Raw genomic sequence first — 115343 nt, 5'->3', positions numbered from 1 at the left:
GGGACCCATGACAAAGCCGCTCATACCGAACATGGCAAATCCCCCCAGGGTCGACAGCAGTACCAGATAGTCTGGCAGTGCGGTATCCCGGCCCACCAGTACAGGGCGCAACAGGTTGTCCACCAGGCCGATCACCCCTGCGCCGAAGGCGATCAGGATGATGCCGTCGGTCCAGCTACCCGAAGCCAGCAGATACAGGGCCACCGGAGCCCAGATTATGGCCGCGCCCACCACAGGCACCAGGGACAAGAGGGTCATGACCACCCCCCACAACAGGGGACTGGGTAAGCCCAGGAACCAGAATATCAGGCCCCCAAGGAACCCTTGGACCGCGGCCACTACCAGGTTGCCTTTAATGGTGGCGCGGGTGACTTCGGAGAATTTCCTGAACAGCAGATGCTCTCTTTCATCACCCAGGGGCAGGGCCCGGATCAGTATGGCAATGATTTGCGGGCCGTCTCGCAACAGGAAGTAACTCAGGTAGAGAAAGACGCCCACCTGCAGGAAGAAGGCCATGGTGCCCTGACCCAACTGTACCGCGTTTTCGGCCAGGAACCGGCTGCCGGCGATGGCGCCTTCTGCCAGCCTGGACTTAAGGTTGTCCAGATCAATGCCGAAGCGGCCGAGAAACTCCTGCACAATGGGGAAAGAGGATTTTATCTGTTCGATATAGCTTCCCGGATCCAGTTCGCCGCTGTCCAGCTTCTGGTAGAGCCTGGCCCCTTCCTGGAAAAAGGAGCCTACTATAAGCAGGGTCGGCACTATCACCATCACACAGCAGATCAGCAACGTGGTCATGGCCGCCAGATTGGGTTTCGAGCCAAAAGCGCTGTTGAGTTTGGAGTACAGCGGATGAAACATAATGCCGATCACACTGGACCAGAAGATCACGCCGAAAAAGGATTGGAGCAGGTAACCGAACAATAGGGTTACCATTACCAGTGACAGGATAAAAAAGCGATATTCGAGTTTTTCTTGCTGCATACAGGTCCCTGTTTAGCCATGCGGTCGGTCTGTTTCAGACCCTGTTGGCATTAGGCTAACACAGTCCCCATATCAGTCGGCAGGACTTTCCTCAGCATGGGACTGAATGAAGTCTTCCACTCTTGGGGCCAGCATGGACATGGGCATCGAGCCCTGACCGATCAGCACCTGATGAAAGGCTTTGAGGTCGAAGGTGTCCCCCAGCGCCGCCTGTGCCATCTGCCGCAGGCGCAAAAATTCCAGCAGGCCGGTCATATAGGCGGTGGCCTGACCCGGATAGACGCTGTAACGGGCAATGGTGCCCCTGTCGCCTACATTCTCCAGGGAAAACTGTTCCGCCTGCTGATAGGTCCAACCCATAGCATGGATGCCAGTGTCCAGCACCAGTCTGGCTGCGCGCATGGCTTCAAACTGCAAACGGCCGATATCGCCGTAGATGTCATTTTCATACCAGCCTACATCCTTGGCCAGCCGCTCGGCGTAAAGACCCCAGCCTTCCACGAAGGAAGTGAAGTTGGTGCGGCGCCTGAAATCGGGCAGATCCAGCTCCTGGGCCAGGGCAATCTGCAGATGATGACCCGGTACCGCCTCATGATAGGCCAGTGTCGGCATAGTGTAGTAGGGCAGGTTACCGGTGGTCTGGGCATAAAAAGCGCCAGGACGGGTACCGTCATCCGAACCACTGACGTAGTAGCCGCCAGTGGGGCCCCCTATCACGATCACTTCTTGTTGGGGCAACGCATTGAAGTAGCGGGGCAACTCGGCGTAGGCCGCATCGATTATGCCTTCGAACATTCCCACCGCCTGGTTGCCGGCGACAGTACCGCCATCACTGGCCACCCTTTGCAGCAGTTGTTGCAGCGATTCGTTCTGTGGATAGCCCAGCTCGTCAAACAGCGTTCGTAGTTCATCATGGATGCGCGCCAACTCCTGTAACCCCAACTGGTGGATCTGTGCGGCGCTCATCTGGCTGTCGGTATAGTGACTTAGGGTAAAGGCATAGAATTCATCACCGCCCTCATACTGGCCGAAACCTACATTGGCTGGGGCCTGACTGAGCAACTGGCTCATCAAAGACGCCAGGGAGGCATAGGCTGGCTGAATTATCTGTTGCCAGGTGGCCTTGAGACGATCACGCAAGCTCTGCTTGTCGCTGCCGGGGATATTACTTATTGCGCCAAGCTTAGCGTTAAATACTGAATAGTAGGGCGTGGCCTCCGCAGCCTGATCTGCCCGTGTCTGCACCTGGTCCAGGGAGAAACTCAGGGTGGTGCGGGGCTCAATAATACCGGCTTCGCGGCGGCTTTCCAGCAAGCTTTCAACCTGCCGCAGGCGGCGGCCAATCTGTCCGGCCAATTGCACATATTGCTCTGCCTGGGCAAGGTCTGTGACCGGCAACAGGTCAGTGAACAGGAATTCTGTTTGTCCGGGCCAGCCGAAGTTGCCGTAGGTGGCGGGATAGGAATACAGATAATAATCGGCCCAATCCAGTTGTTGTTGCAGGTAATGTTGGTATACCTGCTTGGACAATCGTTGCTCATCGCTGAGCTCAGCTAGCGGGTATTCCTGTAACAGTTCCAGCATCAGCGCTTGAATCGCCCTGTCCTGCAAGAGCTTGTCGTCGGAGATATTGGTCAGGCTCAGGCTCAGCAACTGGTCAGCTTTACCTTCGCTGAGGGCAACTTCCGGATTCCTGGCTTCAAGCAGGGCATAGGACTGAGCAAAAAAGTTGTCCAGACTCAGGCCCTGAAGCTGCCCCCGGATCTGCAAAACCAGCTCTTCAGTAACGGGCAACTGGTAATCCGCCACATCCTCTATCTGTGGCAACTGGGGGCCCGGCGTGGGCGTGGTGGGGGGATTAGCAGTGTCATTGCCACCTGAGCCGCCACAGGCGACCAATGACAGACAGACTAACAGGCTGAACAGGGCTTTCATAAGATGGGCTCGACGTTTTTCTTCAGTATCGCAGCCCCAGGCCACCAGGCAAGGGCTCCGCTAACCTTTGCTATCCTGTAAGGGGTGAGCGGGGGGTGTGCCATGATGAGCGGGGCGTTACACCAGCATTTCCAGCAGACTGTTCAGATAGCGTCTGCCCTGTTCGGTGACCTGCCAATGCTCAGCCGTTTCATCCAGCAGCCCCAGTTGCACGGCTTTGTCCATTTTGTCTTTGACCCCAAAGGCTTCGACGGGCAGTCCGGTCAGGACGGGGTAGTCTTCCCTGGGGCAGGGCTCCACCAGACGCAGCCTGTTCATCAGAAACTCAAAAGGGCGGTCCTGTTCTTCTACTTCGTGCTGCTCATGCAGATAGGCTCTGGACAGATCCATATAGCCTTTGGGGTGCTTGATCTTGACGGTGCGTAAAATCTGATTGTCGCTGGCCCGGGTAATCTTGCCATGGGCGCCGCAGCCTATGCCAAGGTAGTCGCCGAATCGCCAGTAATTGAGGTTGTGCCTGCATTGATGGCCGTCGCGGCTGTAGGCGGAGATTTCATACTGAAGGTACCCGGCCTCAGCCAGCAACGTGTGCCCCTGCTGCTGGATCTCCCATAGCATATCATCCTCAGGCAACACCGGCGGCTTAGACGCAAACAGGGTATTGGGCTCAATGGTCAGTTGGTACCAGGACAGATGTGGCGGCTGCTGGGCTATAGCCTGGCGCAGATCCGACAGGGCATCCTGCAGACTCTGGTCCGGCAGGCCATGCATCAGGTCCAGGTTAAAGCTGTTCAGATTAGCCTTTTGGGCATAGCCGGCGGCCTGTTGGGCCTGACGGCTGTCATGGATGCGCCCCAGCGCCTTAAGCTTGTCGGCCTGAAAACTCTGAACGCCGATGGAAATGCGGTTGACGCCGGCCTGGCGAAAGGCGTTGAACTTTTCGCTTTCCACTGTGCCGGGATTGGCCTCCAGGGTGATTTCCGCCGTGGCGGACAGATTCACCCGCTGGGCCACGCCACTGAGAATACGTTCTATGCCTGCCGCCGAAAACAGACTGGGGGTGCCGCCGCCAAAGAAGATGCTGTCCACAGATCTGTCGCCTACCAATTGTGCGTCGAGGGCCAGATCATCCAGCAGGTGGCTGATATATTCCGCCTCCGGCAAGGCGCTTTTCTGCCCATGGGAATTAAAGTCACAATAGGGGCATTTCTGTACACACCAGGGAATATGGATATACAGGGAAAGGGGCGGGGTTTGCATTATGGGATCAGCCAAGGGCAGCCTGCAGCTTAGGCAGTAATTGGGCCAGGGCCTGGGCGCGATGACTGAGACGGTTTTTGACCCCGGCTGACAGCTCGGCGCTGGTGCAGTCTTGATCAGGCACCCAGAACACAGGATCATAACCAAAGCCGCCGTTACCTGCCGCCTGGGTTGCGATCCTGCCCCGCCACTCACCCTGGCAGATTAAGGGTGTCGGATCGTCCTTGTGGCGCATCCATACCAGCACGCAGATAAAGCGGGCGGTGCGCTTGCTCTCTTCTACTCCCTCCAGGGCGGCCAGCAGCTTGTCGACATTGGCCTGATCGCTGGCGTTAACGCCGGCATAACGGGCGGAATAGATCCCGGGGGCGCCACCGAGCGCATCCACCGCCAGTCCGGAGTCGTCGGCGATAGCCGGGAAGCCGGTAATACGGGCGGCATGGCGGGCTTTGATAATGGCATTTTCGACAAATGTGGTGCCGGTTTCCTCGGCGTCGCTGACGCCAAACTCGCTCTGCACGCGAATATCCACATTCAGTGGTTCAAGCATCCTGGCCAGTTCTCTCACCTTGCCCGGATTGCCCGTTGCCATGACCCACTTTTGCTGCATCTGTTGTCCCGCATCACGCCAAAAAAGGCCGCCATTGTACGCTTTTTTGCCGAAACTGCCCACTCACCGGCCAGCCGGTTCTTGCCAGAGGTTAACCCCCTGATTACTATGGGCTTGCCCGATAATAATAAGAGTCAGACAAAATGGAAGTTTGCGTGAAGAAGATGATTGGTCTGTTCGGTGCCTTGCCGCTGATGGTGCTGGCAGCCGGAGACATTGAAGACTCCCTGCTGCTGGAGACGGTGGTCAACGCCAAGCCCCTGGAGCGGATTCACCCTAAGTATCCCGTGCTGGCCGCCAAGAGCGGAAAGGAAGGCTGGGTCAGATTGAGTTACGTGATCCGCGCCGACGGCTCAGTGGATAACCTGATCGTAGAGGACTCCTCAGGCGAACGGGATTTTGAGCGTGAGGCCATGCGTGCAATACGACAATGGACTTACGAGCCGGCAGTACAGGACGGCAAGCCCATTGAGCAATGCCAGAATAAGGTGCAGATGGATTTTGCCCTGCAAAAAGGCCCGGAAGGCGTGACCAGGCGATTCCTCAGTCGCGCCCGCAAGATTCAGGATGCCCTTGAAAATGGCCAGTTGGATGCGGCCAGAGTACAACTGGATCTGATCAAGGACTCACCCAAGTGGAATCTGTATGAAGATGCCTGGTACTGGATGCTGGACGCCCGGTACCAGGAACACAAAGGCAATGAAAAGGCGGAACTGGTCAGTATCGGCCGGGCGCTGATGAGCGAGCGGCTTCCCGAGCCCAATAGGCTTTACCTGGCTCAGCGACGCTTCCAATTGGAAGTGGCATCCAACCGGCTGGCCGATGCACTGGAGACCTTCGAACGAATCGAGCAATTGGACCAGGATGGTGAGGTCACCGCGGTCCTTCGTCCCTACGCCAAGCAGCTTCGGCAAATATTGGACGGCGAAGAACTGGTGGTAGTGGATGGCAATATAGGCCAGCGTCTCACCTGGCAGCACAAACTGAGTCGCTCCCAGTTTTCGCTGGTGGATAACGAAGGCGATCTGGAGTCGGTGGAGGTACGTTGCCAGAACCAGTATTCCACCTACAAGGCGGTGACGGATGTGATCTGGAAGATACCGCCGGCCTGGGGGCAGTGTTCCGTCTACCTGCGCGGTGAGGAAAATGCCAGCTTCAAGCTGCTGGAACTGCCACAGAACCATGACGCCCACTTGGGACAAATCTGACCTGAACAGGGACACCGGCCGATGATTCCGCTGGTGTTCCACCCCATCTACAGCCAGTTGCAACTACCGCACCGGCATCGTTTTCCCATCGAGAAATACCAGGCCCTGCGCGACAGACTCAGCGCCATGGAGGTAGCGGATCACTGGTTTCATAGCCCCGAAGCCCTGACCCTGTCGCAGCTTAACGGCTGCTTTGATGTGGATTATCTGCATGGACTGTTTGGCGGTCATCTGGATGCCAAAGCCATGCGGCGCATCGGCTTTCCCTGGTCCGAACAATTGATTCGCCGCACTTTGACCGCCGCAGGGGGCACGGTGCTGACCGCCCGTCTGGCACTTGAACATGGTAAGGCGCTGAATCTGACCGGCGGCTATCATCATGCCTTTGCCGATTTCGGCTCGGGCTTTTGCATGCTTAACGATTTGTATCTGGCCGCCCTGGAAATGCTCAAAAACCCGGGCATAGACAAGGTGCTGGTGTTCGATTGTGATGTGCACCAGGGGGATGGCACCGCCAAGCTGGCCGAACATCGGCCGGATATCATCACGGTCTCGTTGCATGGAGAAAAGAATTTTCCCCACCGCAAACAGGTTTCGGATATGGACTTTGGCCTGGCCAAAGGCACAGGGGATGCGGAATATCTGGGGGTGCTGGACACCGCTTTGACCCTGGCGCTGAATCTGTACCGGCCGGACGCCGTTATTTACGACGCCGGGGTGGACGTGCATGCCGATGACGATTTGGGCCATCTGCAACTCAGTACGCAAGGCGTCTATCGGCGTGACACACTGGTGTTTGAGCGCTGCCAGGCACTCGGATTGCCCGTCGCCGCCGTTATCGGCGGTGGCTACCAGCGGGATATTGCCGCACTGGTGGAGGTACACCTGCAATTATTTCGCGCCGCAGGAGTCATTTCGCTATAAGCTGAGAGATACCACTAATCCGTTCACTGATGTTAGATTTATGGCCAGCAAAAATGGCAGTGAGATCCTCAGCGTTTTTATGATTAAGTGGGCATGCTTATCGTTAGTTTTGGTCTGCCAGCTTTGCATTGGTGCGCCGGTTTTGGCCACTGCTGAAGGCCAACTCCCTGAGGTGACCATTTATCTGGACAGAGAAACCGAGCAACTCATCCAAAGGCCGGAAGGGATTCTGACCCGGGCAGCAGTAGAGAAGCTGAAGTGCTTCATGGATCTGTCAGGGCTGGACTATCAACTGATTTACGTTCCCTGGCCCAGGGCCTTGGCCAGGATCAGCAAAGAAAAGCATAGTCTTATATATCAGATATTAAGGACGCCAGAGCGGGAAGATCGTTTTTACTGGATCATGCAGGTATTTGATAACGGTAACTTGGAGTTGTTCACCCGCACTGACTCTGTCTATGCAAGGCAGTCGCTGGAAGAAATTCTCAGCGGCGAAGGTCGCTCTGCTTGCGTCAGACAAAGTGCCCAATGTGATCTGCTGATTAAACTGGGCTTTTCGAAAAAGAGAATCGAAGTGGTTACCCACTCGTCAATCAGCTCTCTGGAACAGCTATTGATGTTGGGCAGAATAGACTTTATCCCCGCTTATCCCTATTCTCTGCGGGTCAAGCTGGCTCAGATGGGACATGATGTCTCACGCGCTACATCAATAGCCAGCCTGGATGATTCAGCCGATTATTTGGCGGCCCCTAAACATTTTCATCAGGGGCTGCTTAAGCGGCTGTTAATTACTTCCCAGGACGGACTGCCGACTCTGATGTTGCCACAAAGGGCAGATTAGGATCTTCTCCGAATCAAGCAAAGGCTGTTCAGGGTCTCCGCCTATTTCTTCTTAACCGTCTTCTTTTTAGCCGAGCTTTTCTTGTCCTTGGACTTTTTCTTTTTCGCCGGCAGGGACGGGGCCTTATGCTTGGGCTTGAGCTCGTCAATCACCCTGCGCTTCAGCGGCTCTTTGGTGTAGCGCTCCACTTTGGGCACCATGGCGATGTCGTGGGCCTCGACCAGGGAAATGGCGGTGCCCTTCTTGCCCGCCCGACCGGTGCGGCCGATACGGTGCAGATAGACATCGGCGGTGCGCGGCATATCGTAGTTGATCACATGGCTGACATCCGGCACGTCGATGCCGCGGGCTGCCACATCGGTGGCGATGAGAATCTTCACCTCCCCCGACTTGAAACGGGCAATGGCCAGGTTACGTTTGTCCTGGGGCATGTCGCCCTGCAGGTAGCAACAGGCCAGGGCTTCGCTGTCGAGCTGGGCTTTCAGTTGCATCAGCCGCTCACGGGTCTTAACGAACACTATGGCCGTGTCGGCCTGATGGCGCAGGATATGGCAGAGCAAGGCAAATTTGTGCGCAGCATCGTCGGCCAGATGCATCCATTGCAGGATCTTGCCCTGTTCACTGCGAGTGGCGCTGGCGCTGACCTCCACCGGATCCTTGAGAATGTCCCGGGCAAACCGGGCGATACCGGCCCCTTCCAGGGTGGCGGAAAACAACAAGGTCTGTTTGCGCCAGCGTGCTTCGGCGGCAATCTGGTTGACGATGGACGAGAAGCCCATGTCCAGCATGCGATCCGCCTCGTCCAGGATCAGGATCTCGATTTCCCGGCAGTCGAAGGATTCATTCTCGATATGTTCAAACAGTCTTCCGGGGGTGGCCACCAGTATATCCAGGTTCTGCTCCAGGGTATCTTTGTCGGTGCCGTAGTTGATGCCACCGGTAATGACCCCGCAGTTCAGCTTGGTAAAACGGGTCAGGGCAATGGCCTGCTCATAGACCTGGATGGCAAGCTCACGGGTGGGGGTTAACACCAGCACCCGGCAGGCGCCCGGGTCCCGACGGGGATTATCCAGCAGAAACTGACTGGCGGGCAGCAGGAAAGCAGCGGTTTTACCTGTGCCTGTGGGGGCTGAGGCCAGGATATCCCTGGCATCCATGGCGGGGGGGATAACCTGTTGCTGAATGCCGGTGGGCTTTTTATAACCCAGTTCCTTACAGGCGCTGACCAGCGCGTCATCCAGATCCAACTCATCAAACATCATATTCCCGCCCCTTGGCTTAAACTGGCCGCGATTATAAGGGAAGTTGGCCGCTACTGCGCAATTAATAATGGATAAACCACTATTCAGTGGCACCCAACCATTACTCCGCCTGCAAGTGACAAATGGTCTTAGTTAAGCAGCATGGTCAGGGCCGAGAGAATCAACAGCGCACAGACACCTTGTTTGAACTGGCGTTCGTCCACCCGGTCATGGAGCCAGTGGCCCATGCGAATAGCCAGATACAGCAGCGGTGCATAGGCAAGGATGGTGAGGGCGACCGGCTGCACCTTGCCCTGAAAGAGCATGACCAGGGTGTAAATACTGTTCAGGCAAAACCAGACGTAAATCAGCAGGGCCCGAAACTGGGCTTTTTGCAGTGCCCGGCTGCTGATGGCATACACCAGCAAGGGGCCCCCTGAGCCATACAGCCCCTGGACAATGCCGGCCAGAAAGATCCAGATCCTTTGCCACCAGATCGGGCGGGAGGGAACGGGCAGTTGCCGGTACAGCTTGTACCATTCGCGAGTGGCAAACCACAATACCAGCAGTGCAAAGCCGGTTTTGAGCAGGGTGCCGGAGAGTTTGTCGAGCAGATAAATACCCAGCCCCAGGCCCAGAATCATCATCGGCAGCACCCCTTTAAGGAGCAACTCCTTGTCCAGTTGTTTGCGCAGCTGCCAGGCCATGGAGCCGGTGGCCAGGATATTGAGTGGGATCAGAATAGGCAGCAACGCGGGGATGGCAAAGACCAGCCCTCCCAGCGACACGGCAATCACCATACTGCCAAAGCCGGTCATGGCCTGGACGGTAAATCCCAGCCAAATGGCAAAACCCAGCCAGATATATTCCACAAACGTTCCAATGACGAACCATACAAAGCGCACAGCCTGCCATAGTTACCCGGCAGGAACTATGGGTATTCGATAGATGCCCCGGGCGCCGAGGTAGAAGAATGGCCCCTCAAGCCTTGTCGGCAAATTTACCTAAGCCACAGAAAAAAGAAGAAAATGTTCAGCTCTTGTGCGAGGTTAGCAGGAGAAGGGGCACTAAATAAAAAACTGCTCCCAAGAGGCAGGGGCAAAAAAATAATAAAAGGATGTACGAATGTCATACCAGACCATTCGGGAAGAAAATCCGGATCCGCACCTTTGGCTGATTGAGCTGCTGCTGCACTGGCAAGGCGGTTTTAACAGCCGGGATCTATGCCGGTACTTCGCTGTCAGCCGTCAACAGGCGGCCAAATATATCCAGCGCTACAAGGCATTGCACCCCTCCAACCTGACGTATTGTTCACATCTCAAGCTGTTTGTACCCTGTGCAGACTTTGTGTCCCGGTTTATCAGCGGCGATGTCAGCGAATATCTGGATTGGCTGAACCTGGGCAGCAAGCCCGAGCACTGCACGTTGGGGCAGTCGAACGACGTCAGTCTCACCAACGCCAGTCTCAGCCTGCCCCGGCGTCAAGTCTCGCCGGTTATCATGCAGGCCCTGGTAGCAGCTATCCGCAGTAGGCAAAGGCTCGAAATAGGCTATGTGTCTTTCGCGACGCCACAGGACCAGGGGCGCGTTATTCAGCCTCATACCTTTGTTAAAACCGGGCTGCGCTGGCACTTGCGTGCATATTGTGAAAAGTCAGCAGATTTCAGGGACTTTGTCCTCAGCCGCTTTCGTGGCGAACCCGCGCTCTCTGGTCCCGCCACCCATCTCCCCGGGCAGGATCAGGGCTGGCACACCCAGGTGCAACTGGTATTCGAGCCCGACCCCAGGCTAAGCCCGGCCCAGCGGCAGATTATTGAGCAGGATTACCAGATGCAGCATGGTCAGTTACGGCTAACCACCCGCGCCGCGCTGGCTCAATATCTGCTCCAGGAAATGCAGGTCAGTACAAAATTCCTGGCCGGCAGCGGCGAAGCCCAGCAATTGGTACTGGTAAACAAAGACGACATCAAACCCTGGCTGTTTGACAGTTGATGTACCTGGCGCATTTACCTGCTAGCCCGGATATAGCGAAGCGGAAACCGGGGTCTTGGAACAAAAAGATCCAACCTGGCAATTAGAGCTGCAGGACTCAGCCGGACCAAACCTGTTAACAAAGTTGCCTGGTTTTATTTCAGGGGTTGTTGACGGTGTTGAATGAGACAAAACTGGCAATGGGCAGAAAGGGGAAACGTCATGCTGAACTCGGTTCAGCATCTTTCACCAGTACCAGCATTATCAGAGAGAGTGCGAATTTGGCCACCAGACAGGGTGACAAATGGGTATACCAGCGCAAACCGCGTAAGTGCCCCGAGTGCGGCTCTAACAAAATAGCCGACATCCTCTACGGGCTGGTGAACTACTCCGGCGCACAGCAGGACCATGCGGCAGGAAAAATCGCCATTGGTGGTTGTGATGTGATGGATGCTTGGGAAGGTAATTTGGAACGGACCTGGAGCTGTGCCGTCTGTGGAGTGGATTTGTTTCGCAAGGGGCGGAGTCCTTGGGGCGGAGAATAATGACATGGTGGGAAGAGTATGAAGGCAGAACAGATTCAGGCTGCAGCCCGCAAAGCTTTGATTAGTGCTGAGCCTCTTTACTATTCCTGGCCGCCGGAGCGGCAGGAACAGTTGCGCGCAAGCATGGAAGGGAAACTCCAGCAAAAGGTCGACAGGGTATTGTTGCAGGAATTGTTTGGCATCGACCGTCCGACAGAAATGGTCGAAGACATCTGCAAGGGGCTATCCACCGCCAATAAAAACAGTCTGAACTGGGCCAGACTGCTTACCTGCGGAATTGGCCGTGATTGGCTGTTTCTCAATGAGCTGATGACAGAAGGTACCAGCTTGCTGGATTTCGATACACTCTATGACTACGACTACCAGGATTACCTGTATCAGCAAGAGTTTAAAAAGGCACAGTTTCCGGATTATCAGGGCCAAAACTATTACCCGATGCAACATCCTCTTTGGCTAAGGCTGCTGATACACGAGCAGTTTTATTACGCCACTTTGAGTTCATTGGCCGGTTATCTGGTGGATCAGATAGAAGACAAGAGTGACGATTGGATCCAGCGCCTGATCCCCCACGAGTATGTGGATGGTAAAGACCAGGGCAAGCAGCAAGCTGACGGTTTTTTGCTGGACTTTCAAGTCCGTGCCAATGGTCTGGAAAAACATCTGGAAGAACTCAAACAGCGCTGGTGGCAATACACCCAACGGCGCTGGCTGGAACTGAGCCGGCAATTCTGCGATACCCCCGCCGCAGTTCACTGCAAGGATAGGCACGAAAAAGACGAACAACACAGGCAGTTTATCTTCACTAACCAGCGCACTCTTCAAGCCTTACGTTGGGGACATTTTCTGACTGACTGCAAAGCCATCCAAGCCGATCTTTCTACTGTTATCGAACTGGAAAATCAGGAATTAACTAAAGCCGAAAGATGGCTGAAGGACACCCACCAGGACATTATGGATAACTTCGATCCCAAGGTGGTTAAGCTTAAGAAAAAAATGAAGATAGTCGTAGCGCCCGGGGCTTTGGATGGGCTGATGGGGGAGGATGGGGATGAATAAGGCTATGGTGCCAGACGTAATTTTCCGTTACTGGGGAAAGGCTAACTCATCAGCCGAGGAAGGACCACAATACCATCTTCTTCCGTATCATTGTTTGGATGTGGCGGCAGTAGGCCATCGTCTCTTATCTGACGGCAGTAAGCTTGCGCAAGATATCGCAGAGTTCTTGGAGATAGAGATCGGGCAACTGCAACAGATGTTTGTGTTTGCCTTATTACTCCATGATCTGGGGAAATTTGCAGCCGCCTTCCAATGTCTCAAACATTTCCCCGATTCACATCTTATCAGCTATGACAAGAGGCCTGTGTATGATGCAAAACACGGCCGGCACGATATGCTGGGAGCGGTGTTGCTGTTTCAGTTGCTGGAACAGGAACTGCTTGATTTTGAGATCGACTTGGGACTCTGTGACGACGAAGAAAGTGAAGACTTCCTTTTCCTGCTGTTAGACGTTTCCATGGGGCACCATGGCAAGCCAATTAAACGCAATACCGACAGAGTTGAGCAGAAACGTCTGTTTGACTGTTACTGCGCTCAACAAGATCTTGAGGCCGCATCCGCTTTTATCCGGCAGGCTGCCGGACTGTGCCCCGTCAAATGGCCACAAAGCAGGGTATATGAAAAACCTTGGCTGGAAAGGTTCAAACAAGTTAGCTGGCAGTTGGCCGGTATGGCGGTTCTGGCGGACTGGCTAGGGTCAGACAGCAGCATATTTTCGTATGAGCACAGCCTTATTCCGTTGGTTGATTATTGGCCTGTGGCATTGCAAAGAGCCAATGAGGCACTTGCTAAAACGGAGCTGTTTAGACCGCTTCACATCAAGGGGTTTGAATCAATAGAGAGGCAATTTGGCTTTAACCCTTCACCGCTACAGCAATGGGCCGAGTCGGTAGAAATAGATGGCCCAGGCCAGTTGTTTATTCTCGAAGACGTTACCGGAGCAGGGAAGACGGAAGCGGCACTGGCGCTTACTCAGAGAATCATGGCTAAGGGGCATGCAGACGGCTTTTATTTTGGCTTACCCACCATGGCCACATCCAACGCTATGTACAGGCGAATCGCCAGTTATTATCGCAAGATATATAACTGCGATGATGGCACAGTGCCTAGTCTGGTTCTGGCGCATGGGGCCAGTAAGATGGATGAGGAATATCAAGCCAGTATCATTGAGCCGGATTTAATACCTAATAACCAGGATGACGATTATGCCAGCAAAGATGAATCCACCAGCAGTTTCTGCAATCGATGGCTGGCGGACTCACGTAAAAAGGCCCTGCTGGCGCCTGTGGGAGTGGGCACTATTGACCAGGCGCTGTTGGCTATTTTACCCAGAAAACACCAAGTGTTACGCCTGCTGGGGCTGTATCGCAAGGTACTGATCTTTGATGAAGTGCATAGTGCCGACAGCTATATGCTGGAACTACTAGATGATCTGCTGCAAGTGCACCTTCGCCAAGGCGGCAGTGCCATTCTGTTAAGTGCCACCCTGTCTATGCAACAGCGCGCCTTACTGTGCCAAAGCTGGCAAAAGGCCGCACACATTATTAGCCCAAAGAAACCGGAAAAGTATGACTTTCCATTGACCACTCAGGTATCTGCCAACGGTGTCTTCAATGAAGTGGAAATGGACAGTAGGCACGAAGTCAGTCGTGAGCTAGCAGTTGAGTTTATTCACAGTGAACATATGTGCCTTGAAATGCTGGTTAAGGCCGCGCAAAACCAAGAATGCGCCGTTTGGGTGCGAAACTCGGTAAAGGATGCATTGCGCGCCTACGAGGCGCTGGTTAAAAAAACAGGCAGCGACCAGGATATCTTGTTGTTCCACAGCCGCTTTGTACTCGGAGACAGGAAACAGACAGAAGACAAGGTGCTGCGCATTTTTGGGAAAGGCTCCACTTTTAATGACAGGGCGGGGAAAGTCCTAATCTGCACTCAGGTATTCCAGGAAAGTCTCGATGCTGACGCCGATTTAATGATCAGCGATATCTGCCCAATAGACGATCTGATCCAGCGTGCCGGCCGCTTGCACCGCCACACCCGAAACCAACACAGAGAGTACCAATCCGGTATAAAGGATCAGAGGAGTGCACCACACCTGTTTTTACATTGCCCTGAATGGGACGACAAGCCATCAACTGATTGGTTGTCCCGCCAGTTTCGAGACACCGAGGCGGTTTACCGCTCTCCTGGGAAATTATGGCTTGGTATGCAAATTCTTCGGCAACTCGGGGCCATACGTATGCCACAACAAGCCCGGCAACTAATTGAGGCAGTCTATGGTCCAGATGCTGCCGATCGGGTCCCCGACAGTCTGGCGGATAAGCACTTGCTGGCCATCTGCAAAGACAAACAAATGAAGGCAGCCGCTAGTCAACAGCAGATCTGTTGGGAGAAGGGTTACAACCAGGCCAGCGCACCTTATTGGTTTGACGACAGTATTGAAATCAGCACCCGCTTCAGTGATTTGGAGTATGTGGAGGTCTTGGTGCTCAAGTTAAGTGAGGAAGGCAGGCTACTTCCCATATTCCCAGATGCCAAGCACCCGGTAGCCTTAAGTACAGTTAAATTGGAAAAGCGCAAAACGGCGGATTGCCTGGCTGGTATTCCCGAGCATCTGGAAAAGCCACTAACCGACTTACAACAAAGATTTCCCGCCATTAAATTTTTGCAATGTTGGTTGCCGGAACTGGATAACCAGTTTTCTTATTGTGAATACAAAGGGGTGGTTCGCTTGACAGGTTAAATTGAAAGACATCCAGATTGCAGAGCAACAGGATGTCTTTCCTACCCCGTTTATACGGGGAACATTTGTGATTCGCCACGTTAGATAACTACTAGAGTGGTTCAGCCCGGAAGTTCGGGAACGGGAATCGACAATAGTCTATCAGTTATGAGTTAGTTTGAAATGATTAAAGATATGGTTTAGAAAACTATTAGAGCTTTTTCTTTTTGTTGATTTAGATCTCTTCCAGGGCTAGGATGATACTTGCTGGTTAAATGGTAGGCGATGGGGGCTGCCGCCCCGCATACACCTTTGCGTAGCAACAATGATGGTATGCGTAATCAGCTAGCAGTTCAAACATTGCTAGAGCCAAATGCTCTCTAGTTTGGAATATGTGGAGAAGACAGATGTCTAGCACTAACGATCCTGATGAAGATTACGAGGTAATCTTCAGACGGTTTTCCAATGGTAGGGATGCCTTCAAGTATGGGCTAAAAGCTTGGCCCATTAGAGTAAAAAGACGTAAGTAACGTTCAAGGGGAGCTTCTCCCCTTTTATTTCGCACATTCGGAGGTGTTATGAATTTACTGCAAGATCCCTGGTTGCCTATGAAAACCAAGGTAGGGAAAGTGGCAATCCTACCTGTCAGTCACTTGGCCGACCCCGACATAGTCGATTTTGCTCTGCCCAGGGCAGATTTTCAGGGCGCGGCTTACCAGTTTGTCATCGGCTTGCTGCAGACCTTGATGGCCCCAGAGGATAGGCAACAGTGGCGGCAGTATTGGCAGTCGCCTCCTTCTGTTGAGAAGCTTCAACTGACCCTTAACCAAGCCGCCCACGCCTTCCAGTTGTTTTATCCGGATGGCCAACAAGGCCCGCTCTTTATGCAGGATTTCGAAGAGTTGAATGTTGAACCAACGGCGGTGTCGTCATTGCTGATTGAAGCGCCAGGCGGTAATACCCTCAAGCTCAATACAGATCATTTTATCAAGCGAGGCAGTGCTGATTCCCTGTCTCCCGGCATGGCGGCCATGGCGCTCTTTACCCTGCAAATCAACGCCCCCTCTGGGGGGCAAGGGCACAGAACCGGTTTGCGCGGCGGCGGCCCGTTGACCACCCTGATTCTTCCAGAATCGGATGAGGCCAGCCTGTGGCAAAAGCTCTGGTTAAATGTTATCAGCCGCGAGGTGTTCAGTTATCCTCTGCCTGATCTGCATAGTGCTGCTGTGTTTCCCTGGCTGGCAAAAACCAGAACCAGCGAGAAAAAAGGCAGCGAAGTCTATATGCAGGATAAGGATGTGCATCCTTTACAGATGTATTGGCCCATGCCCAGACGGATTCGCCTGCTGGTGGCGCAACAATCTGCCCTTTGCCAGTTATCAGGTCAACAGACTGACTATTGTGTCAATCACTACCTTACCCAAAATTTTGGGGTCAACTATTCAGGTACCTGGGCGCACCCACTGACGCCCTATCGCTTTAATCCAAAGAAGCCGGAAGAGGCGCACTTTACCGTCAAAGGGCAGCCGGGCGGTATCGGTTATCGCCAATGGCACACTTTGATTTTTGAGGTCGAAGAAGACGGTTACCTGCCTGCCAAAGTGATTGCAGTATTCGGGCAAATGCACGGCCGGCGTGAAAAAGAGCGCTACCGGTTATGGGCATTTGGCTTCGATATGGACAACATGAAAGCCAGAGGCTGGTATTCGGTGCAATTTCCCCTGTTCGATCTTGAGGTCAAGGTAAAAGATGCCTTTCTGGCCGCTGTGAAAATCTTTATTGAGTTGGCCACGGAAGCCAACTCCATGCTCAGAAGCCAAATCAAGGCAGCCTGGTTTGAACGGCCCAAGGAGGCGAAAGGCGATGTCAGCCAGTTTGAGAAGCAGTTCTGGCAGAGCACAGAAGCAGCCTTTTTTCAGGTGGTTGGGTCATTGCTTGAGGATTTGCATTCCGAAAGCGGTGAGATATCTACCAAAACAGCCCAGTTCTGGCTAGGCAATATTCAGCGACAATCGCTGGGGATTTTCGATCAGGTGGTAATGACTTCCCTGCAAAGTGATCGCAGTACCAAGCGCAAGATTGAAGCCAGAATGTTTCTTTCCGGCTGGCTGTACAAAGGCAAGGCGATTAAGAACTTCAAGACCCTATATCAAATTCCCGAAACAACCAAGGAGCAGGCGGCATGAGCGACAAACCCATCTATGCCAGTCATTCCCTGTTGCGGCAACAGGCAACCAGGCTGGCGCTGTTAAATTGGTGGGAGGCCTTAAGCCTGTCACCAGAAGAATTGAAGCGCAAAAAAAGGCAGGCGGCACCGAGTCGCTGGCGGGCGGAATTAAGGCGTTGCAATTCACCGGATGCACTCCTGCTCACGGAGGGATTTAGAGCCCTGTGGCAAGCGCTTCCCGAACCAGTGCGAAGCAATGCTTCGGATCACCATGTCTTGGCCTGGGCCTGTATTGTCGGTGCATTGGCCTACGTGGAGTCGCAGTCTGATACTTCATTTGCAACTTCGCTTGGCCAGATTAAGGACAATTCGGATAAGTCTGTGGTCAGTGAGCTTAGATTTCAGGCTTTGCAACAAGCCAAAGACCCCGACGAGCTATATCGCCGGGTCAGAAGATTGGTTAAACAAATCAAAGGTAAAGTAAGCGTGCTGTCTCTGGCAGACGATATTCTTTGTTGGTTTGACGAACATCATTATCCCCGCCCTACCAGCGCCAGCAACAAACTAGCCGTACGCTGGGCGATGGACTACTACAAAGCTTCCAGCACAACTCGTTAATAATTAAGGAAAATACCATGAGCAAATTTATTCAACTTCACCTGTTGACTTCATATCCGCCTTCCAACCTAAACAGGGACGATCTTGGTCGGCCGAAAACTGCCCGCATGGGCGGTTCTGAGCGGCTTCGCGTGAGTTCACAGAGCCTGAAACGTAATTGGCGGGTATCGGATCTGTTTGAGTCTGCCTTATCGGATGCTATAGGAACCCGCACCAAGAAACTTGGCCCCGTTGTGGCGCAAAAGCTAATGGCCAAGGAAGTCGATGAGAAAAAAGCCAATGAATGGGCGGCCATGATTGCGGCACAATTTGGCAAGTTGAAAAAGGACTCCCTGGAAATTGAGCAGTTGGCGCATGTCAGCCAGGCTGAACAAGAGGGTATTGACCAATTGATTGATCTCTTGGCGGTAGAAAATCGTGCGCCGCAAGACAACGAACTGAATTTGCTGCGAGCCAATACCAATGCTGCGGATATTGCCCTGTTTGGCCGAATGTTGGCGTCCAGCCCTGAGTTTAACGTGGAAGCCGCTTGTCAGGTCGCCCATGCCATCAGTGTGCATAGCGTGGCAGTGGAAGACGACTACTTTACCGCGGTGGATGATCTGAATGTGGATGAAGACGAAACCGGTGCAAGCCATATAGGTGAAGCCGGGTTTGCCGCTGCGTTGTTTTACAGCTATTTGTGCATTGACAAGGAACTGCTGGTGGAAAACTTGGCAGGCAACCTGGATTTGGCAAACCGTGCGATCGCCGCCTTGACAGAAGCAGCGGTAAAAGTATCGCCAAAAGGAAAGCAAAACAGCTTTGCCTCTCGAGCCTATGCCTCCTATGTTCTGGTGGAAAAAGGTGATCAGCAACCCCGTTCACTTTCTGTTGCTTTCTTGCAACCTGTATTTGGAGAGGACCAGGCATCTGAAGCCATTGCCAGGCTGGAAAAACAGGTGGAGAACTTTGACAAAGTGTATGGCGCTTGTGCAGAGACCCGTCAGCATATTAATGCCGTAACGGGCGAGGGCAGTTTTAGTGACCTCATCCGCTTTATTGCCGATTGAGATGAAAGCCATGGAATATCTATTGTTCAGGCTTTACGGGCCAATGGCTAGTTGGGGCGACCCGGCGGTGGGCAGTGATCGTCCGACTGCGCTCAGGCCATCAAGGTCTGCCTTGTTGGGGCTGGTTGCGGCAGCATTGGGAATTCGTCGTGAAGAGCAGAGCTTACATGACAAACTGGCTGCCAGTGTGACCTTCGCCGTAAAACAATATTCAGCAGGCGTGCTGCTGCGGGATTTTCATACCGCACAGGTGCCGTCTCAGGATAAGAAAACCATTCGCAGAACCCGAAAAGACGAATTGCAGACAGGCAGGCTCAATACCGTCTTGTCTATCCGTGATTACCGCTGCGAAGGGTTATGGGTGATTGCCATTGAGCTTACCGAAGACGCTGGCTGGGATATTAGGCAACTCAAAGAAGCGTTGCTTAAACCCAAATTCACTTTATATCTGGGGCGAAAGTCTTGTCCCCTGGCTGCTCCGCTTTCACCCAAAATAGTTACAAGCGACTGTCTGCGCAGCGCGTTGGATACCGAGTTTGAGCCAATCCTGAAGGATAGCGATGCAGATCGAGTCTGGCTACCTAAATCAGACCGGGTGACTTACTACTGGCAAGGGCGAAAAGAAGCGACCAATTTGACTGGTGTGAGTAGTGACAAAGTCTGGGACGATCCTGTGCATCGACAGCGCTGGCAATTTAGCAGCCGGACTGAACATAGCGCCAGTAAACACAGGGAGGAGTGACAGATGTTTTTATCCAAAGTGACGCTTAATAACAGTTCGCTGGCGAAACAGGAGTTAATAAAATTACTGGATAAAGGGGCTTATGCCAGTCATCAATTACTGTGGAAGCTGTTTGCCGATACGGCTGAGCAACAGCGGCCATTTATCTTCAGGGAAGAAATCAATCATGGGGTACCAACGTTTTATGTACTTTCCCGAGTAGCGCCTCTGAATAAACCTGAAATATTCGTCCAGCACGTTAAGCCTTTCTCGCCAAAGCTGGTGGCGGGGAGCCGGCTGGCGTTTCAGCTTCGGGCCAACCCGACTATCAATATCAACGACGGCAGCAAGAACGGCAAGAACCATGACGTCCTGATGCATGCCAAGACTAAGCTCAAAAAATCTGGCATCCAGGATGTTGAGCAGATTAAATTAGGCCAGGAAGCTGCTGCCAGAGACTGGTTGCAGGATGAAAAAAGGCTCAATTCACTGGGAATTGAGCTGGAAGCGGTTCCGGACATTGTCAGTTATCAACAGCACCTATCTTATAAGCGCCAAGGAAAGATTCGCTTTTCTACTGTGGATTATCAGGGAGTACTGAAAGTTGTGCAGCCAGATCGCTTTGTCACCAAAATTGCTGAAGGTATCGGCAGAGCCAAGGCATTCGGCTGCGGTTTGATGTTAATGCGGCGGGTATAACCAGCCAATTTCACGGAGGATACCAATGGCTGCAAAATTAGAAGTACTGGAGCAGCAAATAGCGACTGATACCAGGGAAGGGATTGAGTACATCAATATCACTGATATTGCCAAGTATAAAAACTCAAGCCGCTCCGATGACTTGATTAGGAATTGGTTGCGAAACCGTAACACCATTGAATTCCTCGGAATTTGGGAACAACTCAACAACCCGCTTTTTAAACCCGTCGAATTCGACGGGTTTAAAAAGCAAGCGGGGCTGAATAGCTTCACCCTCACCCCGAAGCAGTGGATTGAAAAAACCGCCGCCATAGGCCTGATCTCCAAAGCCGGGCGCTATGGCGGTACCTACGCGCAAAAAGACATTGCCTTCGAGTTTGCCAGTTGGATCTCTGTGGAGTTTAAACTCTATCTGATCAAAGAATTCCAACGCCTCAAGGAGCAGGAATTTCAGCAGTTGGGTTGGGATATCCGGCGCAATCTGGCCAAAGTCAATTATCTGATCCATACCGATGCCGTCAAGGAAAATCTGATCCCGGACGCCCTCAGCCCAACTCAAATCAGTTATGTCTATGCCGATGAAGCCGACCTGTTGAATATGGCGCTGTTTGGCGTCACGGCCAGGCAGTGGCGTGATGCAAACCCTGAATTGAAGGGCAATATGCGGGATCATGCGAATGTCCATCAACTCGTGTGCCTGGCGAATCTGGAAAGCATGAATGCTCATTTTATTCAGGAAGGACTGAGTCAGTCGGAACGGTTACAGAAACTGAATCAACTGGCGATCCGCCAGATGCAGATATTGACACGCCACGAGCAAACGGCGCTGTCAGCGTCGGCTTCACCGCAATAGCATCAGGAGACAAGGAATGTCCTTTATTCCCCTCAAGCCCATTCCCATTAAGGACCGCGTTTCCATGGTGTTTGTCTACTATGGCCGCATTGATGTGCGGGATGGTGCCTTTGTGGTGATCGACGAGGTGAATGGCGAGCGCAAGCATATTCCGGTGGGTTCGGTTACTTGCATCATGCTGGAGCCCGGCACCCGGGTTTCTCATGCCGCCATTAAACTGGCTGCCCAGGTCGGTACGCTGCTGGTGTGGGTAGGAGAGGCCGGAGTGCGGCTGTATGCCGCTGGTCAGCCAGGCGGCGCCCGTAGCGACAAGTTATTGTATCAGGCCAGGTTGGCCCTGGATGAAGAGCTGCGTTTAAAGGTAGTACGCAAGATGTTTGAACTAAGGTTTGGCGAACCGGCGCCAGCTCGCCGTTCCGTCGATCAACTTCGCGGGATAGAGGGCGCCCGGGTAAGAGCGACTTATAGCCTGCTGGCCAAACAATACGGGGTGACCTGGAACGGCCGCCGGTATGATCCCAAGGATTGGGACAAAGGCGATGTGGTGAATCAGTGTATCAGTGCAGCTACTTCGTGTCTGTATGGGGTAACGGAAGCGGCTATATTGGCAGCCGGTTATGCGCCAGCTATCGGCTTTATTCATACCGGTAAGCCCCTGTCTTTTGTTTACGACATTGCCGACATCATCAAATTTGACTCTGTGGTGCCAAAAGCTTTTGAGATAGCCAAGCGCAATCCCAAACAGCCGGATCGGGAGGTACGTATTGCCTGCCGGGATATCTTCCGCAGTGACAAACTGCTGGGAAAACTTATTCCATTAATTGAAGAAGTTCTGTCTGCAGGTGAAATTACCCCACCTAAGCCCCCAGAAGACGCCCAACCTCCCGCCATTCCTGAGCCTGAATCAATGGGTGATGCAGGCCATAGGAGTAGATAATGGCCATGCTTACTGTGGTGACTGAAAACGTTCCCCCCAGGCTGCGCGGCCGCTTGGCCGTGTGGTTGCTGGAAGTCAGGGCAGGAGTCTATGTAGGGGATGTATCCAGGAAAATTCGGGAAATGATCTGGTATCAGGTCACCGAGCTAGCTGATGAGGGGAATGTGGTGATGGTCTGGGCTACCAATACCGAGTCCGGCTTTGATTTCCAGACCATTGGTGAAAACCGCCGTATCCCGGTTGAGTATGATGGTTTACGACTGGTCTCATTTCTCCCACCTAAGCAAGCTGAAGACTAAGCTCTTTAACAAACCGGAAAATTACGCAAAATAGCTGGTAGATTTTTAAAGCACAAAAAAGTGTTTTAGAATCAATCGTCTCCATTTGGAGTGTTCCCCGCAGTCGCGGGGATGAACCGTCATACAGCTCGAAACTGACCCGGTTCTCCTTGTGTTCCCCGCAGTCGCGGGGATGAACCGTAGCAAGGGATATTCCTCCAGCAATGCCAGTAGTGTTCCCCGCAGTCGCGGGGATGAACCGAATCGGACCGAAGAACCGTAGCCGCTGAAATGGTGTTCCCCGCAGTCGCGGGGATGAACCGTCAATAGTTCGATACATTAGCAGTACTCCACGGTGTTCCCCGCAGTCGCGGGGATGAACCGTTTAACCTTCTGCCGAGTTTTTCCAATGTATCGTGTTCCCCGCAGTCGCGGGGATGAACCGTTGGCGTGGTGAACCCAGCGCTTGCCGCCATCGTGTTCCCCGCAGTCGCGGGGATGAACCGAAATCGCAGAACAGATCCGCACCGGGGAATGGGTGTTCCCCGCAGTCGCGGGGATGAACCGATGCTCTATCATGAGCGCTGTACCCATATTGCGTGTTCCCCGCAGTCGCGGGGATGAACCGGTTTCCTTGGCGGCCTCTTCAATGACGGCCTGGTGTTCCCCGCAGTCGCGGGGATGAACCGTTGGTGTTAGTCATCGTCAATTTCCTAATTTGGTGTTCCCCGCAGTCGCGGGGATGAACCGAACATGATATCGAATGGCGCGTACAGCGGAGCGTGTTCCCCGCAGTCGCGGGGATGAACCGTAGACGCCCTGCTTCAGAAATTTCCAAGCTCTGTGTTCCCCGCAGTCGCGGGGATGAACCGTCGCTATCGCTCTTCAATCCGGCAAGTTGGTTGTGTTCCCCGCAGTCGCGGGGATGAACCGTGATTTGGTTCAATTTATTCATGGTCAATTACGTGTTCCCCGCAGTCGCGGGGATGAACCGAAAGACCTACTGGCTCTGTATCGCATCGCCTGGTGTTCCCCGCAGTCGCGGGGATGAACCGGGGCTGTAAAACGTCTCAAGAGACTATTTGCGGTGTTCCCCGCAGTCGCGGGGATGAACCGTCGATAGCCTTACTGATATCACCGCGACCAGCGTGTTCCCCGCAGTCGCGGGGATGAACCGTAAATACAGGCGTTACAGCCAAATAAAACGCCGTGTTCCCCGCAGTCGCGGGGATGAACCGGGAAGGGGAAAGGGAAGACGCGTGAACTCGGTGTGTTCCCCGCAGTCGCGGGGATGAACCGCTTCATGGCCCTACCAAACCAGACAGTCAAAAGTGTTCCCCGCAGTCGCGGGGATGAACCGCCTCTTTGAAACCATCAACAATGAATTGGATAGTGTTCCCCGCAGTCGCGGGGATGAACCGTTAATCAAATCTCCGGTAAATGGGGCGTCATTGTGTTCCCCGCAGTCGCGGGGATGAACCGCGACTTGCGTTCTTGCTCTTCCTCGCCGTGCTGTGTTCCCCGCAGTCGCGGGGATGAACCGGTGTCATGCAAAACTCTGATGTGTTGTATCTGGTGTTCCCCGCAGTCGCGGGGATGAACCGAATGGAAGGCTGGCGAGGACTTGTCTCTCACTGTGTTCCCCGCAGTCGCGGGGATGAACCGATATTCTTCCGGCTGCTGGCCAGTGACCAAGTGTGTTCCCCGCAGTCGCGGGGATGAACCGGGATGTCGGTACCGGCGGCAAGGTCAGGGTGTGTGTTCCCCGCAGTCGCGGGGATGAACCGTCGGGCAGCAGATCAAAGCCGCCTACGGCCTCGTGTTCCCCGCAGTCGCGGGGATGAACCGCCCCTATCCTGGTTCTTCGGCCACGATGTACTGTGTTCCCCGCAGTCGCGGGGATGAACCGCAACTCTTTTATGTCACCTATAATGCCTTTGTGTGTTCCCCGCAGCCGCGGGGATGAACCGAAATGGTGGGGACTGAGCAAGTCAACCAGCACGTGTTCCCCGCAGCTGCGGGGATAAACCGTGCTGGAGGCCGCTATCAATGAGGAATCTCTGGTGTTCCCCGTACCCACGGGGATGAACCGAAATCCCAGGGGCGCACGACTTCCACAGCGGGGTGTTCCCCGCAGCCGCGGGATGAACCGGTCTGTTTGTGCATACCGGCAGAACCGGCAAAGTGTTCCCCGCAGCCCGGGATGAACCGACGGCTTCCAGTTTGGCCTGGATCTCTTCGCCGTGTTCCCCGCAGTCGCGGGGATGAACCGAACTCATTGCTTGTACCGGCGTGATTGTCGCGGTGTTCCTCCAGTAGCGGGTATTGAAACAATGAGGAAAGGGGGCAGAACATTCTGACTAGGGGGTTGCCTCAGGACGGGGTCGATCCAACGGCTCTTCTTTTTCAGAGACATGCATTAATCAATACTCGGCGCTACACTGCGGTTTACTTTTTCCGAGAGACCTGATTATGCACCACGAGTTCAATTACGCCAGGCTTGCTGCCTGCTATAACACCCCGATGATTGCGGACAGTATTCGCAGTGCTGATTGTCTGTTGGGCATCTTGACCTCGGTCGCCTCGGCTCCGGCCCTGTTAACGCCCGAGGATTGGCTTGAGCTGATTTTCCGGGACGATATTGATGAGAACGAATTGCCGGATAACCCCTCAGAAGAGTTTGATGTGCTGGTGCAGGAACTGATCCACTGGTGGTTTTACTGCATGTCTTGCTTCAAGGAGGGGAAGTTCTCCCTGCCAGGGCACCTGGCGTTCGATGAAAACGGCACTGTACCGCAGGCTCTGAAAGAGTTTGCCGAAGGTTACGTGATCGCCTGCGAATGGTCGGATGATCTATGGGATGCGGTCGTCACCGACAAGGACAGCATGGAAAGCGGTCTTCGCATGGCAGCACTGACGGCGATGGCACAGTGCGTAAAAGAGGAACTGCGAAAGAAAGCTGGCATGCCTGACCTGGTTGCCAGGATGGTCTCGGCGCAAACAGAGGATCAGGGTTCAGATTCAGCATTAACCCTGGAGACCCTGTTGTACTCCGTCGGTAACGTGGGCATGGCATTGGGCCAGGACAGTGATGAAACCCCGGAACCTTATATCAACCCGAATCGGGATGTGGGGCGCAATGATCCCTGCCCATGCGGCAGCGGCAAGAAGTTCAAAAAGTGCTGCATGCATGTCTGACGGCTGCCCCTGGCGCGTCAGGATGCAGAGAAACCCATTCAGGTCCCTGTGGCCGTGGCGGCTTTGCGGTGTGTCCAAGATATCCCTCGATCGGCCTGGCACCCAGAGATGCGGATCTGACGAGATAAGCAAAGTTCTCAGCCAAACTTCTGTTTAAACTCGTCCTTATAGCGGCGCGACAGGTTGAGTGTCTGGCCATTTTTCAGGCGGATGTCCCCGTCACCGCTGGGTTGGTAGCTGATGCTTTCGATGGCGTGATGGTTGACGGCATAGGAACGATGGATTCGGCTGAAGCCGGCACTGCCCAGCCTTTCCATCAGGCTGGAAAGGGTGGCGCGCAGCGGATAGATGCGCCCGCCGCTGTGCAGATTCACATAGTTGCCGGACGACTCCAGCCACTCTATATCGGCGACTTTGACCAGGAATTCCCGGTCCAGTTTTTTCACCAGCAGGTGTTCAGGCGCTGTTTGCCAGCCGTTGTCCTGCTGCTGTTCAATCAGTTGGGCTTCGCCCTTGAGACGGCTGTAAACAAAGTTGTAGAGATAGAAAAGGGCATAGAAGAACAGATAGCCCCAGGCATCCTTGCGATATTCGTACAAAAACTCCCGGAATACGGGGCCAAAGCGGTAATCTCCCCCTGCCAGCAGATAGATGCCTTCGCGCAGCCACACCATGATGGCCACATGCAGAATGGAAAACACCAGGGTGCCCAGCAGATGGGTCAGCAGCAGGCTGCCTGTCCGGGTCATTCTGGGTGGATTTTTTTTAAACAACCAGATCAGGCCGGGCAGCAACAGGATCACGCTCAGAGTGCTGGTATATTCCCATACGAAAGGCTCCCACAGTGCAATACCCGGGGAGCCTGACCGGTTGGCCTCCATCCAAACTGAGGTGGCGTTGATGCTGTTGGTGATCAGCAGATAACCCAGAAAGATCAGAAATACATAGAGCCTGTGATGTCGCTCGAAGCGCTCAAACCCGCTCATTGTTCAGTTGTCCCGGACTTCATCCCGTTATTCCACCGCTTGTCCCCAAGCCTCATCCACTCGTCCTCTGGCAATAGTGCACAGGGACTGAGGTTGCCAATATCAGCTGCAAAATGTAACCCAAGGAGGCTTTATGACTCAAACAATAGATAGTCGCCGTTACGATATCGACTGGCTCAGAACACTGGCTTTTGGCTTGCTGATTCTTTATCACATCGGCATGTATTATGTGGCTGAGTGGGGGTGGCATATCAAGAGCCCACAGCAGTTTGCCTGGTTGCAGGATCTGATGCTCCTGACCAACCCATGGCGTATGTCTCTGTTGTTCTTTATCAGCGGCATTGCCCTGGCGCTGGTGGCGGATCGCTACGGCGCCGGTCGGCTTGTTGCCCTGCGCTCCTCCAGGTTGTTGATCCCTCTGCTGTTTGGCATGTTTGTCATCGTATCGCCACAGCCTTATTTCGAAGCCCTGGACCAGGACCTGATCCAACCTGGTTTTCTGGCCTTCTGGCTGGACTATATCAATCCGTTTACCTCACTGCTGCGTGATCATCACAGCCCTATTGGCCTGCTGACCTGGAATCACTTGTGGTTTTTGCCCTACCTGTGGATCTACAGTCTGCTGCTTATCGCCCTGTTACCCCTGCTCAATCGTCTGGCGGCCAACCGGCAGCTGGCACAACTGCGCGGCCGCTGGGCCCTGCTGATGGTCATGGGGTTGCTGTTGGCGGCCTGGCTGACCCTGCGTTATGTGTTTCCCAGTACCCACGCCCTGCTGGATGACTGGTACAATCATGCGAAGTATCTGCCGGTATTTATGGCCGGATACCTGTTCGCCCGCCAGGGTAGCTGGTGGCAACAGGTGATTCGCTACCGGATGGGGTTTCTGGCTGCGGCCGTGACGGCCTATCTTCTGATAATCATTGAGCATCACGGCCTGGTGCCTGGCCTGGATGCCCTGTATGCCCGGTCTTTTTCTGCCAGGGCAGCATACGGTGCCCTGTACTCGATCAATCACTGGGCCTGGATCCTGGCGCTGGTCGGGCTGGCCGGACACTGGCTGAATCGTCCCAGTGGTGTGCTGCGCTATACGGACAAGGCCATTCTGCCCTGGTACATGCTGCACCAGACCCTGATCATTGTGTTTGCCGCCAATCTCAGCACATGGCAGTTGCCCACCGCCCTGGAAGCGGCGCTCATCCTGCTGTTGACTTGCGCAGGCTGTTATCTGGGGTATGAGCTGGTTCGCCGGATTGCGTGGCTGCGCTGGCTGTTTGGCCTTAAAGCCGATGCTCGCCGGGTAACCCCAGCCAGGCTCGCAACGCCCCCAGCAGTTGCAATACAAAAATAACCAGAAAGGGCAGGGCGCCGATAATGGCAACGAGTCGGTTCAGGCTTTCCTGCCCATAGAAAAACAGACCGCTGGCGGCCAGGGCCAGCAGCAGTCCCCACAGCAGGGTCTGGGTGGCGCCGGCCGAGCCGGTGAGCTGGTTGATAACCAGAATGGCCGAGTCGGCCGAGGTGGCGACAAAAATCAGCAGCAACAACAGGCTCAGCCAGATCAGCCATTTACCCCTTTGGCCCAGTTGGCCCAGGTAAGTCATCAGGCCCTGGGTATAGTCCTCACTGACAACGGCCAGCAGGTCAGTGGGGGTGTTTTGCTCGGCCAGCAAGGCCAGGCCGCCGAAGGCGCTGAACCAGACAATGCTGAACAGTGTGGGCACCAGCACCACGGCCAGCACATACTGCCAGACCGGGCGGCCCAGGCTGATTCGCGCCAGGAACATACCGACAAAAGGGCCCCAGGCCAGCCACCAGAAGTGATAATTGTAGGTCCAGTAATCCAGCCATTTTGGCTCGGTAAAGGCATCCGGCAGGGCCAGCATATTGCCCAGTGCCAGTTGCAGGTATTGCCAGGTGGAGATAAGAATAAGACTGCCCAGGGCAGAGGCGTCCGCCCGCCAGAGAATTATCAGTAGCATCAGGGCGGCCAGCAGCATATTGAACTGACTGAGACGTTTTATGCCGCGTTTGAGTCCGGTCATGGCTGAGCTCATGTACACCACGAAAATGGCGAACAGGATCAACACCCCGGTCCAGGCCGGTGAATCCAGAGCCAACTCCTGCTCCAGTCCCTGACGCAGCAACAGGCCCGAGTTGGCAATAGTGCCGGTAACCCCGAAAAACACCGCCAGCAAAGCGACCAGATTCACGGCCCGTGCCACGCGGCGGGAGGTCTCTGCCGATTGGATTCCCAGAGCATCCAGCACCCTGTCAGCCATCTGCGGCTCGCTGCCGTGACTTAGAAGACGACTGACCAGCAGGCCACAGATGGCGTAAAGGGCCCAGGCATGCAATCCCCAGTTCAGATAGGTCAGGCTTAACGCCTGGCCGGCCGCATCGGCCGCCGGAGCGATCAGAGGTGGGTTGGCCGCATGGTAGACAGGCTCTGCCACCCCCCAGAATACCAGACCGGAGCCCATGCCGGCGGCGAACAGCATGGACAGCCAGGCCGGGGTGGAAAACTCCACCCTGGCGTCTGTTCCCCCCAGACGGCGTCTTGCCAAGGGCGTCAGCAGCAACAGAAGCAGGCCTGCCAGAAGGCATTGCAACAACAGGAAAAAGGGCCGACCCAGCAGGGACAAGATCCGGCTGATTGCCGGGCCGACCCAGTCCAGCACCAGATTGGGCGCCAGCAGCAGGATCAGGGTACCGACCAGACAACAGAGCAGGGCTATGAGGGGCAGTTGTGTGCGTTTTGCAGGCAGCGCCATGACAAACCTTGAAAAAAGTTTGCTTTAGCTTGCCATGTCACCTTCAGGCTGACCAGTTTGACGTCATAAGGCCCTCCCATGGCCTTGTGTGTGGGAGTCCAATAATTAAGTGCCGGAGCCCGGACGGCTCAGGCTATTGCTGTGCAGCCACTGCGTGTTGTATAGCGGGATATTCCCCAAGCAGTTGCTGGTAACGGTCAGACTGCTGCAGCTCATCCAAAGCCTGTTGCAACCTGGTTTCCACATACTGGGGGGTCTGACGGCTGAGTCCAAAGTATTGGTGGGATTCCTGCAGCACCAGCATCACCTGGTAGTCCTGTAGATCTTCCCCCATATCACGCAGATACCAGTAGGCAGAAATATCGCTGTAAGCCACGGCATTGTAACGATTGCGCTTGAACTGCTTCATCATTTCCTGGGGAGAGGCTTCACTGACCAGGTTGCGCACGGCGAAGCCCTTTTCCAATAAAAGTTGCTCGCCAACGTCTTCTGCGACCGTGCCAATCACCAGCCCCCTCAGATCCTCAACAGACCGGGCCCGAAGGTCCATGGACCGCTTGGCGATAACGACCACCTTTGTGGGAATCAGCGGGCCAATCCAGCGGAACAAGGGCTCCCGTTGTTCCGTATAGGTCAGGGTGAACAACAGTGTGTTGGGACGCAGCAGCCCTAACTGATAGGCTCGTGCCCAGGGCAGCACCTGAATATCGTCCCGCCTTTGTGCTGATCCGGTCATGGTTAGCAGTTCCTCGACCAGTTCCACGCTGAATCCCTTCAGCTCACCCGCGTCACGGTAGTTATAAGGGGCGTAGTCTTCAGTTAACAACTCCAATTCGGGCATGGGTTGGGCTGGTTCGCCGTCCACCTTTGCATAAACGGGCAGAGCCAGCCAGATGCAGCAAAGCAATGTGAGTATCAGGGCACGCATGGGAACCCCTTAAGCAGGAGAAGGAGAGTTTAGTTTAGCAAAGACCCGGAAAAATCCGCATTGACGACCCCGATAACGGTGGGTTTTGACATCTTTGTTTACATTCTCACCAGTGGTCGGAAATTCAGCCCCTGTGAGCGCATTCTCCAGCTGCATCCGGGCGGGGCATTTAGAGTAGATAAAAACAATCAGGAGCTACCCATGCGCAGCAAGGCACAAAATTTCAGGGTCAACGGACAGGCCGTTAGCTTTGATCAGGATCCAGACACGCCCCTCCTGTGGGTATTACGCGATCATTTGCAACTCACCGGCAGCAAGTTCGGTTGCGGAGGCGGCCATTGTGGCGCCTGTACCGTGCATGTGGATGGCCAGATGCAACGCTCCTGTGTTCTGCCGGTTTCCGCCGTCGCGGGTACTGAGATCTCTACCATTGAAGGCCTGGCCAAGGGGGACAGGCTGCATCCGGTGCAACAGGCCTGGCTGGAACTGGACGTGCCTCAGTGTGGCTATTGTCAGGCCGGGCAGATTATGGCCACAGTGGATCTGCTGAAACGACTCCCTGACCCCACAGATCAGCAGATCGATGAGCAACTGACCAACCTTTGCCGCTGCGCCACTTATGTGAGACTGAGAAAAGCCGTGCACCGGGCGGCAGAGTTGATGGCTGCGGAGGACAAGGCATGAACATTTCACTCCCCAGGCTGTCCAGACGCCAGTTCTTGATTGGGGCTGCCACCAGCTCTGGCGGATTTTTGCTGGGTATTCCGGCCATCAGTCTGGCCGGGCAGGATGGGGATGCCGTGGCGGACAATCAACTGGGCTTTTTCGTTCAGATTGAGCCGGACGGCAGGGTGATTCTGGGCAGCAATCAGCCCGAAATTGGCCAGGGGGTCAGAACGGCCCTGCCCATGCTGATCGCCGAAGAGCTGGACATAGACTGGCAGCAGGTGCAGGTCAGGCCCATGCCCCTGGGCATCATCAAAACCACCGATGGCTTTACCTGGAAATACGGCCCCCAGGGGGTAGGGGGCAGCACCGCTGTGCGCACTAACTGGCAAAGTATGCGCGAAGTGGGTGCCACGGCCAGACAGATGCTGATCCAGGCTGCCGCCCGTCATTGGCAGGTGGAAGAAGCCCTGTGCAGTACCAAACCGGGCCAGGTGCATTGCCTCAGCCTCTCCAGGCAACTGGACTACGGCAAGTTGGCGCCCCTGGCCGCCGCCCTGCCGGTGCCTGCACAGGCACCGGCACTGAAGAAGCCGGCAGACTACCGGATTATCGGTACGGGTAAGAAAGTCATCGATGCCAGAGACATAGTCACAGGTCAGGCTAAATACGGCTTGGATACCAAAGTCGAAGGTATGAAATATGCTGTAATGGCGCGCAGCCCCTATCTGGATGGCAAGTTACTCAAGTTCGATGCCAGCCAGGCCCTGAAAGTGCCGGGAGTCCAAAAAGTGGTGAAGATTGAGGGCCCCAACCCTGGCGAGCCCTATACTGTGCTGGCCGAAGGGGTGGCGGTGATTGCCGATTCCACCTGGGCGGCCATGCAGGGACGTAAGAAGCTGAAGCTGGAATGGTCCAAAGGTCCCTTTGCCGCTGAGAGCACCGAATCCTTTAAGACCCATCTGCACAAATTACTGGAGTCCGAAGGGCAGATAGTGCGCAGTGACGGCAATGTACCACAGTCAATGGCAGAGGCCGGCCATACCCTCACGGCCCGCTATTTTGTGCCTTTTGTGTCCCATGCACCCCTGGAGCCGCAGAACTGTTTCGCCCATGTGCAGGGCAACCGGGTGGATATTATCGTGCCCACCCAGATGCCCGCCGGGGCTTCCCGTGCTGCAGCCGCGGCCACCGGGGTGGATCGGGAACATATCCATATCAGGTTTCCGCGTATCGGCGGTGGCTTTGGCCGGCGTTTGTCCGTGGACTACGTATTCGAAGCCTGCCTGATTTCCAAACAAAGCTGCCTGCCGGTACAACTGGTATGGAGCCGCGAGGACGATATCCGCCATGATTTTTACCGGCCATCCGGTCTGCACGAACTGCAGGCAGCCTGGGATGACAAGGGGCAGGTGTCGGCGTGGCGACACCGGCTTGCCAGTGCCAGCAAGTATTACCGGCGGCCGAATCTGCCAGAAGATGAGTACTGGAAAGCCGAGCTGTATCCGGATGACTTTCCCGCCAACCTGGTCGCCAACCTGCAGATGGAATACCACTCGGCCAAATCCGGCATGCCGCGCGGCTCCTGGCGGGCACCGGCCCATTGTGTCAATGCCTTTGTGATACAAAGCTTTCTGCATGAACTGGCCCATAAGAGCGAGCAGGATCCCCTTGCCCTGCAACTGGCGCTCCTTGGCGATTACCAGGACATTCCCTATGCCAATCACGGCGGTCCTGTGTATAACCCCGGCCGGCAGGCAGCCGTGCTGAAAAAGGTCGCCGAAGCCATTGATTACGCAAAGCCCCGGGGCAAGGGGATTGGGGTGGGCCTGGCCAGTCACTTTACCTTTGGCGGTTACGCGGCCCATGCCATGGAGGTGGCGGTCTCAGACAGCGGGGAGCTTGAGATAAAACGCATTGTGGCGGCCATCGATTGCGGCCTGGCGGTCAATCCAGCCGGGGTGGAAGCGCAGGTGCAGGGCGGTACCCTGGATGGGCTGAGTACGGCGCTGAATCTGCAAATTACCGTCAAAGACGGTCAGGTGGTACAGAGTAATTTCCATGATTACCCGCTGATGAAGATTGCTCAGGTGCCAGCGGACTTCGAGGTGCACATCATCCCCTTTGGCGATGAACCGGCCGGGGTGGGCGAAATCCCACTGCCGTCGGCTGCTCCGGCCCTGACCAACGCCATCTTCAACGCCTGCGGGGTGCGTATCCGCGACTTACCCATCAGGGACCAACTGAGAAAAGCCCTGGCCTGAGGATTGATCCATCTGAAGTGATATCTGTAGGGGCGGATTTGTCCGCCTGGCTTAATCCTCCGGCCAGGCGGATTTGACTTGGGCTACCTCTGCCTGACGGCGCCGGTCAAGCTCGGTGCGGATCCCGGGGCCTTCATGGCCGTCAGCGATGATGGCCTGCACATCCACATCCTGGGCTGCCTGACAGGCCTGCCGGAAATAATCGGCCTGGGGGTAGGGAGCGGTCTCGAAATGCAGCCGGCCCCTGGCATCGGCTTCACAGGAAAGCAGTAATTCTTCAAAGCGTTCGGGCTTGCGCCAGGCATCGCAACGATTCAGCACCTTTAATACCGTGGCCGGCTTAAGCTCCAGCGCCCGGTGCAAATGGGTATGGAACTCGCTGACCAGCAATGCCAGTTCCCGGCAGTCATTGGGCACCTTTAGCCTGTCACTGATACGCTCGATGGCCTTCAGACCCAGGGTTTCATGGCCCCGGTGGGATGGCCAGTGCTCCGGGGGCGTCATGGCCTTGCCCAGATCGTGGACCAGCGAGGCGTAGCGTACCGTGAGTTTATCCGACAGTTTTACCGCCTGGCTCAGCACCATCATGGTATGCACGCCGGTATCAATCTCCGGATGCCACCTGGCCGGGTTGGGCACTCCCCACAGGGCCTCTATCTCGGGAAACCAGTCTTCCAGGGCTTCCACGGCGCGCAGGGTTTCAAAGTAGACTTCAGGATTGTCCTCCAGCAGGGCGCGGCTGGTTTCCTTCCATACCCGCTCTGCAGTCAGGGCTTTGAGTTCACCAGAATGGGCAATCCGGCGCATCATCTCCAGTGTCTCGCTGGCAATACGAAAACCGTACTGGTGATAGCGGGCGGCAAAGCGGGCCACCCGCAGCACGCGCAGTGGATCCTCGACAAAGGCGTCCGATACATGGCGCAGGATACGATTGTCGAGATCCTGCTTACCACCGTAAGGGTCCACCAGGCGGCCCTGTTCGTCCCTGGCCATGGCATTGACGGTCAGATCGCGCCGCCTGAGATCCTCCTCCAGCGTCACACTGGGATCGGCGATACAGTCGAATCCCGTGTAGCCGCTGCCGGTCTTACGCTCGGTACGGGCCAGGGCATATTCCTCTGAGGTTTTGGGATGCAGAAAGACAGGAAAATCTTTGCCCACCTGTCGGTAGCCCTGCCTTTCCATCTCTGCAGGGGTGGCGCCCACTACCACATAGTCTCGTTCCTTGATGTCGCGTCCGAGCAGTTCATCGCGAACCGCACCGCCGACCAGATATATTTGCATCTTTTTCTCTTTGACCTTACTGGAGGCTCATTATGCCAAAGCACCGCCAGGGCACAAGGCGCCGTGGCCAATCACTATAAGGGTTTTGACTTGCGTCGGTGGAGTCGTTACTTTAAGTGCCGCTTTAGCATTCAAGGCAAGATTTCCAGGCCATGTATCTCAATTATTTCGGGCTGTCTGATAATCCCTTTTCCATCGCGCCCAACCCCGATTACCTCTATATGAGTCCGCGTCATAAAGAAGCGCTGGCCCATCTGACATTCGGGCTGCGCGAAAGTGGCGGCTTTGTGATGCTGACCGGCGAGGTGGGCACCGGCAAGACCACCGTCTCCCGTAAGCTGATGCAGCAATTGCCGGACAATACCCAGGTGGCCATGATCCTGAACCCGACCCTGTCGGCCATGGAACTGTTGGCCACTCTGTGCGACGAACTGGGCATTGAGTACCAGAATAAACAGGCCAGTCTCAAGTATTTTACCGATCGTATTCTGGCCCATCTGGCCAGGAATCATACCCAGGGGATCAATACCGTCCTGATTATCGATGAGGCTCAGCATCTGCTGCCGGAAGTGCTGGAACAACTGCGCCTGTTGACCAATCTGGAGACAAACCGGGAAAAGCTGCTCAAAGTCGTGCTGATTGGCCAGCCCGAACTACAGCTGTTGCTTAAACGCAACGAACTGCGCCAGTTAGCCCAGCGCATTACCGCCCGTTATCATCTGCTGCCCCTGACCCGCCATGAGGTGAAGGAATATATCGCCCACCGTCTGCGGGTGGCCGAGGGGGATAAGAGTATTTTCAGCAGCCACGCCCTGCAGGCGGCGTATCAGATTACCGGCGGCATTCCACGGGTGATTAACCTGCTGTGTGATCGGGCTCTGACCCTGGCATTTACCAAGCAGCATCCGGTAGTGCGCAGGTATATTTTCCTGGCGGCTGCCGAACAGATCCTTGGCGAGGACGTGGTGCGACAGCGACAGGGCCGACAGTGGACACTGATGCTAAGCGGCCTGCTGCTGGCGGGCATGTTGATCGGGTATCTGGCGGGGAGGTTATATGGCTAGGCAAATCGGCATCGACGAACTCAGGCCCGGTATGGTCATTGTGCAGATTGCCGAACAGAACGGCCCGGTAAAAATACGCAAGTCCGGACTGGTAACGAGTGTCGCCATGGTACAGGGACTGCGGGAAATGGGGGTGTTGGCGGTGACCATCGACCCGGCACAGACAGTTGAACTGGAGGCGCAGGACAATGGTCAGGGAGTGCTCCATTCGCCCACCAAAGATCTGCTGATGCAGGGTGTGACTAACAAGGGGGTGGACAACAAGCTGTCCGAGCAATTTCACCGCAGCCTGTTTCTGCCCTCGGTGCAATCCTTGCCGGGCAGTTGGCAGTATTATGGTCGCAGGGCTGTGACAGCATCCTTGGTCCTGGCAAGCGGGCTGGCGATGGGCTGGACGGCGGCGACCTACCAGCAATGGTGGACGGCGTTTCAGGCACCGGAGCTGACAAGTCCGCTCTCCTCATCGCCAGTTCAAGCTCCCGTCTCTGCAGGCACACAAGCGCACGAGTCCAAGGCTGCGCCAATTGATGTGCAGTCCTTTGATAACGCCGTTGACGAGGAGGCGCAGCAGACCGGGCGAGCTGATACCGCCGCCACTGAGCCTGAGCCTGAGCCTGAGCCGGAAGGACAGATCGTGCAGGTTAATCCCGACCGGCCACCGGTGGATATTTCTCCTGAACTGGTTGAGAAATTTCAACAGGCCGTCTCAGAACTGGAAACCGAGCCGCAAGAACCGCAGACCGCAGCCCCGCAGCCTGTCAGGGATGTGGTCCGGGTGGATCAGTTACCCGCCTGGGCGTTGGCAGAAATACCCAGCCTGTCTTTTTCCGCTCATATGTACGCCTCCGAGCCCGCCGATCGCTGGGTAAGGGTCAATAATATGGAACTGGGGGAAGGGGACTGGATTAACGACAATCTGCGAATTGTCAGGATCGAGTCCCAGCATGTGATCCTGGCCTTCAAAGGCCAGGAATTCAGTATGCGGGCACTGACGGACTGGTGAATAGGAGTGACCGGTGACGAGTGACGGCAAGTTAGCCACAAAGCTGTTGACAAGTGGTTGAGAATCTAAGTTATTTGTTTGTCCCTCGTCCCCGTCTGTGTCATCCCAGTTGCTGTAAAAACACTTCCTTAAAGAACTTGGGCAGGTTCAGTTTGAATTCTTCCGGTCGGACGCTCGACTCGATACTGTCCTGTACCTTGCCCAGATCCACCTGTTTGACTTCGCTGTAGGTGCCCAGGCGTACCGAGTAAAAGGTCATGACGACGGGACTGAGCGGATCCTCCTTGTTCAGGCGGGTGACAATGGCCAGTTTGCCGCTTTTCAGCTTGACCAGAGAGCCTACCGGATGCACGCCCAGGCAGCGGATAAACTGCTGTACCAGTGACTGATCGAGTTTGCCCTGGCTGCTGGATAACAGAGACTTCAAAGACTGGGTGGGCGACATGGCTTTGCGCCAGGGGCGGTCAGAGGTCAGTGAATCATAGGTGTCGACGATGGCCGCCATTCTGGCGTACACGGAGAGTTCATCCCCTTGTTTTCCATTGGGGTAACCCGAGCCATCCAGCCGCTCATGGTGGTTGGCGATCACATCCAGGATCACGGTTGAACCCTCACCGGATTTCTGCACCAGATCCACCCCAAAGAACACGTGGGTACGGATCTTGTCATGTTCCTTGGCATCCAGCAGTGCCGGCTTGTCCATCAGTTCGTCGGGCATGGTTGCCATCCCCACGTCCATCAGCATACCGGCCTGGCCCAGTTCGTCGATGAGTTGCCTGTCAAAGCCAAGATGGCGGGCAAACAGCCCCATCAGGATAGAGCAGTTCAGTGAGTGTTCCAGCAGGTAGTCGTTCTTGTCCTTGATCAGAGTCAGGCAGGACAGGGCGTTGGGATTCTCGAACACCGATTCCATGATGTTGTGACTTAAGGACATCAGTTCGGTTACCTTGACCTGTGCCCCTTTGCGGATACGTTTGAAAAACTTGGACTGCACTACCTTGGCCTGGCTGTACAGGTTATGGGCGTCGCTGAGCAGCTCAGCGTCGGATTTCTTCTGTGGTTTGGCCTTCTTGGTCTCTGCTTTTGGCTCCTCGGCAGGGATTTCCACTTCCGGGGCGTCCATCAGGATGCTGCGTGACAGATCCACTTCCACTTCCTGGATACCGCGTTCCTTAAGTTTGCTGATCAACCGGCTGTCCTTGATCAGACCCTGGGTTTTAATCTTGAGTTGAGCCGTTTGTCTGGTTACCCGGTTAACGAACATACCGGTTTTCAGGTCTTCGATGGGAACAAGTTTTAGCATGGGCAGGCGAGTGGTCTTTACAGCATGGATTCAATAGTCAACAGAATAGCATTGGGATCACCAGGGGAACAGCGCCTCCACAGGGGAAGGCGCGATACCTCTTTTAGGGGTCAGGCCCGCCAGGCTGGAATAGCCTGTTCGTAGGCGTCAATCTGTGCAGCCAGCTCCAGGGATTCACCTATGGCATCCAGGCCTTTTTGCAGTTTGGACTTGTGATGAGCCTGAATGTCGAATGCAAAGCTGTGTCCGGCCACCTGGACCTGCTGATTAGGCAGATCCACCGTCACCCCTATGTCGGGATTGGCCTCCACGGCAGCAAACAGCTTGTCCATTTGCTCACTGCTAAGTTGGATGGGCAGCAATTGGTTGTTCATGCAGTTGCCGTAGAAGATATCGGCAAAACTGACCGCAATCACCACCTTGAAGCCATAGTCTGTGAGTGACCAGGGTGCATGTTCGCGACTGGAGCCACAGCCGAAATTTTCCCGGGCCAGCAGGATACTGGCGCCCTGGTGCTCTGGCCGGTTAAGTTCGAAATCCGGATTCGGCACCTTTTCCTCCAGATCCAGATAGCGCCAGTCATGGAACAGATGTTTGCCATAACCTGCCCGGGTGACAGCGGTCAGAAACTGCTTGGGAATAATCTGATCCGTGTCCACATTGGCCCGGTTCAGCGGGGCAGCCTTGCCGGTTAGTACGGTGATACCACTCATTGCTCAAACTCCCTGACGTCGACAAAATGACCGGCCAGCGCCGCAGCGGCGGCCATGGCGGGGCTGACCAGATGCGTGCGGGCACCACGGCCCTGACGACCCTCGAAATTACGGTTGCTGGTGGAGGCGCAGCGATCGCCGGCCTTAAGGATATCGTCGTTCATCCCCAGACACATGGAGCAGCCCGGTAATCGCCATTCAAAGCCCGCCTCGGTAAAGATCTTGTCCAGTTCTTCGGCCTCTGCCTGCTGCTTGACCGCCGCTGAGCCCGGCACCACGATGGCATTCACCCCACTGGCCACTTTACCGCGAGCTGCGACTTTGGCCGCTGCCCGCAGATCCTCGATGCGACTGTTGGTGCAAGAACCGATGAACACGTGGCTGACCGGCACCTCTGACAGTTTCTGGCCCGGGGTCAGCCCCATATATTGCAGGGCTTTGACCGCTGACTCCCGGGAGACCGGATCGGTAAAGCTTTCAGGTGCGGGGATGGCTTCATCCACGGCAATCACCTGACCGGGATTGGTGCCCCAGGTAACCTGGGGTTTGATGTCTTCGGCTTTTAGCCTCACCACCCGATCGAATTGGGCATCCGAATCAGATTTTAATGTTTTCCAGCAGGCCAGAGCGTCGTGCCAGTCCTGGCCTTTTGGCGCCCGTTCCCGACCTTCCAGATAGTCAAAGGTGATCTGATCCGGGGCAATCAAGCCAGCCTTGGCACCCGCTTCGATGCTCATATTGCAGATGGTCATGCGCTCTTCCATGGACAGGGCCTCAATGGCGCTGCCGGAATATTCAAGCACATAGCCGGTGGCGCCGGCATGACCGATTTTACCGATAATGGCGAGGATGATGTCTTTGGCGGTGGCGCCGATGGACAGCTTACCGTCCACCTGGACCCTCATGGTCTTGGCCTTACCCTGTTTCAGGGTTTGGGTGGCAAACACATGCTCCACTTCTGAGGTGCCAATACCAAAGGCCAGGGCACCGAAGGCGCCGTGGGTGGCGGTATGGGAGTCCCCGCACACGACGGTCATGCCTGGCAGGATCAGGCCCAGCTCCGGGCCGATAACATGCACGATACCTTGCTTCTGATGGCCCACCGGGAACAGTTCAACCCCATATTTCTGACAATTGTCCTGCAGGGTACGCAACTGCAATTGATTGGCCGGTCCACAGGCGTCCAGAGCCAGTGAGCGGGTGGATATGCTGTGATCCATAGTGGCAAAAGTGCGCTTTGGACAACGCAATGTGCGGCCTTTCTCTTCCAATCCCGAGAAGGCCTGGGGAGAAGTGACTTCATGGATCAGATGACGGTCGATATAGATGAGGTTATCGGTACCGGCCTGGGCGACCAGATGCATGTCCCAGATTTTCTCATATAAGGTCTTACCCATCAGGCCTGTTCCTCCAGTTTTGCTGCAATGTAATCGCCCACCTGGGCCGTGGATTTGGCTTGTGCACGCTTATCCGCGCTGAGCAGTTCTGCTGTCACGCAGCCGTCGCTCAGGGTTTGCTGTACGGCTTGCTCTATGGCACTCGCAGCCTCGTCCTGGCCCAGGCTGTAGCGCAGCAGCATGGCCGCTGACAGGATCTGGGCGATAGGGTTGGCAATGCCCTTTCCTGCAATATCCGGGGCGCTGCCACCGGCCGGTTCGTACATACCAAAACCTTTTTCATTGATACTGGCCGAGGGCAGCAGGCCCATTGAGCCTGTAATCATGGCGCATTCGTCGCTGATAATATCGCCGAACAGATTGGAGCAGAGCATCACATCGAACTGATTAGGGTAGCGCAGCAGTTGCATGGTGGCGTTGTCGATATAAATATGATCCAGGGCCACATCCGGATAGTCTTCGGCCACCTGTTCGGTGACTTCCCGCCACAGGCGGCTGCAAACCAGCACATTGGCTTTATCCACTGAGGTCACTTTTTTACCGCGCAGGCGGGCTGCCTCAAAAGCGATTCTGGCTATACGGCGAATTTCCCTGCGTGAGTAGCGCATGGTATCAAAGGCATATTCGTCCTCGCCTTCTCCGGCCATACCTTTAGGCTGGCCGAAATAGATGCCGCTCGTCAGTTCCCGCACCACCATGACATCGAAGCCGCTGGCGGCAATATCGGCACGAAGGGGGGACAGGGCCTCCAGACCGGGATAAATCCTGGCCGGTCGCAGATTGCTGAACAGGTCGAAGTGACTGCGTAATGTCAAAAGCGCGGCCCGTTCGGGACGCTGATCCAGTGGCAACTTGTCCCATTTGGGACCGCCAATAGAGCCAAACAGTATGGCGTCGGCCTGCTCACAGCCTTTGAGGGTATCTGCAGGCAGAGCCTGGCCATGCTTGTCGATAGCCGCCCCGCCCACATCGAAGTGGTTGAGCACCAGCTTAAAAGGAAATTTCTTTTCGACCCTGGCCAGGACTTTTTCGGCCTCGCGCATTACCTCCGGGCCGATCCCGTCTCCCGGCAGTAAGGCTATGGAATAGGATTTCATTTATACCCCTGCTATTTTCTGTTGCTTCTTCTCGTCTATCTGGTCCGCCAGACAGGTGTTATTCAATACATAGATCAGGGCCTTGACCCCGGCTTCGACGATATCTGTGGCCAGGCCGATACCGTTGAAACGCCTGCCCTTGTATTCGGCTATGACGCTGACCTGGGCCAGGGCATCCGCCCCTTCACCTTTGGAGTCCAGTTTGAAGTCGACGATATCCACCTCATCGTTCCCGGTGACCTGGATAATGGCGTTAAATGCCGCATCCACCGGTCCGTTGCCGATGGCCGACGCCGTGCCTTCGTCATCGCCCATCCGCATTTTCACCGTCGCACTGGGGATCATACCCTTGCCGGCATTGGCATGCAGGTAAAGCAATTCATAGTAGGCCTGTTGCTGTTTCTGCTGGTCGAAAAACACCAGGGCCTCGAGATCATAATCGAATACCTGGCCTTTCTTGTCGGCCAGCTTCAAAAAGGCCTGATACAGGGTATCCAGGTCGTAATCCTCATTCTTGTAGCCCAGCTCATGCATGCGATGCTTGATGACATGGCGGCCGGAGCGGCTGGTCAGGTTCAGATGGTTTTTGTTAATGCCGACGCTCTCCGGCGTCATGATCTCGTAGGTATTCTGGGCTTTCAGAATGCCATCCTGATGGATACCCGAGGAATGGCTGAAGGCGTTAGCGCCGACAATCGCCTTGTTGGATTGTACCGGCATGTTGCAGATCTGGCTGACCAGTTTGGAGGTGCGGAATATTTCCTGGCTTTTTATGCCAGTGCTCAGACCGAGCATGGCTTCGCGGGTCTTCAGGATCATGGCCACTTCTTCCAGCGAACAGTTCCCGGCCCGCTCGCCGATGCCGTTGATGGTGCATTCGATCTGGCGGGCGCCGGCCTGTACCGCGGCCACAGAGTTGGCCACCGCCAGGCCCAGATCGTTATGGCAATGAACCGAGATAGTGGCCTGGTCTATGTTGGGCACCCGGTTGAACAGAGTCTGGATAATGGCGCCAAATTCGCTGGGTATGGTGTAGCCCACGGTATCTGGAATATTCACCGTGGTGGCCCCGGCATGGATGGCGCTTTCCACCATCCGGCACAGGTAATCTATGTTGGTGCGCCCGGCATCCTCGCAGGAAAATTCCACATCGTCAGTGTAGCGCCTGGCATGTCTTACAGCCGCCACCGCCATCTCCAGTACTTCATCCTGTGATTTTCTAAGCTTGGCGCCCACATGAATATCCGAGGTGGCAATAAAGGTGTGGATACGGAATCGCTCAGCCACTTTCAACGCTTCACCACAGGCATCGATATCCTGCATCACGGCACGGGAGAGGCCGCAAACCGTGGCGTTCTTCACTTCCCGGGCGATGGTCTGCACCGATTTGAAGTCGCCGGGGGAAGAAACTGGAAAGCCGGCTTCGATGATATCCACGCCAAGCCGTTCCAGGGCAAGGGCGATTTGCAGCTTTTCCTTGACTGTCAGGCTGGCCGGCAAGGCCTGTTCACCATCGCGCAGTGTGGTATCGAATATCTTGACTCTGTCTGTCATGGTCCTTCCCCGTTGTGGACGCCGTATCGGAAATAAAAAAACCCGTGCTGGGCACGGGTTTTTGTGAATGCTGTGTTTGCTGCCTGCAACCTACCCGTGCAATCTTGCTGCCATAATAAGTAGGAGGCTGAGGAGCTGTTTCATCGGTCTGTTTTCCGCTTCTGATAACGCTGTCTATTAGTACATTTTGCCGCAGGACTCGTCAACCACTTAATGAGGCTAATTTTATCTTTTCTATGTCATTTTGTTATCGGATTAGGATGATGTGGCGCCTTTTTCCTCGTTAATGCTGATATTGTCCTAAATCGCCGTTGTGAGAATGACCCGGCTATGATCTGGTTGTTTCACGCAAAGAGCACAGTGGAGGCAAAGTGGAGCAATTCTGTTTTCGCTCTCCCCACTCCTCCCACCTCACCGAAATAGATCCTTGGCCCACTCCTTGCAAAGTCAGGCCAGTCGTCAATATTTCGTTGTTTGAGTATGGAACTGAGCAGTTACCTGAACCGATTCGATAAAAACACCGTCAAGCAATTTACCTCGGGATTGGGTGCTCCGCTGATACTGCTGGCCATTATGGGGATGGTGATCCTACCCATGCCGGCGTTCCTGCTGGACGTGCTGTTCAGTTTCAACATTGCGCTGTCGCTGGTGGTGATCCTGGTTTCGGTCTTCACCCAGCGTCCCATCGACTTCGGCGCCTTTCCGCTGGTGCTGCTGATCGCCACTATCCTGCGTCTGGCTCTTAACGTGGCCTCCACCCGGGTGGTGCTGCTTGAGGGGCACGAAGGCGGGGATGCGGCCGGTAAGGTGATCCAGGCCTTTGGCGAGGTGGTCATCGGCGGTAACTTCGCCGTGGGTATCGTGGTGTTTGCCATTTTGATGATCATCAACTTCAAGGTGGTGACCGCCGGTGCCGGCCGTATTTCCGAAGTCAGCGCCCGCTTTACCCTGGATGCCATGCCCGGTAAGCAGATGGCTATTGATGCCGATTTGAACGCCGGTTATATCGATTCGGACGAGGCCCGCAGGCGTCGTCAGGAAATTACCTCTGAGGCGGACTTCTACGGCTCAATGGACGGTGCCTCCAAATTTGTTAAAGGGGATGCCATCGCCGGCCTGATCATTATGATTATCAACCTGGTGGGTGGCCTGTTTATCGGCATGATCCAGCACGATTTGTCTTTCGGTCAGGCCATCGAAATCTATACCATCCTGACCATAGGCGACGGTTTAGTGGCGCAGATCCCTTCTTTGCTGCTGTCGGTAGCCACCGCCATTATCGTCACCCGTGAGAACGAAGATCAGGAAGTGGGCAGCGAACTTAAGACCCAACTGGGCAATCGCCGCGCCCTGATCATCGCTGCCGGTATCCTGTTTGTGATGGGCATCGTTCCCGGTATGCCCCATGTGGCATTTCTGGGCTTTGCCCTGATTATCGGCGGCTATGCCTACTACGACTGGTGGCAGGAAAAAAATCGTGCTGAAGAAACCGCCGCCGGCGAACTGGTTGCCGAGCAGGCGCGTCCAGCCACTGAGATCAAGGAGCTTGGCTGGGACGATGTGCAGCATGTGGACACCATAGGTCTGGAGGTGGGCTACCGGTTGATCCCGCTGGTGGATAAGACCCAGGGCGGCGAGTTGCTGGCGCGTATCAAAGGCGTGCGTAAGAAGCTCTCCCAGGAACTGGGTTTTCTGATCCCCCCTGTGCATATACGCGACAATCTGGATCTTAACCCTAATACTTACACCATCGCCATGCTGGGCGTGACCATAGGTGAGGCGGACATCAGCCACGACCAGGAATTGGCCATCAACCCGGGCCAGGTCTTCGGTAAGCTGGAAGGCAAGGCCACCAAGGATCCGGCCTTCGGCCTGGATGCGGTCTGGATAAAGCCTGGCCAGCGCGAACATGCCCAGACCCTGGGCTATACGGTGGTAGACGCCGCTACGGTAGTGGCCACTCACTTAAGCCAACTGTTGACCAATAACGCTTATCAGTTGCTGGGCTACGAAGAAGTCCAGCAATTGCTGGATATGCTCGGCAAGCACAATCCCAAGCTGGTGGAAGGGCTGGTGCCGGATATCCTGCCCATGGGCACGGTAGTGAAGGTCCTTCAGACCCTGCTCTATGAAGGTATTCCCATCCGTGACCTGCGCACTATCGTACAGACCCTGTGCGAGTACGGACCCAAGAGTCAAGATCCCGACGTGCTGGTTTCCGCCGTGCGTATTGCGCTCAAGCGTCTGATCGTGCAGGAAGTCAATGGCGGCGGCAAGGAGATCCCGGTGATCACCCTGGCTCCTGAGCTGGAACAGATATTGCACCAGTCGCTTCAGGCGGGGGGAGGCGATGGCGCCGGTATTGAGCCCGGCCTGGCGGAGCGGCTGCAGAAGTCCTTGTCCGATGCGGCGCAGCAGCAGGAACTGGCGGGGGAACCGGCCGTATTACTGACCTCAGGTATGCTCCGGCCCGTGTTGTCGCGCTTCCTTAAACATGCCATCGCCGGACTTCATGTCCTGTCCTATCAGGAAATTCCTGATGACAAGCAAATTAAAATCGTCAGTGCTGTCGGCCAGTAAGTCCGGCCGATCAGGGGGTAACTAGTGAAAATCAGACGTTTCTACGGTAAAGACATGCGCGAAGCCTTGACTCAGGTCAAGGAGGAACTGGGTGGTGACGCGGTCATCATGTCCAACAAGAAACTGGCCGATGGTGTCGAAATCGTGGCGGCCTATGACAGGGAGCCGGTGAAGAAGGCAGCCCCTGTTAAGCCGGCTCCTCAGACAATGGCAAAGCCCCGGCCTGCAGCGCATGCCAACAAAATGCCCAGTTTAAGCGAAATTATCGGTGACTCGGGACCGGACAGCCTCAAGGCCCTGCTGGAAAAGCAGAGTCAGCAGTCACACCCTCAGGAACGGTCTGAGCCCAGTCAAGCGACTAAGGCCACGCCCCCTTCCAATACGGCGTCTGCAGAGACCGGCGGCCAGGCCATGGAGGATATCCGCCAGGAGCTTAAGTCCCTGCGCAATGTACTGGAATTCCAGGTTTCCAATCTGGTCAAGCAGGAGCGTCGTCAGTCACGCCCCCTGCATGGCTATCTGATTGACAAGTTGACGAGGATGGGAATCTCCTCGTCGCTGGCCGAAGAGGTGGTGTCCTATGCGCCGCCTAATTGCGAGGAGCGTGACGCCTGGGTTTTTCTGCTGAAGTTGCTGGCCAACAGGATGCAGACCACCCAGGACGATATTCTCACCCAAGGCGGAGTGGTGGCACTGATGGGGCCCACCGGCACCGGCAAGACCACCACTATCGCCAAACTGGCTGCCCAGTATGCACAGCGTCACGGCCATCAACAGGTGGCCTTGATCACTATCGACAGTTACCGGATTGCCGCCTACGAACAACTGGCCACCTACGGCAAAATTATAGGTTGCGCGGTGAAAAAAGCGGCCACGGCAGAGGAGCTGTCTGACTTGCTGTTCCAGTTCCGCAACAAGGGTTTGGTGCTCATCGACACGGCCGGGTTTGGGCAAAGAGATGCCAGACTAATCAAACAGTTAGATACCTTGGATCAATCATCTTGTGCTAGTATCAGACATTATCTGGTGTTGGCTGCCAATGCCCAACATAATGTCATGGAGCATACTCTGGAAACCTACCGGCAGATTTCTTTACAGGGCTGTATTTTCACTAAACTGGATGAGTGTTACAGTCTGGGCGAGGCCATCAGCCTGGCCGTTGAACACAGGCTTCCTGTCGGTTATTTGACGGAGGGCCAGAAGGTTCCCGAAGACATCAGGGCGGCCGAAGCCAAATATTTAATTTCTTGTGCAGCCAGGCTGTTTAAACAGTATGCTTTAGTACCCACAAAAACTCAGCAGGTTGTAAACTCAGCAGTATCAATATGATTGAGGATCAAGCGAGTAGCTTAAGACGAATGAATCAGCCCAGCCTAATTAAAGTAATTGCCGTGACGGGTGGTAAAGGGGGAGTGGGAAAAACCAACATCACTCTGAACACCGCGATCGCCATGGCCAAACAGGGCAAGCGGGTGCTGGTGCTGGATGCCGACCTGGGATTGGCCAACGTGGATGTGATGTTGGGCCTGCGGGTCGAGAAAAATCTTTCCCACGTGCTGTCCGGCGAATGCCTGCTCGAAGAAGTGCTGGTGGAAGGCCCTTATGGGGTCAAGATTGCGCCGGCCACTTCCGGCACCCAGTCCATGACGGAACTGACCCCTACTGAACATGCCGGACTGATTCGTGCATTCAGTGAGTTACGCAGTAAAATCGATGTATTGATTGTGGACACCGCCGCCGGTATTTCCGATATGGTGTTGAGTTTCTCCCGGGCTGCCCAGGACATTATGGTAGTGGTCTGCGATGAACCTACCTCCCTGACCGATGCCTATGCCCTGATCAAGATTCTCAATCGTGATCACGGCGTGTTCCGTTTCAAGATTGTTGCCAACATGGTGCGCAACCTGCGTGAAGGCCAGGAGCTGTTCGCCAAGTTGTCCAAAGTCACCAACAGATTCCTGGATGTGGCTCTGGAACTGGTGGCCACCATCCCCTTTGACGAGAATATCCGCAAAGCGGTGCGTAAACAGAAAGCCATCGTCGAGATTTTCCCCAGTTCGCCTGCGGCAGTGGCCATCAGCAATCTGGCCAAGCAAGCCGCGCAATGGCCTGTGCCTTCGCAGCCAGGCGGACACCTGGAATTCTTCCTGGAACAATTGGTTAATCAAGGAAGAGTGGCCCAGAGAGATAAAGTGTGAATAAAGCCGCCGCCTATCAGCAACATGACGATAAACAGAAGCTGGTCGAACAGCATGCTTCACTGGTTAAGCGCATTGCCCACCATCTGATGGCCAGGCTGCCGGCCAGTGTTTTGGTTGACGATTTGATTCAAGCTGGCATGATTGGCTTGTTGGAAGCGTCACGCAATTTTGATGGTTCCAAAGGCGCCAGTTTCGAGACTTTTGCCGGGATCCGTATCCGTGGAGCCATGCTGGACGAGATCCGCAAGGGTGACTGGACCCCCCGTTCGGTGCACAAGAACAGCCGGGCTATTTCCGAGGCCATTGCCCAGGTGGAACGGGAGAAAGGCCAGGATGCCAGGGATACCGATATTGCAGCCCAGTTGCAGGTCAGCATCGACGATTATCACCAGATGCTCAATGAGGTGAATGCGGGCCGCATGGTGGGGATTGAGGATCTGGGCGTCACTGAAGATGTGATCAGCACCGAACAGAGCCGCGGCACCGATGCGCCCTTTGATGATTTGTTACAGGGATCGTTTCAAAAAGCGCTGGCCCATGCTATTACTACTTTGCCTGAACGGGAAGCCATAGTACTGTCCCTCTACTATGACGAAGAGCTGAATCTTCGTGAGATAGGCGAAGTCCTGGAGGTCAGTGAATCCCGGGTCAGCCAGATTCACAGCCAGGCCATGCTCAGACTCAGAACGCGCATGCAAAGCTGGCATAATGAATAAAGTTTAATAAGAATAACAGTTGGTTGAATCCTCAACGGAGGCAGTTTTGGATAAAAATATGAAAATTCTCGTGGTCGACGATTTTTCGACCATGAGACGCATCATCAAGAACTTGTTGAAGGACCTGGGCTTTACCAATGTGTCCGAAGCTGACGACGGCAGCACCGCGTTACCCATGTTGCAGCAGGGGGATTTCGATTTCGTGATTACCGACTGGAACATGCCCGGCATGCAGGGAATTGATCTGCTCAGGGCCATCCGCTCGGATGACAACCTTAAACATACTCCCGTGTTGATGGTCACAGCCGAGGCCAAGAAGGAGCAGATTGTTGCTGCCGCCCAGGCAGGGGTAAACGGATACGTGGTGAAGCCCTTTACAGCGGCCACACTGAAAGAGAAACTCGAGAAAATATTCGAGCGCCTAGGGTAGTCCCTGGCGGATCCTAACTTATAAGGAACGCCTTGATGACGGATTCCCACCAAGCTCCCATGTCGCTGGAGGACGCCAGGCAATTGGTCATCCTTCTGGAAAAGGGGGAGAACCAGGCCGCAACCGAGTTGCTGGAAACGGCCACCATGCAGGACTCAATGGAGCTGTTTGCTGAGGTCGGCAAGCTGACCCGCCAGTTGCATGATTCGCTGAACAATTTCCAACTGGATGCACGCATTGCCGATCTGGCCCAGGAAGATATACCGGATGCCCAGACCCGTCTCAACTATGTCATAGAAACCACGGAAAACGCCGCCAACCGCACCATGGATGCAGTGGAAACCAGTATGCCCATTGCAGAGCGGCTGAATGCCAGAATCACCGGCATCCTGCCAGAGTGGAAAAAACTCATGAGCCGCCAGATTGAACTGGGTGAGTTCAAATCCCTTTGCCATGATATGGACAACCTGCTGGATGAGGCCAGTGTTGAATCGGCCAGACTGAATGAATTACTCACCGAGGTGCTGATGGCCCAGGGCTACCAGGACCTGACCGGGCAGGTCATCCGCAAGGTTATCGAGCTGGTCAAGGAAGTGGAACACAACCTGGTACATATGCTGAAAGTTTTCGGTGAGCCGGAAGTGGATGAAGCGGAGAAGAAGGCCAGGAAGGAAGCTGAGAAGGAAATGGCGGAAGGGCCCATCATTGATGCTGAGAGTCGGGATGATGTGGTTACTGGTCAGGATGATGTTGATGATCTACTTTCAAGCTTAGGGTTTTAAGGGGAATTGACGCATGGCGTTTGATGTTGACGAGGATATCTTACAAGACTTCCTGGTTGAGGCCGGAGAGATCCTGGAGTTATTACAGGAACAGCTTGTCGATCTGGAGAACAACCCCGAAGACGCCGATTTGCTGAATGCCATCTTCCGAGGATTCCATACGGTCAAAGGGGGCGCCGGCTTTCTGTCGCTGACCGAACTGGTTGACGCCTGCCACGGCGCAGAGAACGTGTTTGACGTCTTGCGTACGGGTAAGCGCCAGGTGACAGCCGAACTGATGGATGTCATCCTTCAGGCTCTGGATACCATCAACGAGATGTTTGCCAGCGTGAAGGCGAGGGAACCACTGGAGCCGGCCGACCCGGAATTACTGGATGCCCTGCACCGCCTGAGCAAACCCGAATCTGCAGACGAAGCCGCCCCTGCGCCGTCCAAAGCCGAACCAAAACCCCAGCCTGCCCCGGAACCGTCACCGGCCGCTGCCAGTGACGGTGGCGAAGGGGATATTGACGAAATCAGCGAGGATGAATTTGAGGCCCTGCTGGACGAGTTACATGGTCCGGGAGGCGCCCCTGCCGCCAAGGCCCCCGCTGCGCCTGCGCCTCCTGTAACGGGCGATGGGGACGAAGATATTACCGACGATGAATTTGAAGCCTTGCTTGACCAGTTACATGGTGAAGGCAAGTTCCACGCAGAGAAGCCTGCCCCGGCACCTGTTGCAAAAACACCTCCACCTGCTCCTTCCAGCTCGGTCTCCGACAGCGATGACATGACCGACGATGAGTTCGAGGCATTGCTCGACCAGTTGCATGGTGAGGGCAAGGCACCCAATGTCGAGGCTCCACCGGCGGAAAAAGCTGCCAAGTCGACGCCAAGTCCAGCCGTTGCCCAGAAAAAGCCCGCGCCTGAGCCGGCTAAAACGGCTGCTCCGGCACCTAAGGCTGATGAAAAGGCCTCTGCGCCGGTGGCCGCCAAGAAGGATGACAAGAAGGCCCCGGCTGCGCCGCCGGCTGAAACCACCGTCAGGGTGGACACCAAGCGTCTGGATCAGATCATGAACATGGTGGGCGAACTGGTGCTGGTGCGTAACCGGTTGCTGAGTCTGGGTGTCAATGTCAACAATGAAGACATGTCCAAGGCCATCGCCAACCTGGATGTGGTAACAGGCGATCTGCAGGGTGCGGTGATGAAGACCCGCATGCAGCCGATCAAGAAGGTCTTCGGACGTTTCCCCCGGGTGGTGCGTGATTTGGCCCGCAGCCTGAAAAAAGAAATCAATCTCAATCTGGTGGGTGAAGAGACCGACCTGGACAAAAATCTGGTGGAGGCTCTGGCCGACCCCTTGGTGCATCTGGTCCGCAACTCAGTGGATCACGGCATAGAAATGCCGGATGATCGTGAAGCCGCCGGTAAGAAACGTACCGGGACCGTGACCCTGTCAGCGTCCCAGGAAGGGGATCATATCCTGCTGACCATCGAAGACGATGGTAAGGGCATGGATCCGGAAAAACTGAAGGAAATTGCCATCAGCCGCGGTGTGCTGGATGCCGATGCGGCGGGGCGTATGTCCGATGTGGAAGCCTTCAATCTGATATTCGCCCCGGGCTTCTCCACCAAGACCGAAATCTCCGATATATCCGGCCGTGGTGTCGGCATGGACGTGGTCAAGACCAAGATCAACCAACTCAACGGCACGGTGCATATTCATTCCGAGAAGGGGGTGGGAACACGCCTGGAGATCAAGGTACCCCTGACACTGGCGATATTGCCAACCCTGATGGTGATCGTTGGCGAGCAGACTTTTGCCCTGCCGCTGGCAGCGGTAAGCGAAATTATCAACGTCGACATGAGCAAGACCAATACGGTGGATGGTCAGTTGACCATGATAGTGCGTTCCAAGGCCATTCCCCTGTTCTACCTCAAGGAGTGGCTCAATCGCAGCAAGGAAAAGGTCAAGATCGACAAGGCCAAGGGCCATGTGGTGGTGGTTCAGATTGGTACCCAGCAGGTGGGCTTTGTGGTGGACGCCCTGATTGGTCAGGAAGAGGTGGTTATCAAACCATTGGATGCCTTGTTGCAGGGCACCCCGGGCATGGCCGGTGCCACTATCACCAGTGACGGCGGTATTGCTTTGATACTGGATGTTCCCAGTCTCCTGAAGCGGTACGCCAGAAAAGGTCTGAAAGACAACAAGAAATTAAGCAAGTAATGCGATACAAAGTGCTGGTGGTTGATGATTCGACCTTCTTTCGCAAGCGGGTGGCCGGCTTTCTGAATCAGGATCCCGGCCTGACTGTGGTGGGTGAGGCGAAAAACGGCAAAGAAGCCATCGCCATGGCGGCCGAGCTCAAGCCTGATGTCATTACCATGGACATTGAGATGCCGGTCATGGATGGCATCAGTGCGGTCAGACAGATCATGGCTGCCAACCCCACCCCTATCCTGATGTTTTCCTCACTGACCCATGAAGGCGCCCAGGCCACACTGGACGCGCTGGATGCCGGGGCGCTGGATTTTCTGCCGAAGAAATTCGAGGATATTGCCAGGGAGCGGGCCGAAGCCATCTCGCTCTTACAACAGCGCGTCAGGGCCCTGGCCCGGCGCAGGTTATACAGTCGTCCGGTAAGCAGCCTGAGTCGTCTGCGCGAAGCGGACAGACCGGCTTTGCGGGACAAGCCCATTCCACCCAGAGCGCCGGTAACCGGAGGCGAATCCGTTCGTCTGAGCCGCGCCTCAGGCAAGCGCTATGCGGCACTGGCCATAGGGGCTTCCACCGGCGGACCGGTCGCCCTGCAAACCATACTGACCAAGTTGCCGGCCAATTTTCCTTATCCCATCTTTCTGGTGCAGCATATGCCCGGTACCTTTACCTCTGCCTTTGCCGCCAGGATGAACAACCTTTGCCAGATTAAGGTCAAGGAAGCAGAGAACGGTGAGCCCGTGCAGCCGGGTTGTGCTTATCTGGCGCCGGGTGGTAAGCAAATGCTGGTGGAAGGCACCAGCCGGGCATGCCGGATCCGCATCATCGAAGATCCCGCGCACCAGGCCATTACCTATAAGCCCAGTGTGGATTTAAGCTTTGCTTCATTGTCGAGAATTTATGGTGGCGATGTGCTGGGTGTGATTCTGACCGGGATGGGCGCCGATGGCAGGGACGGTTGCCATTCCCTTAAGCAGCGTGGAGCGACCATTTGGGCCCAGGACGAGAAAAGCTGCGTGGTCTATGGGATGCCCCAGGCTGTGACTGTGGCCGGACTCTCTTCGGCCAGTATGGATCTGGTCGACATGGCCGCCAATATTCTGCTGGAAATGTCGGTCTGACAGTCCGACAGAGTCTGAATCTAAAAGGTTAAGATGTGATTGTCTGGACTGTGGCGAATCAGAAAGGGGGAGTGGGTAAGACCACCTCCACCGTAACGCTGGGCGCCCTGCTGGCCCAGCAGGGCAAACGGGTAATCCTGGTAGATACGGATCCCCATGCTTCCCTTAGCTACTACTTCGGCGTGGATTCAGAAGAGCTGTCCACCAGTCTCTACGATGTCTTTACCTCAGCCAAAAAACTGACCGCAGACCGGGTACTGGACTGCCTGTGTCCGACCAAACTGGACTCCCTGTTTATCCTGCCCGCCACCATGGCGTTGGCGACACTGGACAGGACAATGGGTAACCAGGGCGGCATGGGCCTGGTATTGAAAAAGGCCCTGCAGCTGGTAGAGAAGGAATTTGACTTTGCCCTGATGGATTGCCCTCCTGTCCTGGGGGTGTTAATGGTCAATGCCCTGGCGGCCTGCCACCGTATCCTTATTCCGGTACAGACTGAATTTCTCGCTCTCAAGGGGCTGGATCGTATGATGCATACCCTGGAAATCATGCAGAAATCCCAGCCCCATCCTTATCGGTTTACTATTATTCCCACCATGTTTGATAAGCGAACCAATGCGGCCATCGAGGCTTACCGGAAGTTGCGCGAGACCTACGGTGATCTGGTCTGGAACGGGGTGATCCCGGTGGATACGCGCTTCCGAGATGCCAGTCAGGCCCAGAGTCCACCGCCGGTGTTCTGTCCCAGGAGCCGGGGAGTATTTGCCTATAACAGCCTGCTCAAGTACCTGTTGTCGCTGGAGAGTCCGGCATGAGCAAGGGACAGTTTGCCAATGAAAAGGTGATGGAAGATTATCTGTCGGCTTTGCTGACAGATGATCCGGTGGTCGACCCCATTCAACGGGACTCCGTGGCCAGATTACTGGAAAAGGCCAGGGAGGACGTGGCTCAGATACAGGAAGCCACATCCGAGGTGCCCCCCCCAGCGCCTGAACGGCAAAAGACCCTACCTGAAGAACCTGAGTATCGCCGTGGCCGGTTTCAGGCCTTGTACTTCCGTGTCGCAGGGTTGGTGCTGGCAGTGCCGTTGACAGAACTGGGCGGGATCCACAAGATGGATAAGACCTCCCCTTTGATTGGTGGGCCGGATTGGTTCAGCGGGGTGATGTTGCATCGGGATGAAAAGCTCAAAGTGGTGGATACCGCACAATGGGTGATGCCAGAAAAATATAATGAAACACTGGCAGAATCCTTAAATTATCAATATCTTATTATGTTAGAGAACAGTGGTTGGGGTTTATGCTGCGAATCACTGATTAATACGGTCACCCTGGAACAGGACGACGTGAAGTGGCGAGAGAGTCACGGAAAGCGCCCCTGGCTGGCGGGACTCGTGAAAGAAAAGATGTGTGCCCTGATAAATGTCAAAGAAATGGTGACGCTGCTGAATCAGGGGCTTGGCAGTAGAGAAGACGACGAGGCGTAACCCGGGAGCGAGTCTTATGAGTGATGACAGAAACAGCAGTGCTGCAGCAGGCAAAGACGAGGTCCTGCAATGGGTGACATTCAGGCTGGGCGATGAAACCTACGGCATCAATGTGATGCAGGTACAGGAAGTACTCAGGTATACGGAAATCGCTCCCGTGCCGGGTGCTCCTGACTATGTGCTGGGTATTATCAACCTGCGCGGGAACGTGGTGACAGTGATAGATACCCGGGCCAGGTTCGGTCTGGATGCCAATGAAGTGTCTGACAATACCCGTATTGTGATAATCGAATCGGACCAGCAGGTGGTGGGCATTCTGGTCGACAGTGTGGCTGAGGTGGTTTATCTCAAGTCCTCTGAAATAGACAGCGCACCTAATGTGGGAACCGAAGAAAGCGCCAAATTTATTCAGGGCGTCAGCAATCGTGAGGGAGAGCTGTTAATCCTGGTGGATCTGAATAAACTGTTGACGGACGAAGAGTGGGATGAAATCAGTAGCCTGTAGCAGGCATGCTCATGAATTAGCAGTGAACAGAAAAATACCCGGATAACCGGGTATTTTTATATGGAGAGGTAAAACATGACGCCGATTGAGATCGTCCTGGCAACGCTGATGCTGGTCTGCCTGGTGCTGATAGCCATGGTTTGGCACCTTTTCCGGCGGATCAGCGACAACCAGGCCTTTGCCGGATCCCTGGAGGACAAGCTGGGCTCCCAGGAAGAAAAGCTGTTGTTACAGCAGGAAGGGCTGCATGAACTCAGGGTAAGCAGTATTGGCATGGGCGACAGGATCAAAGGTCTGGAGCGGGAACTGCGCACTTTGCACGACAAGCAACTGGAGCTGGCCGACATGGACCCTGATACCCGTTTGTATTCCCATGCGGTCAAACGCTTGCAACAGGGTGCCACGGTCGAAGAGGTGATGGAAGAATGTGAACTGCCCCGTGCGGAAGCGGAGCTATTGTTCAGCATTCATGGAAAGAATGAGTGACTGGGCGAGTCACAGATGACGAGTGACAAGTAACAAATAACAAGGGTTACTGATTACTACTAATGACGAGCAGAATATTTCTCAAGTTATTGATACTTTTTTATTCTTCTCGTCCCTCGTCCCTCGTCCCTCTCAGTCGACCCTCGATTTCATCTCCAGACGCTTTTTGTGCAAAACCGGCTCAGTGTAGCCACTGGGCTGGGTGGTACCGGCAAAGATAAGCTCACTGGCGGCTTGAAAAGCGATAGCCTGGTCAGGGTTGGGGGTCATGGGGATATAGTCCGGGTCCCCTGCATTTTGCTTATCCACCAGTTTGGCCATTTTCTCCAGTGAGGCCTGCACCTGGTCTTTACTGACGATCTCATGCAGTAGCCAGTTAGCAATGTGCTGGCTGGAGATACGCAGGGTGGCCCGATCTTCCATCAGGCCCACGTTGCTGATGTCCGGCACTTTGGAGCAGCCAACGCCCTGGTGAACCCAGCGCACCACATAGCCCAGAATACCCTGCACATTGTTATCCAGCTCTCTCTGGATCTCCTCACTGGTGAGAATACGGTTTTGGTCCATCAGCGGAATACTGAGGATGTCATCCAGGCCATCGAAGGCTTGCGCTTTAAGCTGATTTTGTACCGCAAACACATCCACTTGGTGATAATGCAGCGCATGCAGGGTGGCGGCAGTGGGTGATGGCACCCAGGCGGTGTTGGCGCCGGCCTTGGGATGGCCCAGTTTGGTCTCCATCATCTGGTGCATCTGATCGGGAATGGGCCACATGCCCTTGCCAATCTGCGCCTTACCGGACAGTCCACAAGCCAGGCCCGTGGCCACATTGGCTTTTTCATAGGCCTGGATCCAGGCCATGGCTTTAAGCTCTGCCTTGGGGGCAAAGGCTCCGGCCAGCATACTGGTGTGGATCTCATCGCCGGTGCGGTCCAAAAAGCCGGTGTTGATAAAGATCACCCTGTTGCGGGCGGCAGCGATACAGGCCTTGAGGTTGACCGTGGTGCGACGTTCCTCATCCATAATGCCCATCTTCAGGGTATGGGGGGCGAGATCCAGTAAGCTCTCTACCCTGGCAAACAAAGTATTGGTGAAGGCCACCTCATCAGGGCCGTGCATTTTGGGTTTCACGATATACACACTGCCGGTTTCAGAATTCTGAAATTTCCCCAGTTTGAGCAGGTCGTGCTTGGCAATCAGGCTGGTGATTACCGCATCCATAATGCCCTCAGGAATATCCCGGCCCTGATATTGAATAGCCGGATTGGTCATCAGATGACCGACGTTTCGCACCAGCATCAGGCTGCGGCCTTTAAGGGTCACTGATGAGCCGTCAGGAGCGGTATACTGCCGGTCCGGATTCATGGCCCGCTGAACCTGCTTGCCTGCTTTTTCCAGGCTGGTGGTCAGGGTGCCGTGCATCAGGCCCAGCCAATTTTGATAGACCAGGGTTTTATCCTCCCCATCCACAGCGGCCACCGAGTCTTCGCAATCCATTATGGTGGTCAAGGCAGATTCAAGCAGAATATCCTTTATGGCCGCCGGATCCGCCTGACCGATGGGATGGTTGGCATCAAACTGGATCTCGGCATGCAGTCCGTGGTGTTTGAGCAAAATAGCCTTGGGTCCGTCTGCCTCTCCCTGATAGCCAACAAAGGCCTTGGCGTCGCGCAGGCCGCTGATTTTACCGCTGTCCAGCCTGACCTTTAACTGACCCTCTTGAATCTGATAGGCGATGGCATACTGGTGAAAACCTTCCTCAAGGGGCGCGATTTTATCCAGCCACTGGCGGGCAAAGGCCACCACTTTGCGACCGCGCACCGGATTATATGCTTTGCCTCTTTCTGCGCCCTCATCCTCGGCAATCACATCGGTGCCATAGGCCGCATCATATAAACTGCCCCAACGGGCATTGGCAGCGTTTAATGCATAGCGGGCATTATTAATGGGTACCACCAATTGCGGTCCGGCCAGGCGGGCAATTTCCGCATCCACATTGGCAGTGTCGATCTCAGCCTGCTGCGGCACCGGCTGCAAATAACCGATATCCGTAAGGAACTGCTTATAATGCCCAGGCGCTGGTTTCTTGTGCTGGCGATGATAATCATCAATCAGGGTTTGCAGCGATTCACGCTTGGCCAACAGCGCCTGATTTTGTGGAATCAGCTCGGACAGAATCTGCTCGAACCCGGTCCAGAATTGTTCCGGGTTCACCCCGGAACCGGGCAACGCCTGTTCCTGTATAAAGCGGTACAGCTGGGCATGCACGGTGAGGTGGCCGGCTTCAATCATTTCTGCCATAACGGGCTCCTTGTTTTGTAGGGTCGGCTGACATATAGGCTTGGTATAAGCTTAGCGTCTGGCCAGTCTAGACAGGTCTGCTTTCTTTGTTGAGTTTATGAGAACAATACCCGGTATTCAGGATATTTATAGTGGGTGAGGAGTGAAGAGAGAGGAGTGAGGCATGAAGCGCAGGGCCGCATTGCGGCGACCCTAAATGGTAAGAATCAGGCCGGGGTTTCCAGTTCCTTGGCGATATCGATAATCAGCCGGCGCAGCCAGATATGCCCGGCATCATGTTGCAACAGGGCGCTCCAGGCCATTTTCAGGGCGATGGGCGGAATATCAAAAGGCGGCTCCAGGATCACCATATTGGGATCATCCTTGTAGATCCTGGCGGCCCGGCTGGGCAGGGTGGCAATCAGGTTCTGCTCCTTGGCCAGTTGCAACGCCACATGGTAATGGCGGGTAAAGACGCGGATATGGCGCTTCTTACCCAGCTTGGACAGTTCCAGATCCACCCAGCCCAGTTTCTGTACTTCGTTGGGATCAATGCCCACGCCCACCCCAAAGCCGGTCTTGCTAACCCAGATGTGCTGGCCTTTCAGATACTGATCCAGGGTAAAGTGTTTGACCACCGGATTATGCCGGTTAACCACACAGGAAAAGCTGTCATACCAGACCACCTTCTGGTGAAAAGACAGGGGCAGCTCCTCGAAACGGTTAATGGCCATATCCACCTTGCCATGCTCAACATCGTGGAAGGTCACATCGGAGGGGGTGATCACATCCAGGGTGATATTGGGCGCCTGCTGATTAAGCTGGCGAATAACCTCCAGCAGCAAGGTGGACTCGGCGTAATCACTGGCCATGATGCGAAACGTCCGCTCACTGGTCAGCGGGTCGAAATCGGTTTGTGGCTGGATGGCCGACTCCAGCCGGGACATGGCGTCGCGCACTACAGGTTGCAGCTGCAATGCGCGCTGGGTGGGGGTCATGCCTTCGCTGGTGCGCACCAGTATGGGATCATTAAACAGCTCGCGCAGGCGCTTAAGGCCGTTGCTCATGGCCGGCTGGGTGATGCTCAGTTGGTTGGCCGCCCGGGTCACACTTTTCTCCCGCATCAGCACATCGAAATACACCAGCAGGTTCAGGTCCACCTTCGCTATATTCATAAAATAAATACCCGTTATGAGATTTATAAATTGGTTGAATCATAACTGGCCGGGCTAGTCTTGTCAGTAACAGATTCACGGCCGCGACCTTAGGACCTTAAAGAGCTTAAGGGGTCCCGCCAGCAAGAAATCTGACTTTTGCAAAGTTGAAACAGGCGAGTCACTGAACCCTCAGCAGGCGAGCAAAGAACCGGAGAAAGAACCCTATGTCAGCTTATTTACAGGATATTGAAAACTTCAGGCAGTTGCTCAAAGAGCGTCAGACCTGGAACGCCATCAACCCGGAATACGCGGCCAGAATGAAGGCGCAAAATGGGTTTCGCACCGGTCTGGAGATCGCCCGTTATACTGCCTCCATTATGCGTAAGGATATGGCCGAGTACGACGCCGACCCGGCTGCTTACACACAGTCACTGGGATGCTGGCACGGTTTTATCGGTCAGCAGAAAATGATTTCCATCAAGAAGCATCATGGCAGCACGGACAAGCGCTATCTCTATCTGTCCGGCTGGATGATTGCCGCATTACGCAGTGAGTTTGGCCCATTGCCGGACCAGTCCATGCATGAGAAAACTGCCGTACCAGCCCTGATTGAAGAGCTGTATACCTTCCTGCGTCAGGCCGACGCCCGCGAGCTGGGCCATCTGTTTAAGTCCCTGGATGATGCCCGCGCTCTGGGGGAGACCGCCCAGGCCGCCGCCATTGAAAACCAGATTGAGAACTTTGAGACCCATGTGGTGCCCATTATCGCCGATATCGATGCCGGTTTTGGTAACGAGGAAGCCACCTACCTGCTGGCCAAGAAAATGATTGAAGCCGGCGCCTGCTGTATCCAGATTGAGAATCAGGTGTCAGATGCCAAACAGTGTGGCCACCAGGACGGCAAGGTCACTGTGCCACACGAAGATTTCCTGGCCAAGATCAACGCCGTGCGTTATGCCTTTTTGGAGCTGGGTGTGGAAGAGGGAGTCATTGTAGCCCGCACCGACTCACTGGGTGCCGGTCTGACCCAGAAGTTGCCGGTATCCCGTGAAGCGGGCGACCTGTCTGCCCAGTACAACAGCTTCCTGGAGACCACCCCGGTGACCTCCCTGGACGACTTGGCCGAAGGCGAGCAGGTATTGAAACTGAACGGTGAGCTGGTCAAGCCCACCCGTCTGCCTAACGGCCTGTATAAGTTCCGCGCCGGTACCGGCGAGCAGCGGGTGGTGCTGGATTGCATTACCAGTTTGCAAAACGGCGCCGACCTGTTGTGGATCGAAACCGAAAAGCCCCATATCGGCCAGATAGCCGGCATGGTCAATGAAATCCGCAAAGCGGTGCCGGATGCCAAGCTGGTGTACAACAACAGCCCGTCCTTTAACTGGACGCTGAATTTCCGTCAGCAGGTTTTCGATGCCTGGGCGGAGCAGGGCAAGGACTTGTCCGGCTATGACAGAAACAGCCTGATGAGCGCCGAGTACGATGTCTCCGAACTGGCTCTGGAAGCGGACCAGCGTATCCGCAGCTTCCAGGCCGATGCAGCCCGTGAGGCCGGTATCTTCCATCACCTGATCACCCTGCCCACTTACCATACGGCAGCGCTGTCCACCGACAACCTGGCCAAGGGCTACTTCGGTGAGGAAGGTATGCTGGCGTACGTGCAAGGGGTACAGCGCCGGGAAATCCGCGAGGGACTGGCCTGCGTCAAGCACCAGGATATGGCGGGCTCCAACCTTGGCGATGACCACAAGGAATACTTCTGTGGTGAGCAGGCACTGAAGGCCTCCGGTAAAGACAACACCATGAATCAGTTCTGATTTTAACAGTCCCAACCCAAAGCCGGCCAGGGCAACCTGCCGGCTTTTTTATGTCTGACCAGGATAAGTGACCGACCAGCTACCATCACCAACATTGCTGCTCAGGCTGGCTTGTGCCCCGTGTCTTGCCCCGGAGTAATAAATAACAAGCGGGTGGGGGTATCGGTATGGGCGGTATGCCAGGTGTTTTTGGGCACAATGACATAGTCACCGGGCTGACTAAGGGGGATTTTCTGTTCCCCCTGTGGCCTGTCCAGTAACAAAGTAACCCGACCGCTCAGTAGCATGACTATCTCGTCACCCTGAGGATGAATTTCCCAGCTTTGCCAATTACTGGTGAATTCATACTGTGCAATGAGTTCACAGCCTTTAAAGCCGGCAAAGTCGCGGTCCAAGTCCTGGTAAAGCGTCGGGCCGACCGGCACTGTAGAGGCGTTTTTGTTGCCGTCGAGCACAATAAAGTGCTCGTTGATATTGGCTGTCAGATTGGGCATTTTATCGTCCTTGTGAAGAATGGCAGGGTTGCCAGACTATAGTCCGGTTTTACCGCAAAGAACGCCAAGCCGCAAAGTCAATTCTTTGGATTGCTTCTCTTGGCGTCCTATGCGTGAGCAAACTGGATGGCAGCCTGAGGGTATAGCTGTGTCAATCGAGCCCACAAAAAAGCCCTCCTAATAAAGAGGGCTTTTTGCATTAAACGCTGGGGGGCAGCTAGCGTTACTGCTCTTCGACCTCAGCGTTATGGTAGATGTCCTGCACATCGTCGCAGTCGTTGAGCATATCCATAAACTTATGGAACATGGGTACGTCTTCACCGGTGACCTTGGTGGTGGTCTGGGGCACAAAGGTGATTTCCTCTGTTTCAAACTCGATGCCATCAAAAGCCTCGGTCAGGGCCGTTTTGACCTTGTAAAACTCGGTGTGGGGGGCGAATACCGTGACCATGCCGTCTTCCACTTCCACATCGGTGACGTCAGCATCGGCCATCATCAGGGCTTCCAGCACCGGCTCGTCGTCATCCCCTTTGAAGGAGAAGATAGCCTGATGATCAAACATATGCATCACCGCACCGGGGGCGCCGATCTTGGCATTGGTCTTGGTGAAACAGTTGCGCACATCGGTAATGGTGCGGTTGTTGTTATCAGTCAGGCAGTCGACAATCACCATACAACCGCCCGGGCCGTAGCCTTCATAGCGGGCCGGGGTATAGTCCTCGCCGCCGGCGCCTTTGGCTTTTTCAATGGCTTTCTCCACGACGTGGGCAGGCACCTGATCTTTCTTGGCTTTTTCCATCAAGCGCTTAAGGGCCACGTTAGTGTCCGGATCCGGCCCGCCATTTTTGGCGGTCACATAGATTTCTTTACCGTACTTTGAAAAGACTTTGCTTTTGGCGGCCTGGGTTTTGGCCATGGCCACTTTGCGAACTTCAAACGCTCTTCCCATGAATGACTCTCTTGCGTTAATTAGGATGCGGGAACGACCCATTCCATTGGTCAGCCCGCGGCGGCATACCCGCCCCGGACTCAGCAATCGAATGGGCCCTTGCTTCAAGGGCAGGGATTTTAACGTTTAGACGGGGGCTTTGACCAGTTTTGCTGCAGTCAATTACGACTTTTCCACTGGGCGGCCGTTCCAGTACCTTGCCGCAATCAGCCCCGACACCAGGCCAAACAGGTGGGATTCCCAGGAGATAAAATGCTGAGTGGGCAGAATGCCAAACACCAGGCTGCCATAAAATACCACCACCAGCACCGAGATCAGGATCTTAACCAGCTTACGGTGGTAAAAGCCGGCCAGCAGCAGAAAGCCAAACTGGCCATACACCAGGCCGCTGGCACCAATATGGTAGGCGGAGCGGCCAAACAGCCACACCATCAAACCGGTAAAGACAATAATCCACAGGCTGACCAACAGGTAGCGCTTCAGCCCGTACTCCAGCATCAGTGCGCCAAATACGGCCAGGGGCACAATATTGGACAGGAAATGCGAAATACTGCCATGCAGCCAGGGTGCGAGCACTATGCCCCACAGAGAATGGGCTTCGCGCGGCAATATCCCAAGATGGTTGAGAGTACGGGCGGTAAAGAAGTTCACCAGTTCTACCGCCGCAAAACTGACCAACAGCCAGCCCAGTAATTTGTAGTCCCTGCTCATGCAAAACCTCCTAAAGAATGACGTGGGGCAGATAGCGGGACAGATCCTGGGTAATGGGGTTGATATCTTCCCGTACCGAGATCCCCGCTGCCTTGTCGTTGACCAGCCAGGAGCCAATCAGCGTATGATTATCGCCATAACGTGGCAGGGCAAACCAGCTCTGGTAAATATAGCCTTCTTCACCGTAAGGCCCAGGACTCTCCAGCAATGTTTGTTGGCCCTGTATCACACTGATGTTGGCCCCTTCCCTGGAGTAGATAGGCTTTTTCACCAGTTTCAGATCATGACTGGCGGGTAACTCGTCCTCGAACCAGGCCGGTAGCAGGTTGAGGTGTCCTTGAAACAACTTCCACAGCATGGGAAGCAGAGCCTTGTTGGACAGAACGGATTTCCACAGGGGTTCCAGCCAGTTCACTTCCGCGCCCTGGACAGACTCGCCAAACTCTTCGCGCTGCATAAATTCCCAGGGATAGAGTTTGAACAGGGTATGGATGGCCCCATCGCCAAGATCGGTAAAATGGCCTTTGTCAGATAATCCGATCTGCTCCATGTACACAAAATCGCTTTGCAGTCCCGCTTCACTGGCACAATCCTGCAGGTACTGGACAGTGCCTCTGTCTTCAACAGTTCCTTCGCAACAGGCAAAGTGCATCTGGTGGATGTTATAGTGACGGGCAATTTCGGCAAAGCGATTAACCAGTTTTTCCTGCAGGGAGTTAAACTGGTCGGCGCCTTTGCTGATCAGACCCCTGTCCACCTGTTCTTCCAGCCACAGCCATTGCCAGAAACCGGATTCATACAAACTGGTGGGTGTATCGGCATTGTTTTCCAGCAGTTTTGCCGGGCCCTGGCCCACATAGGCCAGATCCAGTCTCGAATACAAACTGGGATCCCGCCGTTCCCAGGAATCGGCAACCTGCTGCCAGAAGAACTCGGGAATGCAAAACCGCTTCAGCCATTGCTCATCCCTTACAACCTTATCCACTACCTCCAGGCACATCTGGTGCAGCTCTTCGGTGGGCGATTCAATATCCTCTTCTATTTGCCGCAGGGTGAACTGGTAATAGGCCGACTCGTCCCAGTAAGGCTCCCCATACAGGGTATGAAAATTAAAGCCGAATTCGCGGGCCTTCTGACGCCATTCAGGGCGGGGGGGAACGGGGATTCTTAACATGGCTTGAGTTATCAGTGTTCAGTTATCAGAGTTCCGTTTTCAGCATCAAGCTGTAGTCGAACAGATTTGATTGAGCCCCCAGCATGGCAGAAATCTCGCGGGTTTCACTTATCCAACTTTTTGCCAAGTCAGGCTCTAAATATTTGATGTCGACAGCGATGTAAAGCTGGGTTCTAAGCTCGCCGCAGGACCCTTTCGCGTATTGAAGAAACCGAATCCGCTCTTTTTTCGAGTCATACTCGATGCCTTCGGCAATATTGCTGGGGATAGATAATCCTGAGCGGGTTATCTGGTCTGGGAAACCAAAATCCGGGCAGTTTGACATGGCCTTGTACAAATCGGCAGACAATCGTGCGGAGCGTTTCCAGACATCCAGTTCTTCAAATCTCACTTAATATGGCCCATGCTCTTTGCCAACTTCTTATCCACCCCAGCCCTTTGAGCTGCTACCCCAGCTTGACTTGGCCCTGACCGAGCTGCCGAATCCACCCCGCTTGATGGTTTTGTTTACCGCTGGCTTGGGTTTGAAGGCATCCTGGCCGACCCGCAGCTTCCTGTCCTTGTAATAGCCATAGTCCCAGCCGTCGGCTGTAGTCCAGCGATATCGATAAGAAGAATAGGGCGAGTAGGAGGTAAACAATGGCTGGCTGTAGTAGCCCCGGGGCGACATCAGATTGCTAAGCATGTAGCCTGCCATAAAGGGCATGAAGAAGGACCCGCTGCTGGTTTCCACCGCCCGGCACTGTTCCTGACCAAAGTCATACTCACAATCTCTTTCGTTGCCGTATTTGGGCGCTGTCTTGGCCGCCTCCTGCAGGGCTTGCTCATAGGCCGCCATGCACTGTTCGGCAAACTCTGGGTTCTTGTCGATGCAATCATTCGCCGAGGTGTACACCGTCGCGTCCTGCTTGTTGCCACCACAGGCGCTGAGCAGAACGGTAGCCACACCCAGGGCCAGGGGCTTGGGTGAGAAACCCTTGCGCATGCGGCGCAGGTCTATGTTAGCGGTGCGTTTTCTTTGCTGTTCCATCTGTCTGACCTCCTAGTAAGTCATGCAGGCGGCATTCAACAGGCCCACGGCAACAGACATGGCCGCCAGCATGATCCCGGCGGAAATCTCGTTATTGTTGATGCGCTCGACGATCTTGGGCATAAAGGTAAAACGTAGCAGGGCGAAAGCCAGCAACTGGGCCACCAGTGCCACCAATCCCCAGATACCGAAATCGACCAGAGAGACGGCATTACTGGCCGCACCGGCCAATGCCAGACTGAAACCCACCATGGCACCGCCGAAGCCTACTGCCGCAGCGATGCTCTTTTCTTCCTTGACCAGTTTCCATTCATCATGGGGCGTGACCAGGGCATAGAGGATTTTGAAAACGAACAACAACACAATGGAAATGGCAAAATATAGGGCAAAATTGCCAACTCCTGCCAGTGACTGAGTAATGGACTCCATGGATAGCTCCTGTTTTATTGTCTGTATTGGGTAGGACTTTGCCTATCCTAACTTATCAGTTATCAGTTATCAGTTATCAGTTATCAGTTATCAGTTATCAGTTATTAAGAGGTTTCGCTGAATTAGTTTCAGTATCTTTAGGAGCAAAACATGGCCACGGCGCTTCATAACTTTCAGATAAGCCTTGCGCACGTCCCTGATGTTACTACTCCAGGTCGGGCGTCCTGAATACACATCCCTGTGGCCTGGTTCCAGCCGCGCATCTGACCACCATGGAAGGTGGAAATGCCGTTTTTGCAGGAGCAAAACATGGCCACGGCGCGTCGTAACTCTCAGATAAGCCTTGCGCACGTCCCTGGTGTTACTACTCCAGGTCGGACGTCCTTTAACACACATCCCTGTGGCCTGGTTCCAGCCACACCATCCACGGCGCGTCGTGCGGACCTCTCGGCGTGACGTTAGGTCACCCCTCGCTCGCTTCGCTCACCGGTCCTTACCCATTAATCCGGATATCCGCGGGCTGCAGGTTAAACCCCGTGCTGATCACCAGGCAGCGGTCGGCGCGGTTATCGATAATCTTTTCTTCGCCACACACCAGCAGGGTTTCCACTTCGTCTTCGCCAATCGGCCGCTCATACAGCATGACAAACTGATCGGTTTCACTGATGTCGCCGTCCTCTTCGTAGGTTTTTTCAGTCATGGCCACCGGCGGAGAGGCGTCGCCCACTGCGTCCCAGACACGCCTGAAACCATGTCCCTCAAGGGAGTACTCAGGCTTGGAAATACCGGCATTGATAAGGCTCTGCCACTGACTGTCCGAACCCACGGTTTTGGTCTCATAGAAATACCAGAGTTTCACATCGGTAATATGTTGCTCGGAGTCGCCTCCGTCCAGGACTACCTGCAAGAAGGCGTCATCGTCCGTATAGAAACGCAGAATCTTGCCCCCCGTATCCAGATGCACCTCACCCACTGCCTGAATCAGATGGGTACGGGCCGCCCCGTCAATAGTCAGCTCCGGCTCCAGGAGCCTGAGTCGCAGGTCGTCCAGTTCGAAGGATCCGCCCAGATACAGACCCATGATCTCAGGCGCTCTGGGCCCAGACGGCTTCTCCTTGCGACCGAATAATTTACTCAGCATACATTGCCTCCCAGTCGATCAGGCCGATTCGGTGAACGGCAATGTAGTAGAGTTTTTCACCCTCATTGAGCAGTCGCTCAGATTTGGGGTTGAGCTCGATATGCTTGCCGCCATCGGCCAGGCCAATCAGGGTGGCATCGTAGCGGGCCTTCATCTGCCGGAAGACCTGTCCCACGCTCAGTGGCTTGGGCAGGGCAGGCACCCGTGTTGAATACTGGGCCTGGCCTTCCTCTACACTCAGCAGATCATGATGCAGTAGGCTGGAACCCGGGTCGAAGGCTGATTTGGCCAGCATCTCCACCGCCACACTGGGCGTGCATTCCACGTTTGGACAGTGCTTTTGCAATAGCCTGGCCAGGCTCTCATCATGGAAATAGGCCAGAATATGGCCTTCAGGATTGCGCTGGTTGGCGTACAGTGCCGAGGTCATGGTCATATCGTCATCCGGATTATCGATGATGATGACTGCAGCGTCCCCGATGCAGGCCTTATCCATATCCGCATCCTGATTAAAGGACTCCACCCGCACGAATTCAATCTCATCCGGCATGGGGTTGTCTATTTCAGCCCTGACGCACAGCACTATTTCCTGGTGATCAGGGGCATGCTGGCGCTCACGCAGCAGGAGGTTGAGCAGATGGAGAGTGCGCTGGCCGTTCCAGCCAATCACCAGGATATGATTGAGTAGATGTAGTTGTTTCAAACCTTTGACTCCTTTGAACCACTGGTTGGAGACCCAGGCCGCAGCCCGGCCCAGTATCAGTGCGAAGAGGCTGAGTCCCACCGGGATAACAAAGAGGGACACCACATAGCGTCCGGCCTCTGTGGCAGGGGACAGATCGCCGTAGCCCACAGTGGAACTGGTGACCACCAGAAAATAGAGAAAATTCGGCCAGCCGGTTAGTGCCTCTTCGTCAGCCCAGTCCAGCAACCACCAGCTTGACAAGGCATAAAGGAAAAACGCCAGTACAATGGTGTACCAGCGTATGTCCTTCAGATAATGGGCGAGCAGCTTGCGCAGTTTCTGAAACGTCAAGCGCCAATCCTCCTTATTGGCCCAGAATTCTACTCAATTCATCGTCGGCGGAGGCCTTGCCTCCTTTGATGCCGGCAGATGCCAGGCGGGATTCCAGATCGTCACTGGACTCCTGACTGGCCAGTTCCTCAGCCGCTTCCAGCTCGGCGCTGCGCATGGTCTGGCGCTTCTGGATCCGGTCCAGGGACTCGGTGGCGGTCTTCATTTTGCTGTTGGCTCCCAGATGGCGTGACGATACGGCGACCTGGGCTTTTTGCACCGATTCGGTGGCCTTGACCATATCCACCTGTTGTTCCAGGCGGCGCAGGTTGGCTTTGGCCTGACTGATGTTGGCAGCCAGTTTCTTTTCCGATTGCTGGAACTGGTCCAGGTACTTCTGCTCCGTGTCCATGTCGTTGCGAAGCTCCACCACCTTCTGCGCACAATCAAGAGCCAACTGGCGGTCCTTGTCAGCAGCCTGGCGGGCATGGGTTTCATAAGTGGCAATGGACTGTTGCAGGCTGTCCACTTTCTGCTGAGACAGTTTGCATTTGGCCAGAATCTGGGTGCGGGCATGGTCCGACTTTCGCAATTCTTCTTTGGCTTCGCGGATTTCCTGTTCGAGGATGCGGATAGCCTGGCTGTCGGCCACCGACTCGGCTGCTTCCGTGACGCCACCTTTTACTGCGGTAATGAGTTTTTTCCAAACAGACATGATGGTTTCCTCTTACTTCAAATGATCTTGATAGGCATCCAGAAAGGACGCCACGTTCTGGAACAAAGTATCCACTTCGATCTGGATACTCTCGGCTTTGGACTGAGAGCTTAATGCGCCAAAGGCCGTGTAATAATCTTCATCTGCCACAGTGGAAATCCCCACAGTCGTGAGGGGGAACAGCATATGGGTTCTGAGTATTTCATCGTTGAGAGCCCCTTTGTCCTGCACTTCTTTGGCGGCAAACAATAAGGTTTCAACCAGAATCTGCTCGCCACTGATGGCCAGCCAGGCGTCAATCCCGTCCGCATTGGCAATCAGCAGGCAATCCTGTTGTCGGGTGACCACCAGGTCATCCTGTTTCGATAGCAGGGTTTCCAGTGCTTCGAGGTCCCAGGTCATGTGTTACTCCTTCAAAAAGTGGCTAATCCTGGACAGCATATAAAACCTGCACGGTTCGTGCAGCTTTATGGGGGATAATCTTAGCCAGGGAATTTCTTTCTAGTCAAATTTTATTTTTATTTTTGTGTAAAATAAGTTTGTAATGTAAATTATTAGTCACATTTAGTTCTGTGGGGTGAGTATGCGATCCGAACCGGCGAAAATCAATGGGGGCCATTGGCGGCAACTAGTACAGCGGCTGCTCAAGGCCGAAATGTCCCGACGCGGTGTCAGGTATCAGGATCTGAGTGACAGGTTGGCCAGCGTCGGTATTCATCAAAGCGCAGATAACCTGAGAAATAAAGTCAACAAAGGTATTTTGGGCGCCGATCTCTTGTTACAAATTATGATTGTCCTCAACGTACGGCGCATCGAACGTGAGGATTTGCTGGACATTTTTGCCGATATGGGGGTTAAGCTGCCTGATTAACAACTTGGCAGGACAGCGGCCAGGCTGGGATTTTATTGCTTCAACCCCTAGAATAGGCGCCCCGTGTTTGAGGCCGAGCCATGAAAGTTTCCGATTTCCATTTTGATCTTCCTGATGAGCTGATTGCCCGCTATCCGATGGCCGAGCGGTCAGCCAGCCGCCTGTTGCACCTCAAGGGTAATAGCGGTGTTGTTGAACACCGCCAGTTTGCTGACATCGTCGGGCTGCTTGAACCCGGCGATCTGCTGGTGTTTAACAATACCCGGGTGATCCCGGCACGCTTGCTGGGCCATAAGGAAAGCGGCGGCAGGGTGGAAGTGCTGGTTGAACGGGTACTGGATGAGCACCGGGTATTGGCCCATGTGCGGGCTAACAAGGCGCCTAAGCCCGGCAATTTGTTGATTTTGGAAGACAGAGTGCATGCCCGCATGACTGGCCGGCAGGATGCACTGTTCGAACTGAGATTCGAAAACCCGGAGACGGTATTGACCCTGCTGGAAAGATACGGCCATATGCCACTTCCACCCTACATAGACCGTCCCGATGAGGGGGCGGACCGTGAGCGTTATCAGACGGTTTACAGTCAAAAACCAGGGGCGGTGGCGGCTCCGACGGCGGGGTTACATTTTGATGAGGGGATACTGGCCAAACTGAATGAAAAAGGTGTGAATACGGCCTTTGTGACCTTGCATGTGGGGGCAGGCACCTTTCAGCCGGTTCGTGTGGACAACATCCTTGAACATCAGATGCACTCCGAGTATGCGGAAGTCCCTCAGGAGGTAGTGGATGCAGTACTGGCAACCAAAGCCGCCGGCAAGCGGGTGGTTGCGGTGGGCACCACCTCGGTCAGGTCACTGGAGTCGGCGGCCCGGACCAGCCTTGAAGCCCAAGAGCCTCTAAAACCCTTTTTCAGTGACACGGATATCTTTATTTACCCGGGTTATGAGTTCCAGTTGGTGGATGCCATGCTGACCAATTTCCATCTTCCCGAGTCCACACTGATTATGCTGGTCAGCGCCTTTGCCGGTAAAGAGAATATTATGCGGGCCTATCAGCAGGCTATTGAACAGCAATATCGTTTCTTCAGTTACGGTGATGCCATGTTTATAGAGAAGCAGTGACATATTGCCTTTCTGGTGGCCGACTACTGATAACTTCAAGACAATCCTTTATAATCGCCGGCTGTTTTAATTCTTGTCCTCTCTGTAGGGCAGTTCAGCTTCGGACTGTTTTCCGATTCGCTGAGGAGTATCATGAAATTTGAACTGATAAATACCGACGGTAAGGCCCGTCGTGGACGCCTGGTATTTGAGCGTGGGGTGGTGGAAACGCCGGCCTTCATGCCGGTGGGCACTTACGGCACGGTCAAGGGGATGACACCGGAAGAGCTTGAAGCTACAGGCGCACAGATCTGTCTGGGCAATACTTTCCACCTGATGCTGCGTCCCGGCACCGAAATTATGAAGTTGCATGGAGATCTGCATGATTTCATGCATTGGGACAAACCTATTCTGACCGATTCAGGAGGGTTTCAGGTATTCAGCCTTGGGGATCTTCGCAAGATCAGCGAAGAAGGGGTGACGTTCCGCTCACCGATCAACGGTGAAAAGATTTTGCTGACCCCGGAAAAATCCATGCAGGTGCAGCGGGATTTGGGCTCCGATATCGTCATGATCTTCGATGAGTGTACACCGTACCCGGCCACTTACGAAGAAGCCCGTACTTCAATGGAATTGTCGCTTCGCTGGGCACAGCGCAGTAAGCAGGAACATGGCGATAATCCTTCCGCTCTCTTTGGCATAGTGCAGGGCGGCATGTATGAAGAGCTGCGGGAAGTGTCGTTGCAGGGCCTGGAGAGGATTGGATTTGACGGCTATGCCATTGGCGGCCTGTCGGTGGGCGAACCCAAGGAAGATATGATCCGCATCCTCGATCATACGGCTGATAAAATTCCGGCCGACAAACCCCGCTACCTGATGGGAGTGGGCAAGCCTGAAGATATCGTCGAGGCGGTTCGCCGCGGTATCGATATGTTCGATTGCGTGATGCCGACCCGTAATGCCCGTAACGGTCACCTGTTTGTCACCGAGGGGGTGATCAAGATCCGCAACTCCAGGTTTAAGACAGACACCGGGCCGCTGGACGAAAAATGTGACTGTTATACTTGTAAAAACTATTCCCGGTCATATTTACACCATCTCGACAAGTGCAACGAAATACTCGGCGCGCAGCTCAATACCATCCATAACCTGCGGTATTATCAACGGGTGATGGAAGGTCTGCGCGCAGCTATTGAAACGGGTAAGCTGGATAATTTTGTGCAGGAATTTTACCAGCACAAAGGGTTGGACGTACCAGAGCTGAAAGAATGAAAGTAAACCTTGGGGGTAATGAGGTAGGTGAGGTTGGACATGAACCGCTCCGGATTCTCAGAGCCGCTTTGGTTAAATAATTTTAAAAACAATACTAGGGGAATGTTATGAGTCTATTTATTTCCAACGCCTATGCCCAGGCAGCGCCTGCAGGTCAGCAGGGTGGCGGTTTTGAAATGCTGATCATGCTGGGAATTTTCGGTCTGATCTTCTATTTCATGCTCTATCGTCCACAGGCCAAACGGGTCAAGGAGCACAAGAACCTGATTGCCTCATTGAGCAAAGGCGACGAAGTCCTGACACAGGGCGGCATGGTGGGACGTATCCTCAAAGTGGCCGACGATAAGGATTTCATCGAACTGGCCCTGAATGACAGCACCAACATTGTGGTGCAGAAGTCAGCGGTATCCGCAGTGCTACCAAAAGGCACCATGAAAAATATCTGACTATAACGAAGAGGCGACTGGTTCGCCTCTTCGGCTTTTGCAGAGTATTGAAGGACAAGTTCGTGTTAAACAAATATCCCCTCTGGAAGTATCTGCTGGTGATTTTCGTGGTCGCCATCTGTGCACTGTATGCTTCCCCTAATCTCTACGGTGAAGACTATGCCGTGCAGATCTCCGCCGGCAGAAATGCCACGGTAGATACCGGTCTGCTGGATCAGGTTCGCACCGAGTTGCAACAATCCGAGGTCGAGACCAAATCCGTCAGCCTGGAGCAGGATCAAATCCTGGTGCGCCTGAAAACCGGTGAAGATCAACTGGTCGTGAAGGAAGTTCTGGAAAAGAACCTGGGTGGTGACTACGTAGTGGCCCTGAACCTGGCACCGGCCACCCCAGACTGGCTGCAGACTCTGGGGGCCAGCCCCATGAAGCTGGGCCTGGACCTGCGAGGCGGTGTGCACTTTCTGATGGAAGTGGACATGAACGCCGCAGTCAATCGTGCCTTTGAGCAGATGGAAGATGATTTTCGCAACAGTCTGCGCGAAGAACGCCTGCGTTATCGTCGGGTTGAGCAGCTTTCCGAGAGTGTCGAAATTCAGTTTCGCGATCAGGAAACCCTCGATCAGGCCATCGGCTTTCTCGAGGACAATAACCCCGGCCTGCTGTTCAGCGATGAAGGTAATCTGGTAGTCAGGGCCACGCTCTCAGAACAGCGTCTTAGGGAAATCCGTGAGTATGCCCTGAAACAGAATATCACCATCATGCGCAACAGGGTTAACCAGTTAGGGGTGGCCGAGCCGGTCATTCAGCGTCAGGGATCTGATCGTATCGTGGTGCAGTTGCCTGGTATCCAGGATACGGCCCGCGCCAAGGAAATCCTCAATGCCACGGCCACCCTGCAGTTTCGTCTGGTAGATCTGGATCACGACGTTCGTGATGCAGTGGAAGGACGGGTGCCACCCGGCTCCCAATTGCTGATGGACCGTCAGGGCCAGCCGCAGTTACTGCAGAATCGCATCATGCTGACCGGTGATCATATAGTGGATGCCAGCAGCAGTTTTGACGAATACGGTCGTCCCCAGGTCAATATCAAGCTGGACTCGGAAGGCGGTACCAAGATGTCCAATAGTACCAAGGACAATATTGGTAAGCCCATGGCCACTGTCTTTATCGAGTACAAGCCGACGGCAGAAAAGAATAAAGACGGCAAGACAGTCTTCGAGAAACAGGAAGAAGTGATCAATGTGGCGACCATACAGGCCCGCCTCGGCAACAGCTTCCGTATCACGGGTATTGACTCGCCTGCCGAGGCGCAGAACCTGTCCCTGCTGCTGCGCGCCGGTGCTTTGGTGGCCCCTATCCAGATTGTCGAAGAGCGCACCGTGGGGCCAAGCCTGGGTCAGGAGAATATCGACCTGGGTATGCAGGCGATTATCTGGGGTCTGATCCTGATCCTGGCCTTTATGCCCATTTATTACCGTAAGTTTGGTCTGGTGGCCAACGCTGCCTTGTTGGTTAACCTGGTGATGATTGTGGGGGTGATGTCCATGATCCCGGGTGCCACCCTGACCCTGCCGGGTATGGCTGGTATCGTGCTGACCGTGGGTATGGCGGTGGACGCCAATGTGCTGATCTTCGAGCGGATCCGCGAGGAACTGCGCGATGGTCGCAGTCCCCAGCAGGCCATCCACCATGGTTACGACAGCGCTTTATCCACTATCGCTGACGCCAATATCACCACCCTGATTGCGGCATTGATCCTGTTTGCCGTGGGCTCAGGACCGGTGAAAGGGTTCTCCATCACCCTGGCAATCGGCATCATGACTTCCATGTTCACGGCCATTGTGGGCACCCGTGCTATCGTCAACTCGGTATGGGGCGGCAAGCGTCTCAAGACCTTGTCCATCTAAGGGGAATGAAGATGAGAATATTTGATTTTGATAAAGAAGTTCGCTTCATGTCCCTGCGCCTGCCGGCGCTGATCTTCTCTACCATCCTGATTGTCGGCTCTATTGTCTCACTGGCCATCAACCAGCTTAACTGGGGATTGGATTTCACCGGCGGAACCGTTATCGAAGTGGGCTATCAGCAGCCAGCCAAACTGGAACAGGTACGTCAGCAGCTCAATGACGTGGGATTTGGCGACGCGGTGGTGCAGAATTTTGGCAGCAGCGAAGATGTGCTGATTCGCCTGGCGCCCCGTGAAGGGGTTAAGGCTGACACTCTGGGTGACCAGGTGCTGGCGGCCTTGCGCAGCGCCGGTGAACAGGTGGATATGCGTCGTATCGAGTTTGTCGGTCCGCAGGTGGGGGATGAGCTGACGGAACAGGGCGGCCTGGCCATGCTGGTGGCGTTGATCTGTATCCTGATGTACGTGGCTATGCGTTTTGAATGGCGTTTCGGTCTGGGGTCCGTGGCTGCCCTGATCCATGACGTGATCATTACCCTGGGATTGTTCTCGGTCTTACAGCTGGAATTCGATTTGACGGTTCTGGCAGCATTACTGGCGGTGATCGGCTACTCGCTGAACGACACCATAGTGGTGATGGACAGGATCCGGGAGAACTTCCGCAAGCTCAGAAAGGGTGAGCCGGAGGAAATCATCAACGTTTCACTGACCCAGACCATGAGCCGTACCATCATTACCTCGGGCACGACAATCCTGGTATTGCTGGCACTGTTCTTTAAAGGTGGCGCCCTGATTCATGGTTTTGCCACCGCGCTGCTGTTCGGTATTTTCGTGGGTACATACTCATCCATCTACGTAGCCAGCTCCGTCGCTTTGTTGCTGGGTATCAGCAAGGAAGACTTGATGCCTACTGAAGTTGAAAAAGAAGGGGCCGACCAGGAACCTCTGGTATAGCTTTTTATCGCAGCGGTAGTCATACCAATCGGATTAATCTTTAGTGCATTCAGCGAAAGACAAAATGTTCGATACCAAGGCGCTCGTATGAAGGTCTAGTGGCGCTAAACCGAATGCGAGCAACACAGGGAGCGCCCAGGAAGGATTATTTCTGCGTTCCGACTTCTCGACATAGCTGGAAAAAGCTGGCCTAAAGGGCGGGGAGGTCGGAGTCGGAGGTAGGGACAATGGACGGCAGATGGGCCATTACCGGCTTCCTGATGAAGCCGGTAATGGTTCACAGATGCTTAGTCTTTGAGTGACTTTACCAGTGCCTGGACAACTTTGGCGCCGCCACAGACCACGTTGCCATTTTTCATCGGTTCGTGGCCGCCGGTAAAATCTGTCACCAGGCCGCCGGCTTCCTGTACCAACAGGGCCCCTGCAGCCATATCCCAGGGCTTGAGACCTTTTTCCCAGAAGCCGTCAAAGCGACCTGCTGCCACATAGGCCATATCCAGCGCCGCAGAGCCGGCCCGGCGGATATCGCCGCACTGGCGATAGATGCGACTGAACTTGGTCAGCGAGTCATCGAACTGCTCGTCTTTGTTTTTGAACGGGAAAGCGGTGGCCAGGACTGTGCCGCCCAGATCCTTGGATTTTGAACAGCGGATCCGGTAACCGTTAAGCTGAGCGCCTGAGCCCTTGGTGGCAGTAAACAGTTCACCGCGCATGGGATCGAAAACGACGGCCTGATCCAGCCTGCCTTTATGCATCAGAGCAATGGAGACGGCAAAGTGGGGGATGCCTTTGATGAAATTGGTGGTGCCGTCGAGTGGATCGATGATCCATTTATAGGTTTCGTCCCCTTCGACAATCCCGCCTTCCTCACCAACGAAACTGTGTGATGGATAGGACTGCTGGATCTTACTGATGATGGCCTGTTCTGCTTCCCGATCGATACGGGTTACGTAATCATTGTCGCCTTTGTGCTCGGCCATCAGGTCGTCGCGGCTTTCGTAGCCACGGGCGATAATGTTGCCGGCTGCGCGCGCAGCGCGCACCGCAATATTCAGCATTGCATGCATAGAGGTCACCACCAATTTTAAAAGAACGAGTAAGGTCCCTCAGGACCGGAGAATTCCTTTGCGCTGGTCAAAAAATTACCAGTCAACAAAACGGCGCGGAGTCTATCAGACCTGAGTGAAATTGCAAAGCCCAACTGTGTTATGATGCGCGCCATCTGAAAGTCAGGAAGGTTGGGAATGCAGAATATCAGAGTGGTGTTGGTCAACACATCTCACACCGGCAATATTGGATCCGCTGCCCGGGCCATGAAAACCATGGGCCTGAGCGAACTTTATCTGGTCGACCCCATCAAGGCGCCGGATGGCCAGGCCAGTGCGCTGGCGGCGGGCGCTACCGATATTCTGGCTAATTGCACTATAGTGGAAACCCTGGAGCAGGCAGTGACCGGCTGTGGCCTGGTGGTGGGCACCAGCGCCCGTTCCCGGACCCTGTCCTGGCCCATGCTGGATCCCCGGGAATGCGGCGAAAAGCTGGTGGCAGAAGCCGACAGTTACCCGGTGGCCCTGGTGTTCGGCCGGGAGAACAACGGCCTGTCTAACGAAGAGCTGCAACAATGCCATTTTCATGTCTGTATTCCGGCAAATCCCGAGTACAGCTCATTGAACCTCGCCGCGGCCGTACAGACCCTTTGTTATGAAGTAAGAATGGCTCATCTCAACCGCGACAAGCTGCCACAGGTGGAAACAGATTACCCACTGAGTGAAGATCTGGAACGTTTTTATGCACATTTGGAACAAACCCTAAGTAAAACGAATTTTATTGTTGCCAACCATCCGGGTATGGTGATGGCCAAGTTACGTCGTTTGTTCAACCGGGCCAGACCGGAAGCCCAGGAACTCAATATCCTGCGCGGCATGCTCTCCTCCGTGGATAAACTGACAGACCGGAATAACCAGGCATAACCCGCAATCAGGCCAGAGCGCACTTTCATGTTTGAACGGATAAAAGAAGATATTCAGAGTGTATTCCATCGCGATCCTGCAGCCCGCACTACCTTTGAGGTATTAACCAATTACCCGGGGCTGCATGCCATCTGGTTTCACCGGCTCAGCCACAGGCTATGGAAGGCTAACTGGAAATGGCTGGCCCGCACGATTTCAAGCCTGGCCCGCTGGCTGACCGGTATTGAGATTCACCCGGGGGCGACGCTGGGCCGACGGTTCTTTATCGATCATGGTATGGGCGTGGTGATTGGCGAGACGGCCGAAATCGGTGATGACGTGACCCTCTATCATGGCGTGACCCTGGGCGGCACCAGTTGGAACGCCGGCAAGCGCCATCCCACACTGGAAAACGATGTGGTTATCGGGGCCGGGGCGAAAGTTCTCGGACCCATCACTATAGGGCGGGGCGCCAAGGTGGGCTCCAATTCAGTGGTGGTTAAAGATGTGCCTGAAGAGGCGACGGTGGTTGGCATTCCGGGCCGCATCGTGGCGCACAAGCAGGATCACGACAAAGCCAACAGCCGGGATCGGATTGCCAGGAAATATGGTTTCGACGCCTATGCAGTGTCACCGGACAATCCAGATCCGGTGGCCAACGCCATTGGTCGTATGCTGGACCACGTGCACCTGCTGGACACCAAGGTGGAAGATATGTGCAAGGCTATCAACAAGATGGGCGGACAGGTCTGTGAAGATTCCCTGCCAAGCATCGAGCTGGAGGATTTTGAAGGTCTGGACGGGGAACAGAAAACCACCCCCCGGGATGCGTTCGATCCTAAGATCTGATGCTTAAATACCGGGGCAGATGTGGGGCAAATACTTTACTAAATTAGTCAAGTATGGCAAGCTTTTGGCCAGTCAAAGCAAGAGATTCAGGCATGAAACTGACGTCCAAAGGCCGATATGCGGTCACTGCCATGCTGGATGTGGCACTGCACTGTGAACGTGGTCCCGTGCCCCTGGCAGATATCTCAGAGCGCCAGGAAATATCCCTGTCCTATCTGGAGCAATTATTTGCCCGCCTGCGCAGACAGGAACTGGTCAGCAGTGTGCGGGGCCCGGGAGGCGGTTATCGCCTGGGACGAGACGCGTCACAAATTTCAGTGGGCGAGGTCATTCAGGCGGTAGACGAATCAGTGGATGCCACCCGCTGTAGTGGCAAGTCGGATTGCCAGGGTGGGGAGCGATGCCTGACCCACAGCCTGTGGAGTGACCTGAGCGATCGTATTGCCCTGTTCCTCGATGGTATTACCCTGGGAGAGCTAATGGCCAAGCAGGATGTTAAACAGGTCGCCCAGCGCCAGGACAAGCACAAGCAAATAGCCGATCCCGATCTGAAAATCACCTTGCAGGTATAGTGCAAGCCAATGAATTTACCTATCTATCTTGATTATGCCTCGACCACGCCGGTCGATCCGCAGGTGGCTGAGGTCATGATGCGGCATCTTACCCTTGAGGGTAACTTCGGCAATCCCGCATCACGCTCCCACCGTTTTGGTTGGCAGGCAGAGGAAGCCGTGGATATTGCCCGTAACCAGATTGCCGATCTGGTGGGTGCCGACCCGCGGGAAATCCTATTTACCTCGGGCGCGACAGAGTCTGACAACCTTGCCCTCAAGGGCGCGGCCTACCGATACGTAGACAAGGGCCGCCATCTGATTACGCTTTCCACCGAGCACAAAGCGGTACTGGATGCCTGTGCGCAACTGGAAAGGGAAGGGTTCGAGATCACCTATCTCACGCCAGGGCCGGACGGCCTGGTGAATCTGGCAGAATTTGAAGCGGCAATCAGGCAAGATACGGTGCTTGCGTCAGTGATGCACGTCAACAACGAAATCGGCGTGATCCAGGATATACGGGCCCTGGGTGAGATCTGCCGTCGCCATCAGGTGCTGTTTCACGTGGACGCGGCCCAAAGCGCCGGCAAGTTGCCCATTGACCTTCAGCAGTTGCCGGTGGATCTGATGTCGTTCTCGGCTCATAAAATATACGGACCCAAAGGAATCGGCGCCTTATATGTGCGGCGTAAGCCGAGGATTCAGCTCCAAGCCCTTATCCACGGTGGCGGCCATGAGCGGGGCATGCGTTCCGGCACCCTGCCGACCCATCAGATTGTCGGCATGGGCGAAGCCTTTGCCCTGGCCGGCCAGTTAATGGAAAGGGATAATCAGCGGATTCTGGCGCTACGCAACAAGCTCTGGCGGGGAATACAGGATATTGCGGGGATCCAACTCAATGGTAGTGCAAACCAGCGGGTGGCCGGTAACCTCAATGTCAGCTTTGCCGGGGTGGAAGGGGAAGCCCTACTCATGTCACTCAAAGATATCGCCGTGTCCAGTGGCTCCGCCTGCACCTCCGCCAGTATTGAGCCGTCCTATGTGCTCAAGGCTCTGGGCTTGTCGGATGAGCTGGCCCACAGCGCGATCCGATTGTCGGTGGGCCGCTACACCACTGACGCGGATATTGGATACGCCATTGGTCATATCAGGCAGACGCTGGATACCCTGCATAAGATGGCGGTCAGCTGGTAGTTCAGTCTTAACGTTATAGCAGCAAAAAAGCCCGCTTTGCCTGCGGGCTTTTTTGTAGGGTTGACGAACACCTGGCTAGCGGCTTTCCCTGGCAATATCCTGTATTTTACTGACGATAGCCCGCAAGCCGTTGCCCCGGGTGGGGGTGATGTGGCGCTCCAAATCCAGTTGCTGGAAGTAATCGTCGATATCGAAGGTCAGGATCTGCTCAGGCGTTTTGTTGTTGTAGGCCGCCATTACCAGGGCAAGCAGTCCATTGACGATAATAGCGTCACTGTCTACCGCAAAATGCAGTACCCCGTTTTCCCGGTGGGCCTTGAGCCACACGCTGCTCTGACAACCCCTGACCAGTCTGTCCTCGGTCTTGTCCGCCTCATCCATGGGCGGCAGGCTTTTGCCCAGATCGATGATGTACTGATAGCGCTGCTCCCAGTCATCGAAAAAGGCCAAATCATCTACGATTTCTTCACTGCCGGGTAATTTCATCTGTTGTCTCGTTACTTTGCTCCAGGGCGTGTTTATCTTTCATATTGGCCTCTGTTGAGAGCTAAAAATCCCTCAATCAAGGCGCGAGTAACGCCGTTTAGCCATCTAAACAAGTTGGGACTGTCACTGCTAGAAAAACACACCCGCTTCAAGCTGGGCTTCCTCACTCATCATCTCACGGGACCAGGGCGGATCGAACACCAGCTCCACTTTCACCTGTTCCACATTGGGCACCATGGCTACCCGGTATTCCACGTCACCCACCAGCACCGGACCCATGCCACAACCGGGAGCGGTCAGGGTCATCTGAATATTGACGATTTTACTTTGCTGGTCGATCTGCACCTCATAGATCAGACCAAGGGACACCAGGTTAATGGGAATTTCCGGATCGTAGATGGTTTCCAGAGCCTGCCAGACCTGGGCCTTGTCGATATTGTCGTCGGCAGGGGGAGTGAACTCCAGCTTTTGCGGTTTACGGCCCAGTGCATCGGCATCGGTACCGTCAATACGCAGCATATTGCCTTGCCAGGTGACCGTATAATTACCGCCCAGATCCTGAGTCAGGGTAACAAACTCCCCCTCGGGTATGATCTGCATCTGCCCTGAAGGAACGCGCCGGGCTTTGCAGTCCCGCTGAGTGACCACCATTTTCTGCATGATTGGGCCCTTCTATCCTTGCCTGAGGGTCAATTGATGCTGAAGCTTTCGCCGCAGCCGCATTCATTCACCACATTGGGGTTGTTGAATTTGACTACGCCGTTGATGCCTTCCTTCACATAGTCAATTTCTGTATCCCGGACCAGGTTCAGGGCATCGAAGGCTACCGCGACGGTGAGTTTGTCGCTGGCCTTGATCAGGGTGTCGGTGGACTCAGCCGCATCTGCCAGATCCAGCACATAGGCATAGCCGGTGCAGCCACTGACTTTGGTGGACAGACGCACCATCTTGCCCGGCTGGCTGGCCAGCTTCTTTTCAAAATGACGCACCGCCTGATCGGTGAGTTTGATCACCGGCGTGTCGGGAACAAAGGTTTCAACGTTACTCATTACATCCTCCTAAGCCAGCATCATCTGGGCTTTCTTCAAAGCCCGGAACAGGGAGTCCACTTCATCCAGGGTGTTATATAAAGAAAACGAAGCCCTGGCGGTGCCGGGCACCCCGAGGCGGCGCATCAGTGGCTGGGCACAATGGTCACCGGTACGGATGGCGATGCCCTGACGATCGAGTATAAAGCCCACATCAGCCGGATGGCTGCCATCGATAATAAAGCTCAACACCCCTATCTTATCTGGCGCCGAACCGATGATTTTCAAGCCGTCGAAGGCCATGGCCTGTTCGGTGGCGCTGGCCAGTAACTGTTTTTCATGACTTTGCACGGCTTCCAGATCCAGCTTGCTGAACCAGTCAATGGCGGCTGCCATACCGATGGCACCGGCAATATTTGGTGTTCCGGCCTCCAGGCGATTGGGTAAAGCGCCCCAGGTGGAGGCTTCGTAACTGACCCTGGCGATCATCTCACCACCGGTTTGCCAGACAGGCCAGTCTTCCAGCACGCTGCCTCGCCCCCACAGGACTCCGATGCCAGTGGGGCCGAACAGCTTATGGCCGGAAAAGGCATAGAAGTCACAGCCGATATCCTGTACATCGACGCCGCCATGGGCAATGCCCTGCGCGCCGTCTATGACCACCAGGGCGCCTTTTTGTTTGGCCAGAGCGGCCAGTTTTTTAATGGGATTGACCGTGCCCAGCGCATTGGAGACATGGGGAAGGGCCACCAGCCGGGTGCGCCCGCTAAGCATGTCTTCAAATGCCTGGATATCCAGCGCGCCGTTGTCGTGGATGGGCACTACTTTGAGGATCGCCCGGCTCCTGGTGCAGGCTTGCTGCCAGGTCACCAAGTCCGCGTGGTGTTCCATCTGCGTAACCATCACCTCGTCGCCTTCCTGCAGTCGTTGGGCGATGCCATTGGCGACAATGTTCAGGCCTTCGGTTGTGCCGCTGGTCCAGATTACCTCTTCCCGACTGTTGGCGTGGATAAAGTGGGCCACCGAGTCGCGGGCTTTTTCATACCGGCGGGTGGCCTCATCGGAAAGGGCATGGGCACCGCGATGCACATTGGCATTGCACTGGGTATAAAAAGCCATGATGGCATCCAGTACTGCCTGCGGCTTCTGCGTAGTGGCGGCATTATCCAGATAGACCAGGGGGTTACCGTCAATCTCTTGAGCCAGAATGGGAAACTGCTCTCGCAGCGCACGGACGTCCAGACTCATTTGACCTCCATCTGGCGGAACCTGTCTTTCAGCCTGACTTGCAACCACTCCCCCAGTACCCGGTTGGGCATCTGATTGACCAGTTCCTGGATAAAACCGAAGTTCAGCATCACCAGTGCCTGGCTGCGTGGAATTCCCCGGCTTTGCAGATAGTACAGGGCGCTCTCCTCGATCTCGGCCACGGTGGCGCCGTGGGCGCACTGTACATCGTCGGCGTAAATCTCCAGCTCGGGTTTCGTATTGATCTGGCCGCGACGGGACAGCAGCAGATTACGGTTGTTCAGCTCTGCCAGAGTCTTCTGGGCATCGCGATGAATATGAATGCGGCCGTTGAAGACGGCTTTGGCCCGGTCACCCACTATGCCACGGGCATTTTCTTCTGTGGTGCCGTGGGGGACCCTATGTTCTATGGTGCTGTGCAGGTCGAAGGTCTCGCCGCTGGCCAGCAGATAAATGGCATTGAACTTGGCAAAGGCATGGGATTCGGCATGCTCAATGTCCACGTCCAGGCGCGACAGATCGCTGCCGTACGCCACCAGGTGGCTGTTGAGCTGGGATTTTTCCAGCAACCTGAAATGGCTGCCGCCCAGTTGCACGGCCTTCGCCTGGTGCAGGGAGAGGCGATAATGTTCCAGATAGGCTTGGCGTCCCAGTTCATATTCGGCAAAGGCCGTACTCAGACTGGGATCCTGTCCCTCACCCTGTTCGATGACCGTCAGTCTGGACTTTTCGCCTAATCTGACCAGGATACGGGTATGGGATTCCCCGCCCAGCGTGCAAAGTTGTACCAGCCTGACTGGCCTGGCGATGCTTGCCCCATCGGCGACTTCAATGATCAGGCCTTGCTGGGCCAGTACATCATTTACCAGACCGAAGAGATGACGTTTAGGCTTGATGTCGGCGAACAGATCGGCGCCGGACTCATCGTCGGCTTCGCTGAGATTTCTGATGCGCAGTCCCGCAGGCAGCGAGCACTGCTTGAGATCGGTTTGCAACTGGCCGTTGACGAACACCAAGTCCAGACTCTCCAGCCCTGCGATCTGATCGTAGGGCACCTGAGTCGCCTTGTCAGAACCGGATAGCTGCAATTGTTCCAGTGGCGTCAGGGAGGTGTACTTCCAGGCTTCGACACGGCGGTTTGGCCAGCGCTGTTCGCGCAACTCGGCCAGTGACTTCTGGCGAATGGGCCCCAGCCAGTCCTGAACTTCGCTGGCCCGGTCAATTACCTGTTCCAGCCATTGACTCATGCCCCGGCCTCCTTGGATTTGTCCCCCAGCCAGGCATAGCCGGCTTTTTCCACTTCCAGAGCCAGGGAGGCATCACCGCTTTTAACGATTTTGCCGTCGGCCAGGATATGCACAAAATCCGGTTTGATATAGTCCAGCAGTCGTTGATAATGGGTGACCACAATAAAGCTGCGCTCTGGGCTGCGCTGGCTGTTGACGCCATTAGCCACCACTTGCAGGGCATCGATATCCAGGCCGGAATCAGATTCATCAAGGATACAGAGCTTCGGCTCAAGCAGGATCATCTGCATGATTTCATTGCGCTTTTTCTCGCCCCCGGAGAACCCTTCGTTCACTCCTCGTTTGAGAAAATCCAATGGCAGGTTGACCTGTTTGCAAGCTTCCTTGGCTTTTTTCAGGAATTCTGCGGCGGTCAGCGGCTCCAGGCCCTGCTTTTTGCGCATGGCATTAACCGATTCTTTCATAAATTCCATATTGCTAACGCCGGGGATCTCCACCGGGTACTGGAAGGCCAGGAACAAACCCTCACGGGCGCGCTCTTCGATATCCATCTCTAGCAGATCCTGGCCTTTGAACTCCACGCTGCCTTCACTGACTTCGTAACCTTCGCGTCCGGACAATACGTAGCCCAGGGTACTCTTGCCCGCCCCATTGGGGCCCATAATGGCATGGACTTCACCCGGCTTGATATTCAGATCCAGGCCCTTTATGATGGTTTTATCTTCGACGCTGGCGTGCAAGTTCTTAATTTTTAACATCTTATTCCCCAAACTTAACCTACAGAACCTTCGAGACTGATCTCGAGTAACTTGCCCGCCTCCACGGCGAACTCCATGGGTAATTCCTTGAATACTTCCTTACAGAAACCGTTGACTATCATGGAGACGGCTTTTTCAGCATCCAGACCCCGCTGCTGGCAGAGGAACAACTGTTCGTCGCTGACCTTGGAGGTGGTGGCCTCGTGTTCGACAATGGCTGAAGGATTGCGGCTTTCGATATAAGGAAAGGTATGGGCGCCGCATTGATCGCCTATGAGCAGCGAGTCACATTGGGTAAAATTACGCGCACCGTCTGAATTGGGACCCATCTGCACCAGTCCGCGATAGGCATTATTGCTCCTGCCTGCGCTGATACCCTTGGAAATAATGGTGGATTTGGTGTTTTTGCCCAGATGGATCATCTTGGTACCGGTGTCTGCCTGCTGTCGTCCGCGGGTCAGGGCCACCGAATAGAATTCACCTACGCTGTTGTCGCCTTTGAGTACGCAACTGGGGTATTTCCAGGTAATGGCCGAGCCGGTCTCCACCTGGGTCCAGGAGATATGGGCATTGTTATGGCAGATACCGCGCTTGGTCACAAAGTTGTAGATGCCGCCCTTGCCCTCTTCGTCTCCCGGGTACCAGTTTTGCACCGTGGAATACTTGATCTTGGCGTTGTCCATCGCCACCAGTTCAACTACTGCGGCATGTAATTGGTTTTCATCCCGCTGAGGTGCGGTACAGCCTTCCAGATAGCTCACATGGCTGCCCTCGTCGGCCACGATAAGGGTTCGCTCAAACTGACCGGTATTCTGCTCGTTGATACGGAAATAGGTGGACAGTTCCATAGGACAACGCACGCCCTTGGGAATATAGACAAAGGAGCCGTCGGTGAATACCGCGCTGTTGAGGGCGGCAAAGTAGTTGTCAGAACGGGGAACCACCGTACCCAGGTATTTTTTAACCAGTTCCGGGTATTTGTGCACCGCCTCGGAGATGGGACAGAATATCACTCCGGCTTCTTCGAGCTTCTCGCGAAAAGTGGTCACCACCGACACCGAGTCAAATACGGCGTCCACCGCCACACCGGCCAGCATTTGCTGCTCATGCAGGGGAATACCCAGTTTTTCATAGGTACGCAACAACTCCGGGTCCACCTCATCGAGTGACTTGGGCTTGTCCTTCATGCTCTTGGGCGCTGAATAATAGGAGATGGACTGGTAATCGATCTTCGGATAGTGCAGGTGCGCCCATTCGGGCTCCTCCATCTTCAGCCAGGACTCATAAGCTTTCAGACGCCATTGCAACATCCACTCGGGCTCGTTTTTCATTGTCGAAATACGGCGGATCACTTCCTCGTCGAGTCCGACGGCAAAGGTTTCCGATTCGATATTGGAAACGAATCCGGCTTCATACTTGCGCGCTAGCGCCTGTTCGATCTGTTCACTCATAGTCTGGTCTCGATCATTGTCTGGGTGCGGCATCTGTCTTTACCATCACTTACGCAAAACTAAGGTAATGGACCGCACCGGTTCAAGCTTTTCGCCCTGAAACCCTAATGTAACCTCTGAGGGGTCTGTTGCCCGGGTCCTGTGTTGGATATCTCCAGAGACGAGGTGAAATCTATCCTGTCGTACTGTCGCCGATTCTATATTACCTGAGCGTTTTACTCAAGTATTGGCCGGCCATCCGGGCGAACAACCCGGGCCGGATAAAACGGCGCGCACTATACCACTTTGTTCGGCTTCAGGGTACGGCAGACAAGACGTTTGAAGGAGCAGGGTCTATCTCGCCGGTTGCAAGTCACTGACAAAGCACAATGGGCCTTGCTTATCATCTTGTCGGCCGGAGGGGCATCGCTCGAGCAGAAAAGGCTCGCCGGCGCTGGAAAAGATGGCCCGCAGACTGCCGTCGTCCATCATGGATGCCAAGCGGACATCCCAATGCTCTGCCAGTAGACGGCCCTGAAGTGTGGGTTGGAATCCCGGGTACAGCCGCAGGAGAGCAAGGGGGGCGAGGACCAGCTCAGACTGCATGGCAGGATGCTGCCCGAGGTGGTCCTGAATATTCCACCAGTCATCCAGTACGTAGCCAATACGTCCCGCTTGCAGCATGCGCAGGGCCACCTGCAGGTCGGGCACTTCGTAAGCCTGCATATCCAGTTCCGGCAGATACTGATTGAAACTGTATTCGGCTATCCAGGCCACCCGCTCATGCTTCAGGCTCTGCGCCCCCTGCCAGGCACTGTGGGGAAGCCTGACCACACAGATAAGATCGGCATCAAAGGGGTAGACTGGGTACAAGGCCCAGGCTTCCTCTGCCAGATAGGAAGCGAGCCAGAGGTCTGCCTTGCCTTCCCTGACCAGATGTTTTGAACGGGCATAGGTGGTAAACAGAAATTCCACTTTATAGTCCGCATATACCTGCTTAAGTACCTGCTGATAAATACCCAGACCTGTCTCGACAGTAAAGTTGGGTGGCCAGACAGCTGTGGCTACCAGAATCCTGCCGGGTTCCCTGGCGATACAGGTGAGACTCCAGAGCAGCCACAGCAAACTCACTAATACAGGGCGCATACGGGATGGTTGGACGGTGGAATCTTAGATTAACTAAAGTTCACCCGGGCCGGGATTTCAACGTCTGGACCAACACCAGGAAGAGCCAGGAAGATTTATTGTCCGGTGAATAGTAAAGCGGGCAGATATTGCATATAATCCGCGCTCAAAATTTTAACCCACTTTGAATTGGAGACTATAACCATGGCTCTGGAGCGTACTTTTTCAATCATCAAGCCTGATGCCGTAGCCAAAAATGTGATTGGCGCCATCTATAACCGTTTCGAATCTGCCGGTCTGCGTCTGGTTGCTTCCAAGATGCTGCACATGAGCAAGGAACAGGCTGAAGGTTTCTACGCCGAGCACAAGGAACGCCCCTTCTTTGCAGCCCTGGTTGAGTTTATGACCTCTGGCCCTGTAATGGTGCAGGTACTGGAAGGCGAAGAGGCCGTGCGCAAGAACCGTGAAATCATGGGCGCCACCAATCCCAAGGATGCCCTGGCCGGTACGCTGCGTGCCGACTACGCGGTGAGCATCGATGAAAACGCCGTGCATGGTTCCGATGCTCCTGAATCAGCGGCCCGCGAAATAGCGTACTTCTTCTCTGATGAAGAAATCTGCCCTCGCACCCGCTAAGCTTGCCTGCGCTTAAAAAGGGAGCTTCGGCTCCCTTTTTTGCGCATTGGGCCGGCAAACACCGGTTTTAATTGATGGGTAAAAAATGTACAATTCTGCCCCCTTTGGGGTATATCTGCACAAAGATAAACACGCCGAACGTTTGAGGTATCTTGCATGGCTACAGCGAAAACCAACTTGTTGGATTTGAATCGTCAGGGATTGCGGGACTTTTTTGTCAGTATTGACGAAAAACCGTTCCGCGCGGACCAACTGATGAAGTGGATCTACCAGGCCGGCTGTGATGACTTCGCACAGATGACCAATCTGAACAAAAGCCTGCGCGCCAAGCTGGCGGAAAAGTCCGTGATTGAAGCCCCGCAGATTTCACGGCAGCAGAATGCCACCGACGGGACCATCAAGTTTGCCCTGATACTCAAAGGCGGTCAGGAGGTGGAGGCCGTCTGGATCCCCGAAACGGACAGGGCGACCCTCTGTGTCTCCTCGCAGGTGGGATGTGCATTGGAATGTACTTTCTGTTCCACGGCTCAGCAGGGCTTCAACCGCAACCTGTCAGTGTCTGAGATCATCGGCCAGGTCTGGCGGGTGGCTAAGACCATAGGGCTGTCAAAAGACACGGCCAAACGTCCCATTACCAACGTCGTAATGATGGGAATGGGGGAACCGCTGCTGAATCTTAAGAACGTAGTGCCGGCCATGGATATCATGCTGGACGATTTCGGTTTCGGTCTTTCCAAGCGACGGGTGACCCTGAGTACCTCTGGGGTGGTGCCGGCTTTGGACCTGCTGGCGGAGCAGATAGATGTGGCCCTGGCCGTGTCATTACATGCACCAACAGACGAATTGCGTGATGAGATAGTGCCGATCAATAAGAAGTATCCCATTGAGGTATTGCTCGCCGGCATCCGGCGTTATCTGGCCAAGTCCAATGCCAATCAGGGGCGGGTGACTATTGAGTATGTGATGCTCAATGGAGTCAACGACAGCACCGATCAGGCCCATCAACTGGCCCGAATACTCAAGGACACACCGAGCAAGATTAACCTAATTCCCTTTAACCCCTACCCAGGCTCTCCCTATACCTGTTCCAGCAATTCGCGTATTGACCGCTTCTCCAAGGTGCTGATGGAATACGGCTTTACCGTAGTGGTGCGCAAAACGCGGGGCGATGATATTGATGCTGCCTGTGGTCAATTGGTCGGCGATGTAGTGGACCGGACCCGGCGGATGATGAAAAAACAGATGAAGGGTGAGCAAATTTCAGTAAAAATGGCCTAATCAGTGAAATTTTCTAAGGCCGTCATGCGTTTACTCCCCGTTGTTGCCATATTGCTGCTGACCTCCTGTGCCAGCCAGTCTCCCGAACCGGGCATGGGTGCCGACTTCAATCAGCAGGATGCTGCCCGTACCCGGATCTCGCTGGGGTTGACGTACCTGAAAAACGGTAACTATACCCAGGCCAAATATAATCTGGACAAGGCACTGCAGTTCGCGCCTGACATGGCGGATGCCCATTACAGCATGGCTTACTACTACCAGCAGGTAGAAGAATTTCAACAGGCTGATGATTCATACCGGCAGGCATTGCGCCTTGGTGGACAGAGCCCGGACATTCTCAATAGTTACGGTGCTTTCCTCTGCCAGAGGGGAAGGTATGAAGAGGCGAGGGATTATTTCCTTCGCGCCATCAACAGTCAGAACTATATCCGATCAGCCGAAAGTTATGAGAATCTCGCCTTGTGCAGTCAGAGCCAGGGACAAATTGAAGATGCCAAACAGTTTCTGCAAAGCGCACTGAATCACCAGCCTGCCCGTTCCCAGAGCTTGCTGCTGCTGACCGAGATCCTGGTTCAGCAGGGGAATTGGCAGGAAGCCAAACAGTATCTGGGCCGGTTGGAGCGGGTGGGGCGGGTATCGCCTGAGCTCCTGATGTATGGGTATCGTATTGAGAGTGGCTTGCAGCAACTGCAAAGAGCCGAAGGATACGGTAAAATGCTGCGTGAGTTGTATCCTGAACATCCGCTAACGCGGGAGTACAGATCACTGGCCAATGTTCGCCCGTCAGTCCGCAATGAAACCAGTGCGCAGAGGATCCCGGAGCAGCCGACAGGGGATGAGACTGAAGCCCAAACCGACAGACAGATCGAACCGGAAGTGGCTGGTGAGGATGACGAAGCGGCTTTCCATCTGGTACAGGAAGGGGAGAATCTGTATCGGATCTCAGTGAAATACAATCTCAAGATGAGTACTTTGATGGAGTGGAACCAGTTACAAGATGCATCCTCTATCTATACCGGCATGAAACTGAGAGTGACCCGGCCGGACTGAGCCGGCACCATTAATTTAACAGACAGGCTTAAGCAGTATTATGACAGAAGAACAGGAAGCCGAAGTGCAAGCCCGGGGACCCGGGCAGATGGTCAGAGAGGCCAGAGAAGCCAAGGGTCTGACCATGGAAGAGGTGGCTAAGCGGTTGAACCTGAAGCTGGCCAATATCCAGGGGCTGGAAAATGAGCAATTTGACGACAGGATCTCTGTTACGTTCACCCGTGGCTACTACAAGCTTTACGCCCGTTTGCTGGAGATTCCTGAACAGCAGGTGATAGCGGCGTTTGATGAATTGAATGCGGCTAAGCAGGAACCGGCCAAATTACAGAGTTTTTCCCGCAAAGTAGCCAAGCAAGCCAGCGACGACCGCCTGATGCTGCTTTCCTACCTGATTCTGGCGGTGATTGTTGCGCTGGTAGTCGTCTGGTGGGTGCAGCAAAGTGACAGTCTGGCCGATGTGGAGTCCGATTCCCTGCCTCCCCCCAGCAGTCAAATCCCGGTCCACACGAGTCCGGCCGACAAGCCTGTTAAACAGGCTGAACAGGTCAAAGAAGCGCCGGACGACACCACAGATAGTCTGACTCTGGGCGAGTCCCTGGCTCAGAGCGCACCGACACAAAACGCCTCCGTTGAGAGCCAGGCGCAAGAGCCAGCCCCCACTGATGATTTATTGCAGCGCGAAGGGGTTGAGCAACCGGCAGAACAAGGGGGGCAGTCCTCAGCGGAAGGGGCTGCAGTTGCCAGCGAGCAGACTGAATTAGCTGACCCTGTCGAACTGGTCTTCGAATTTAGCGGCGATTGTTGGGTCAATATTGTCGACGCTACGGGTGAGGCCATCGCCTATGGGGTCAAAATCAGTGGTCGGGTTATGCCGGTGACCGGCGTTCCACCTTTTGATATTACTTTGGGTGCGCCTGAGTCTGTCAGTATTCTCTACCAGGGGGAAGCTGTCGACATGTCACGCTTTGGCAGGGGCAGAACGGCCCGGTTTACCTTACCCTTCAGCGAATAATTTTACTCATCACTGGAACGACCATGTTTGCCGAATCACCCATAAAACGCAGAGCTTCCACCCGTATCAACGTGGGCAGCGTACCGATAGGGGATGGTGCACCCATCGCAGTGCAGTCCATGACCAATACGCCCACAACAGACGTGGAAGCAACGGTTGCCCAGATAAAACGTATCCAGGCGGTGGGAGGCGAAATCGTGCGGGTTTCAGTGCCCACCATGGACGCTGCCGAGGCATTCAGGGAGATCCGCCGCCAGGTTACTGTTCCTCTGATTGCAGATATTCACTTTGATTATCGGATTGCCCTCAAAGTTGCGGAATATGGTGTCGATTGCCTGCGTATCAATCCGGGCAATATCGGCAATCATGAGCGTATCCGCAGCGTGGTGGACTGTGCCCGCGACAAAGGCATTCCCATTCGCATCGGTGTAAACGGGGGCTCGCTGGAAAAAGATCTGCAGGAAAAGTACGGCGAGCCAACCCCAGAGGCTCTGGTGGAGTCGGCCATGCGTCATGTGGATATTCTGGATAAACTCAACTTTGACCAGTTCAAGGTGAGTGTTAAGGCATCGGACGTGTTCCTGGCCGTTGGCGCTTATCGGCTGCTGGCGCAAAAAATCGACCAGCCTCTGCATCTGGGTATCACCGAAGCAGGCGGGTTCAGGGCCGGCGCGGTAAAAAGCGCAGTAGGACTGGGTATGCTGCTGGCCGAAGGTATCGGCGATACGATCCGCATTTCCCTGGCCGCGGATCCCGTGGAAGAAATTAAAGTCGGTTTCGATATCCTCAAGTCTCTGCGTATTCGTTCCCGCGGTATCAACTTTATCGCCTGTCCGAGTTGCTCACGTCAGGAGTTTGACGTCATCGGCACAGTCAATGCGCTGGAGCAAAGGCTGGAAGATGTGCTGACGCCTATGGATGTCTCGATCATAGGCTGTGTGGTCAATGGCCCCGGTGAAGCGGAAGTGTCCGACCTGGGGTTGACCGGTGCACGTAACATGAGCGGCTTTTATCTGGATGGCCAGCGCCAGAAAGAGCGCCTGGACAATAACGATCTGGTCGATCAACTCGAAAGGCGGATACGGGCCAAGGCTGCGTTGCTGAATGAGAAGAACCGGATTGACGTGAAAAATGCCTGACCTTTGCCGGCAAAATCCCTATAATCCCGGGCTTTGACAATAATGCATCACCATGCTGAGTGTCGGGCATGGACCACTAAATTGAGAAATATCAGTGAGTAAGCAAATTCAGGCCATCCGCGGAATGAACGATTGCCTGCCTGGGCAGTCTGCCCTCTGGCAATGGGTGGAGACACAGATTCGCGCTCTGGTCGCCGCCTATGGCTATCAGGAAATCCGCACTCCCGTGGTGGAAAGCACCGACCTTTTCAAACGCTCCATCGGCGAAGTCACCGACATAGTCGAAAAAGAGATGTACAGCTTTGAGGACCGCAATGGCGACAGCCTGACCCTGCGTCCAGAAGGAACGGCCAGTTGCGTCAGGGCAGGTAATGAACACGGCCTGCTCTACAACCAGCAGCAGCGACTCTGGTACATAGGGCCCATGTTCCGCCATGAGCGTCCCCAGAAAGGTCGTTATCGCCAGTTCCACCAGTTTGGGGTGGAAGTCTTTGGCCTGAACGGACCGGATATAGACGCAGAAATCATCCTGATGACAGCCCGGCTGTGGAAGCTGTTTGGCATGTCGGACAAGGTCAGCCTCGAGATCAATTCACTGGGCTCCAGTGAGGCCCGTGCCAATTACCGGGAGGCACTGGTTGCTTTCCTCCTCCAGCACGCTGATAAGCTCGACGAAGACAGTCTGCGCAGAATGGAGACCAATCCCCTGCGGGTGCTGGACAGCAAGAATGTCCAAGTGCAGGAGGTGCTGAAAGACGCGCCGGATCTGCTGGACCATCTGGACACAGAATCCAGGCAACATTTTGATCTGCTGTGTGAACGTTTACAGCAGATGGGCATCCAATACCGGGTTAATTCACGTCTGGTGCGGGGACTGGACTATTACAACCGTACCGTATTTGAATGGGTAACGGATGCGCTGGGCGCCCAGGGTACTGTGTGTGCCGGAGGCCGTTACGATGGTCTGGTCGAACAGCTCGGCGGCAAGTCTACCCCTGCGGTCGGGTTTGCCATGGGACTGGAACGGTTAGTTTTGCTGATCGAAGCACTGCAACTGGCAACGCCTCGGGCGGCAGTGGACGTTTACCTTTGCCCACTGGGTGAGCAGGCAGAAGTTTTTGCTTTTCAGTTAGCCGAATCGCTGCGCGATCAGGTTCCACACCTCAGGTTGCAGACCCATTGCGGTGGCGGCAACCTGAAAAAACAAATGAAGCGGGCCGATAAAAGCGGGGCAGAAATTGCCCTGATTGTCGGAGAAGAAGAAATCAAACAGGGCCAGATTGGGCTCAAGTACCTGAGAAAAGACGAGCCACAGGCCATGATCGGCCTGAAAGACTTGCCTTCCGTACTTGGCCAGGCGCTGACGAAATGAATTACAGGGGATAGGGATGGAAAGCTACAGCACCGAAGAACAACAAGTTGAAGCCATCAAGCAATTCTGGAAAGAAAACGGCACCTCCATCATTCTTGGCGCCGTCATCGGTCTGGGGGGGCTGTGGGGCTGGCGTTACTACAATGATCAGCGTATCGAAGCCCAGGAGACTGCTTCTATTCAGTATGAGCAGACGGTCGAATCCCTGAGCCAGAACGAACAGGGATTCACCAGTGCCCTGACGTATCTGGAGCAGAACAAGGACAACAATTACGCCATGTTACTGGCCTTTCAGTTGGCCCAGGAAGCGGTGAGCCGTGATGATCTTAACGAGGCGGCCAAACAACTTTCCTTTGTCGTCAATTCTACCGACGTACCCGCCATCGCTGCCCTGGCTAATATTCGCCTGGCCCGTGTGCATATTCAACAGGCGGCCTATGAGCAGGCCATGTCAGCACTGGATGCTGTCGGCCAGGAAAGCTTTAACGCGCAGGTTCAGGAGCTCAGAGGCGATATCCATGCCAGTCAGGGTAACTTGGATAAGGCCAGGGCTGCCTACAGTGCGGCACTGGAGGACAATGCCGGCAATAACCTGCTGAAGATGAAACTGGACAATCTGATCGCGAAAGCCAGCGCATGAGGTATCAGATGGTTAGAAACTCTGTTCGCGCCCTGTGTCTGTTTTCGCTGCTGGGTCTTTCTGGTTGTTCCATCCTGCCCCAGTGGATGGATCCCACTACCTGGTTTATCGAAGAGGAAGAGCTGAAGATCAAGGAGCTCCAGCCCATCGAGCCACTTTTCACCCCCAAGGTCATCTGGGAGGAGGAAGTGGGAGAAGGTGTGGGTGAGCATTTCTCCCGTCTGAGACCGGCCGTTGCCTATGACAAGGTGTTTGCGGCGGATCGCCATGGCCAGATTAAGGCCTTCGACAAAACCAGTGGCAAAGTGATCTGGGAGCAGAACTTTGCGCTTTTCGGTGAGCAGGCCTGGTGGTCAGGTGTTTCCCGTCTATGGCAAAAAGGCGCCTCTGCCCGAATCGCCGGGGGCCTGGTGGCGGCCTATGATTCCCTGTATTTCGGTACGGAAAATGGTGATGTATATGCCCTGAACGCAGAGACCGGTGAGACCCGCTGGCATACGAAGGTCAAAGGCGAAGTATTGGCCAGGCCCGCCGTATCCGATGGTCTGGTGATCATTAATACGGGTGCGGGTGTGATGTTTGCCCTGGATGCCGAAACGGGTGAACAGCAGTGGTTGTATGAGTCGGAAGTGCCCCCTCTGTCCCTGCGCGGTATCTCAGCGCCGACCGTCAACAGCGGTGGTGCCATTGTCGGTACTGCCTCAGGTAAAGTGGCCATCGTGATTATGGAAAACGGTCAGATTGCCTGGGAACAGGCGGTGACAGCCGCATCCGGCGCAACCGAACTGGACCGTATCGTCGATATCGATGTGGAACCACTGGTGCTGGGTGGCGTCATTTATGTCATTTCCTTCGACGGCAGCCTGGCAGCGTTGGAATTGCGCAGCGGTCGGACTATCTGGAAACGTGAATACAAATCTTATCGTCGCATTTCGCTGGATGCCAATAACCTCTATGTGGTCAGCACTGAAAGCCAGGTTTTCGCCTTGGATCGCCGTAACGGCGTAGAGCTGTGGAGCCAGAACACTCTGCGCAGCCGCCAGTTGACGGAGGCTGAGCCGCTCGGCAGCTACCTGGTGGTGGGTGATAAATACGGTTATCTGCACTGGCTGAGCCAGGCTGACGGCAAGATTGTTGCTCGTCTGGAAGTGGGCGATAACGATCTGGATGAAGGCATTTATGCCGCTCCGGTGGTGGATGGCAAGGTGCTCTATACCCAGACCCGGGACGGCCAGCTCAAGGCGATTGAAACCCCTTAAGCCAAAGCCACAATTAGCTGTTAAAATAGTGGCCCCATGAGGGCCATTATTGTTTTTGCTTGCCGTATCAGTCAGCTGAGCGGCCACTAGGATACTGTCACTATGCTACCTGTTGTCGCGCTGGTTGGTCGTCCCAATGTGGGCAAGTCCACTCTGTTTAATCGTCTGACCCGAAGCCGGGACGCCCTGGTGGCCGATTTTCCGGGACTGACCCGGGATCGTAAGTATGGCCAGGCCAATTGTGAAGGCTTGCAGTTTATCGTGGTCGATACCGGTGGGATAAGCGGCGATGAGCAAGGCATCGATGCCGAGATGGCTCAGCAGTCACTGCTGGCTATTGAGGAAGCCGATGTAGTCTTGTTCATGCTGGATGCAAGGGCCGGATTGACCGTGGCCGATGAGGCTATTGCCAGGCATCTGCGAATTCAGAACAAGCCGGTACATCTGGTTGCCAATAAAGTGGACGGTATACACGGCGACAGCGAAGTGGCTGAGTTCTATCGACTGGCCCTGGGTGACGTGCATCAGATCGCCGCCGCCCATGGACGTGGTGTGAGCCAGCTGCTTGAGAGCCTGGTCAAGCCGCTTGCAGAGCGTTTTCCCGACATGCTGACAACCGAGGCCGATCCTGCCGCCGAAGAGCTGGACGCAGAGGCGCAACTGGAAAGACTGCAAAACCAGCCAATCAAACTGGCCATCGTCGGTAAACCCAATGTGGGTAAATCCACCCTGACCAACCGGATTCTGGGCGAGGAACGGGTGGTGGTCTTCGATCAGCCAGGCACCACCAGGGACAGCATCTTTATCCCCATGGAGCGTGACGGGCGCGAGTACGTCCTGATTGATACTGCCGGCGTACGCAAGCGCAGGAAAGTTTCCGACATGGTGGAGAAGTTTTCTATCGTCAAAACTCTGCAGGCCATCGAAGAAGCCAACGTGGTGTTGCTGGTGGTAGACGCGCGGGAGGGGCTCTCCGATCAGGATCTGAGCCTGTTGGGTTTTGTGCTCAACTCCGGCCGTTCACTGGTGCTGGCGGTCAATAAGTGGGATGGTCTGGATACCGATGTCAAAAACGATATCAAGCGTGAGCTGGACAGGCGGCTGGGTTTTATTGATTTTGCCCGGCTGCATTTTATTTCTGCGCTCCATGGTACTGGAGTAGGTAACCTGTTTGAGTCGGTACAGGAAGCCTATGCTTCTGCGACCCACAGGATCAATACCGCCATGCTCACCCGGATCATGGAAATGGCCCAGGCGGATCATCAGCCCCCTTTGATCCGAGGTCGCAGGGTAAAAATGAAGTATGCCCACGCCGGGGGGTATAATCCGCCCGTGATCGTGATCCATGGCAATCAGGTGCAGGATCTGCCTGACTCCTACAAACGCTTTTTGATGAATTACTTCCGTAAATCGCTGAAAGTAATGGGTACCCCCATTCGCATCGAATTCCGGGAAGGGGCCAACCCTTTTGAAGGCAAGAAGAATCAACTTACCCTCTCACAAGAGAGAAAGCGAAAACGACTGATGTCCTTTCACAAGAAGAAATGAGGTAATACTGTGTTACGTATGATAGTTGTATGTGGGCTGATTGGCTTGGCTGCATTGCAACCTGCCTTGGCAAAAGAGTTCACCTTGTATCTGCTCCGTCATGCCCAGAAAACCACGGAAAGCCAAGATCCGGGCCTCACAGACAATGGATTGACCCAGGCGAGGCACTTAGCCACCATGCTTGCGCATGTACCTCTGACACGAATATACAGCACGGCCTATCGCAGGACACGCCAAACCGTTATGCCCCTGGCTGAACACAGGGAGATTGAGGTGAGCCATTATGATCCGCAGCAGTTGGATAACTTTGCCAGCAATTTGCTGGAGCGCGCCGAAAATGCCTTGATTGTCGGGCATAGCAACACCACTCCACAACTGATTGAAATGCTCGGCGGTGAAGCCCCCGACATGACTGAGTCCGATTATGCAGATATCTACCTGCTCTCCTTCAGCGACAGCGGCATAACCAGCCTCAGGTTGGTAATACCTTAAGCTTGTCAGGTACTGTTCCGCTGCAAAACCTTCTCGCTTCTGGAAGATCATCCTTTTTCCAACAAGAACGCATGAAATCCCCGCAAGTTTGCTGATTTATTTTCAATTTTGCCAACACCGACTATGCTTTTAGGGCTGAATTGACCCTTGACAGGAAAGGTCTGGCTTACAGTCGAATTGAATCGGTTAAAGCGAGGGAGGGATATGAAAACGTTACTCACCAGGGGCTGGAATGATGCAGGGTGGGGGTTTAAAAGATGGATGGTTCTGGTTTTTGCTGCACTGAGTTCCTTTTATCTCACTAATGCTTCCGCCTCTTTGATACTGGCCGATATACCGGGTTCAGATACCGGTGTCTCCAGAAATGACCCTAGCGTCAACATACAACAAAGGCAGTTTGTCCGTTATCCTGCGCAGGCCAGAAGGCCTGTGGCTGAGATATCACTCGACGAACTGCTTGGGCGATTGGGCTTTTACCAGGCGAAACTGCCAAGAGTCGCCATATCAGGCCGACTCAATGATCCTCTTCATTTTGGTCGGATTGAAGCCAGGTTACGCGATGAGTGTGCTCAAGAGTTTGGAAGCTGCAGAAAGTTTGGCGGCTTCGATGCCCTGCTGGGCCCCAGTTCCTATTTTACGGCGTTGCCGGTCAATTTTCTTACCAGATCTGGCTCAGTTGGAGATAAAGACCGGGAGCACGATGAATCTCTCAATGACCAGTGGTCGGAAGGACTGAATAGCAGCCCGAATATTGGCGGCGAGCACGCAAAGATAAGTGACAACCTCAACGACATAGGTGCTGGTCTGCCAATGCTTAAGGAGATCGCCGATGCGGCCCCACTGCTATGGTTGGATAATGGGCCAACGGCGGACAGAGTGCAGGAGTCGCCTGAAATTTCTGGTGACACCGAGTATTCACCGACGCCTGCGTCAGCCGGCATTCTTCCTGAAGCTTTTCCCGACCCCAACAGTGCACCTGACCTTGATTGGGATGAGCAGGGCGATGGTTTACTTACGCCTACGGTTGGCAATCAGGGGCTGACAGGGGGCTTTGCTCCGGCTCCCCTGTCCCCTGACAGCAAAGTAGATGGAGAAATGCCTGAGGGGCCGTTGGTAGTGACAAATCCGGTTCTTATTGACCCGCCTGTGTTTGCAGACTCCTTCCCTGATGATGTATATCAGTTGCCGCCATTGGACGGCTTTATCCCTTCGGAAAGGGACGATGTTGCCTTCCCCCATCCGGGAATAGACCTGGAATTACCCCAACAGGTGCTATTGCAGGTTGACGCACCAGGAGGGATGTTGATGTCGCTTGGCGGGTTATTGTTACTGACGGCTTCCCGCAGGTGCAGATCCGGCTAACGTAAGGCAGGGTTACCTTTTCCTGATGGCGGTAACCTTGCTTGAAACCTCTCCGTCAATAAGTCGGGTGATCATCTGATCACCCGGCTGCAAGACATCGGTCCTTGTGATGAGCCTCCTTCCCACCAGACTGATACTGTAGCCTCTGGCCAGCGTGGCCAAGGGGCTGACGGTGTCAAGCAGATGAGAGCACCCGGCCAATTTGTGTTGCTTTGACTGATATAACTGTTGCCAGCCTCTTTGCAGAGACTGCCGCAGATAAGTGAGACGCTGTTGCTGGGCTTCCAACCTTTGCCCGGGAGATTGCCTGGCAAGACGACCCTCCAGGCCCTGCATGCGGCTGTGCAGTTGGTTCAACCGACGTTGCCACAGGTGATGGAGATTGGCGCTAAGTCCGTCCAGATGCTGCGCCTGCTGCCGAAGCTTTGTTTGTGGGTGATACCGCTCGAGTTGGCTGGCCACCCTATGGTGAAGGTATTGCCTGGTTTTCAGAAAGTTGCCGAAGGCCCGTGCCAGGCGATGTTGACACTGCTCCACACGTTTTTGCAGTTCCAACTTGTCCTGGCTGACCAGCTCTGCTGCTGCAGAAGGCGTGGGAGCACGCATGTCGGCGACAAAATCGGCAATGCTCACATCCACTTCGTGGCCCACTGCACTGATGATTGGCAAGGTAGAGGCGAAGATACAACGGGCCAGCATTTCATCGTTGAAGCACCAGAGGTCTTCCAGCGAACCACCGCCCCGTCCCACGATCAGGACATCCACTTCCTTGCGCCTGTTTGCCGTTTCAATGGCTTGAATTAACTGGCTGCTTGCCACCCCGCCCTGGACCTGGCTGGGGTAAAGGATCACCTCAATAGCCGGGTTGCGGCGCCTGAGCACGGTGAGGATATCATGCAGGGCTGCGCCGGTGGGGGAGGTCACTATACCCACCCGGAGAATGGGATGGGGGAGGGGTTTTTTATGCTCGGCGTCAAACAACCCTTCGCTGAGAAGCCGGTGCTTGAGCTGTTCAAACTGTTGTTTGAGCAACCCTTCCCCCTCTGGCTCCATATGCTCGACAATAAGCTGGTAATCCCCCCTGGGTTCGTACAGGCTGATGGCAGCCCGGACCAGTACCCTGTCTCCTTCACGAGGTCGCATGCTGACGCGTCGGTTGGTGTTTCTGAACATGGCTGCCCGCACCTGGGCCCGATCGTCCTTGAGGGTAAAATACCAGTGGCCTGAGCCGGCGGCGACAAAATTGGAAATTTCGGCCCGCACCCACACCTGGCCTATTTCGCTTTCCAGAACCTGACGGGCATGGCGATTGAGACGGCTGACTGTGTAGATTGTCTGTTGATTGGAAGGCATAAAAAACTTGGTCGGGGAGCGGAATTTAAGTTTACCCTAAAGGGCAAAACGGCTACAATTGCGCCGCAACTAAATCCTCATTCTAAAGGTGTTGTTGCGATGCTCAGAATCGAAAAAGAAGCCCTGACTTTCGATGATGTATTGTTAGTCCCAGGTCATTCTACCGTACTCCCCCATACTGCCAGTCTGAAGACCCGCTTAACCCGCGGTGTCGAACTGAATATCCCGATGATTTCTGCTGCAATGGACACCGTCAGTGAAGCCCGTCTGGCCATCGCCTTGGCCCAGGAAGGCGGCATCGGCTTTATCCACAAAAACATGACTGCCGAAGAGCAGGCCAGCCATGTACGCCAGGTCAAGAAGTACGAAAGCGGCGTGGTTTCCGACCCTATGACAGTGACACCCGACGCCACCATAGGCGAGATCAATGTATTGAGCAAGCAACACGGTTACTCCGGCTTTCCGGTTGTCGATAAGGACAATAACCTGGTCGGTATAGTGACAGGACGTGATCTGCGTTTCGAAAACAACCACAAACTGCCCATTGCCAATGTAATGACGCCAAAAGCGCGTCTGGTCACCGTCAGGGAAGGCGCAAGCTCCGAGGAGGTGCTGGCCCTGATGCACGAGCACCGTATCGAGAAGATTCTGGTGGTGGACGGCGCGTTTAAACTCAAGGGCCTGATCACAGTCAAGGATTTCCAGAAGGCCGAGAGCAAACCCAATGCCTGTAAAGATGCTCTGGGTCGCTTGCGTGTCGGCGCCGCGGTCAGTGTCGGCGCAGGTACCGATGAGCGGATCAAACTGCTGGTGGAAGCCGGGGTGGATGTGCTGTTGATCGACACGTCTCACGGGCATTCTCAGGGCGTTATCGACAGAGTTAAAAAGGTCCGTCAGGACTACCCTGAACTGCAACTGATTGCCGGTAACGTGGCCACAGCGGAGGGGGCCAAGGCGCTGGCTGAGGCAGGGGTGGATGCCGTCAAGGTGGGTATCGGCCCCGGCTCTATCTGTACCACCCGAATCGTGACCGGCTGCGGCGTGCCGCAGATTACCGCCGTGTCTGACGCGGTGGAAGGTTTGGAAGGCACTGACATTCCGGTGATTGCCGATGGCGGCATTCGTTTTTCCGGTGATATCGCCAAGGCCCTTGCTGCCGGTGCGAGTTGTGTGATGGTCGGCAGCATGCTGGCCGGCACCGAGGAAGCACCAGGTGAAGTGGAGCTGTACCAGGGCCGTTACTATAAGTCCTACCGCGGCATGGGTTCACTGGGTGCCATGAACCAGAGTCATGGGTCCTCTGACCGCTATTTCCAGGACAGCAATAATGCCGAAAAGCTGGTTCCGGAAGGTATCGAAGGCCGTGTCGCCTACAAGGGGCCCATCGCCAATATCGTTCACCAGCAAATGGGTGGCCTGCGCAGTGCCATGGGGCTGACCGGCTGCGCCACTATTGATGAATTACGCACCAAGGCTAAATTTGTCCGGGTTACTGCGGCCGGTATGGGCGAATCCCATGTACATGATGTATCCATTACCAAGGAAGCACCCAACTACCGAATGGGATAGGGCGGTCTCAGGTTGAGGGGGAGCCAGGGTGCTCCCCCTGTTTATTTTATTTGCGCGGCCTTGCCGCAGACTACTTCATACGGGAAATCCATGACTGCAAACATTCATGACCATCGCATCTTAATCCTGGACTTCGGGTCCCAGTACACCCAGCTTGTCGCCCGCAGGGTCCGCGAAATCGGCGTCTACTGTGAGCTGTGGGCCTGGGATGTGACAGAAGAGCAGATCCGCGAATTCAATCCCCAGGGCATTATCCTTTCGGGTGGGCCCGAATCAGTCACCGAGCTGAATTCTCCCAGAGCTCCTGAGTATGTGTTCAACGCCGGCGTACCGGTACTGGGTGTATGTTACGGCATGCAGACCATGGCCGAACAGCTTGGCGGGGCGGTTCAGGGCTCCAACATCCGTGAATTCGGCTATGCCCAGGTGGAAGTCATTCACGAGTCCGCGCTGTTTACCAATATCGAGGATCATGTGGGCCAGAATGGCAACGCCCTGCTGGATGTGTGGATGAGTCATGGCGATAAAGTCAGCGCCATTCCCCCCGGTTTCAAGACCCTCGCCCAGACGCCGAGCTGTCCTTTTGCGGCCATGGCTGATGAGGATAAAGGCTTCTATGGGGTGCAGTTCCACCCGGAAGTGACCCATACCCGTCAGGGCTTGCGCATGCTGGAACATTTCGTGGTCAGCATCTGCCGGTGCGAGAAGCGCTGGACGCCGGCGACCATCATAGACGATGCCGTCGCACGCCTGAAGGAGCAGGTGGGTGAGGATGAAGTGATCCTCGGTCTGTCCGGGGGGGTGGATTCCTCCGTCACTGCGATGTTGCTGCATCGGGCCATCGGCAAGAATCTGACCTGCGTATTCGTCGACAACGGCCTGCTGCGCCTGAATGAAGGCAAGCAGGTCATGGATATGTTCGGCGATCACTTCGGCCTGAATATTATCAAGGTAGATGCCGAGCAGCGGTTCCTGGACCAATTGGCCGGGGTCGAAGATCCGGAAGCCAAGCGCAAGGTGATCGGCCGGGTGTTTGTGGAGGTCTTCGACGAGCAGGCCTCTAAATTGCAGAATGCCAAATGGCTGGCCCAGGGCACCATTTATCCGGATGTGATCGAGTCGGCCGGCTCCAAGACCGGCAAGGCCCATGTAATCAAGTCGCACCACAATGTGGGCGGTCTGCCCGAAGATATGCAGATGGGCCTGGTGGAGCCGCTGCGTGAACTGTTCAAGGACGAGGTGCGTAAGGTCGGACTGGAGCTGGGACTTCCCTACGACATGCTGTACCGCCACCCTTTCCCGGGCCCGGGTCTTGGAGTGCGTGTACTGGGCGAAGTGAAGAAGGAATACTGCGATCTGCTGCGCCGCGCCGATGCCATCTTTATCGAGGAACTGCACAAGGCGGATCTGTATCACAAGGTCAGCCAGGCCTTTACCGTGTTCCTGCCCGTACGTTCGGTGGGGGTCATGGGGGATGCCCGTAAATACGATTGGGTGGTCTCTTTGCGTGCAGTGGAAACTATCGACTTTATGACTGCCCATTGGGCGCACCTGCCTTATGAATTCCTCGGCAAGGTGTCCAACCGGATTATCAATGAAGTGGATGGCATTTCCCGGGTGGTTTACGACATTTCCGGCAAGCCACCCGCCACCATCGAATGGGAGTAAGGCGGGTTTAGCAGAGCTGGATGTCTGGCAGATTTTTTTGGGTCGCCTGTTGAGGCGACCTTATTCTATCAGGGACGCGATGGCCTTATAGTCCACTTGCAGACCCGCAGAGCGCAGTTTGGCCGCTGTAAAATGCAGCTCATGATCCCGCGGGGTTGGTAACAGTCCGTAGGTGGCGGTAACCGCAATGAGTTGCACCGTGCCAGCAGGTAAGCTGCGATCAAAATAGCCCTGGTCCGGCACTACGTAAGGGGTGCTTCCTTCCTTGCAGGCAAAGTCAAGAATATGCAGGCTACCCCGGCGTATCCGTGCCGATGCACAGGCAGGGGACTGTCGCTGTGCCACAGAGAGTCCGGCCAATTCTGCTTTAAGATCCTTAATACGCTGGGCACGCTGCTGATTGATCCGGGCCACTTCAGGATCCTGTTGTGGGACGGACTCAGCCTGCTTGCGCAGCCCCTCACCGATGATTTGCTGGTTACGCCGGTATTTTTCCAGCTCCTGTTCATATTGGGCACTGTCCGGGAAGGCAGTCTTAAAGATCTGGGCCATCATCGCCAACTGCTCTGCCTGGGTCGCCTGCCAGTCGTTGTAGGCAGCCCGGGCCTGGGCTGCCACTTCACTGTCACCCGGCAAGTCAGCGAACTTTGCCTGAGTCGCTTCTTCATCTGCAATCAGTCTGCTAAGAAACTGCTCTATGGTGAGGGGTTTATAAGGCAGGCGGCCGTTGCGGCTTAACAACAATACATCGCCTCCCGGGCCCTGATAGACAGGAAAACCGTCAATATCTCCCTTGAGATAAGGCTGGTGGAAAAACTCGCCGGTGGTGTAATCCAGTGGAACACTGCTGAGCAGTATGCCGATGTCATTGATATGGAAGCGGATTGAAGGGCCTTCGCCGGTACCCTGATAATGTCCGCTTTGCGCATCACGTACTGTTTGTGAATCGTTCAGGTTAATCGGTAACACCAGTATTCTGGCATTAGCTATTACCGGGGAGTCAGGCAAGGCACCAATGGGCGCCGAAGAAAGGGTAATGCCTGGATGTAAGCTCATCCCCAGCGGTTTTGTCAGTTCCGCGGTGCGCTGCGATATCGCCAGCATCTGCCTGGCAGCTTCACTCAATCTTTCAGATTCCGCTTGTGAGGCCGCACCTTCATGGACATTGAGCGCAGGGGCCTGAACAATGCCGGGTGCCTGTTGTGATGCCTCATCAGCCGCCAGGGGCCCCGTAACAAAGATACAGTTGAACAAAAAAAGTGCAGTACGAATTCGGCAGCATGAAGCCATGTGGTAGTCTGGAAAAGTAAGGGCGACAGATTTTATCATCGCCCTTTATTGTCCGGAAGATTGCTTTGGGAAAATTAGTCTAATGGGCCATTAGATCCATGCTTGAATCAGATTCCGCGACCGCGAATCAGACGTACAGCTACCACTACCAGGGCCAGCACCAGCAAAATATGGATAAAACCACCCATGGTATAGGATGACACCAAGCCCAGTGCCCACAGAATAATCAGTACTACGATCACTGTTTCCAACATAGAGTTCTACCTGTTCACTGTAAAAGAAAGTTAACTATGAGGGATTGCCGCTGGCTTGTATGTACGCTGTCGCACCATAACAAATATTCAGCGCAACGATGGTGCGCTGGCGCACAGAGCAACAGGGTTGACAGGTTTAAGCTGGCCGTCCGTTAATGCAATAGATGAGACAGGGCATGAAACACCATCACAAGCTCTAAGCCTTATTATTCCCCTTACAAACAGGACACTTTCATCATGAGAACACGTAATATCTTTGCAGTGTTTTTTCTTAGTCTGTTCAGCCTCACGCTGCTGGGATGCGGCGCCACCAATACCCGGGAAAGTACCGGCGAATATGTGGATGACACGGTGATTACCACTAAGGTAAAAACGGCAATTTTTAATCACCCGTCGCTGAAATCCAGGGAGATTAATGTCGAAACCTTCAAAGGCGTCGTGCAGTTAAGCGGTTTTGTCAATTCAGAAGAAGATATCAATACAGCCGTACGGCTGGCACGTGACGTTACCGGCGTGACCTCGGTAAAAAACGCCATGCGGGTTAAATAGATATTTAGCGGGTACGGGTTGCGTTGCCTGTAGTTACGCTCTGTATGTGCGGTATCGTACAGAGCGAATCCTTTGTTCGGCTATACTTGGACCTCCCTCGCCCAAAATAAGGATAACGTTTTGCCTAAATTGCCAGCAACGCAGTCTATTGACCCCGAGCTGCATCAACCGACACAAAACCAGCTACTTAACGCCCTTTCTGCAGATGTACAGCAAAGGCTTTTTCCCCATCTGGAATTGATAGAGATGCCCCTGGGCAAAGTCCTGTACGAGTCAGGCGATACACTGCGTTATGTGTATTTTCCCACCGACAGTATCGTGTCATTGCTGTATGTCATGGAGAATGGCTCATCGGCAGAAATATCCGTGGTCGGGTATGACGGCATGATCGGCGTGGCGCTGTTTATGGGCGGGAACAGCACCACCAGCCGCGGCATAGTGCAAAGTGCAGGTTTTGGTTACCGGTTACTTGGCCAGCGCATGAAAGACGAATTTAACCGTCACGGTGAGCTGTTGTATCTATTGCTGCGCTATTCACAGGCCCTGATCACACAAATGGCCCAGACCGCCGTCTGCAACAGGCATCACAGTATCGATCAGCAGTTGTGTCGCTGGCTGTTGCTGTCACTGGACCGGCTCAAAGACAACCACCTGGTAATGACCCAGGAGCTGATTGCCAATATGCTGGGGGTGCGCCGGGAAGGGGTAACTGAAGCCGCGAGCCGTCTGCACAAAGAGGGTGTGATTGATTACAGTCGTGGTCATATCACCGTCACCAACCGGTCGAAGCTGGAACAACTAAGCTGCGAATGCTACGAGGTGGTAAAAGCCGAAACCGATCGTCTGCTGTCCTTTTCTTCCTCATAGGCATTTAGTGTCGTAGCGCACAGAAACCAACACCTCTCACCGTTACAATAACTTGTCAAGGCTGCATAGCACCTGTCTTGCGCCAAAATGGCAACGTCAGTGCTAGAGGCTTATTCAATGTCTGTTGTTACCGTCCCTGCTATTACCAATCACTTACTGCAACTGCTAATCCCCAACGAGCGCCATCTTCTGCTGCAACACTGTGAGATGGTGAAATTGCAGTTTGCCGATATTCTCTGTGAACCTAATCAGCCCTATCGCTATCTTTACTTTCCCCTCAGCGGCTTTATTTCGCTGGTCAGTAAACTGGCCGGTCATAAACCGCTGGAAATGGGTCTGATAGGCAATGAGGGGATGCTCGGGGCCACCCTGGTTCTGGGCGTGACAACAGCTCCGATGCAGGCTGTGGTGCAAGGCAAGGGCACTGCTTGGCGTATTAGCATTGCCGATTTGGTGCAACTTCTGCCTGGCTGTCCCAGCCTGCAGCAGATATTACAACAATACCTCTTTGTACAACTGACGCTGCTATCTCAAAATGCCGCCTGTGGACACTTCCATGCACTGACTGCCCGCTTGGCTCGCTGGCTGCTGATGAGTCATGACCGTGCTCATAGCAGCAGGTTTTATCTGACCCATCAGTTCCTGGCGGATATGCTGGGCGTGCGGCGCAGCGGCGTAACCATCGCCGCCGGTCTTATGCAGAGTCAGCAAATTATCAGTTACAGCAGAGGGATAGTGAAGATTCTGGATCGAAAGGCACTGCAGGAAATGTCCTGCGAATGTTATCAGGTGGGGTTGGACGACTATCGGAATCTACTGGGTAAACCAGAAGCGGAAACGCCGTTCAGACAGTCTTGCGAACAAGGTAAGCCATAAATCCTGCCCACAGACCCCGCCGCAGCCAGGCAGCCACTGAGAGTTTGGGGTTGTCTGTCGCATTGCTGACAGAGGTGGGGGAGTCTTGGCGATATAGCCCCCAGCCAATCAACACGCCGCCGGCGGTGGCCACCGCCAGCGCCGCCGGAGAACTGAGTTTGCTGCGCACAGCCTGCACAACGGCGTGGGTTTGCGCACTCAACTGCAGACGTTGTCGTGGCAGCTGTAGTACCAGCATGGCGATTTGGCCATCGAGTTTGACTGACCGTCGCATCTTATCTTGCCCCTTTGCTGTCAGTTGTCCCCGACAAGCGCAGACTTTGCATGGTCGCCGGAAATCCTATCAGGTGGCTGTAAGACCTTAAGCGCCGCAGTACAAACCACAGACCTGAGAGGTTGACTACCATCGCCAGGCCCAGCGCCTGTGCGACTGACAACAGGCTGTGTTGTGCCAGTATGATGATTTGGGCCAGCAGGGCAAACCAAAATGTCAGGGCCAGCAGGCCCGCTAACAGGGCAAATATCAGCAACGCCACCATACTGTTTGCCACCCGTTGCCCCTCGAGCATCAGTAACTGCAATTGATCATAAGCCAGGACTCTGGCCTGCTGCCACCACAAAGCCATCTCAGCCGTCACCTGTGGGGGAACCGGAAGAACACCCGCCTCAGCGGGTGTTCCAGTCTGTTTATGCGCCATTTTGTGCACCGGTGCGGCGGCTTAACCACCAACTGAACAACATGCCCCCTGCCAGGGCGACGCCAAGGGATACCAGCGGATGGCTGCGGACCTGGTTTCGGGTACCCTCGGCCAGTTGCTGCTGCAAATGTTGCAACTGTTCGCCTTTTTTCGAAATGACCTCCGCGGCGTGATTCACCCCACTGGCCATTTTATCCACCGTCTCATGGGCACTGGCGGTCATGTGCTTGATTGCCGGAGAACTGGCCTCTGCAGCATTGTCTATCACACGATGTATGCTGCCCGAAGCAGAATCCACACCACTGCTGAAACCCTTTTTGGTGGTATTTGTGTCTGTTGACTTTTCCATAATCACTCCGTTTGTGTAAGACAAGGGCAGGATTATCCTTGTCTTATTGTCAGTATCCCTGACTCTGTCAGTCTGGTCGGTGCGCCAGCGCGCTTAGCGCTTATCCGCCAACTCAACCGCATCGGCAATAATGACTTCCACCCGTCTGTTTTGCTGCCGTCCATCCGCGGTGGCGTTGCTGGCCAGTGGCTCACTTTCACCCTTGCCTGACGCATTTAACCGGCTGTCGGCAACACCCTGTGTCAGTAGAAAGGCTTTGACTGTCTCGGCCCGGCGCTGAGACAACAGCATATTGGCGCCGTCGCTGCCCACATCGTCTGTATGGCCTTCAATCTGGGCGGTGCGCTCAGGATAGGCTTTTAAGAACAACGCCAGCTTATCCAGATGGTTGCTGCTACCGTTTCTCAGGCTGTCCATGCCGGTATCGAACAACACATCACCCAGTGTGATCACCAGCCCTCTGTCGGTGGGCCTGGCGTTCAGCTCGGCCAGTTGAGTGCGCAACTCTGCGGCTTTTGCATCAGAGGTGTCAGCCTGTTCGCGCGCAGAACGTGCATCTGATAAGGCAATTTGCTCACGGTTGGCAGACATCATGGCCTGGCGCCTGGCTTGTTCAGTATTGTTGCGGGCGTCAGTGGCCTCAGCCCGGGCATTGCTGGCCTGGAGGCGCGCCTGCTCGGCATCACTGCGGGCATCGCTGGCGTCGGCTCGTGCCCTTTTTGCCTCGAGCGTGCGGGCATTGAGCCTGACGTCATCACGTTGTTGACGCAACGCTTTGCGCTGTGATTCAAGCAGGCGTGTTTGTGCCTGGGTACTGGCTAACGCCACTTTGCGCTCGGCCATCAGCACCCGGTGACTGGCCAGTTCGGCATTCTTTTGTGGCTGCTCAGCCAGGATCACCGCCTGTTCAGCATCTTTTATGGCCAGCGGCGCCAGTACCGCCAGTTGCTGATCACCCTGCAGTTGGATAAGCTGCTGACGCACATTAGCAGCGCCGTCCGGTATTTTTTGACTACTGACGCAGCCGGATAACAACGCACTGGCCAGACCCACGCTTAGCAGTGTTTTGGCAAAAGGTACGGTGAGGTTCATGGTTTCACTCCTGAAAGATTACGTTGTGCTTCCTGCTCCAAGGCATCAATGCTTTGTTGCATATCCTGATTGACGGCTTGTGCCTTGATCAATTCAGCACGGGCCAGGGCCAGCTCTGCACTGGCCTGCGCCTGCATTGCCAGGCGCTGTGCCTGAGACATGTTTTTCGCTGTTACTGCGTTGCGGGCCGCGCTCAGTTCGGAGCGGGCTGCGTTGAGTTCGATGTTGGTGTAACGGACGGTCTGCGCCCGTTCAGCGTTACCAATAGCTTGCTCGGCGGCCTGAAGCTCAGCATAGGGCGCCTTGGGCGAGCCTGCACAGGCTGAGATGAGCATAGTGGTGCCCACCATAATCGTGATGTGTCTTAGCGGCCATATGCGGCGCCACGGCAAGCGCATGGTCAGGGATGTGGGAATATCTGTTTTCATCTGAAGCTCCTGGTAGTCCGGGCTGCACAAAGGTGTGCCCTGCCACACTATGCCGGATGGGCATCGCCCTGTCGGTACGCTGGCGCGCATAGTGGCAACAGACTTTTCAGCCCTTTAACAGGCGAAGGCGCCGCCTTGCTGCTTGGCCCGGTACATTGCCGTGTCGGCGTGGCTGATGAGGGCCTGGGCGTTATCACCATGGTGAGGGAAGATGGCCATGCCAATACTGGCTGACAAGGAGACGCTGTGATTTGCTAGCTGATAAGGCTGTGCCAGCAGGTGGGCCATTTTGACAGCAAACAAGCTGACATCATGCTTATTTGTGACATTGTTGAGCAATAGCAGGAATTCGTCGCCGCCGTGCCGGCTGATGGCGTCGCTGTCACGTATTGCGGCTCTCAAACGGATGCTGACCTGCTGCAACACCTGATCGCCGGCCTCGTGGCCGTATTGGTCATTAACAGGTTTAAAGTTATCCAGATCGATAAAGAGTAAGGCAAACAGGCTATGTTGCCGTTTGGCAATACTGATAGCCTGTCTGATGCGATCCAGCATAATACTGCGGTTAAGGGTCTGGGTCAGGGCGTCGCACTGGCCGTCTCGCATCAATTGCTGCAACTCTGTCTGTACCTGCAGCAGCGCTTTTAGCAAACGCTGGTTTTCCTGCTGCAACTCTTGTTTTTGCTGACTCCAGATATCGTGCTGCAACATTTCTTCACAACTGTGGACGTCAGGCTGTGCCCGGCTGCCGTCGGCTCTCAGCTTTTGCAACGTGCTGCGCAATAAAAAGGGATTGGTATACCGAGGTTCTTTCACAACACCTCCTGAGTAAAATAGCAGGTAGTCTGCGACTAATATGCGTTCACACATTAGCGCAGAAAAATAACCACTCAGTGGATAAGCTGCTTGGACGAGACACTTTTTACGCCGCGGATATTCTGTGCCAGTTCAATGGCCAGCGCGTGTTCCACCCCACTGTCTACTTTGCCAGCCAGGGTGACAATGCCTCTGTCGGTACTGACTGAAATGTCAGACGAGGCAACATTGCTGGAATACAGAAAGGTGGACTTGACCTTGGTGGTAATCCAGCTGTCGGCGATGGCGGTACCGGCTTCTGTATCCTCTTCAGGCGGATTGTTGTCGGCGTTTGTGTTTTCACTCACTTCCAGTTTATTGCTTACCGATCGTACCCCATCGGTGTTCTTGGCGAGCTTCTCGGCCTGCAGCCTGGCCTGCTTCGTCGCCACGGTGCCAGTGAGCTCAACCTTACCGTCCTTAGTCGTCACCTTGGTATCCATCCCCTCAGTGTGCTTACTCCACAACAGCTTGGATTTTACCGCAGTAGTGATGGTCGCATCCGCCACCACGTCCCCGTAATCACGGCTTGTATGGCGTGGGGAGCCTTTGTGATTTTCATCTACGGTGATCTGATTATCCACGTCCGTCACCCCCTTGACGCCGGCGGCAATAGCTTCCGCCAGTTCCTTGTGCGATGAGTCCTGTACCCTACCGGTTAAGGTGGCCTTGCCGTCCAGTACGGTAACACTGAGATCACTGGCCTGCAGGTAAGGACTTAATGCATAGGTGGTCCAGATTTGCACTTCATGCCGGGCGTTGGTAACAGGGTCATCCTGGGTGGTGGTCATATCCGCAGCCACAGCACCTGTGCTGCCAAGTACCATTACAACGGCGGTGGTTACCAGCAGTTTTTTTACATTGAACATAGTCATGTTTATTCCTTTAGTTGCAAAGAGATTAGGAGAGTTTATCGGCACTAAAGTGCAGCGTCGGCTGGGTCTAGGCCGTAATGCACTTATCCAGAAAGGTTTTGACCTGCTTGTCCGCCAGTTGGTGATCGATGCGATACCGCTGTTGAACTAAAGTGCTTAGTCGTTGTGGGTTACCTTCGCTTTTGCGTATTTCTTCCTCGCTGAGCTTGCCCCACTGCCTTTTGGCTGATTTCACCTGCTGCGGCCATTTCAGTTTGGCGCCAGGGTAGGGGGGCTGTACTGCTCGGACACCAGGTGCGGCCTGTGTTGGAATGGCTTCCATTTTATCGGCCATCTCGGCTTGGTTTGCGGCGTCGATTTTGTCGTCACGCTCATCGCTCTTCTGTTTACTGTGTTTGTTCATATGAACCTCACTGTGGGTCCGGTCAATACAGGATGCACTGACCGGAAACAGACTATAAACAGATATCCTGATGTGGTCGGTGCGTTAGCGCGCATAAGGAAGGGAAGGGGAGGTGTAGAGAGGAACGGACAACAGACTCTTTCAGATACCCTGTCACAAGGCCAGAAGCAGCATGAGTCTGCTTCTGCCTAGTCACAAAACCATCAGTCCTTCAGATTATCGAACTGCTTTTTCAGATCGTAATTCTCATCGGTAACGATTTTTTCCAGGTTTTGTACCCGCTCTCTCAGCCGGGTAATCTCTTCCTTAAGGCTGTTTATTTCTGTCTCGTTTAACTTAGGGGCTTTTTTACGTTTCGAGTTGACCAGCTCGACTATAGCCCAACAGATAATAGCGACGATGGCGACAGCAGTAATATTCATGGCTAGTCCTGTAATTAATGAATGGAAATATCCTAACGCTTGTTGATAGCAAATAGCTAGCCAAGGATAAATCTATTACTTTTCAGTAGGTTGAAGATGCATGGTTGGCAGTCTGTCACCTGTGTTTGGCGAATCAGACTAACGAGTGGTAACTTTCACCACCACAGAAAGATTATTGGGAATTCAAGTGACGCATGAGAATGACGAATACTGGATGGAACAGGCGCTGGACCTTGCCCGACTAGCCTGGAAAGAGGGGGAGATACCGGTTGGCGCTCTGGTGGTGCAGGAGGGGAATATACTCGGTCAGGGATGGAACCGCCCTATCTCCAGCCATGATCCTTCAGCCCACGCGGAGATGCTGGCCATTCGCGAGGCCGGAGCCAGGATAGGCAACTACCGGCTGATCGACGCTACCTTGTATGTCACCCTTGAACCCTGCCCCATGTGCGCCGGGTTGCTGGTACACAGCCGTATCCGACGCCTGGTGTTCGGTGCCAGTGACCCCAAGACCGGTGCCTGCGGTTCCATAATGAACTTGGTTCGGCATCCCGGATTGAATCACCAGGTGGAGGTAGGCGGTGGGGTGTTAGCTGAACGGTGTGGAGCCCTGTTGTCAGATTTTTTCAAGTGGAGAAGGGCCGAGAAACGGGCTGCGAAACAGCGCTCTGCAAAGTTGGATTAACTGGCCTGGGCCACCACTACTGAATAATCGCTGTCCAGATACTGCTGGCGGCGTAGTTGGATTTTTCGCCGCAGTGCCTTCATCATCAGCCTTCTTCTCGGACTGGGCTGCAGGGGCTTTCTGGGTTTATAGGTCGATCTTTTACGCATGGCACCTCCTTTGTTCTTGTCTGATTTAAAAAACCGGCTGTGAGCCGGTCTTTTATAGGACATAAATGGGGGCGGAAAATTCCCTGATCAATCACCAGGACTGGTAATTTCCACTTCTGTAGTTGGTACCTGTTCCCCTGGTTGAAGAAACTCGCCCTGGTCGTCCAGCCATACCAGAGTGTCATAGTAACGGCGGATATTGGCCACATAGGTCACTGCTTCGTCACCTCTGGCATAACCGTAGCGGGTCATACGATAATGCTTTTTCTGACGCAGCAGGGGCAGGCGCGCCTTGACGTCCACCCACAAATCAGGGTTTCCTCCCTGGCGTTCGGTGAGGACCCTGGCGTCTTCCAGATGGCCCATGCCAACATTGTAGGCAGCCAGGGCAAACCAGATCCGATCCGGATACTGTATTCTGTCAGGTATACGGCGAATCAGATCCTGAAGATACTGTGCTCCCCCCCTAATGCTCTGCTGGGCGTCCAGTCTGGAGGTCACGCCCAGTTCTTTGGCGGTGGGTAGCGTCAGCATCATCAGTCCTCGCACGCCTGTGGGGGACTTGGCCCGTGGATCCCAGTGACTTTCCTGATAGGCCATGGCAGCGAGCAATCGCCAGTCCAACTCGCCTGAATGCTGTTCAAACCAGAGTCTGAATCTGGGCAGGGTCTGCTCCACTGCGCGAATAAACAGGCGGGTGTCCACATAATTGAATTGTCTGACGTGGCCGAAGTATTTGTCTTCCAGTGCTGCCAGTAAGCCGGATTGCTGAAGTCCGCCGAAGTAGTCCAACAGGGCGGCAAACAATGAATCGTCCTGCTCCCGGTTCATGGCCCAGGCCACCCGCTGGGGTTCCTGGATGGTAAAGCCGATGGCCAATTCCGGGTGGCGGCGACGCATCAGCGCCAGAATATTGGAGTCAGTGATGGTGTAGTCATATTGTTCGGCGATGACGGCTTCCATCAGTTCTTCCGCATCCATCTCATTTGTTTCCTGCCAGGCTAAGTCAGGATGCTGCTCCTTAAGCTGACGCAAGGTATCGGTGTGGCTGGAGTCGGCCACCACAATCAGATTGCCGCTGAGATCTTCGGTGTCTCTGGGCCTTTCGTGCCCCTGTTTGAAAACCAGTTTCTGACTGACCTGCTGATAGGGAGGGCCGAATCGAAAACGGGCAACCCGTTCGTCTGTGGCGGTCAAGCCCGCTGCCAACAATTGCAGATGAGCATCTTCCAACTGGCTGAAGGCCTGGCTGAGACTGTAATAAGGATATATTTCCAGGCGTACACCCAGATGGTCGGCAAAACCCTTGGCCAGTTCGTATTCAAAGCCTTCAGGACCATTAGGCCCTGTATAGTAAGTGGTCAGTCCATACAGGGTGCCGACCTTCAGGACACCCTGGTCCAGCACCTCGCCGAGGCTGCCCCGGTCTGTGCTGCGTTCGCAGGAGGACAGGTGCACAGCCCCCAAGATAAACAACAAGGCTCTGATTTGACGAGATTTTCTTTTCCAACTCTGGATGACTGCCATCAATCTGACTATCGAAACAACCTGGATGCCATTGTGAACAAATTCCCTCACAGTTGCCAGTGTTGCCCTCCGTGCCCAGATGGACTGGTTGCCGGTGCCGGGATTTGCCAGACAATGCCGCCGACGCTTATCAGGCGAGGGTTTTTCTACTATAATCCGCCGCTCAAAATCCTAACCAGCCAACTGGGTGAAAATCAACATGCTAATCCTGCGCGGTGCACCGGCCCTCTCTGAGTTTCGAATCAATAAACTGAAGAATCAGATCCGTGAGCAAAAGCTTCAGATCACTGAACTGTATGCCGAGTATGTGCATTTTGCCCAGTGTCACTCCGAGCTGTCAGATCAGGAACGTCAGGTGCTGGACAGTCTTCTGGTATACGGCCCAAAAGCACAGGAGCATCCCGCCGAAGGTGAGTTGATCCTGGTTGCCCCCCGGCCTGGGACTATCTCACCCTGGTCCTCCAAGGCCACCGATATCGCCCATAACTGTGGCCTCGATAAGGTGAGACGACTCGAACGTGGTATCGCCTATTACATTCAAGGCACTGAGCCACAGCAGAAAGAGGCGATTGCCGCCTTGTTGCATGATCGTATGACCCAGACTGCCTGGTCAGATTTGCACCAGGCCAGTCGCCTGTTCGCCGAACAGCAGCCTTCCCCCATGGACAGTATCGACATTCTGGCTGAGGGAAGATCGGCGCTGGAAAAGGCTAATCTCGAGATGGGCCTTGCTCTGGCTGAGGATGAGATTGATTACCTGCTTGAGAGCTTCGGGCGTCTGGGCCGCAATCCCAATGATGTGGAACTCTACATGTTTGCCCAGGCCAACTCAGAGCATTGCCGGCACAAGATTTTCAATGCCGACTGGACCATCGATGGCCAGGTACAAAGCAAGTCGCTGTTCAAGATGATCAAGAACACCTTTGAGCAATGCCCGGATTATGTGCATTCGGCCTACAA

Annotated in this window: 113 protein-coding genes, 1 pseudogene and 1 CRISPR repeat array (2 of these 115 cut by a window edge); of the genes and pseudogenes, 63 read left to right on the top strand and 51 right to left on the bottom strand. The window is 54.7% G+C overall.

Annotation, left to right across the window (positions count from 1 at the left end; all coding sequences use genetic code 11):
• The 4 genes from J0A66_RS14820 to J0A66_RS14805 all read right to left on the bottom strand — a co-directional run.
• Positions 1–984, bottom strand: the 5' portion of a protein-coding gene (locus J0A66_RS14820) for an AI-2E family transporter (protein ID WP_206574614.1). Its footprint begins 138 nt before the window's first position; the window shows 984 of its 1122 coding nt (coding positions 1–984); it begins with the start codon at positions 982–984; the stop codon falls past the left edge of the window.
• Between the two features lie 72 nt (positions 985–1056).
• A complete protein-coding gene (locus tag J0A66_RS14815) occupies positions 1057–2919 on the bottom strand; it encodes a DUF885 domain-containing protein (RefSeq protein ID WP_206574613.1) in 1863 nt (620 codons plus the stop codon).
• Between the two features lie 117 nt (positions 2920–3036).
• The gene (hemW, locus tag J0A66_RS14810; protein ID WP_206574632.1) at positions 3037–4179 is read right to left on the bottom strand and encodes a radical SAM family heme chaperone HemW; all 1143 of its coding nucleotides are present in this window, start codon (positions 4177–4179) and stop codon (positions 3037–3039) included.
• A 7-nt stretch (positions 4180–4186) separates the two neighbouring features.
• Positions 4187–4789 (bottom strand): XTP/dITP diphosphatase, encoded by a 603-nt coding sequence (locus tag J0A66_RS14805; RefSeq protein ID WP_206574612.1) that lies wholly within the window; start codon positions 4787–4789, stop codon positions 4187–4189.
• A gap of 164 nt (positions 4790–4953) precedes the next feature.
• Here J0A66_RS14805 and J0A66_RS14800 point away from each other — a divergent pair, with 164 nt between their 5' ends.
• The 3 genes from J0A66_RS14800 to J0A66_RS14790 all read left to right on the top strand — a co-directional run bounded on the left by J0A66_RS14800 (position 4954) and on the right by J0A66_RS14790 (position 7762).
• Positions 4954–5997 (top strand): energy transducer TonB, encoded by a 1044-nt coding sequence (locus J0A66_RS14800; RefSeq protein WP_241264227.1) that lies wholly within the window; start codon positions 4954–4956, stop codon positions 5995–5997.
• Between the two features lie 21 nt (positions 5998–6018).
• Positions 6019–6921 carry a histone deacetylase family protein gene (locus J0A66_RS14795; RefSeq protein WP_206574610.1) on the top strand — a complete coding sequence of 301 codons (903 nt, stop codon included), beginning with the start codon at positions 6019–6021 and terminating at the stop codon, positions 6919–6921.
• Between the two features lie 142 nt (positions 6922–7063).
• Entirely contained in the window at positions 7064–7762 is a 699-nt protein-coding gene (locus J0A66_RS14790; RefSeq protein WP_206574609.1) for a transporter substrate-binding domain-containing protein, read from the top strand.
• A gap of 41 nt (positions 7763–7803) precedes the next feature.
• Here the strand turns inward: J0A66_RS14790 and srmB are convergent, their stop codons facing one another.
• Both srmB and J0A66_RS14780 read right to left on the bottom strand, forming a co-directional pair.
• Positions 7804–9021, bottom strand: a complete 1218-nt coding sequence (srmB, locus tag J0A66_RS14785) for an ATP-dependent RNA helicase SrmB (RefSeq protein ID WP_206574631.1) — start codon at positions 9019–9021, stop codon at positions 7804–7806.
• Positions 9022–9152: 131 nt separating this feature from the next.
• Positions 9153–9875 (bottom strand): TSUP family transporter, encoded by a 723-nt coding sequence (locus J0A66_RS14780; RefSeq protein ID WP_206574608.1) that lies wholly within the window; start codon positions 9873–9875, stop codon positions 9153–9155.
• A 253-nt stretch (positions 9876–10128) separates the two neighbouring features.
• On the opposite strand from J0A66_RS14780, the gene J0A66_RS14775 reads away from it, so the two are divergent.
• From J0A66_RS14775 to J0A66_RS14715, 13 genes are all read left to right on the top strand, one after another.
• Entirely contained in the window at positions 10129–10995 is an 867-nt protein-coding gene (locus J0A66_RS14775; RefSeq protein WP_206574607.1) for a helix-turn-helix transcriptional regulator, read from the top strand.
• Between the two features lie 149 nt (positions 10996–11144).
• Entirely contained in the window at positions 11145–11519 is a 375-nt protein-coding gene (locus tag J0A66_RS14770; protein WP_206574606.1) for a hypothetical protein, read from the top strand.
• A gap of 18 nt (positions 11520–11537) precedes the next feature.
• Positions 11538–12575, top strand: a complete 1038-nt coding sequence (locus tag J0A66_RS14765; RefSeq protein WP_206574605.1) for a hypothetical protein — start codon at positions 11538–11540, stop codon at positions 12573–12575.
• A complete protein-coding gene (cas3, locus tag J0A66_RS14760; protein ID WP_206574604.1) occupies positions 12568–15318 on the top strand; it encodes a CRISPR-associated helicase Cas3' in 2751 nt (916 codons plus the stop codon). Before J0A66_RS14765 ends, cas3 begins: the two co-directional genes overlap by 8 nt.
• Before the next feature lie 557 nt (positions 15319–15875).
• Complete coding sequence (casA, locus tag J0A66_RS14755) at positions 15876–17483, top strand: type I-E CRISPR-associated protein Cse1/CasA (protein WP_206574603.1); 1608 nt, start codon at positions 15876–15878, stop codon at positions 17481–17483.
• Complete coding sequence (gene casB, locus J0A66_RS14750; RefSeq protein WP_206574602.1) at positions 17480–18082, top strand: type I-E CRISPR-associated protein Cse2/CasB; 603 nt, start codon at positions 17480–17482, stop codon at positions 18080–18082. The genes casA and casB overlap by 4 nt, the downstream gene beginning before the upstream one ends.
• Positions 18083–18099: 17 nt before the next feature.
• Complete coding sequence (gene cas7e, locus J0A66_RS14745) at positions 18100–19134, top strand: type I-E CRISPR-associated protein Cas7/Cse4/CasC (protein WP_206574601.1); 1035 nt, start codon at positions 18100–18102, stop codon at positions 19132–19134.
• A 10-nt stretch (positions 19135–19144) separates the two neighbouring features.
• Positions 19145–19876: a type I-E CRISPR-associated protein Cas5/CasD gene (gene cas5e, locus J0A66_RS14740; protein WP_206574600.1), complete on the top strand. Its 732-nt coding sequence runs from the start codon at positions 19145–19147 to the stop codon at positions 19874–19876.
• Positions 19877–19879: 3 nt separating this feature from the next.
• Positions 19880–20554, top strand: coding sequence for a type I-E CRISPR-associated protein Cas6/Cse3/CasE (gene cas6e, locus J0A66_RS14735; protein WP_206574599.1), 675 nt, complete (start codon positions 19880–19882; stop codon positions 20552–20554).
• A 25-nt stretch (positions 20555–20579) separates the two neighbouring features.
• Positions 20580–21407 (top strand): KilA-N domain-containing protein, encoded by an 828-nt coding sequence (locus J0A66_RS14730; protein ID WP_206574598.1) that lies wholly within the window; start codon positions 20580–20582, stop codon positions 21405–21407.
• Between the two features lie 16 nt (positions 21408–21423).
• Positions 21424–22344, top strand: a complete 921-nt coding sequence (gene cas1e / locus J0A66_RS14725; RefSeq protein ID WP_206574597.1) for a type I-E CRISPR-associated endonuclease Cas1e — start codon at positions 21424–21426, stop codon at positions 22342–22344.
• A complete protein-coding gene (gene cas2e / locus J0A66_RS14720; RefSeq protein ID WP_206574596.1) occupies positions 22344–22643 on the top strand; it encodes a type I-E CRISPR-associated endoribonuclease Cas2e in 300 nt (99 codons plus the stop codon). Before cas1e ends, cas2e begins: the two co-directional genes overlap by 1 nt.
• Positions 22644–22733: 90 nt before the next feature.
• A CRISPR array of direct repeats spans positions 22734–24714; the repeat unit is 29 nt; unit sequence GTGTTCCCCGCAGTCGCGGGGATGAACCG.
• 380 nt (positions 24715–25094) lie between these two features.
• Complete coding sequence (locus J0A66_RS14715; protein WP_206574595.1) at positions 25095–25820, top strand: SEC-C metal-binding domain-containing protein; 726 nt, start codon at positions 25095–25097, stop codon at positions 25818–25820.
• A 137-nt stretch (positions 25821–25957) separates the two neighbouring features.
• Here the strand turns inward: J0A66_RS14715 and J0A66_RS14710 are convergent, their stop codons facing one another.
• Positions 25958–26806 carry a LytR/AlgR family response regulator transcription factor gene (locus tag J0A66_RS14710; protein ID WP_206574594.1) on the bottom strand — a complete coding sequence of 283 codons (849 nt, stop codon included), beginning with the start codon at positions 26804–26806 and terminating at the stop codon, positions 25958–25960.
• A 133-nt stretch (positions 26807–26939) separates the two neighbouring features.
• Between J0A66_RS14710 and J0A66_RS14705 the strand changes: the two genes are divergently transcribed.
• Positions 26940–28157 (top strand): acyltransferase family protein, encoded by a 1218-nt coding sequence (locus J0A66_RS14705; protein ID WP_206574593.1) that lies wholly within the window; start codon positions 26940–26942, stop codon positions 28155–28157.
• Here the strand turns inward: J0A66_RS14705 and J0A66_RS14700 are convergent.
• Together J0A66_RS14700 and J0A66_RS14695 are read right to left on the bottom strand one after the other, a co-directional pair.
• Positions 28087–29580, bottom strand: a complete 1494-nt coding sequence (locus tag J0A66_RS14700; protein WP_206574592.1) for a BCCT family transporter — start codon at positions 29578–29580, stop codon at positions 28087–28089. The genes J0A66_RS14705 and J0A66_RS14700 overlap by 71 nt on opposite strands.
• 133 nt (positions 29581–29713) lie before the next feature.
• Complete coding sequence (locus J0A66_RS14695; RefSeq protein WP_206574591.1) at positions 29714–30508, bottom strand: substrate-binding periplasmic protein; 795 nt, start codon at positions 30506–30508, stop codon at positions 29714–29716.
• A gap of 201 nt (positions 30509–30709) precedes the next feature.
• Between J0A66_RS14695 and J0A66_RS14690 the strand changes: the two genes are divergently transcribed.
• Positions 30710–31192 carry a (2Fe-2S)-binding protein gene (locus J0A66_RS14690; RefSeq protein ID WP_206574590.1) on the top strand — a complete coding sequence of 161 codons (483 nt, stop codon included), beginning with the start codon at positions 30710–30712 and terminating at the stop codon, positions 31190–31192.
• Positions 31189–33438 carry a xanthine dehydrogenase family protein molybdopterin-binding subunit gene (locus J0A66_RS14685; protein ID WP_206574589.1) on the top strand — a complete coding sequence of 750 codons (2250 nt, stop codon included), beginning with the start codon at positions 31189–31191 and terminating at the stop codon, positions 33436–33438. The genes J0A66_RS14690 and J0A66_RS14685 overlap by 4 nt, the downstream gene beginning before the upstream one ends.
• Before the next feature lie 51 nt (positions 33439–33489).
• Here the strand turns inward: J0A66_RS14685 and J0A66_RS14680 are convergent, their stop codons facing one another.
• A complete protein-coding gene (locus J0A66_RS14680; RefSeq protein WP_206574588.1) occupies positions 33490–34722 on the bottom strand; it encodes a multifunctional CCA addition/repair protein in 1233 nt (410 codons plus the stop codon).
• 152 nt (positions 34723–34874) lie between these two features.
• On the opposite strand from J0A66_RS14680, the gene J0A66_RS14675 reads away from it, so the two are divergent.
• Both J0A66_RS14675 and J0A66_RS14670 read left to right on the top strand, forming a co-directional pair.
• Positions 34875–35786 (top strand): ExeA family protein, encoded by a 912-nt coding sequence (locus J0A66_RS14675; RefSeq protein ID WP_206574587.1) that lies wholly within the window; start codon positions 34875–34877, stop codon positions 35784–35786.
• Positions 35779–36789, top strand: a complete 1011-nt coding sequence (locus J0A66_RS14670) for a general secretion pathway protein GspB (RefSeq protein WP_206574586.1) — start codon at positions 35779–35781, stop codon at positions 36787–36789. Before J0A66_RS14675 ends, J0A66_RS14670 begins: the two co-directional genes overlap by 8 nt.
• A 100-nt stretch (positions 36790–36889) precedes the next feature.
• Here the strand turns inward: J0A66_RS14670 and J0A66_RS14665 are convergent, their stop codons facing one another.
• From J0A66_RS14665 to leuA, 5 genes are all read right to left on the bottom strand, one after another.
• The gene (locus tag J0A66_RS14665) at positions 36890–38092 is read right to left on the bottom strand and encodes a cyclic di-GMP phosphodiesterase (RefSeq protein WP_206574585.1); all 1203 of its coding nucleotides are present in this window, start codon (positions 38090–38092) and stop codon (positions 36890–36892) included.
• Between the two features lie 110 nt (positions 38093–38202).
• Entirely contained in the window at positions 38203–38805 is a 603-nt protein-coding gene (leuD, locus tag J0A66_RS14660; RefSeq protein WP_206574584.1) for a 3-isopropylmalate dehydratase small subunit, read from the bottom strand.
• Positions 38802–40202: a 3-isopropylmalate dehydratase large subunit gene (leuC, locus tag J0A66_RS14655; RefSeq protein ID WP_206574583.1), complete on the bottom strand. Its 1401-nt coding sequence runs from the start codon at positions 40200–40202 to the stop codon at positions 38802–38804. Before leuC ends, leuD begins: the two co-directional genes overlap by 4 nt.
• Positions 40202–41299: a 3-isopropylmalate dehydrogenase gene (gene leuB, locus J0A66_RS14650; RefSeq protein ID WP_206574582.1), complete on the bottom strand. Its 1098-nt coding sequence runs from the start codon at positions 41297–41299 to the stop codon at positions 40202–40204. The genes leuC and leuB overlap by 1 nt, the downstream gene beginning before the upstream one ends.
• Positions 41300–42853 carry a 2-isopropylmalate synthase gene (leuA, locus tag J0A66_RS14645; protein WP_206574581.1) on the bottom strand — a complete coding sequence of 518 codons (1554 nt, stop codon included), beginning with the start codon at positions 42851–42853 and terminating at the stop codon, positions 41300–41302.
• Positions 42854–43333: 480 nt separating this feature from the next.
• Between leuA and flhA the strand changes: the two genes are divergently transcribed.
• The 12 genes from flhA to J0A66_RS14585 all read left to right on the top strand — a co-directional run bounded on the left by flhA (position 43334) and on the right by J0A66_RS14585 (position 55360).
• Positions 43334–45433 carry a flagellar biosynthesis protein FlhA gene (flhA, locus tag J0A66_RS14640; RefSeq protein ID WP_206574580.1) on the top strand — a complete coding sequence of 700 codons (2100 nt, stop codon included), beginning with the start codon at positions 43334–43336 and terminating at the stop codon, positions 45431–45433.
• A gap of 24 nt (positions 45434–45457) precedes the next feature.
• Complete coding sequence (gene flhF, locus J0A66_RS14635) at positions 45458–46762, top strand: flagellar biosynthesis GTPase FlhF (RefSeq protein ID WP_206574579.1); 1305 nt, start codon at positions 45458–45460, stop codon at positions 46760–46762.
• Entirely contained in the window at positions 46759–47631 is an 873-nt protein-coding gene (locus J0A66_RS14630; protein WP_206574578.1) for a MinD/ParA family protein, read from the top strand. The genes flhF and J0A66_RS14630 overlap by 4 nt, the downstream gene beginning before the upstream one ends.
• The gene (locus tag J0A66_RS14625; RefSeq protein ID WP_206574577.1) at positions 47628–48350 is read left to right on the top strand and encodes an RNA polymerase sigma factor FliA; all 723 of its coding nucleotides are present in this window, start codon (positions 47628–47630) and stop codon (positions 48348–48350) included. The genes J0A66_RS14630 and J0A66_RS14625 overlap by 4 nt, the downstream gene beginning before the upstream one ends.
• A gap of 46 nt (positions 48351–48396) precedes the next feature.
• Positions 48397–48780, top strand: coding sequence for a chemotaxis response regulator CheY (gene cheY / locus J0A66_RS14620; RefSeq protein ID WP_206574576.1), 384 nt, complete (start codon positions 48397–48399; stop codon positions 48778–48780).
• A 35-nt stretch (positions 48781–48815) separates the two neighbouring features.
• A complete protein-coding gene (locus tag J0A66_RS14615) occupies positions 48816–49562 on the top strand; it encodes a protein phosphatase CheZ (RefSeq protein WP_206574575.1) in 747 nt (248 codons plus the stop codon).
• 13 nt (positions 49563–49575) lie between these two features.
• Positions 49576–51771 carry a chemotaxis protein CheA gene (locus J0A66_RS14610; RefSeq protein WP_206574574.1) on the top strand — a complete coding sequence of 732 codons (2196 nt, stop codon included), beginning with the start codon at positions 49576–49578 and terminating at the stop codon, positions 51769–51771.
• The gene (locus J0A66_RS14605) at positions 51771–52883 is read left to right on the top strand and encodes a protein-glutamate methylesterase/protein-glutamine glutaminase (protein ID WP_206574573.1); all 1113 of its coding nucleotides are present in this window, start codon (positions 51771–51773) and stop codon (positions 52881–52883) included. Before J0A66_RS14610 ends, J0A66_RS14605 begins: the two co-directional genes overlap by 1 nt.
• 35 nt (positions 52884–52918) lie before the next feature.
• Complete coding sequence (locus tag J0A66_RS14600; RefSeq protein WP_206574572.1) at positions 52919–53698, top strand: AAA family ATPase; 780 nt, start codon at positions 52919–52921, stop codon at positions 53696–53698.
• A complete protein-coding gene (locus tag J0A66_RS14595; RefSeq protein ID WP_206574571.1) occupies positions 53695–54369 on the top strand; it encodes a chemotaxis protein CheW in 675 nt (224 codons plus the stop codon). Before J0A66_RS14600 ends, J0A66_RS14595 begins: the two co-directional genes overlap by 4 nt.
• A 16-nt stretch (positions 54370–54385) precedes the next feature.
• On the top strand, positions 54386–54874 hold the full coding sequence (locus J0A66_RS14590; RefSeq protein ID WP_206574570.1) for a chemotaxis protein CheW: 489 nt from the start codon (positions 54386–54388) through the stop codon (positions 54872–54874).
• Positions 54875–54949: 75 nt separating this feature from the next.
• On the top strand, positions 54950–55360 hold the full coding sequence (locus tag J0A66_RS14585; protein ID WP_206574569.1) for a DUF2802 domain-containing protein: 411 nt from the start codon (positions 54950–54952) through the stop codon (positions 55358–55360).
• A 132-nt stretch (positions 55361–55492) separates the two neighbouring features.
• Here J0A66_RS14585 and J0A66_RS14580 read toward each other — a convergent pair whose 3' ends face one another.
• Together J0A66_RS14580 and J0A66_RS14575 are read right to left on the bottom strand one after the other, a co-directional pair.
• Complete coding sequence (locus J0A66_RS14580) at positions 55493–57661, bottom strand: malate synthase G (RefSeq protein WP_206574568.1); 2169 nt, start codon at positions 57659–57661, stop codon at positions 55493–55495.
• A 206-nt stretch (positions 57662–57867) separates the two neighbouring features.
• Positions 57868–58815: a LysR family transcriptional regulator gene (locus J0A66_RS14575; protein WP_206574567.1), complete on the bottom strand. Its 948-nt coding sequence runs from the start codon at positions 58813–58815 to the stop codon at positions 57868–57870.
• A gap of 206 nt (positions 58816–59021) precedes the next feature.
• On the opposite strand from J0A66_RS14575, the gene J0A66_RS14570 reads away from it, so the two are divergent.
• Positions 59022–60614: an isocitrate lyase gene (locus J0A66_RS14570; protein WP_206574566.1), complete on the top strand. Its 1593-nt coding sequence runs from the start codon at positions 59022–59024 to the stop codon at positions 60612–60614.
• A 101-nt stretch (positions 60615–60715) separates the two neighbouring features.
• Here the strand turns inward: J0A66_RS14570 and J0A66_RS14565 are convergent, their stop codons facing one another.
• The 11 genes from J0A66_RS14565 to J0A66_RS14515 all read right to left on the bottom strand — a co-directional run bounded on the left by J0A66_RS14565 (position 60716) and on the right by J0A66_RS14515 (position 68674).
• Complete coding sequence (locus J0A66_RS14565) at positions 60716–61108, bottom strand: cupin domain-containing protein (RefSeq protein ID WP_206574565.1); 393 nt, start codon at positions 61106–61108, stop codon at positions 60716–60718.
• Positions 61109–61331: 223 nt separating this feature from the next.
• The gene (locus J0A66_RS14560) at positions 61332–62057 is read right to left on the bottom strand and encodes a YebC/PmpR family DNA-binding transcriptional regulator (protein WP_206574564.1); all 726 of its coding nucleotides are present in this window, start codon (positions 62055–62057) and stop codon (positions 61332–61334) included.
• Positions 62058–62219: 162 nt separating this feature from the next.
• Positions 62220–62768, bottom strand: coding sequence for a rhomboid family intramembrane serine protease (locus tag J0A66_RS14555; RefSeq protein ID WP_206574563.1), 549 nt, complete (start codon positions 62766–62768; stop codon positions 62220–62222).
• Positions 62769–62778: 10 nt separating this feature from the next.
• Positions 62779–63942: a glutathionylspermidine synthase family protein gene (locus tag J0A66_RS14550; RefSeq protein ID WP_206574562.1), complete on the bottom strand. Its 1164-nt coding sequence runs from the start codon at positions 63940–63942 to the stop codon at positions 62779–62781.
• A 25-nt stretch (positions 63943–63967) separates the two neighbouring features.
• Positions 63968–64333 (bottom strand): four helix bundle protein, encoded by a 366-nt coding sequence (locus tag J0A66_RS14545; protein ID WP_206574561.1) that lies wholly within the window; start codon positions 64331–64333, stop codon positions 63968–63970.
• A gap of 30 nt (positions 64334–64363) precedes the next feature.
• Entirely contained in the window at positions 64364–64972 is a 609-nt protein-coding gene (locus tag J0A66_RS14540; RefSeq protein WP_206574560.1) for a DUF1190 family protein, read from the bottom strand.
• Between the two features lie 12 nt (positions 64973–64984).
• Positions 64985–65401, bottom strand: a complete 417-nt coding sequence (locus J0A66_RS14535) for a DUF350 domain-containing protein (RefSeq protein WP_206574559.1) — start codon at positions 65399–65401, stop codon at positions 64985–64987.
• Between the two features lie 493 nt (positions 65402–65894).
• Positions 65895–66542, bottom strand: coding sequence for a YjfK family protein (locus tag J0A66_RS14530; RefSeq protein WP_206574558.1), 648 nt, complete (start codon positions 66540–66542; stop codon positions 65895–65897).
• Complete coding sequence (locus J0A66_RS14525) at positions 66532–67578, bottom strand: potassium channel family protein (protein ID WP_241264208.1); 1047 nt, start codon at positions 67576–67578, stop codon at positions 66532–66534. The genes J0A66_RS14530 and J0A66_RS14525 overlap by 11 nt, the downstream gene beginning before the upstream one ends.
• A 13-nt stretch (positions 67579–67591) precedes the next feature.
• A complete protein-coding gene (locus tag J0A66_RS14520; protein WP_206574557.1) occupies positions 67592–68272 on the bottom strand; it encodes a PspA/IM30 family protein in 681 nt (226 codons plus the stop codon).
• 12 nt (positions 68273–68284) lie between these two features.
• Positions 68285–68674, bottom strand: coding sequence for a DUF2170 family protein (locus tag J0A66_RS14515; protein ID WP_206574556.1), 390 nt, complete (start codon positions 68672–68674; stop codon positions 68285–68287).
• 181 nt (positions 68675–68855) lie between these two features.
• Here J0A66_RS14515 and J0A66_RS14510 point away from each other — a divergent pair, with 181 nt between their 5' ends.
• The 6 genes from J0A66_RS14510 (at position 68856) to secF (ending at position 74821) form a co-directional block, all read left to right on the top strand.
• The gene (locus J0A66_RS14510) at positions 68856–69143 is read left to right on the top strand and encodes a DUF6471 domain-containing protein (protein ID WP_206574555.1); all 288 of its coding nucleotides are present in this window, start codon (positions 68856–68858) and stop codon (positions 69141–69143) included.
• 80 nt (positions 69144–69223) lie between these two features.
• A complete protein-coding gene (queA, locus tag J0A66_RS14505; RefSeq protein ID WP_206574554.1) occupies positions 69224–70264 on the top strand; it encodes a tRNA preQ1(34) S-adenosylmethionine ribosyltransferase-isomerase QueA in 1041 nt (346 codons plus the stop codon).
• A 132-nt stretch (positions 70265–70396) separates the two neighbouring features.
• Positions 70397–71515, top strand: coding sequence for a tRNA guanosine(34) transglycosylase Tgt (gene tgt, locus J0A66_RS14500; RefSeq protein WP_206574553.1), 1119 nt, complete (start codon positions 70397–70399; stop codon positions 71513–71515).
• Positions 71516–71622: 107 nt separating this feature from the next.
• On the top strand, positions 71623–71961 hold the full coding sequence (gene yajC, locus J0A66_RS14495) for a preprotein translocase subunit YajC (protein WP_206574552.1): 339 nt from the start codon (positions 71623–71625) through the stop codon (positions 71959–71961).
• Positions 71962–72023: 62 nt separating this feature from the next.
• A complete protein-coding gene (gene secD, locus J0A66_RS14490; protein ID WP_206574551.1) occupies positions 72024–73868 on the top strand; it encodes a protein translocase subunit SecD in 1845 nt (614 codons plus the stop codon).
• Between the two features lie 11 nt (positions 73869–73879).
• Complete coding sequence (gene secF, locus J0A66_RS14485; protein ID WP_206574550.1) at positions 73880–74821, top strand: protein translocase subunit SecF; 942 nt, start codon at positions 73880–73882, stop codon at positions 74819–74821.
• A 287-nt stretch (positions 74822–75108) separates the two neighbouring features.
• Here secF and suhB read toward each other — a convergent pair whose 3' ends face one another.
• A complete protein-coding gene (suhB, locus tag J0A66_RS14480; protein WP_206574549.1) occupies positions 75109–75888 on the bottom strand; it encodes an inositol-1-monophosphatase in 780 nt (259 codons plus the stop codon).
• A 177-nt stretch (positions 75889–76065) separates the two neighbouring features.
• On the opposite strand from suhB, the gene trmJ reads away from it, so the two are divergent.
• From trmJ to J0A66_RS14460, 4 genes are all read left to right on the top strand, one after another.
• Positions 76066–76791 carry a tRNA (cytosine(32)/uridine(32)-2'-O)-methyltransferase TrmJ gene (trmJ, locus tag J0A66_RS14475; protein ID WP_206574548.1) on the top strand — a complete coding sequence of 242 codons (726 nt, stop codon included), beginning with the start codon at positions 76066–76068 and terminating at the stop codon, positions 76789–76791.
• A gap of 27 nt (positions 76792–76818) precedes the next feature.
• Positions 76819–77619 carry a serine O-acetyltransferase gene (gene cysE / locus J0A66_RS14470; RefSeq protein ID WP_206574547.1) on the top strand — a complete coding sequence of 267 codons (801 nt, stop codon included), beginning with the start codon at positions 76819–76821 and terminating at the stop codon, positions 77617–77619.
• Positions 77620–77711: 92 nt separating this feature from the next.
• A complete protein-coding gene (gene iscR / locus J0A66_RS14465) occupies positions 77712–78191 on the top strand; it encodes a Fe-S cluster assembly transcriptional regulator IscR (RefSeq protein WP_206574546.1) in 480 nt (159 codons plus the stop codon).
• A gap of 9 nt (positions 78192–78200) precedes the next feature.
• Positions 78201–79364 (top strand): IscS subfamily cysteine desulfurase, encoded by a 1164-nt coding sequence (locus tag J0A66_RS14460; protein WP_206574545.1) that lies wholly within the window; start codon positions 78201–78203, stop codon positions 79362–79364.
• A 75-nt stretch (positions 79365–79439) separates the two neighbouring features.
• On the opposite strand, the gene J0A66_RS14455 is transcribed toward J0A66_RS14460, so the two are convergent.
• The 8 genes from J0A66_RS14455 to J0A66_RS14420 form a co-directional block, all read right to left on the bottom strand.
• The gene (locus tag J0A66_RS14455; protein WP_206574544.1) at positions 79440–79850 is read right to left on the bottom strand and encodes a SufE family protein; all 411 of its coding nucleotides are present in this window, start codon (positions 79848–79850) and stop codon (positions 79440–79442) included.
• A gap of 129 nt (positions 79851–79979) precedes the next feature.
• Complete coding sequence (sufT, locus tag J0A66_RS14450; RefSeq protein WP_206574629.1) at positions 79980–80513, bottom strand: putative Fe-S cluster assembly protein SufT; 534 nt, start codon at positions 80511–80513, stop codon at positions 79980–79982.
• Between the two features lie 26 nt (positions 80514–80539).
• The gene (locus J0A66_RS14445) at positions 80540–80899 is read right to left on the bottom strand and encodes a HesB/IscA family protein (RefSeq protein WP_206574543.1); all 360 of its coding nucleotides are present in this window, start codon (positions 80897–80899) and stop codon (positions 80540–80542) included.
• 9 nt (positions 80900–80908) lie between these two features.
• Entirely contained in the window at positions 80909–82126 is a 1218-nt protein-coding gene (locus J0A66_RS14440; protein WP_206574542.1) for an aminotransferase class V-fold PLP-dependent enzyme, read from the bottom strand.
• Positions 82123–83373 carry a Fe-S cluster assembly protein SufD gene (sufD, locus tag J0A66_RS14435; protein ID WP_206574541.1) on the bottom strand — a complete coding sequence of 417 codons (1251 nt, stop codon included), beginning with the start codon at positions 83371–83373 and terminating at the stop codon, positions 82123–82125. Before sufD ends, J0A66_RS14440 begins: the two co-directional genes overlap by 4 nt.
• Entirely contained in the window at positions 83370–84131 is a 762-nt protein-coding gene (gene sufC / locus J0A66_RS14430) for a Fe-S cluster assembly ATPase SufC (RefSeq protein ID WP_206574540.1), read from the bottom strand. Before sufC ends, sufD begins: the two co-directional genes overlap by 4 nt.
• A 14-nt stretch (positions 84132–84145) precedes the next feature.
• On the bottom strand, positions 84146–85582 hold the full coding sequence (sufB, locus tag J0A66_RS14425) for a Fe-S cluster assembly protein SufB (RefSeq protein ID WP_206574539.1): 1437 nt from the start codon (positions 85580–85582) through the stop codon (positions 84146–84148).
• Between the two features lie 333 nt (positions 85583–85915).
• Entirely contained in the window at positions 85916–86707 is a 792-nt protein-coding gene (locus tag J0A66_RS14420) for a substrate-binding periplasmic protein (RefSeq protein WP_206574538.1), read from the bottom strand.
• A 183-nt stretch (positions 86708–86890) separates the two neighbouring features.
• Between J0A66_RS14420 and ndk the strand changes: the two genes are divergently transcribed.
• The 12 genes and pseudogenes from ndk to J0A66_RS14365 all read left to right on the top strand — a co-directional run bounded on the left by ndk (position 86891) and on the right by J0A66_RS14365 (position 98474).
• Positions 86891–87322 carry a nucleoside-diphosphate kinase gene (ndk, locus tag J0A66_RS14415; protein ID WP_206574537.1) on the top strand — a complete coding sequence of 144 codons (432 nt, stop codon included), beginning with the start codon at positions 86891–86893 and terminating at the stop codon, positions 87320–87322.
• Between the two features lie 156 nt (positions 87323–87478).
• On the top strand, positions 87479–88600 hold the full coding sequence (rlmN, locus tag J0A66_RS14410; protein ID WP_206574536.1) for a dual-specificity RNA methyltransferase RlmN: 1122 nt from the start codon (positions 87479–87481) through the stop codon (positions 88598–88600).
• Between the two features lie 3 nt (positions 88601–88603).
• Positions 88604–89650 carry a type IV pilus biogenesis/stability protein PilW gene (gene pilW, locus J0A66_RS14405; protein ID WP_338143900.1) on the top strand — a complete coding sequence of 349 codons (1047 nt, stop codon included), beginning with the start codon at positions 88604–88606 and terminating at the stop codon, positions 89648–89650.
• A 40-nt stretch (positions 89651–89690) separates the two neighbouring features.
• Positions 89691–90662 (top strand): RodZ domain-containing protein, encoded by a 972-nt coding sequence (locus tag J0A66_RS14400; protein ID WP_206574535.1) that lies wholly within the window; start codon positions 89691–89693, stop codon positions 90660–90662.
• 23 nt (positions 90663–90685) lie between these two features.
• Positions 90686–91801, top strand: a complete 1116-nt coding sequence (ispG, locus tag J0A66_RS14395) for a flavodoxin-dependent (E)-4-hydroxy-3-methylbut-2-enyl-diphosphate synthase (RefSeq protein WP_206574534.1) — start codon at positions 90686–90688, stop codon at positions 91799–91801.
• A 94-nt stretch (positions 91802–91895) separates the two neighbouring features.
• Entirely contained in the window at positions 91896–93173 is a 1278-nt protein-coding gene (gene hisS, locus J0A66_RS14390) for a histidine--tRNA ligase (RefSeq protein WP_206574533.1), read from the top strand.
• Positions 93174–93189: 16 nt separating this feature from the next.
• Entirely contained in the window at positions 93190–93813 is a 624-nt protein-coding gene (locus J0A66_RS14385; protein WP_206574532.1) for a YfgM family protein, read from the top strand.
• Between the two features lie 8 nt (positions 93814–93821).
• Positions 93822–95072, top strand: a complete 1251-nt coding sequence (gene bamB / locus J0A66_RS14380) for an outer membrane protein assembly factor BamB (protein WP_206574531.1) — start codon at positions 93822–93824, stop codon at positions 95070–95072.
• A 102-nt stretch (positions 95073–95174) separates the two neighbouring features.
• Positions 95175–96620, top strand: coding sequence for a ribosome biogenesis GTPase Der (der, locus tag J0A66_RS14375; protein WP_206574530.1), 1446 nt, complete (start codon positions 95175–95177; stop codon positions 96618–96620).
• Positions 96621–96638: 18 nt separating this feature from the next.
• Positions 96639–96890 (top strand): annotated as a pseudogene (locus J0A66_RS23830) (histidine phosphatase family protein); the annotation flags it as partial.
• A gap of 3 nt (positions 96891–96893) precedes the next feature.
• Positions 96894–97112, top strand: coding sequence for a hypothetical protein (locus tag J0A66_RS23425; protein ID WP_241264206.1), 219 nt, complete (start codon positions 96894–96896; stop codon positions 97110–97112).
• 429 nt (positions 97113–97541) lie between these two features.
• The gene (locus tag J0A66_RS14365; RefSeq protein ID WP_206574528.1) at positions 97542–98474 is read left to right on the top strand and encodes a hypothetical protein; all 933 of its coding nucleotides are present in this window, start codon (positions 97542–97544) and stop codon (positions 98472–98474) included.
• Between the two features lie 12 nt (positions 98475–98486).
• Here the strand turns inward: J0A66_RS14365 and xseA are convergent, their stop codons facing one another.
• Positions 98487–99827, bottom strand: a complete 1341-nt coding sequence (xseA, locus tag J0A66_RS14360; RefSeq protein WP_206574527.1) for an exodeoxyribonuclease VII large subunit — start codon at positions 99825–99827, stop codon at positions 98487–98489.
• 99 nt (positions 99828–99926) lie between these two features.
• On the opposite strand from xseA, the gene guaB reads away from it, so the two are divergent.
• Both guaB and guaA read left to right on the top strand, forming a co-directional pair.
• Positions 99927–101396 carry an IMP dehydrogenase gene (gene guaB / locus J0A66_RS14355; protein ID WP_206574526.1) on the top strand — a complete coding sequence of 490 codons (1470 nt, stop codon included), beginning with the start codon at positions 99927–99929 and terminating at the stop codon, positions 101394–101396.
• A 90-nt stretch (positions 101397–101486) separates the two neighbouring features.
• A complete protein-coding gene (gene guaA / locus J0A66_RS14350) occupies positions 101487–103064 on the top strand; it encodes a glutamine-hydrolyzing GMP synthase (RefSeq protein WP_206574525.1) in 1578 nt (525 codons plus the stop codon).
• Positions 103065–103124: 60 nt separating this feature from the next.
• On the opposite strand, the gene J0A66_RS14345 is transcribed toward guaA, so the two are convergent.
• Together J0A66_RS14345 and J0A66_RS14340 are read right to left on the bottom strand one after the other, a co-directional pair.
• A complete protein-coding gene (locus tag J0A66_RS14345; protein ID WP_206574524.1) occupies positions 103125–104189 on the bottom strand; it encodes a DUF3523 domain-containing protein in 1065 nt (354 codons plus the stop codon).
• A gap of 272 nt (positions 104190–104461) precedes the next feature.
• Positions 104462–104608 carry a lmo0937 family membrane protein gene (locus J0A66_RS14340; protein ID WP_206574523.1) on the bottom strand — a complete coding sequence of 49 codons (147 nt, stop codon included), beginning with the start codon at positions 104606–104608 and terminating at the stop codon, positions 104462–104464.
• 237 nt (positions 104609–104845) lie between these two features.
• On the opposite strand from J0A66_RS14340, the gene J0A66_RS14335 reads away from it, so the two are divergent.
• The 3 genes from J0A66_RS14335 (at position 104846) to J0A66_RS14325 (ending at position 106900) form a co-directional block, all read left to right on the top strand.
• Entirely contained in the window at positions 104846–105157 is a 312-nt protein-coding gene (locus J0A66_RS14335; RefSeq protein ID WP_206574522.1) for a BON domain-containing protein, read from the top strand.
• 120 nt (positions 105158–105277) lie between these two features.
• A complete protein-coding gene (locus J0A66_RS14330) occupies positions 105278–106024 on the top strand; it encodes a Crp/Fnr family transcriptional regulator (RefSeq protein WP_241264205.1) in 747 nt (248 codons plus the stop codon).
• 117 nt (positions 106025–106141) lie between these two features.
• Positions 106142–106900, top strand: a complete 759-nt coding sequence (locus J0A66_RS14325; protein ID WP_206574521.1) for a Crp/Fnr family transcriptional regulator — start codon at positions 106142–106144, stop codon at positions 106898–106900.
• Here J0A66_RS14325 and J0A66_RS14320 read toward each other — a convergent pair.
• From J0A66_RS14320 to J0A66_RS14280, 9 genes are all read right to left on the bottom strand, one after another.
• On the bottom strand, positions 106869–107174 hold the full coding sequence (locus tag J0A66_RS14320) for a hypothetical protein (RefSeq protein WP_206574520.1): 306 nt from the start codon (positions 107172–107174) through the stop codon (positions 106869–106871). The two genes, J0A66_RS14325 and J0A66_RS14320, sit on opposite strands and share 32 nt — an antisense overlap.
• A 1-nt stretch (position 107175) precedes the next feature.
• Positions 107176–107598 carry a hypothetical protein gene (locus J0A66_RS14315; RefSeq protein ID WP_206574519.1) on the bottom strand — a complete coding sequence of 141 codons (423 nt, stop codon included), beginning with the start codon at positions 107596–107598 and terminating at the stop codon, positions 107176–107178.
• Complete coding sequence (locus tag J0A66_RS14310; RefSeq protein WP_206574518.1) at positions 107588–107947, bottom strand: hypothetical protein; 360 nt, start codon at positions 107945–107947, stop codon at positions 107588–107590. Before J0A66_RS14310 ends, J0A66_RS14315 begins: the two co-directional genes overlap by 11 nt.
• Positions 107948–108040: 93 nt before the next feature.
• Positions 108041–109039 (bottom strand): OmpA family protein, encoded by a 999-nt coding sequence (locus tag J0A66_RS14305; protein WP_206574517.1) that lies wholly within the window; start codon positions 109037–109039, stop codon positions 108041–108043.
• Positions 109036–109467 carry a DUF4398 domain-containing protein gene (locus J0A66_RS14300; RefSeq protein ID WP_206574516.1) on the bottom strand — a complete coding sequence of 144 codons (432 nt, stop codon included), beginning with the start codon at positions 109465–109467 and terminating at the stop codon, positions 109036–109038. Before J0A66_RS14300 ends, J0A66_RS14305 begins: the two co-directional genes overlap by 4 nt.
• A gap of 114 nt (positions 109468–109581) precedes the next feature.
• Positions 109582–110283 (bottom strand): diguanylate cyclase domain-containing protein, encoded by a 702-nt coding sequence (locus J0A66_RS23420; protein ID WP_206574515.1) that lies wholly within the window; start codon positions 110281–110283, stop codon positions 109582–109584.
• A gap of 74 nt (positions 110284–110357) precedes the next feature.
• Positions 110358–111197 (bottom strand): BON domain-containing protein, encoded by an 840-nt coding sequence (locus J0A66_RS14290; RefSeq protein ID WP_206574514.1) that lies wholly within the window; start codon positions 111195–111197, stop codon positions 110358–110360.
• Positions 111198–111264: 67 nt separating this feature from the next.
• Entirely contained in the window at positions 111265–111600 is a 336-nt protein-coding gene (locus tag J0A66_RS14285) for a CsbD family protein (RefSeq protein ID WP_206574513.1), read from the bottom strand.
• Between the two features lie 203 nt (positions 111601–111803).
• On the bottom strand, positions 111804–112022 hold the full coding sequence (locus J0A66_RS14280; RefSeq protein ID WP_206574512.1) for a hypothetical protein: 219 nt from the start codon (positions 112020–112022) through the stop codon (positions 111804–111806).
• A gap of 187 nt (positions 112023–112209) precedes the next feature.
• Here J0A66_RS14280 and tadA point away from each other — a divergent pair, with 187 nt between their 5' ends.
• Positions 112210–112707, top strand: a complete 498-nt coding sequence (gene tadA, locus J0A66_RS14275) for a tRNA adenosine(34) deaminase TadA (protein ID WP_206574511.1) — start codon at positions 112210–112212, stop codon at positions 112705–112707.
• On the opposite strand, the gene J0A66_RS14270 is transcribed toward tadA, so the two are convergent.
• Together J0A66_RS14270 and mltF are read right to left on the bottom strand one after the other, a co-directional pair.
• Positions 112704–112856 (bottom strand): hypothetical protein, encoded by a 153-nt coding sequence (locus J0A66_RS14270; RefSeq protein ID WP_206574510.1) that lies wholly within the window; start codon positions 112854–112856, stop codon positions 112704–112706. The two genes, tadA and J0A66_RS14270, sit on opposite strands and share 4 nt — an antisense overlap.
• An 87-nt stretch (positions 112857–112943) precedes the next feature.
• Positions 112944–114383, bottom strand: coding sequence for a membrane-bound lytic murein transglycosylase MltF (gene mltF / locus J0A66_RS14265; protein WP_206574509.1), 1440 nt, complete (start codon positions 114381–114383; stop codon positions 112944–112946).
• Between the two features lie 199 nt (positions 114384–114582).
• Between mltF and purL the strand changes: the two genes are divergently transcribed.
• Positions 114583–115343 carry the 5' portion of a phosphoribosylformylglycinamidine synthase gene (gene purL, locus J0A66_RS14260; RefSeq protein ID WP_206574508.1) on the top strand. It continues 3115 nt past the right edge of the window, so only the first 761 of its 3876 coding nucleotides appear in the window; it begins with the start codon at positions 114583–114585; its stop codon lies off the right edge, out of view.

The organism is Bowmanella dokdonensis (assembly GCF_017254865.1).
Lineage (GTDB): Bacteria > Pseudomonadota > Gammaproteobacteria > Enterobacterales > Alteromonadaceae > Bowmanella > Bowmanella dokdonensis.
Note: the sequence above shows the minus strand (reverse complement) of the source record. Positions and strands in the feature narration are given on the sequence as shown.

What these genes read in the sequence shown, in the direction of transcription:
- J0A66_RS14605 (WP_206574573.1), top strand. Translation starts at nt 51,771, where the DNA reads ATGCGATACAAAGTGCTGGTGGTTGATGATTCGACCTTCTTTCGCAAG.
- yajC (WP_206574552.1), top strand. Translation starts at nt 71,623, where the DNA reads ATGAGTCTATTTATTTCCAACGCCTATGCCCAGGCAGCGCCTGCAGGT.
- J0A66_RS14575 (WP_206574567.1), bottom strand. Translation starts at nt 58,815, where the DNA reads ATGAATATAGCGAAGGTGGACCTGAACCTGCTGGTGTATTTCGATGTG.
- J0A66_RS14460 (WP_206574545.1), top strand. Translation starts at nt 78,201, where the DNA reads ATGAATTTACCTATCTATCTTGATTATGCCTCGACCACGCCGGTCGAT.
- J0A66_RS14565 (WP_206574565.1), bottom strand. Translation starts at nt 61,108, where the DNA reads ATGCCCAATCTGACAGCCAATATCAACGAGCACTTTATTGTGCTCGAC.
- J0A66_RS14615 (WP_206574575.1), top strand. Translation starts at nt 48,816, where the DNA reads ATGACGGATTCCCACCAAGCTCCCATGTCGCTGGAGGACGCCAGGCAA.
- J0A66_RS14630 (WP_206574578.1), top strand. Translation starts at nt 46,759, where the DNA reads ATGATTGAGGATCAAGCGAGTAGCTTAAGACGAATGAATCAGCCCAGC.
- cas1e (WP_206574597.1), top strand. Translation starts at nt 21,424, where the DNA reads ATGTCCTTTATTCCCCTCAAGCCCATTCCCATTAAGGACCGCGTTTCC.
- sufC (WP_206574540.1), bottom strand. Translation starts at nt 84,131, where the DNA reads ATGTTAAAAATTAAGAACTTGCACGCCAGCGTCGAAGATAAAACCATC.
- J0A66_RS14315 (WP_206574519.1), bottom strand. Translation starts at nt 107,598, where the DNA reads ATGGCGCATAAACAGACTGGAACACCCGCTGAGGCGGGTGTTCTTCCG.
- J0A66_RS14335 (WP_206574522.1), top strand. Translation starts at nt 104,846, where the DNA reads ATGAGAACACGTAATATCTTTGCAGTGTTTTTTCTTAGTCTGTTCAGC.
- flhA (WP_206574580.1), top strand. Translation starts at nt 43,334, where the DNA reads ATGGAACTGAGCAGTTACCTGAACCGATTCGATAAAAACACCGTCAAG.
- J0A66_RS14285 (WP_206574513.1), bottom strand. Translation starts at nt 111,600, where the DNA reads ATGAACAAACACAGTAAACAGAAGAGCGATGAGCGTGACGACAAAATC.
- J0A66_RS14710 (WP_206574594.1), bottom strand. Translation starts at nt 26,806, where the DNA reads ATGAGCGGGTTTGAGCGCTTCGAGCGACATCACAGGCTCTATGTATTT.
- J0A66_RS14440 (WP_206574542.1), bottom strand. Translation starts at nt 82,126, where the DNA reads ATGAGTCTGGACGTCCGTGCGCTGCGAGAGCAGTTTCCCATTCTGGCT.
- J0A66_RS14775 (WP_206574607.1), top strand. Translation starts at nt 10,129, where the DNA reads ATGTCATACCAGACCATTCGGGAAGAAAATCCGGATCCGCACCTTTGG.
- J0A66_RS14550 (WP_206574562.1), bottom strand. Translation starts at nt 63,942, where the DNA reads ATGTTAAGAATCCCCGTTCCCCCCCGCCCTGAATGGCGTCAGAAGGCC.
- J0A66_RS14680 (WP_206574588.1), bottom strand. Translation starts at nt 34,722, where the DNA reads ATGCAAATATATCTGGTCGGCGGTGCGGTTCGCGATGAACTGCTCGGA.
- J0A66_RS14695 (WP_206574591.1), bottom strand. Translation starts at nt 30,508, where the DNA reads ATGCGTGCCCTGATACTCACATTGCTTTGCTGCATCTGGCTGGCTCTG.
- J0A66_RS14765 (WP_206574605.1), top strand. Translation starts at nt 11,538, where the DNA reads ATGAAGGCAGAACAGATTCAGGCTGCAGCCCGCAAAGCTTTGATTAGT.
- hemW (WP_206574632.1), bottom strand. Translation starts at nt 4,179, where the DNA reads ATGCAAACCCCGCCCCTTTCCCTGTATATCCATATTCCCTGGTGTGTA.
- trmJ (WP_206574548.1), top strand. Translation starts at nt 76,066, where the DNA reads ATGCAGAATATCAGAGTGGTGTTGGTCAACACATCTCACACCGGCAAT.
- casA (WP_206574603.1), top strand. Translation starts at nt 15,876, where the DNA reads ATGAATTTACTGCAAGATCCCTGGTTGCCTATGAAAACCAAGGTAGGG.
- J0A66_RS14560 (WP_206574564.1), bottom strand. Translation starts at nt 62,057, where the DNA reads ATGGGAAGAGCGTTTGAAGTTCGCAAAGTGGCCATGGCCAAAACCCAG.
- J0A66_RS14320 (WP_206574520.1), bottom strand. Translation starts at nt 107,174, where the DNA reads ATGCGACGGTCAGTCAAACTCGATGGCCAAATCGCCATGCTGGTACTA.
- J0A66_RS14455 (WP_206574544.1), bottom strand. Translation starts at nt 79,850, where the DNA reads ATGAAATTACCCGGCAGTGAAGAAATCGTAGATGATTTGGCCTTTTTC.
- J0A66_RS14685 (WP_206574589.1), top strand. Translation starts at nt 31,189, where the DNA reads ATGAACATTTCACTCCCCAGGCTGTCCAGACGCCAGTTCTTGATTGGG.
- queA (WP_206574554.1), top strand. Translation starts at nt 69,224, where the DNA reads ATGAAAGTTTCCGATTTCCATTTTGATCTTCCTGATGAGCTGATTGCC.
- srmB (WP_206574631.1), bottom strand. Translation starts at nt 9,021, where the DNA reads ATGTTTGATGAGTTGGATCTGGATGACGCGCTGGTCAGCGCCTGTAAG.
- J0A66_RS14795 (WP_206574610.1), top strand. Translation starts at nt 6,019, where the DNA reads ATGATTCCGCTGGTGTTCCACCCCATCTACAGCCAGTTGCAACTACCG.
- J0A66_RS14385 (WP_206574532.1), top strand. Translation starts at nt 93,190, where the DNA reads ATGGAAAGCTACAGCACCGAAGAACAACAAGTTGAAGCCATCAAGCAA.
- J0A66_RS14310 (WP_206574518.1), bottom strand. Translation starts at nt 107,947, where the DNA reads ATGGAAAAGTCAACAGACACAAATACCACCAAAAAGGGTTTCAGCAGT.
- xseA (WP_206574527.1), bottom strand. Translation starts at nt 99,827, where the DNA reads ATGCCTTCCAATCAACAGACAATCTACACAGTCAGCCGTCTCAATCGC.
- J0A66_RS14420 (WP_206574538.1), bottom strand. Translation starts at nt 86,707, where the DNA reads ATGCGCCCTGTATTAGTGAGTTTGCTGTGGCTGCTCTGGAGTCTCACC.
- J0A66_RS14300 (WP_206574516.1), bottom strand. Translation starts at nt 109,467, where the DNA reads ATGAAAACAGATATTCCCACATCCCTGACCATGCGCTTGCCGTGGCGC.
- secF (WP_206574550.1), top strand. Translation starts at nt 73,880, where the DNA reads ATGAGAATATTTGATTTTGATAAAGAAGTTCGCTTCATGTCCCTGCGC.
- J0A66_RS14305 (WP_206574517.1), bottom strand. Translation starts at nt 109,039, where the DNA reads ATGAACCTCACCGTACCTTTTGCCAAAACACTGCTAAGCGTGGGTCTG.
- leuB (WP_206574582.1), bottom strand. Translation starts at nt 41,299, where the DNA reads ATGAAATCCTATTCCATAGCCTTACTGCCGGGAGACGGGATCGGCCCG.
- cas2e (WP_206574596.1), top strand. Translation starts at nt 22,344, where the DNA reads ATGGCCATGCTTACTGTGGTGACTGAAAACGTTCCCCCCAGGCTGCGC.
- J0A66_RS14580 (WP_206574568.1), bottom strand. Translation starts at nt 57,661, where the DNA reads ATGGCAGAAATGATTGAAGCCGGCCACCTCACCGTGCATGCCCAGCTG.
- J0A66_RS14610 (WP_206574574.1), top strand. Translation starts at nt 49,576, where the DNA reads ATGGCGTTTGATGTTGACGAGGATATCTTACAAGACTTCCTGGTTGAG.
- J0A66_RS14590 (WP_206574570.1), top strand. Translation starts at nt 54,386, where the DNA reads ATGAGTGATGACAGAAACAGCAGTGCTGCAGCAGGCAAAGACGAGGTC.
- guaB (WP_206574526.1), top strand. Translation starts at nt 99,927, where the DNA reads ATGCTCAGAATCGAAAAAGAAGCCCTGACTTTCGATGATGTATTGTTA.
- mltF (WP_206574509.1), bottom strand. Translation starts at nt 114,383, where the DNA reads ATGGCAGTCATCCAGAGTTGGAAAAGAAAATCTCGTCAAATCAGAGCC.
- J0A66_RS14705 (WP_206574593.1), top strand. Translation starts at nt 26,940, where the DNA reads ATGACTCAAACAATAGATAGTCGCCGTTACGATATCGACTGGCTCAGA.
- guaA (WP_206574525.1), top strand. Translation starts at nt 101,487, where the DNA reads ATGACTGCAAACATTCATGACCATCGCATCTTAATCCTGGACTTCGGG.
- J0A66_RS14280 (WP_206574512.1), bottom strand. Translation starts at nt 112,022, where the DNA reads ATGAATATTACTGCTGTCGCCATCGTCGCTATTATCTGTTGGGCTATA.
- J0A66_RS14700 (WP_206574592.1), bottom strand. Translation starts at nt 29,580, where the DNA reads ATGGCGCTGCCTGCAAAACGCACACAACTGCCCCTCATAGCCCTGCTC.
- cas7e (WP_206574601.1), top strand. Translation starts at nt 18,100, where the DNA reads ATGAGCAAATTTATTCAACTTCACCTGTTGACTTCATATCCGCCTTCC.
- leuD (WP_206574584.1), bottom strand. Translation starts at nt 38,805, where the DNA reads ATGAGTGGTATCACCGTACTAACCGGCAAGGCTGCCCCGCTGAACCGG.
- J0A66_RS14670 (WP_206574586.1), top strand. Translation starts at nt 35,779, where the DNA reads ATGGCTAGGCAAATCGGCATCGACGAACTCAGGCCCGGTATGGTCATT.
- J0A66_RS14530 (WP_206574558.1), bottom strand. Translation starts at nt 66,542, where the DNA reads ATGCTGAGTAAATTATTCGGTCGCAAGGAGAAGCCGTCTGGGCCCAGA.
- J0A66_RS14715 (WP_206574595.1), top strand. Translation starts at nt 25,095, where the DNA reads ATGCACCACGAGTTCAATTACGCCAGGCTTGCTGCCTGCTATAACACC.
- der (WP_206574530.1), top strand. Translation starts at nt 95,175, where the DNA reads ATGCTACCTGTTGTCGCGCTGGTTGGTCGTCCCAATGTGGGCAAGTCC.
- J0A66_RS14290 (WP_206574514.1), bottom strand. Translation starts at nt 111,197, where the DNA reads ATGACTATGTTCAATGTAAAAAAACTGCTGGTAACCACCGCCGTTGTA.
- J0A66_RS14730 (WP_206574598.1), top strand. Translation starts at nt 20,580, where the DNA reads ATGGCTGCAAAATTAGAAGTACTGGAGCAGCAAATAGCGACTGATACC.
- J0A66_RS14665 (WP_206574585.1), bottom strand. Translation starts at nt 38,092, where the DNA reads ATGCTAAAACTTGTTCCCATCGAAGACCTGAAAACCGGTATGTTCGTT.
- J0A66_RS14445 (WP_206574543.1), bottom strand. Translation starts at nt 80,899, where the DNA reads ATGAGTAACGTTGAAACCTTTGTTCCCGACACGCCGGTGATCAAACTC.
- J0A66_RS14675 (WP_206574587.1), top strand. Translation starts at nt 34,875, where the DNA reads ATGTATCTCAATTATTTCGGGCTGTCTGATAATCCCTTTTCCATCGCG.
- J0A66_RS14555 (WP_206574563.1), bottom strand. Translation starts at nt 62,768, where the DNA reads ATGAGCAGGGACTACAAATTACTGGGCTGGCTGTTGGTCAGTTTTGCG.
- J0A66_RS14595 (WP_206574571.1), top strand. Translation starts at nt 53,695, where the DNA reads ATGAGCAAGGGACAGTTTGCCAATGAAAAGGTGATGGAAGATTATCTG.
- J0A66_RS14325 (WP_206574521.1), top strand. Translation starts at nt 106,142, where the DNA reads ATGTCTGTTGTTACCGTCCCTGCTATTACCAATCACTTACTGCAACTG.
- cas3 (WP_206574604.1), top strand. Translation starts at nt 12,568, where the DNA reads ATGAATAAGGCTATGGTGCCAGACGTAATTTTCCGTTACTGGGGAAAG.
- iscR (WP_206574546.1), top strand. Translation starts at nt 77,712, where the DNA reads ATGAAACTGACGTCCAAAGGCCGATATGCGGTCACTGCCATGCTGGAT.
- cas5e (WP_206574600.1), top strand. Translation starts at nt 19,145, where the DNA reads ATGGAATATCTATTGTTCAGGCTTTACGGGCCAATGGCTAGTTGGGGC.
- J0A66_RS14510 (WP_206574555.1), top strand. Translation starts at nt 68,856, where the DNA reads ATGCGATCCGAACCGGCGAAAATCAATGGGGGCCATTGGCGGCAACTA.
- leuA (WP_206574581.1), bottom strand. Translation starts at nt 42,853, where the DNA reads ATGACAGACAGAGTCAAGATATTCGATACCACACTGCGCGATGGTGAA.
- ndk (WP_206574537.1), top strand. Translation starts at nt 86,891, where the DNA reads ATGGCTCTGGAGCGTACTTTTTCAATCATCAAGCCTGATGCCGTAGCC.
- suhB (WP_206574549.1), bottom strand. Translation starts at nt 75,888, where the DNA reads ATGCATGCAATGCTGAATATTGCGGTGCGCGCTGCGCGCGCAGCCGGC.
- J0A66_RS14270 (WP_206574510.1), bottom strand. Translation starts at nt 112,856, where the DNA reads ATGCGTAAAAGATCGACCTATAAACCCAGAAAGCCCCTGCAGCCCAGT.
- J0A66_RS14805 (WP_206574612.1), bottom strand. Translation starts at nt 4,789, where the DNA reads ATGCAGCAAAAGTGGGTCATGGCAACGGGCAATCCGGGCAAGGTGAGA.
- J0A66_RS14520 (WP_206574557.1), bottom strand. Translation starts at nt 68,272, where the DNA reads ATGTCTGTTTGGAAAAAACTCATTACCGCAGTAAAAGGTGGCGTCACG.
- cas6e (WP_206574599.1), top strand. Translation starts at nt 19,880, where the DNA reads ATGTTTTTATCCAAAGTGACGCTTAATAACAGTTCGCTGGCGAAACAG.
- sufB (WP_206574539.1), bottom strand. Translation starts at nt 85,582, where the DNA reads ATGAGTGAACAGATCGAACAGGCGCTAGCGCGCAAGTATGAAGCCGGA.
- rlmN (WP_206574536.1), top strand. Translation starts at nt 87,479, where the DNA reads ATGGCTACAGCGAAAACCAACTTGTTGGATTTGAATCGTCAGGGATTG.
- J0A66_RS14535 (WP_206574559.1), bottom strand. Translation starts at nt 65,401, where the DNA reads ATGGAGTCCATTACTCAGTCACTGGCAGGAGTTGGCAATTTTGCCCTA.
- leuC (WP_206574583.1), bottom strand. Translation starts at nt 40,202, where the DNA reads ATGGGTAAGACCTTATATGAGAAAATCTGGGACATGCATCTGGTCGCC.
- J0A66_RS14690 (WP_206574590.1), top strand. Translation starts at nt 30,710, where the DNA reads ATGCGCAGCAAGGCACAAAATTTCAGGGTCAACGGACAGGCCGTTAGC.
- ispG (WP_206574534.1), top strand. Translation starts at nt 90,686, where the DNA reads ATGTTTGCCGAATCACCCATAAAACGCAGAGCTTCCACCCGTATCAAC.
- sufD (WP_206574541.1), bottom strand. Translation starts at nt 83,373, where the DNA reads ATGAGTCAATGGCTGGAACAGGTAATTGACCGGGCCAGCGAAGTTCAG.
- J0A66_RS14515 (WP_206574556.1), bottom strand. Translation starts at nt 68,674, where the DNA reads ATGACCTGGGACCTCGAAGCACTGGAAACCCTGCTATCGAAACAGGAT.
- casB (WP_206574602.1), top strand. Translation starts at nt 17,480, where the DNA reads ATGAGCGACAAACCCATCTATGCCAGTCATTCCCTGTTGCGGCAACAG.
- cysE (WP_206574547.1), top strand. Translation starts at nt 76,819, where the DNA reads ATGTTTGAACGGATAAAAGAAGATATTCAGAGTGTATTCCATCGCGAT.
- J0A66_RS14570 (WP_206574566.1), top strand. Translation starts at nt 59,022, where the DNA reads ATGTCAGCTTATTTACAGGATATTGAAAACTTCAGGCAGTTGCTCAAA.
- J0A66_RS14540 (WP_206574560.1), bottom strand. Translation starts at nt 64,972, where the DNA reads ATGGAACAGCAAAGAAAACGCACCGCTAACATAGACCTGCGCCGCATG.
- J0A66_RS14800 (WP_241264227.1), top strand. Translation starts at nt 4,954, where the DNA reads ATGATTGGTCTGTTCGGTGCCTTGCCGCTGATGGTGCTGGCAGCCGGA.
- tgt (WP_206574553.1), top strand. Translation starts at nt 70,397, where the DNA reads ATGAAATTTGAACTGATAAATACCGACGGTAAGGCCCGTCGTGGACGC.
- J0A66_RS14585 (WP_206574569.1), top strand. Translation starts at nt 54,950, where the DNA reads ATGACGCCGATTGAGATCGTCCTGGCAACGCTGATGCTGGTCTGCCTG.
- J0A66_RS14340 (WP_206574523.1), bottom strand. Translation starts at nt 104,608, where the DNA reads ATGTTGGAAACAGTGATCGTAGTACTGATTATTCTGTGGGCACTGGGC.
- J0A66_RS14400 (WP_206574535.1), top strand. Translation starts at nt 89,691, where the DNA reads ATGACAGAAGAACAGGAAGCCGAAGTGCAAGCCCGGGGACCCGGGCAG.
- J0A66_RS14815 (WP_206574613.1), bottom strand. Translation starts at nt 2,919, where the DNA reads ATGAAAGCCCTGTTCAGCCTGTTAGTCTGTCTGTCATTGGTCGCCTGT.
- bamB (WP_206574531.1), top strand. Translation starts at nt 93,822, where the DNA reads ATGGTTAGAAACTCTGTTCGCGCCCTGTGTCTGTTTTCGCTGCTGGGT.